Origin of the sequence: Pseudoalteromonas sp. BZB3, assembly GCF_040104455.1 — a bacterium.
In the GTDB taxonomy this organism is placed as follows: domain Bacteria; phylum Pseudomonadota; class Gammaproteobacteria; order Enterobacterales; family Alteromonadaceae; genus Pseudoalteromonas.
This window is the reverse complement of sequence record NZ_JBECOS010000004.1, coordinates 1-115,343: the sequence shown is the minus strand read 5'-3', so window position 1 is coordinate 115,343 and position 115,343 is coordinate 1. Positions and strand designations below refer to the sequence as shown.

At 42.0% G+C, this 115,343-nt stretch carries 107 protein-coding genes, 6 tRNA genes and 1 pseudogene (1 of these 114 running past the window's edge); 57 read left to right on the top strand and 57 right to left on the bottom strand.

What is annotated here, in order from left to right; all coding sequences use genetic code 11:
* Positions 1-2,341, bottom strand: partial view of an EAL domain-containing protein gene (locus ABMY35_RS04755; RefSeq protein WP_349285240.1) — the 5' portion only. 290 nt of this gene lie to the left of the window's left edge; only the first 2,341 of its 2,631 coding nucleotides appear in the window; its start codon is at positions 2,339-2,341; its stop codon lies beyond the left edge, outside the window.
* A gap of 173 nt (positions 2,342-2,514) precedes the next feature.
* On the opposite strand from ABMY35_RS04755, the gene ABMY35_RS04750 reads away from it, so the two are divergent.
* Positions 2,515-3,465, top strand: a complete 951-nt coding sequence (locus tag ABMY35_RS04750; RefSeq protein WP_349285239.1) for an extracellular solute-binding protein — start codon at positions 2,515-2,517, stop codon at positions 3,463-3,465.
* On the opposite strand, the gene ABMY35_RS04745 is transcribed toward ABMY35_RS04750, so the two are convergent.
* Both ABMY35_RS04745 and ABMY35_RS04740 read right to left on the bottom strand, forming a co-directional pair.
* A complete protein-coding gene (locus ABMY35_RS04745; RefSeq protein WP_349285238.1) occupies positions 3,462-4,148 on the bottom strand; it encodes a hypothetical protein in 687 nt (228 codons plus the stop codon). The genes ABMY35_RS04750 and ABMY35_RS04745 overlap by 4 nt on opposite strands.
* A gap of 95 nt (positions 4,149-4,243) precedes the next feature.
* Positions 4,244-4,519, bottom strand: a complete 276-nt coding sequence (locus ABMY35_RS04740; RefSeq protein ID WP_349285237.1) for a hypothetical protein — start codon at positions 4,517-4,519, stop codon at positions 4,244-4,246.
* 170 nt (positions 4,520-4,689) lie between these two features.
* Between ABMY35_RS04740 and ABMY35_RS04735 the strand changes: the two genes are divergently transcribed.
* The 5 genes and pseudogenes from ABMY35_RS04735 (at position 4,690) to ABMY35_RS04715 (ending at position 8,149) form a co-directional block, all read left to right on the top strand.
* Entirely contained in the window at positions 4,690-5,055 is a 366-nt protein-coding gene (locus ABMY35_RS04735) for an RNA-binding S4 domain-containing protein (RefSeq protein ID WP_349285236.1), read from the top strand.
* Positions 5,056-5,082: 27 nt separating this feature from the next.
* The gene (locus tag ABMY35_RS04730) at positions 5,083-5,538 is read left to right on the top strand and encodes a PaaI family thioesterase (RefSeq protein WP_349285235.1); all 456 of its coding nucleotides are present in this window, start codon (positions 5,083-5,085) and stop codon (positions 5,536-5,538) included.
* A 402-nt stretch (positions 5,539-5,940) separates the two neighbouring features.
* Positions 5,941-6,159: pseudogene (locus ABMY35_RS04725) on the top strand (hypothetical protein).
* Positions 6,160-6,222: 63 nt separating this feature from the next.
* Positions 6,223-7,320: an NAD(P)/FAD-dependent oxidoreductase gene (locus ABMY35_RS04720; RefSeq protein ID WP_349285234.1), complete on the top strand. Its 1,098-nt coding sequence runs from the start codon at positions 6,223-6,225 to the stop codon at positions 7,318-7,320.
* 112 nt (positions 7,321-7,432) lie between these two features.
* Positions 7,433-8,149 (top strand): helix-turn-helix transcriptional regulator, encoded by a 717-nt coding sequence (locus ABMY35_RS04715; RefSeq protein ID WP_349285233.1) that lies wholly within the window; start codon positions 7,433-7,435, stop codon positions 8,147-8,149.
* Between the two features lie 295 nt (positions 8,150-8,444).
* Here the strand turns inward: ABMY35_RS04715 and ABMY35_RS04710 are convergent, their stop codons facing one another.
* Entirely contained in the window at positions 8,445-8,849 is a 405-nt protein-coding gene (locus ABMY35_RS04710) for a hypothetical protein (RefSeq protein WP_349285232.1), read from the bottom strand.
* Positions 8,850-9,038: 189 nt separating this feature from the next.
* Between ABMY35_RS04710 and ABMY35_RS04705 the strand changes: the two genes are divergently transcribed.
* Positions 9,039-9,512 (top strand): peroxiredoxin, encoded by a 474-nt coding sequence (locus ABMY35_RS04705; protein WP_349285231.1) that lies wholly within the window; start codon positions 9,039-9,041, stop codon positions 9,510-9,512.
* Positions 9,513-9,631: 119 nt separating this feature from the next.
* Here ABMY35_RS04705 and ABMY35_RS04700 read toward each other — a convergent pair whose 3' ends face one another.
* Both ABMY35_RS04700 and ABMY35_RS04695 read right to left on the bottom strand, forming a co-directional pair.
* Positions 9,632-10,420 (bottom strand): amidohydrolase, encoded by a 789-nt coding sequence (locus tag ABMY35_RS04700; protein ID WP_349285230.1) that lies wholly within the window; start codon positions 10,418-10,420, stop codon positions 9,632-9,634.
* Positions 10,408-11,502: a methionine aminotransferase gene (locus ABMY35_RS04695; RefSeq protein ID WP_349285250.1), complete on the bottom strand. Its 1,095-nt coding sequence runs from the start codon at positions 11,500-11,502 to the stop codon at positions 10,408-10,410. Before ABMY35_RS04695 ends, ABMY35_RS04700 begins: the two co-directional genes overlap by 13 nt.
* 145 nt (positions 11,503-11,647) lie before the next feature.
* Between ABMY35_RS04695 and ABMY35_RS04690 the strand changes: the two genes are divergently transcribed.
* Genes ABMY35_RS04690 through ABMY35_RS04680 form a run of 3 tightly spaced genes read left to right on the top strand, consistent with a single transcriptional unit; the run spans position 11,648 to position 13,484 of the window.
* Positions 11,648-12,262 carry a methylthioribulose 1-phosphate dehydratase gene (locus ABMY35_RS04690; protein WP_349285229.1) on the top strand — a complete coding sequence of 205 codons (615 nt, stop codon included), beginning with the start codon at positions 11,648-11,650 and terminating at the stop codon, positions 12,260-12,262.
* Entirely contained in the window at positions 12,259-12,945 is a 687-nt protein-coding gene (mtnC, locus tag ABMY35_RS04685) for an acireductone synthase (RefSeq protein ID WP_349285228.1), read from the top strand. The genes ABMY35_RS04690 and mtnC overlap by 4 nt, the downstream gene beginning before the upstream one ends.
* The gene (locus ABMY35_RS04680; RefSeq protein ID WP_349285227.1) at positions 12,942-13,484 is read left to right on the top strand and encodes an acireductone dioxygenase; all 543 of its coding nucleotides are present in this window, start codon (positions 12,942-12,944) and stop codon (positions 13,482-13,484) included. The genes mtnC and ABMY35_RS04680 overlap by 4 nt, the downstream gene beginning before the upstream one ends.
* A gap of 88 nt (positions 13,485-13,572) precedes the next feature.
* Here ABMY35_RS04680 and mtnA read toward each other — a convergent pair whose 3' ends face one another.
* Positions 13,573-14,595: an S-methyl-5-thioribose-1-phosphate isomerase gene (mtnA, locus tag ABMY35_RS04675; RefSeq protein ID WP_349285226.1), complete on the bottom strand. Its 1,023-nt coding sequence runs from the start codon at positions 14,593-14,595 to the stop codon at positions 13,573-13,575.
* 119 nt (positions 14,596-14,714) lie between these two features.
* Here mtnA and mtnK point away from each other — a divergent pair, with 119 nt between their 5' ends.
* Positions 14,715-15,917: an S-methyl-5-thioribose kinase gene (mtnK, locus tag ABMY35_RS04670; RefSeq protein WP_349285225.1), complete on the top strand. Its 1,203-nt coding sequence runs from the start codon at positions 14,715-14,717 to the stop codon at positions 15,915-15,917.
* 88 nt (positions 15,918-16,005) lie between these two features.
* Here the strand turns inward: mtnK and hemE are convergent, their stop codons facing one another.
* Positions 16,006-17,070, bottom strand: coding sequence for a uroporphyrinogen decarboxylase (gene hemE, locus ABMY35_RS04665; RefSeq protein WP_058028479.1), 1,065 nt, complete (start codon positions 17,068-17,070; stop codon positions 16,006-16,008).
* Positions 17,071-17,530: 460 nt separating this feature from the next.
* Between hemE and rsd the strand changes: the two genes are divergently transcribed.
* On the top strand, positions 17,531-18,001 hold the full coding sequence (gene rsd, locus ABMY35_RS04660; protein ID WP_349285224.1) for a sigma D regulator: 471 nt from the start codon (positions 17,531-17,533) through the stop codon (positions 17,999-18,001).
* 88 nt (positions 18,002-18,089) lie between these two features.
* Here rsd and fkpA read toward each other — a convergent pair whose 3' ends face one another.
* Positions 18,090-18,848, bottom strand: a complete 759-nt coding sequence (fkpA, locus tag ABMY35_RS04655; protein WP_138483498.1) for an FKBP-type peptidyl-prolyl cis-trans isomerase — start codon at positions 18,846-18,848, stop codon at positions 18,090-18,092.
* Between the two features lie 238 nt (positions 18,849-19,086).
* On the opposite strand from fkpA, the gene ABMY35_RS04650 reads away from it, so the two are divergent.
* The gene (locus ABMY35_RS04650) at positions 19,087-20,076 is read left to right on the top strand and encodes a hypothetical protein (RefSeq protein WP_349285223.1); all 990 of its coding nucleotides are present in this window, start codon (positions 19,087-19,089) and stop codon (positions 20,074-20,076) included.
* On the top strand, positions 20,073-20,285 hold the full coding sequence (locus ABMY35_RS04645; RefSeq protein WP_349285222.1) for a SlyX family protein: 213 nt from the start codon (positions 20,073-20,075) through the stop codon (positions 20,283-20,285). Before ABMY35_RS04650 ends, ABMY35_RS04645 begins: the two co-directional genes overlap by 4 nt.
* Before the next feature lie 39 nt (positions 20,286-20,324).
* Here ABMY35_RS04645 and ABMY35_RS04640 read toward each other — a convergent pair whose 3' ends face one another.
* Positions 20,325-20,525: a YheV family putative zinc ribbon protein gene (locus tag ABMY35_RS04640; RefSeq protein WP_058028474.1), complete on the bottom strand. Its 201-nt coding sequence runs from the start codon at positions 20,523-20,525 to the stop codon at positions 20,325-20,327.
* A 175-nt stretch (positions 20,526-20,700) separates the two neighbouring features.
* Here ABMY35_RS04640 and ABMY35_RS04635 point away from each other — a divergent pair, with 175 nt between their 5' ends.
* From ABMY35_RS04635 to ABMY35_RS04625, 3 genes are all read left to right on the top strand, one after another.
* Complete coding sequence (locus ABMY35_RS04635) at positions 20,701-22,617, top strand: ATP-binding cassette domain-containing protein (protein WP_349285221.1); 1,917 nt, start codon at positions 20,701-20,703, stop codon at positions 22,615-22,617.
* Positions 22,617-23,063 carry a TIGR02444 family protein gene (locus ABMY35_RS04630; RefSeq protein ID WP_349285220.1) on the top strand — a complete coding sequence of 149 codons (447 nt, stop codon included), beginning with the start codon at positions 22,617-22,619 and terminating at the stop codon, positions 23,061-23,063. Before ABMY35_RS04635 ends, ABMY35_RS04630 begins: the two co-directional genes overlap by 1 nt.
* A 135-nt stretch (positions 23,064-23,198) precedes the next feature.
* On the top strand, positions 23,199-23,339 hold the full coding sequence (locus ABMY35_RS04625) for a DUF3149 domain-containing protein (RefSeq protein ID WP_083496476.1): 141 nt from the start codon (positions 23,199-23,201) through the stop codon (positions 23,337-23,339).
* Positions 23,340-23,476: 137 nt separating this feature from the next.
* On the opposite strand, the gene ABMY35_RS04620 is transcribed toward ABMY35_RS04625, so the two are convergent.
* From ABMY35_RS04620 to ABMY35_RS04575, 10 genes are all read right to left on the bottom strand, one after another.
* Complete coding sequence (locus ABMY35_RS04620; protein WP_349285219.1) at positions 23,477-24,700, bottom strand: DUF1302 family protein; 1,224 nt, start codon at positions 24,698-24,700, stop codon at positions 23,477-23,479.
* Entirely contained in the window at positions 24,701-25,507 is an 807-nt protein-coding gene (locus tag ABMY35_RS04615; protein ID WP_349285218.1) for an outer membrane lipoprotein-sorting protein, read from the bottom strand. It abuts the gene before it with no gap.
* Positions 25,504-28,047 carry an MMPL family transporter gene (locus tag ABMY35_RS04610; RefSeq protein ID WP_349285217.1) on the bottom strand — a complete coding sequence of 848 codons (2,544 nt, stop codon included), beginning with the start codon at positions 28,045-28,047 and terminating at the stop codon, positions 25,504-25,506. Before ABMY35_RS04610 ends, ABMY35_RS04615 begins: the two co-directional genes overlap by 4 nt.
* Positions 28,048-28,390: 343 nt before the next feature.
* A complete protein-coding gene (locus ABMY35_RS04605) occupies positions 28,391-28,828 on the bottom strand; it encodes a hypothetical protein (RefSeq protein WP_349285216.1) in 438 nt (145 codons plus the stop codon).
* A gap of 23 nt (positions 28,829-28,851) precedes the next feature.
* On the bottom strand, positions 28,852-29,625 hold the full coding sequence (locus ABMY35_RS04600; protein WP_349285215.1) for an SDR family NAD(P)-dependent oxidoreductase: 774 nt from the start codon (positions 29,623-29,625) through the stop codon (positions 28,852-28,854).
* Complete coding sequence (locus ABMY35_RS04595; protein WP_349285214.1) at positions 29,609-30,382, bottom strand: SDR family oxidoreductase; 774 nt, start codon at positions 30,380-30,382, stop codon at positions 29,609-29,611. The genes ABMY35_RS04600 and ABMY35_RS04595 overlap by 17 nt, the downstream gene beginning before the upstream one ends.
* 8 nt (positions 30,383-30,390) lie before the next feature.
* Complete coding sequence (locus ABMY35_RS04590; RefSeq protein WP_349285213.1) at positions 30,391-31,545, bottom strand: NADH:flavin oxidoreductase; 1,155 nt, start codon at positions 31,543-31,545, stop codon at positions 30,391-30,393.
* Positions 31,546-31,549: 4 nt separating this feature from the next.
* Positions 31,550-32,716 carry an AfsA-related hotdog domain-containing protein gene (locus ABMY35_RS04585; RefSeq protein ID WP_349285212.1) on the bottom strand — a complete coding sequence of 389 codons (1,167 nt, stop codon included), beginning with the start codon at positions 32,714-32,716 and terminating at the stop codon, positions 31,550-31,552.
* Between the two features lie 24 nt (positions 32,717-32,740).
* Positions 32,741-33,238, bottom strand: a complete 498-nt coding sequence (locus ABMY35_RS04580; protein WP_349285211.1) for a DUF2867 domain-containing protein — start codon at positions 33,236-33,238, stop codon at positions 32,741-32,743.
* Positions 33,239-33,261: 23 nt separating this feature from the next.
* Entirely contained in the window at positions 33,262-33,858 is a 597-nt protein-coding gene (locus tag ABMY35_RS04575) for an NAD(P)H-dependent oxidoreductase (protein ID WP_349285210.1), read from the bottom strand.
* Positions 33,859-34,476: 618 nt separating this feature from the next.
* Here ABMY35_RS04575 and ABMY35_RS04570 point away from each other — a divergent pair.
* Both ABMY35_RS04570 and ABMY35_RS04565 read left to right on the top strand, forming a co-directional pair.
* Positions 34,477-35,454, top strand: coding sequence for a hydrolase (locus ABMY35_RS04570; protein ID WP_349285209.1), 978 nt, complete (start codon positions 34,477-34,479; stop codon positions 35,452-35,454).
* Positions 35,455-35,718 carry a YheU family protein gene (locus tag ABMY35_RS04565; RefSeq protein WP_349285208.1) on the top strand — a complete coding sequence of 88 codons (264 nt, stop codon included), beginning with the start codon at positions 35,455-35,457 and terminating at the stop codon, positions 35,716-35,718.
* Positions 35,719-35,926: 208 nt separating this feature from the next.
* Here ABMY35_RS04565 and ABMY35_RS04560 read toward each other — a convergent pair whose 3' ends face one another.
* From ABMY35_RS04560 to ABMY35_RS04550, 3 genes are all read right to left on the bottom strand, one after another.
* Complete coding sequence (locus ABMY35_RS04560) at positions 35,927-36,658, bottom strand: LytTR family DNA-binding domain-containing protein (RefSeq protein WP_349285207.1); 732 nt, start codon at positions 36,656-36,658, stop codon at positions 35,927-35,929.
* Positions 36,648-37,712, bottom strand: a complete 1,065-nt coding sequence (locus tag ABMY35_RS04555; protein ID WP_349285206.1) for a histidine kinase — start codon at positions 37,710-37,712, stop codon at positions 36,648-36,650. The genes ABMY35_RS04560 and ABMY35_RS04555 overlap by 11 nt, the downstream gene beginning before the upstream one ends.
* Positions 37,713-37,773: 61 nt before the next feature.
* Positions 37,774-38,424: a hypothetical protein gene (locus ABMY35_RS04550; protein ID WP_349285205.1), complete on the bottom strand. Its 651-nt coding sequence runs from the start codon at positions 38,422-38,424 to the stop codon at positions 37,774-37,776.
* A gap of 185 nt (positions 38,425-38,609) precedes the next feature.
* On the opposite strand from ABMY35_RS04550, the gene ABMY35_RS04545 reads away from it, so the two are divergent.
* A complete protein-coding gene (locus ABMY35_RS04545; protein ID WP_349285204.1) occupies positions 38,610-39,818 on the top strand; it encodes a dipeptidase in 1,209 nt (402 codons plus the stop codon).
* 119 nt (positions 39,819-39,937) lie between these two features.
* Here ABMY35_RS04545 and ABMY35_RS04540 read toward each other — a convergent pair whose 3' ends face one another.
* The 10 genes from ABMY35_RS04540 to murB form a co-directional block, all read right to left on the bottom strand.
* The gene (locus tag ABMY35_RS04540; protein WP_349285203.1) at positions 39,938-40,438 is read right to left on the bottom strand and encodes a hypothetical protein; all 501 of its coding nucleotides are present in this window, start codon (positions 40,436-40,438) and stop codon (positions 39,938-39,940) included.
* Between the two features lie 73 nt (positions 40,439-40,511).
* Complete coding sequence (locus ABMY35_RS04535) at positions 40,512-40,676, bottom strand: hypothetical protein (RefSeq protein ID WP_349285202.1); 165 nt, start codon at positions 40,674-40,676, stop codon at positions 40,512-40,514.
* A 560-nt stretch (positions 40,677-41,236) separates the two neighbouring features.
* Positions 41,237-42,421 carry an elongation factor Tu gene (gene tuf / locus ABMY35_RS04530; protein WP_058028464.1) on the bottom strand — a complete coding sequence of 395 codons (1,185 nt, stop codon included), beginning with the start codon at positions 42,419-42,421 and terminating at the stop codon, positions 41,237-41,239.
* 138 nt (positions 42,422-42,559) lie between these two features.
* Positions 42,560-42,635 (bottom strand) — tRNA-Thr (locus ABMY35_RS04525).
* 12 nt (positions 42,636-42,647) lie between these two features.
* Positions 42,648-42,722, bottom strand: a tRNA-Gly gene (locus ABMY35_RS04520).
* A gap of 45 nt (positions 42,723-42,767) precedes the next feature.
* A tRNA-Tyr gene (locus ABMY35_RS04515) sits at positions 42,768-42,852 on the bottom strand.
* Between the two features lie 47 nt (positions 42,853-42,899).
* Positions 42,900-42,975, bottom strand: a tRNA-Thr gene (locus ABMY35_RS04510).
* A 121-nt stretch (positions 42,976-43,096) separates the two neighbouring features.
* Positions 43,097-43,801: a type III pantothenate kinase gene (locus tag ABMY35_RS04505; protein ID WP_349285201.1), complete on the bottom strand. Its 705-nt coding sequence runs from the start codon at positions 43,799-43,801 to the stop codon at positions 43,097-43,099.
* Entirely contained in the window at positions 43,798-44,799 is a 1,002-nt protein-coding gene (gene birA / locus ABMY35_RS04500; RefSeq protein WP_349285200.1) for a bifunctional biotin--[acetyl-CoA-carboxylase] ligase/biotin operon repressor BirA, read from the bottom strand. The genes ABMY35_RS04505 and birA overlap by 4 nt, the downstream gene beginning before the upstream one ends.
* Entirely contained in the window at positions 44,796-45,806 is a 1,011-nt protein-coding gene (murB, locus tag ABMY35_RS04495; protein WP_349285199.1) for a UDP-N-acetylmuramate dehydrogenase, read from the bottom strand. Before murB ends, birA begins: the two co-directional genes overlap by 4 nt.
* A 130-nt stretch (positions 45,807-45,936) precedes the next feature.
* Here murB and ABMY35_RS04490 point away from each other — a divergent pair, with 130 nt between their 5' ends.
* Positions 45,937-47,781 (top strand): M1 family metallopeptidase, encoded by a 1,845-nt coding sequence (locus ABMY35_RS04490; RefSeq protein WP_349285198.1) that lies wholly within the window; start codon positions 45,937-45,939, stop codon positions 47,779-47,781.
* An 87-nt stretch (positions 47,782-47,868) separates the two neighbouring features.
* On the opposite strand, the gene ABMY35_RS04485 is transcribed toward ABMY35_RS04490, so the two are convergent.
* Positions 47,869-48,480, bottom strand: coding sequence for a DUF2057 family protein (locus ABMY35_RS04485; RefSeq protein ID WP_349285197.1), 612 nt, complete (start codon positions 48,478-48,480; stop codon positions 47,869-47,871).
* Positions 48,481-48,617: 137 nt separating this feature from the next.
* On the opposite strand from ABMY35_RS04485, the gene ABMY35_RS04480 reads away from it, so the two are divergent.
* The 5 genes from ABMY35_RS04480 (at position 48,618) to ABMY35_RS04460 (ending at position 59,109) form a co-directional block, all read left to right on the top strand.
* Positions 48,618-48,989 carry a histidine triad nucleotide-binding protein gene (locus tag ABMY35_RS04480; RefSeq protein WP_349285196.1) on the top strand — a complete coding sequence of 124 codons (372 nt, stop codon included), beginning with the start codon at positions 48,618-48,620 and terminating at the stop codon, positions 48,987-48,989.
* A gap of 226 nt (positions 48,990-49,215) precedes the next feature.
* A complete protein-coding gene (locus ABMY35_RS04475; protein WP_138480030.1) occupies positions 49,216-49,872 on the top strand; it encodes a response regulator transcription factor in 657 nt (218 codons plus the stop codon).
* 98 nt (positions 49,873-49,970) lie between these two features.
* Positions 49,971-52,130, top strand: a complete 2,160-nt coding sequence (locus ABMY35_RS04470; RefSeq protein WP_349285195.1) for an ATP-binding protein — start codon at positions 49,971-49,973, stop codon at positions 52,128-52,130.
* A 96-nt stretch (positions 52,131-52,226) separates the two neighbouring features.
* A complete protein-coding gene (locus ABMY35_RS04465; protein WP_349285194.1) occupies positions 52,227-55,580 on the top strand; it encodes an amidohydrolase family protein in 3,354 nt (1,117 codons plus the stop codon).
* Between the two features lie 238 nt (positions 55,581-55,818).
* A complete protein-coding gene (locus tag ABMY35_RS04460; protein ID WP_349285193.1) occupies positions 55,819-59,109 on the top strand; it encodes a methyl-accepting chemotaxis protein in 3,291 nt (1,096 codons plus the stop codon).
* Positions 59,110-59,168: 59 nt separating this feature from the next.
* On the opposite strand, the gene ABMY35_RS04455 is transcribed toward ABMY35_RS04460, so the two are convergent.
* A complete protein-coding gene (locus tag ABMY35_RS04455) occupies positions 59,169-59,771 on the bottom strand; it encodes a hypothetical protein (protein WP_349285192.1) in 603 nt (200 codons plus the stop codon).
* A gap of 323 nt (positions 59,772-60,094) precedes the next feature.
* Here ABMY35_RS04455 and ABMY35_RS04450 point away from each other — a divergent pair, with 323 nt between their 5' ends.
* Together ABMY35_RS04450 and ABMY35_RS04445 are read left to right on the top strand one after the other, a co-directional pair.
* Positions 60,095-61,498, top strand: coding sequence for a HAMP domain-containing sensor histidine kinase (locus ABMY35_RS04450; protein ID WP_349285191.1), 1,404 nt, complete (start codon positions 60,095-60,097; stop codon positions 61,496-61,498).
* On the top strand, positions 61,491-62,843 hold the full coding sequence (locus ABMY35_RS04445) for a sigma-54 dependent transcriptional regulator (RefSeq protein ID WP_349285190.1): 1,353 nt from the start codon (positions 61,491-61,493) through the stop codon (positions 62,841-62,843). The genes ABMY35_RS04450 and ABMY35_RS04445 overlap by 8 nt, the downstream gene beginning before the upstream one ends.
* On the opposite strand, the gene ABMY35_RS04440 is transcribed toward ABMY35_RS04445, so the two are convergent.
* Positions 62,840-64,921, bottom strand: a complete 2,082-nt coding sequence (locus tag ABMY35_RS04440) for a winged helix-turn-helix domain-containing protein (protein WP_349285189.1) — start codon at positions 64,919-64,921, stop codon at positions 62,840-62,842. The two genes, ABMY35_RS04445 and ABMY35_RS04440, sit on opposite strands and share 4 nt — an antisense overlap.
* Before the next feature lie 164 nt (positions 64,922-65,085).
* Between ABMY35_RS04440 and ABMY35_RS04435 the strand changes: the two genes are divergently transcribed.
* On the top strand, positions 65,086-66,417 hold the full coding sequence (locus ABMY35_RS04435) for a hypothetical protein (protein WP_349285188.1): 1,332 nt from the start codon (positions 65,086-65,088) through the stop codon (positions 66,415-66,417).
* 18 nt (positions 66,418-66,435) lie between these two features.
* A complete protein-coding gene (locus ABMY35_RS04430) occupies positions 66,436-67,680 on the top strand; it encodes an alpha/beta hydrolase-fold protein (protein WP_349285187.1) in 1,245 nt (414 codons plus the stop codon).
* 16 nt (positions 67,681-67,696) lie between these two features.
* Here the strand turns inward: ABMY35_RS04430 and ABMY35_RS04425 are convergent, their stop codons facing one another.
* Positions 67,697-68,929: a serine hydrolase domain-containing protein gene (locus tag ABMY35_RS04425; RefSeq protein ID WP_349285186.1), complete on the bottom strand. Its 1,233-nt coding sequence runs from the start codon at positions 68,927-68,929 to the stop codon at positions 67,697-67,699.
* A 389-nt stretch (positions 68,930-69,318) separates the two neighbouring features.
* On the opposite strand from ABMY35_RS04425, the gene ABMY35_RS04420 reads away from it, so the two are divergent.
* The 6 genes from ABMY35_RS04420 to ABMY35_RS04395 all read left to right on the top strand — a co-directional run bounded on the left by ABMY35_RS04420 (position 69,319) and on the right by ABMY35_RS04395 (position 73,420).
* Entirely contained in the window at positions 69,319-70,215 is an 897-nt protein-coding gene (locus ABMY35_RS04420; protein WP_349285185.1) for a histidine kinase, read from the top strand.
* A gap of 12 nt (positions 70,216-70,227) precedes the next feature.
* Complete coding sequence (locus ABMY35_RS04415) at positions 70,228-70,962, top strand: LytTR family DNA-binding domain-containing protein (protein WP_349285184.1); 735 nt, start codon at positions 70,228-70,230, stop codon at positions 70,960-70,962.
* 76 nt (positions 70,963-71,038) lie between these two features.
* The gene (locus ABMY35_RS04410; RefSeq protein WP_349285183.1) at positions 71,039-72,058 is read left to right on the top strand and encodes a metal-dependent hydrolase; all 1,020 of its coding nucleotides are present in this window, start codon (positions 71,039-71,041) and stop codon (positions 72,056-72,058) included.
* Positions 72,059-72,166: 108 nt separating this feature from the next.
* The gene (locus ABMY35_RS04405) at positions 72,167-72,661 is read left to right on the top strand and encodes a hypothetical protein (protein ID WP_349285182.1); all 495 of its coding nucleotides are present in this window, start codon (positions 72,167-72,169) and stop codon (positions 72,659-72,661) included.
* A gap of 2 nt (positions 72,662-72,663) precedes the next feature.
* The gene (locus tag ABMY35_RS04400; protein ID WP_349285181.1) at positions 72,664-72,885 is read left to right on the top strand and encodes a helix-turn-helix transcriptional regulator; all 222 of its coding nucleotides are present in this window, start codon (positions 72,664-72,666) and stop codon (positions 72,883-72,885) included.
* Positions 72,875-73,420: a hypothetical protein gene (locus ABMY35_RS04395; protein WP_349285180.1), complete on the top strand. Its 546-nt coding sequence runs from the start codon at positions 72,875-72,877 to the stop codon at positions 73,418-73,420. Before ABMY35_RS04400 ends, ABMY35_RS04395 begins: the two co-directional genes overlap by 11 nt.
* A gap of 87 nt (positions 73,421-73,507) precedes the next feature.
* Here the strand turns inward: ABMY35_RS04395 and ABMY35_RS04390 are convergent, their stop codons facing one another.
* Positions 73,508-74,575 carry a glycosyltransferase family 4 protein gene (locus tag ABMY35_RS04390; protein ID WP_349285179.1) on the bottom strand — a complete coding sequence of 356 codons (1,068 nt, stop codon included), beginning with the start codon at positions 74,573-74,575 and terminating at the stop codon, positions 73,508-73,510.
* Positions 74,576-74,961: 386 nt separating this feature from the next.
* Between ABMY35_RS04390 and ahpC the strand changes: the two genes are divergently transcribed.
* From ahpC to ABMY35_RS04365, 5 genes are all read left to right on the top strand, one after another.
* Complete coding sequence (ahpC, locus tag ABMY35_RS04385) at positions 74,962-75,531, top strand: alkyl hydroperoxide reductase subunit C (RefSeq protein ID WP_138480053.1); 570 nt, start codon at positions 74,962-74,964, stop codon at positions 75,529-75,531.
* A 162-nt stretch (positions 75,532-75,693) separates the two neighbouring features.
* A complete protein-coding gene (gene ahpF, locus ABMY35_RS04380; protein WP_349285178.1) occupies positions 75,694-77,271 on the top strand; it encodes an alkyl hydroperoxide reductase subunit F in 1,578 nt (525 codons plus the stop codon).
* Positions 77,272-77,488: 217 nt separating this feature from the next.
* Positions 77,489-78,142 carry an XRE family transcriptional regulator gene (locus ABMY35_RS04375; RefSeq protein WP_058028442.1) on the top strand — a complete coding sequence of 218 codons (654 nt, stop codon included), beginning with the start codon at positions 77,489-77,491 and terminating at the stop codon, positions 78,140-78,142.
* A gap of 251 nt (positions 78,143-78,393) precedes the next feature.
* Complete coding sequence (locus tag ABMY35_RS04370) at positions 78,394-79,713, top strand: trypsin-like serine protease (protein WP_349285177.1); 1,320 nt, start codon at positions 78,394-78,396, stop codon at positions 79,711-79,713.
* Between the two features lie 73 nt (positions 79,714-79,786).
* Positions 79,787-80,017 carry a hypothetical protein gene (locus tag ABMY35_RS04365; protein ID WP_349285176.1) on the top strand — a complete coding sequence of 77 codons (231 nt, stop codon included), beginning with the start codon at positions 79,787-79,789 and terminating at the stop codon, positions 80,015-80,017.
* Positions 80,018-80,067: 50 nt separating this feature from the next.
* On the opposite strand, the gene ABMY35_RS04360 is transcribed toward ABMY35_RS04365, so the two are convergent.
* Positions 80,068-82,152 (bottom strand): winged helix-turn-helix domain-containing protein, encoded by a 2,085-nt coding sequence (locus tag ABMY35_RS04360; RefSeq protein ID WP_349285175.1) that lies wholly within the window; start codon positions 82,150-82,152, stop codon positions 80,068-80,070.
* A gap of 330 nt (positions 82,153-82,482) precedes the next feature.
* On the opposite strand from ABMY35_RS04360, the gene ABMY35_RS04355 reads away from it, so the two are divergent.
* Positions 82,483-85,509: a TonB-dependent receptor gene (locus tag ABMY35_RS04355; protein WP_349285174.1), complete on the top strand. Its 3,027-nt coding sequence runs from the start codon at positions 82,483-82,485 to the stop codon at positions 85,507-85,509.
* A 110-nt stretch (positions 85,510-85,619) separates the two neighbouring features.
* Positions 85,620-86,714, top strand: coding sequence for a metallophosphoesterase (locus ABMY35_RS04350; protein ID WP_349285173.1), 1,095 nt, complete (start codon positions 85,620-85,622; stop codon positions 86,712-86,714).
* Between the two features lie 87 nt (positions 86,715-86,801).
* On the opposite strand, the gene ABMY35_RS04345 is transcribed toward ABMY35_RS04350, so the two are convergent.
* Positions 86,802-87,593: an RICIN domain-containing protein gene (locus ABMY35_RS04345; protein ID WP_349285172.1), complete on the bottom strand. Its 792-nt coding sequence runs from the start codon at positions 87,591-87,593 to the stop codon at positions 86,802-86,804.
* A 210-nt stretch (positions 87,594-87,803) separates the two neighbouring features.
* Here ABMY35_RS04345 and ABMY35_RS04340 point away from each other — a divergent pair, with 210 nt between their 5' ends.
* Entirely contained in the window at positions 87,804-88,709 is a 906-nt protein-coding gene (locus ABMY35_RS04340; protein WP_349285171.1) for a DUF5700 domain-containing putative Zn-dependent protease, read from the top strand.
* 115 nt (positions 88,710-88,824) lie between these two features.
* Here ABMY35_RS04340 and ABMY35_RS04335 read toward each other — a convergent pair whose 3' ends face one another.
* The 6 genes from ABMY35_RS04335 to ABMY35_RS04310 all read right to left on the bottom strand — a co-directional run bounded on the left by ABMY35_RS04335 (position 88,825) and on the right by ABMY35_RS04310 (position 95,556).
* Positions 88,825-89,601, bottom strand: a complete 777-nt coding sequence (locus tag ABMY35_RS04335; RefSeq protein WP_349285170.1) for a hypothetical protein — start codon at positions 89,599-89,601, stop codon at positions 88,825-88,827.
* A gap of 35 nt (positions 89,602-89,636) precedes the next feature.
* Positions 89,637-90,167: a DUF4124 domain-containing protein gene (locus ABMY35_RS04330; RefSeq protein ID WP_349285169.1), complete on the bottom strand. Its 531-nt coding sequence runs from the start codon at positions 90,165-90,167 to the stop codon at positions 89,637-89,639.
* A gap of 377 nt (positions 90,168-90,544) precedes the next feature.
* Positions 90,545-91,285 (bottom strand): phosphoadenylyl-sulfate reductase, encoded by a 741-nt coding sequence (locus ABMY35_RS04325; RefSeq protein ID WP_349285168.1) that lies wholly within the window; start codon positions 91,283-91,285, stop codon positions 90,545-90,547.
* A 45-nt stretch (positions 91,286-91,330) separates the two neighbouring features.
* Positions 91,331-93,049, bottom strand: coding sequence for an assimilatory sulfite reductase (NADPH) hemoprotein subunit (gene cysI, locus ABMY35_RS04320; protein WP_349285167.1), 1,719 nt, complete (start codon positions 93,047-93,049; stop codon positions 91,331-91,333).
* Between the two features lie 54 nt (positions 93,050-93,103).
* On the bottom strand, positions 93,104-94,918 hold the full coding sequence (locus ABMY35_RS04315; RefSeq protein WP_349285166.1) for an assimilatory sulfite reductase (NADPH) flavoprotein subunit: 1,815 nt from the start codon (positions 94,916-94,918) through the stop codon (positions 93,104-93,106).
* 257 nt (positions 94,919-95,175) lie between these two features.
* Positions 95,176-95,556, bottom strand: a complete 381-nt coding sequence (locus ABMY35_RS04310; RefSeq protein WP_349285165.1) for a hypothetical protein — start codon at positions 95,554-95,556, stop codon at positions 95,176-95,178.
* A 242-nt stretch (positions 95,557-95,798) separates the two neighbouring features.
* Here ABMY35_RS04310 and ABMY35_RS04305 point away from each other — a divergent pair, with 242 nt between their 5' ends.
* From ABMY35_RS04305 to ABMY35_RS04285, 5 genes are all read left to right on the top strand, one after another.
* Positions 95,799-96,506, top strand: a complete 708-nt coding sequence (locus tag ABMY35_RS04305) for a hypothetical protein (RefSeq protein WP_349285164.1) — start codon at positions 95,799-95,801, stop codon at positions 96,504-96,506.
* Between the two features lie 127 nt (positions 96,507-96,633).
* A complete protein-coding gene (locus ABMY35_RS04300) occupies positions 96,634-97,266 on the top strand; it encodes an endonuclease (protein ID WP_349285163.1) in 633 nt (210 codons plus the stop codon).
* Positions 97,267-97,354: 88 nt separating this feature from the next.
* Positions 97,355-99,046 (top strand): S41 family peptidase, encoded by a 1,692-nt coding sequence (locus ABMY35_RS04295; protein ID WP_349285162.1) that lies wholly within the window; start codon positions 97,355-97,357, stop codon positions 99,044-99,046.
* On the top strand, positions 99,046-99,426 hold the full coding sequence (locus tag ABMY35_RS04290; RefSeq protein WP_349285161.1) for a hypothetical protein: 381 nt from the start codon (positions 99,046-99,048) through the stop codon (positions 99,424-99,426). The genes ABMY35_RS04295 and ABMY35_RS04290 overlap by 1 nt, the downstream gene beginning before the upstream one ends.
* 52 nt (positions 99,427-99,478) lie before the next feature.
* Positions 99,479-99,838 (top strand): hypothetical protein, encoded by a 360-nt coding sequence (locus tag ABMY35_RS04285; protein WP_349285160.1) that lies wholly within the window; start codon positions 99,479-99,481, stop codon positions 99,836-99,838.
* Positions 99,839-99,853: 15 nt separating this feature from the next.
* Here ABMY35_RS04285 and ABMY35_RS04280 read toward each other — a convergent pair whose 3' ends face one another.
* From ABMY35_RS04280 to fabR, 7 genes are all read right to left on the bottom strand, one after another.
* Positions 99,854-100,270 (bottom strand): globin family protein, encoded by a 417-nt coding sequence (locus tag ABMY35_RS04280; RefSeq protein WP_349285159.1) that lies wholly within the window; start codon positions 100,268-100,270, stop codon positions 99,854-99,856.
* Positions 100,271-100,361: 91 nt separating this feature from the next.
* On the bottom strand, positions 100,362-100,952 hold the full coding sequence (locus ABMY35_RS04275) for a hypothetical protein (RefSeq protein WP_349285158.1): 591 nt from the start codon (positions 100,950-100,952) through the stop codon (positions 100,362-100,364).
* A 78-nt stretch (positions 100,953-101,030) separates the two neighbouring features.
* Entirely contained in the window at positions 101,031-101,630 is a 600-nt protein-coding gene (gene leuD, locus ABMY35_RS04270; protein WP_349285157.1) for a 3-isopropylmalate dehydratase small subunit, read from the bottom strand.
* Positions 101,630-103,030 carry a 3-isopropylmalate dehydratase large subunit gene (leuC, locus tag ABMY35_RS04265; protein WP_349285156.1) on the bottom strand — a complete coding sequence of 467 codons (1,401 nt, stop codon included), beginning with the start codon at positions 103,028-103,030 and terminating at the stop codon, positions 101,630-101,632. Before leuC ends, leuD begins: the two co-directional genes overlap by 1 nt.
* A 51-nt stretch (positions 103,031-103,081) precedes the next feature.
* Entirely contained in the window at positions 103,082-104,158 is a 1,077-nt protein-coding gene (leuB, locus tag ABMY35_RS04260; protein WP_138480089.1) for a 3-isopropylmalate dehydrogenase, read from the bottom strand.
* A complete protein-coding gene (gene leuA / locus ABMY35_RS04255; RefSeq protein WP_349285155.1) occupies positions 104,155-105,702 on the bottom strand; it encodes a 2-isopropylmalate synthase in 1,548 nt (515 codons plus the stop codon). The genes leuB and leuA overlap by 4 nt, the downstream gene beginning before the upstream one ends.
* 445 nt (positions 105,703-106,147) lie before the next feature.
* On the bottom strand, positions 106,148-106,774 hold the full coding sequence (gene fabR / locus ABMY35_RS04250; protein ID WP_130256015.1) for an HTH-type transcriptional repressor FabR: 627 nt from the start codon (positions 106,772-106,774) through the stop codon (positions 106,148-106,150).
* Between the two features lie 103 nt (positions 106,775-106,877).
* Between fabR and ABMY35_RS04245 the strand changes: the two genes are divergently transcribed.
* Entirely contained in the window at positions 106,878-108,005 is a 1,128-nt protein-coding gene (locus ABMY35_RS04245; protein WP_349285154.1) for a fatty acid desaturase, read from the top strand.
* Between the two features lie 93 nt (positions 108,006-108,098).
* Positions 108,099-109,487 (top strand): Si-specific NAD(P)(+) transhydrogenase, encoded by a 1,389-nt coding sequence (gene sthA, locus ABMY35_RS04240; RefSeq protein WP_349285249.1) that lies wholly within the window; start codon positions 108,099-108,101, stop codon positions 109,485-109,487.
* Between the two features lie 73 nt (positions 109,488-109,560).
* Here sthA and ABMY35_RS04235 read toward each other — a convergent pair whose 3' ends face one another.
* On the bottom strand, positions 109,561-110,208 hold the full coding sequence (locus tag ABMY35_RS04235; RefSeq protein ID WP_349285153.1) for a cytochrome b/b6 domain-containing protein: 648 nt from the start codon (positions 110,206-110,208) through the stop codon (positions 109,561-109,563).
* Between the two features lie 143 nt (positions 110,209-110,351).
* On the bottom strand, positions 110,352-110,534 hold the full coding sequence (locus ABMY35_RS04230; RefSeq protein WP_138480097.1) for a hypothetical protein: 183 nt from the start codon (positions 110,532-110,534) through the stop codon (positions 110,352-110,354).
* Between the two features lie 270 nt (positions 110,535-110,804).
* Between ABMY35_RS04230 and ABMY35_RS04225 the strand changes: the two genes are divergently transcribed.
* A complete protein-coding gene (locus ABMY35_RS04225; protein WP_349285152.1) occupies positions 110,805-111,593 on the top strand; it encodes a YggN family protein in 789 nt (262 codons plus the stop codon).
* 61 nt (positions 111,594-111,654) lie between these two features.
* Here the strand turns inward: ABMY35_RS04225 and ABMY35_RS04220 are convergent, their stop codons facing one another.
* The gene (locus ABMY35_RS04220) at positions 111,655-112,473 is read right to left on the bottom strand and encodes a diacylglycerol kinase family protein (protein WP_349285151.1); all 819 of its coding nucleotides are present in this window, start codon (positions 112,471-112,473) and stop codon (positions 111,655-111,657) included.
* 227 nt (positions 112,474-112,700) lie between these two features.
* Between ABMY35_RS04220 and ABMY35_RS04215 the strand changes: the two genes are divergently transcribed.
* The 5 genes from ABMY35_RS04215 to ABMY35_RS04195 all read left to right on the top strand — a co-directional run bounded on the left by ABMY35_RS04215 (position 112,701) and on the right by ABMY35_RS04195 (position 114,358).
* Positions 112,701-112,844 carry a hypothetical protein gene (locus ABMY35_RS04215; protein ID WP_171040822.1) on the top strand — a complete coding sequence of 48 codons (144 nt, stop codon included), beginning with the start codon at positions 112,701-112,703 and terminating at the stop codon, positions 112,842-112,844.
* Positions 112,845-113,008: 164 nt separating this feature from the next.
* Positions 113,009-113,099: transfer RNA gene (locus tag ABMY35_RS04210), tRNA-Ser, on the top strand.
* A 17-nt stretch (positions 113,100-113,116) separates the two neighbouring features.
* A tRNA-Ser gene (locus tag ABMY35_RS04205) sits at positions 113,117-113,209 on the top strand.
* A 244-nt stretch (positions 113,210-113,453) separates the two neighbouring features.
* On the top strand, positions 113,454-113,975 hold the full coding sequence (locus ABMY35_RS04200) for a hypothetical protein (RefSeq protein ID WP_349285150.1): 522 nt from the start codon (positions 113,454-113,456) through the stop codon (positions 113,973-113,975).
* 11 nt (positions 113,976-113,986) lie between these two features.
* Entirely contained in the window at positions 113,987-114,358 is a 372-nt protein-coding gene (locus ABMY35_RS04195) for a hypothetical protein (protein WP_349285149.1), read from the top strand.
* Here the strand turns inward: ABMY35_RS04195 and ABMY35_RS04190 are convergent.
* A complete protein-coding gene (locus ABMY35_RS04190; RefSeq protein WP_349285148.1) occupies positions 114,355-114,540 on the bottom strand; it encodes a hypothetical protein in 186 nt (61 codons plus the stop codon). The genes ABMY35_RS04195 and ABMY35_RS04190 overlap by 4 nt on opposite strands.
* Positions 114,541-115,343 lie beyond the last annotated feature (803 nt).

Sequence of the window (115,343 nt, the reverse complement as noted above, 5' to 3'; positions counted from 1 at the left end):
TTGAGTAACCCGTGCCAAAGTCGTCAATATAAATACCAAACCCTTGCTCATGCAGAACTTCGAGCGGCTCAACAAGATTATCTTCGGTTGCCATCATCGCAGACTCAGTTAATTCAATTTTAAACTCCTCAGGCTGCAATGCTGAGTGAGTGAATTGCTGGGTCAACCAAGCCATAAATTGCGGACTCTGTAACTGTAACGGCGAAACATTCACACTCATAAAAATATTGCTGCCACTATGTTGCTTCATAAACGCCATGGCTTTTGCAAACACCCATTGACCTAACATAGTGATTTTGGCGCACTCTTCCGCAATCGGAATGAACTCTGCAGGGCTCACAAAGCCCAAACTTGGACTTTGCCATCTTAACAAAGCTTCGAAGCCTTTTAACACTTTGCCATACTGGCAAAAGATTGGCTGAAAATTAAGAGTCAACTCTTGATCTAGATTGATATCTTGAAGTGCACGCTCAATCTCATTCTTACGTGCTGCCTGACATGCAATATCTCGGGTGTAGATATGAAACGCATTCTTACCACGTTGTTTAGCTTCATACATAGCTACATCAGCATCATGTAACAGCTTTTCAGCTTTGACATTAGTACAAGGTGTTGTGAATGTGCGCACACCGATACTGCCGCTTACGCTATGGGTATGCTGTTTATAAGTAAATGGCTTACGGATCTCAGACAACATATCTTCAAGTATGCCTTCGAGCGGTCTTTCTAAGTTTTCTAAATCAAATAACACAGCAAACTCATCACCACCAAGACGAGCAATATCAGCAAAACTGCCGAGTAATAGCTGCATACGACCCGCAAACTCCACCAGCAATTTATCACCCGCTAAGTGACCTAAGGTATCGTTTATGAGTTTGAACCGATCCAAGTCGATATAAAGTAGGATGAAGGTTTTTCCTCTACTTTCTCTGGCTTCATCTACCAACTTCAAAAAAGCCAAACGATTTAGCAAGTCGGTCAAACTGTCATGACGCGCTTTATACTTAAGCTGCTCATTAAATAGTTTATCTTGAGTGATATCGGTGATCCTGCCTTCGTACAGTACGGCATCAGGGTGATATAACCAATGTCCGCTCTGTCTTAGCCAAATCGTACCATGTTGATCACTGCGTGCTAACCAATCTAACTCTTTATGCTGTTGTTTATCTACAACCACTTGCTGCCATAAAGCTTTGACTTCTTCATCAAGTATAAAGTCTTCCAGCGCGGCCCCCTCTAAGGATGCTGACTCACCCACGAGCAGCTGCTTAAAGGCAGGATTGGCTTCGATTATCTGACCTCGATGATTGAGTACAAATAACCCTTCTCGGCTGTTCATAAACAAACTTTTATATTTTCGTTCTGCCACCACTTGCTGCTGTAGTGCTTGTAAGCGCTTGTCTGATTCTCGTAACACTTTTTGGTTCGCTTGATCTAAACTGGCGGTGCGCTCTATGACTAGGTTATTGATGGTTTGATTCCGGTTGGCAAGTGCTCTCAGTTGAAGCCATACTAAGATCCCGCAAATACTGGCAACAAAAACAAAACCAATAATAATGAGTTGCCTACTCGTTAGGAAATTGGGATTCAACTGCTTCTTTGTATAAAGCTGTAAAGTGAGAGTGCGTCCATTAAAATCAATATCTCTAGACACTTTAGGCACTAAATCAGCGAGTTGGTAAGTATCTTGCCAATCGCTGTTAAACACCACACGCTCATCAGCTAATACTCTCAGGTGCTGTTGAGTATTTTGATACACTTGGCTAAATAAACCTTCAAGCAATAGCGATAACTCAAAACTTAAACCAATGGCTGTTTGCAACCCAAACTCCTGAGGACGAGGTAAGATCAAACTCCACTTATTGCCGTCTTGCCAACTAAGCGTTTGCAAGGTTTGCGTATCAAACAGCATATGATTAAACGCTTCTTTCATCGCACAGCTTTCACCTAGTGTATGTCCATAATCAGCTAAAGGGGCAGCATTTACGATAGTAAAGAAACTATCTTCCGGTGAGGCTAAATCTGGTACTTGCACTCTAAAATCAAAAGAGCCATTTTCTTGATATAACTTTTCAAGCCCTTCTACATCTGATGCTGTAATAGCATGATACACCTCTAAGCTAATCGGCAGTTCACTATTAGATAACTGCGAATGTGCAACTTGGTGAAACAAAGATTGCGTTGATGTCGCTGGTAAAAACGCATCTATGGCATAAATAAGGTGGCCTAATTGGTCCAGCTTAGAGTTAAGTTGATACTCGTATTGAACGAGCTGTAAATCAGCACTTTGCGCTTCTTGTTTATGGTAATACTCATTTACGACAGCACCAACATAGGCCATTAAAGAGATAAAGAGTCCACAATAAATTGTCCCGGACTGAAGCGGTGAACGGAGAAAAGAAATAAATCGGGTCACTATAGACATTGTATAAAAAAGCACTGTATCCTATATGGTACCGATAATAATTCTTATTTGCAGTAATGAAAAGCTTTCTTTTAATTTCATCCCTTTTTATGGGACAAACAACAGCTGTACACGCTCAATCTCCAGAAATTAATATTTATTCATTTAGGAAATATGAATTAATCAAACCCGTTTTGACCCAGTTTGAAGCCGAGTCCGGTATCAAGGTGAACCTAGTCAATGGTAAATCAAATCGATTGCTTGCTCGTTTAAAACAGGATGGTGAAGCGTCTCAAGCCGATGTGATTTTGAGCTCAGATCTAGCACAACTTCACAATCATAAGGATTTATTACAACCCATAGAAAACAGGCAAGCATGGCAAAATGTTTCCAGTGCACTGTATGATGAAAACGGTTACTGGGTCAGCATATCAATGCGCACCCGTGCATTATTTAGCCTGTCAGAGCAAACATCACAACCGATCCCAAATTCATTTGCACAATTAAAGCAAGCAGATTATAAAAGCGCCTTGTGTATTCGAGATTGGCAACATAACTACAATGCAACCTTAGCCGCAGCTCTTCTGACAACAGACAATAAAAATGACAGTGACTGGTTAAAGCTCGGTAATAAATTGTTAGCTAAACGACCAAGCGGTGGAGATCGGGATCAATTACGCGCCCTGGCTCAGGGGCATTGCAAACTGGCCTTCGCCAACCATTACTATTGGCACATGATGAAGCGCGCCGATAACAAGCGAGACCAAATGCTAGCGAAAAAGCTCAGTATTCACTTCTTACAAACTGAAGACGGCCTCACGCCCGTTTCTACCACTTCGGCAGCCATTGCTAAACACGCCCCGAACAAACAAAACGCGGAGCTATTTATCGCTTTCTTACTAACGCAAAAAGCCCAAGAAATTTATGCACAAAGCTTACATGAATTCCCTGTATTGAATGGCATGATGGCCAGCCATGTGCCTTTTAAGCCCAATCTATCAGCCATAAAACAAGGCCTGCTGCGCTTAGCTGATGCCAATAAATTATTGGCAAAACATTAGTCAGCAAATATCGCCTGCAGGTCACAATTAAATAAACTAAACGAATAGGTGCGGTGTCCTAATACCTCATAGGTCACCGCAGGTTTGTAGCCCTGCAATGTTCTCACTTGATGCTGTTTAGCTTGATAGGCCTGCTGTTGATATGTGCCATCATCAAAGTGTCTTCTGAGCGTCAAAAATGGCTCGCTAAACTCCCACTCTAACTTTAGGCCTTTTATATCAACTGGACTGTTCATCGCCGTCCATTGCCCGTTTGTTTTGATATTAACTTGAAAGTCTTGATCACCACAGTTATGGGCAAACAGCAATTCAGGCAATACCCGCTCCGAGTAAGCACTCGGAAAATAGAGGCCTAGATTACCTTTTGTATAATAATGCCCTGTATGACTAAATACCTGGCTATCAAACCTATCGAAGCCCAAACCTCTGACAATCCGCTCAACATTTTGAATATAAGCCTCTGTTACATCACCCGGAAAATACAGTAAGTGTGGCGTGTTGTATTTATCAGGTGTAGCTAACTCAGTAAATTCATAGTTAATTTGCTGCTGATCAAACTGTTGCTTTAATTGAAATCGCTGTGTATCAGATAAACCTTCATGATAGATATGTACAACTGGCTGTTGGCAGGCCGAAAGCATCAACAAACCAATAATAGAAGTAGAAAGGTGTTTAAAATTCAATGGACTGGCTCCATGCCTATTTTTTAGACCAGCCTACATAACATGCCTCTATGCTGTCAATTGCTGCGACTTAACCGCCCTAACAATTATTTAGGTTAATGTACCTTTGAAAGCCAAGTCTGAACTGAGTTACGCGGATATAAGACTTCTTTAAACAATTTATGCTGTTGATGCTCCAGACCCTTTTCATGACTTGGTAACCCTGCCAACACTTTATTGTGATGGGCATTAAATCGTGCCACCAAACTTAGGCCGGTTTGACGCACGAGCGCTTTAGACTTCATCAAATGCACCCTTACATCCTCTGCGGTCATTAGCCCGTTAGCATCTAGGTTCATTAATTCACGTCTTAGCTGACTTCTTACACCCATGCTCACCATACTCCTAATCGTTTAAAAGCGATGCGCAAGTTACCTGTTATTTGCTGCAGAAAAATGACAAGCGCAATAAAACTTAAGACCAAATGGCTCGCGAAAAAGTTTCGTCATTCACCCCAGCTAAGCGTTATACTGTCGCAAAGATGATTTTGAAGATAAACGCCATGTCTGAATACGAACCTGAATACATTGAAATTGAACTAGAAGAAGAACCTATAGAACTATGTAACCTACTCAAAGTACTAGATTTAGCCGAAACCGGCGGGCAAGCAAAACAGTTGATCGCTGATGGCTACGTAGGCGTTAACATGGAGCTATGCACAGTTAAACGAAAAAAAATGTACTCAGGTGACAGCCTACACTTTAATGGTGAAGATTTTTTACTGACCTTAGCTGAGGATGTTACTCCTGCAGTCAAGACAGAGCCTACGCCGCCAACAGAAGAAGCCCCAACTAAACGCAAACGTAGTCGTAGCCGTAAAAACAAAAAAGACAGCGATACAGGTCGCCGTCCTATCTCTTTTGGTTAACACCCCTAAATAAACAGGCAAGTTAAGATGGCCATTTGGTATCATCCAATCACACTTGAGCTATGCCAAAAACTCGATGCGGATTTACATGGCAAAGGCTCCCTTATGAAAACCTTAGGGATCGAAATTTCTGAAATTGGTGATGACTACCTAGTTGCCACCATGCCTGCAACAGCCGGTCATCATAACCCAATCGGTATGGTGCATGGCGGTGCAAATGTCGCCCTTGCAGAAACCGTTGCCAGTTACGCCGCTAATTTTGCCGTCGATTTTGAACAATTTTATTGTGTCGGCCAAGAAATCAACGCCAATCACCTTAAGGCGTCGCGCAACGGGACCTTAACAGCCATAGCGAAACCGCTGCATTTGGGTAAGAGTACCTCAGTATGGGAAGTTAAAATCACCAATGCAAAAGGCGAGTTGTGCTGTATATCACGTATGACAGCGGCAGTTATTGAGCGAGCAAACAAATTGCCTATTTAACCTGAGCTCTGGATAATAAATCTATCTTCAGCGGCTACTTTCAACGTTAACTGCGTTGAATTTATTTGCAATAGGCCAGCTATTGACGAGTAAATTCGCCTTGCCTATATGGATGTAGGTACCTTGGCGATAGCAGGACGCGTGAGCGGTGTTATCGCTAAAAGTCTCCGGCTGCAGACTTGAAAAAGAACTTATAAGTTAAATATTAATACGTAAGTAAACCTCTTAACCAAAGCTCAGGTCATTTAAAGCGTCATTTAGCCATTTCAGCAACACATGACTTGTTTAATAATCTTTATTTGATTTAGCACAACAATAGACAGAGTAGTTTATCGCGCACTAAGTTTTTACAAGTTAGGCTCTAAGTATCTCCTGAGTGAAATATGTATTTGGAGCCCAGTTGTGACCGCTAAAGAACAAATAAAACTGCTAAAAGTCTTCATCGTGATTGGTTTAATCCTCATCGTGACAGGCCACTTTATTATCAGTAAAAAATGACTCGCACATATGGGCCCACTAGGCTTCATTATAGGCGCAGCTTGCATTGCAATTGGCTTAATTAGCTCATTACCGACTAAGATTTATCTGACGATATTGCTAATGAAAAATGAAGAGCACTAATCGCTGACAGCATGCCTAACTGCTTGTTAAACTCACAGCACATTAAGTTAAGAGCATGATGTTTTGGATAAAGTAGAAACCTTAGTAATTGGCGCGGGGGTCATTGGTTTAGCAATCGGAGCTGAACTCAGTCAATCACAAAATGTATTAGTGATTGAGCAAAACACCCACTTTGGTGAGCATACATCGAGCCGTAATAGCGAAGTCATCCACGCTGGTATTTATTACCCCATCGAAAGTTTCAAAGCGTCGCTCTGTGTTCAAGGTAAAGTACACCTTTATAAACACTGCCAAGCATTTCATGTACCCGTCAAACCTATAGGTAAAGTATTAATTGCACAAAACCATGATGAAGCAGAGAAGCTCGAAGCCATACGCCTACAAGCACTTAACAATGGCGTTGACGATTTAGTCTGGCTTTCTAAACAAGCACAGCACCACTATGCGCCAGACCTTCACTTCAGCGAAGCACTCTACTCGCCTTCTACAGGCATTATTGATAGTCATCAGTTGATGAACTCTTTCATCACACAGATTGAGCAAAATCAGAGTCTATATGTTGCAAACACACGCTTTGTGAAAGCCGTACCTGATGAAACTGGGTTTGTGGTTTCTTTGTACTGTGATGGCGAAGAAATACAGTTACATTGTAAACACTTAATCAATACAGCAGGGCTATTTGCACAAGATGTTGCGCGGCACATTGAAGGGGTCAATCACACTTTAATTCCTGAGCTGCATTACTGCCGTGGCCAATACTTTACCTATCAGGGTAAACACCCATTCAAGCACCTTATTTATCCCATACCTGAACAACATGGCCTTGGGATCCACGCGACCCTAGATATGGCTAATCAACTCAAGTTTGGCCCTGATACCGAATTTATCAATAGCCTGAATTATCAAACTGACGCGACACAAAAAGCCAAATTTGTATCGGCGATAAAACGCTACTGGCCCAACTTAGACGAAACCAAGCTACACTGTGACTATGCAGGCATTCGCCCTAAACTCACTGTAAGCGGCCAACAAGATTTCGTCATTCAAACCGAGCTGCAACATGGTATGGCGGGCCTAGTGAATTTATTTGGTATTGAATCCCCCGGACTCACAGCCAGCATGGCCATTGCAAAACATGTCAAAAACGTGCTGCAAACCTAAAATTAAAATAAAAAAGCTTAATATTCATAAACATTCCTAAATATTCATGTTGGTATTTATGGATGAATTACCAAGAATAAGGCGTCAATTACCCCAACAACAGGAATCGGTTATGACACTCGGACAATATATTAAACAGCTGCGTACAGATATGGAATTAAGCCAGCCGCAGCTTGCTGAACGTATGCTGGTAGAGCAAAGTTACTTATCAAAACTTGAAAATGATAAATCTACTCCCTCTAATGAGGTTTTTAGACAGCTGCTCAGTGCGCTATCAATGGATGTCGATGCATTTATGTCGGGTTTAAAAGACAAAGGTAATATGGCGTCGCTAAGACAGATCCCCGACCTAGATAGCTGGTACGCCTCACAACAAGTTACCTCTGAGCATAAGCAGCGTAAATTACTTTATAGCGCCATGCTTTTAATTGCCCTAGGTTCTGCAGTCTTTTATATCGGTTTTCAAAAAATTCTCTTACCTGAACGTTTATATGAATATCGCTCTGAAGGCGTTGTACTAGCAGGCGAGCCTGAAGATATTTTCTCTGTCTGGCATCAATTTACCGACACTCCTGAACAAAGAGAAATTAAAAAACGAGAAATGCATCAAAGAGAATCTATTAAGATTATACTCACTTATACCTATCAAGGGAGGCAATTTACAACTTCAGATGGCGATAACCGAAGATTACATAGACAGGTTGTTTCATCCGAAAGAGAGCAGACCCGCATAGGCAATGTACTAATGCAATTCTTCGGCTTACTGAGCACAATTGCTGGCTTAGTGCTACTTATTATCGAGCCTAAGCTTTCGCGTCAAAGCCGTTAATTTTTATACTTATTTAAAGAAACGATTACCCTATTGCTCTTGAAAGAACTGAAGCTGCTTACTACCAAGAGTTTCCTTTTAAAATCGAAACACTCATAAAGCAAAGAGGTGGCGCATTTAAGTATGGTTAACGCAATCAATCTTATGTGAAGGTTGATAAAAGGATAATAACTGGTACTAACTTTTAGTCATCTAAGGCTGTCGCCGAAGCAATGGTGCATGCATTAAATAAGTTGTAGACCTAATACAAGTGCCATTGTTATGGCACTTGATATTTCATTATCTGAGAAATGAATCAGTTCCAAATACCTGAACGTGAATACATATACTCAGCATCGGCGCACCAGTTTACATCAGCCCATGTGTAATCTTTATAGTAGATTTTATCTACACATGCTGTCATGTAGCCTTCTTCGATTTTGTATACATCTACAACGCATGTCGTGCCCTTACACTTACTCGCACTTGAACGGTTATAAATACCACTGAACTTCCAATCTACTCGAGCAACTTCCTTAGAAGTATTCACCTTAAAAGCAACTTTAGGTGAGAACTGCGGGTTTGACTCAGAGCCCCAACAACGGTTTTGCGTATAGTTATCGTACTTCATTGTATCTACATAGCATGATACAGAGTTAGCGTAAGAGTTAACTGAGAATAGGCCTGCAACAAGCGCCATCAAAGCGATTAGTTTTTTCATTTTAATTGTCCTTATTAATATTTTAATTTCGCTCAATAATGAGCAGGGAATAACCTACCATCAAGAAAAGCAAAAATAAACACTTTATTTACATTAATTAAACACTAGATAAACCTTACTCTTTCTCGGTGTTTATCTATCAATTTTAAAGCTACACTCTGTAAACTAATTACATTGAGAGAAGATATCATGATCGAACAAGGTCAAGCCCTACCGAATGTTGTGCTAACCGAACTGACTACTGACGGCATGAAAAATCACCAAGTGTCTGAATTGTTTGCAGATAAAAAAGTTGTGTTATTTGCTGTACCAGGCGCTTTCACACCAACCTGCTCTGCCGCTCATCTACCTGGTTATGTTGTGCTTGCTGATCAAATCAAAGCAAAAGGCGTTGATATTATTGCCTGTGTGTCAGTTAACGATGCATTTGTAATGAAAGCTTGGGGTGAAGCACATAATGCCAGCGAATTAATGATGCTAGGTGATGGCGATGCGGCATTCACTAAAGCCATTGGTCTAGATAAAGAAACAGGCAGTTTTGGCGGTGTGCGCTCACAGCGTTATGCCATGATCATTGACAATGGCGTAGTGACTGAGCTTGCAGTAGAAGCGGCAGGTGAATTTGAAGTATCAAAAGCGGAATCTATCTTAGAAAAACTTTAATACCAATCCTCAATAATACGCTTTGAAGTAGAAAAGAAAGTGTAACAAAAATGGGCAAGTATTCACGCGCCCATTTTTATTTGATTAACCAGAGCTTTGGTTAATTAGCTGGTTAATATCTAAAAATTAATCGAGAAATCATCCGCATCTAAATGAGCAGGAAAGCTTTTTCTAAATTGCTCAAGTTTCTCTTTGTTGAGCTCAGTGATCACAACTCCAGGCTTGTTATCTTCACCCTGAGCCAAAGTTTCACCAACAAAGTCATAGGCTGCCGTTCCTCCATTATGCGCAACGCCATTACCATCATTACCTACACGGTTACTGGCTAACACATAACATTGGTTTTCAATAGCACGTGCTTGTAGCAAGGTATCCCAAATACGACGGCGCGCCGCTGGCCAGTTGGCGACATTAACCATCACATCATAGTCGTTACGGTTACGCTGAAACACTGGGAAGCGTAAGTCATAACAAATCTGCGGTAACAATCTAAAACCATTAATTGTGAAGACTTTGCGGCTATTACCTGCACGTACATAGTCACCTTCTTTGCCTAGGCAAAATAAATGGCGCTTATCGTAAAACTCAAAGCAGCCATCAGGCCTGCACCAATAAAAGCGATTGGCTTTCTTGCCTTGTTGCTCAACCAGTACAGAGCCAGCAACCACCGCATTGTGTGCAGTGGCTTGCGTTTGCATCCAGTTAAAAACAGGCCCTTGCTCAGCTTCTGCAGAAGCTAAGTTAATCGCAAACCCTGTGGCAAAGGTTTCAGGTAAAAGAATTAAATCAACCGGCTCAATGTGCTGCAATTGCATCGTTAGGTTGTCTAGATTTTGCTGCGGCTGTAACCAAACAATATCGCTTTGCACTAAGGCAACTTTTAAATTTTCTGAGTTTATAGTTGACATAATTTCTCCGCAGCAGCAATCAATGTTGAGTCTTCTTTGGCAAAACACAAACGGATCACTTTATCGTTTGGTGTTTGGTTATAGAATACACTCAATGGGATCGCGGCAACGCCCACGTCTTTGACAAGGTATTCGCAAAACGCCATATCGTCTAACTCGGAAATATCACTGTAATCTAACAATAAAAAATAAGTACCTTCGCTTGGCAAAATTTTAAAGCGACTCTGTGCGAGCGCTTCGATTAACAGGTCGCGCTTTTGCTGATAAAACGCGCTTAACTCGTCAATGTGCTCAGGCTGCTGTGCCATCGCATCGGCGATAGCCAACTGTGCTGGCGTAAAACTCGAGAAGTTGACATACTGGTGGATTTTACGAAATTCTGTCATCAATGCCGCAGGCGCAACACAGTACCCCATTTTCCAACCTGTACAGTGGAATGTTTTACCAAAACTCGACACCACAAAACTGCGGGCAAATAAACGCTCATCACGTAAAGCACTTAAATGCGCTTGCCCATCGAAGCAAATGTGTTCATACACTTCATCACTGATCAAATATAAGTCATGCTGTTCAAGTAAATGTTTTAACGCCTTAATGTCAGCTTGCTTGAACGTCTTAGTGCTTGGGTTATGTGGGGTGTTGATAATAATGGCTTTGGTTTTATCTGTAACTGCCTCAGCCACTTGCTGCCAATCAATTTTATAATCTGGCGCAGTAAGCGCGATATGCACGGTTTTACCACCCGCTAACTCAATCGCTGGCTTATAAGAGTCATAAGCAGGATCGAATACAATCACTTCGTCTTCAGGGCTAACTAATGTCTGAATAGCCACATATAAGGCTTCGGTTGCACCCGATGTCACTGTAACAGAGTGCTCTGCATTCACCGTCAGGTCATACTTGCGTTCAACCAACTGCGCAATTTGCTGTTGCAAAGCAGGTACACCACTCGATGGCGCATATTGGTTAAAACCACTTTGACTGTAATGCGCCAGTCGCTCTTTTAACAGTGTCGGAGCATCAAATTCAGGAAAACCCTGAGATAAATTAAGTGCTTGATACTGATTAGCCAAACCAGTCATTTGCGAGAATATACTCACGCCTAAATTAGGTAATTTACTTTGCACAAGGGCCCCTTTTTTGTTGATGGTGCTTTCGCACGAGCGATGCTATCATTGCCAAAAATAGATGTATAGCCGTCTAAAATTATTTTTGAGATTCTTTATTATGCAGAATAATGCCGCAAAAAGCGCACTGATAGAAGCCGGTCGTTGGGTAAGCCAAAAAGGCTGGGTACCCGCGACAGGTGGAAACTTCTCAATTAAAACAGAAACAGGCTTTGTTGTGACAGCCAGTGGTTACGATAAAGGCCACTTAGCACCTGAGCATTTCTTAGAACTTAATCAACAAGGCGAGATCACCTCCGGTAATGGTAAGCCTTCGGCTGAAACAGCTCTACATTTAAAACTGTATCAACTTCAACCTGATACTGAATGCGTATTGCACACTCACTCAGTAGCGGCCACTGTGCTATCACGCTTTATTAAAGGTGACTCCTTGTATATACAAGGCTATGAGATGCAAAAATCGTTACGCGGTATTAGCAGTCACGAAAGCACATTAAAGATTGCCATTTTCGACAATGACCAAGACATCGACAGACTGGCGGAGCTTGTTGCACAGCACCATCAATCTGAGCCTGTAGTCCATGGCGTGTTGATCCGTGGTCATGGTTTATATGCCATGGGTAACAGTGTGGCAGAAACCCGTCGCCATATTGAAGGGCTAGAGTTTTTATTCGCCTGTGAATTAGAACGCATTAAATTGGAGTCAGCTCTATGATCAAAGCCATCATCACCGATATTGAAGGCACCATTACTCGTATCTCATTTGTGAAAGACATTCTGTTCCCGTATGCTGCTCAGCACCTTGCGCAATTTGTCGAGCAAAACCAAGACAAGCCAGAAGTCGCAGAGCAAATACAGGCGGTAAAAGCCGAAATCGCGCAGCCTGACGCGCCATTAAGCACAGTCATTGATGCCCTACTTGGTTGGATAGCCGAAGATAAAAAAATCACGCCACTTAAACAACTGCAAGGTTTGATCTGGCAAACAGGTTACCAACAAGCTGACTTTACCGGCCACATCTACCCAGACGCACAACAGTTTCTTGCTGAGCAAAAAGCCGCTGGCCGTGAGTTGTATGTGTATTCATCGGGTTCAGTAAAAGCACAACACTTGTTATTTGAACACTCTGATTTTGGCGATATTCGTCCGTTATTCAGTGGCTATTACGACACCAAAGTCGGTGGTAAAAAAGAGCAAGCGTCTTATGAAAATATCTTGGCGCAGCTCCCTTTTTCGGCCAATGAAGTGGTATTTTTAAGCGATGTGTTAGCAGAATTAGACGCGGCCAAAGCTGCGGGTATGCGTACCTTACAGCTGTGGCGCGATGACCAAACCCGTAGCGAAACACACCCATTTATCGAAGATTTTACACAATTTAATGAAGCGTTATTTGTATGAGTAATTTAACTATCTACCGTCATGATGAGCCTGCGCAAGCAATCTTCCAAAGCGCAGACTTTAAAGCCATTCAAACCGAGTTAAACAAGGCTGGCGTGTTATTCGAGCAATGGCAAGCAAATGCCGAAATTGCAGCCGAAAGTACACAAGAAGATATTATTTCAGCCTACGCGGATGACATTGCTCGCGTACAACAAGATGGTAGCTACCAAACCGTAGACGTTATCTCGTTGGCCAAAGGCAACCCTAATGCTGCCGAATTAAGACAAAAGTTTTTATTCGAGCATACTCACAGCGAAGATGAAGTACGCTTCTTTGTGAAAGGTCAGGGGCTATTTTGTTTGCATTTAAACGAGCGCGTTTATCAAGTGTTATGCCAGCAAGGTGATTTAATTTCTGTACCAGCAAACACTCAACATTGGTTCGATATGGGCAGCGCCCCTGAGTTTACCGCCATTCGTTTTTTCAATAACGAAGCGGGTTGGGTTGCACAAAGCACCAACAACGACATTGCCACACAATTTCCTATTTTAGATTAAACTCTTCCTCTGAAATTGTATAAAAAAGAGAACTGATGTTGATCACACCGCTCTCTTTTTTACTTTGTGGCACTGCCTGTATTTAGACTTATAAATTTCTCAATGCCCCCGCTGCCACTTGGGCCTGATCATATACACCAGTATTGAGCACCCAACCCGTTACGAGCTTTGCAGGGGTGACATCAAATGCAGGGTTGAATACTTGTGCATTGCTTGGCGCCCACTGGCAATCTCCAAAGCTACCACTGACCCCTGTTACCTCTGCCGCAGCACGTTGCTCAATAGGGATATGCTGACCATCAGGGCAATCAACATCTAGGGTGGTTGTAGGCGCAACGACATAAAACTCGACGCCATGGAAGTGCGCTGATACCGCCAAGTTGTAAGTCCCCACTTTATTGGCAAAGTCACCGTTTGCAGCAATGCGATCTGCACCAACAAAGATTTTATCTACCTTGCCTGCCGCCATTAGGCTAGCTGCCATATTGTCACAAATTAAGGTGTATGGAATTTGCCAGCTTTCAAGCTCAAATGTGGTTAGACGACCACCTTGTAATAAGGGTCTGGTTTCATCAACCCAAACATGAATATCACCATGCTGTTGATGCGCGTGATAGATCACCCCAAGTGCTGTGCCAACACCTGCTGTCGCCAAAGCTCCAGTATTACAATGGGTTAAAATTTGCTCACCGGGTTTCACAAGCTCAGCGCCCAGTTTCGCCATTGCATCACATAGCGCAACATCTTCGTTAAATAAACGCTCAGCTGCTGTGACTAACGCATCGACAAACGCTGTTTGCTTGAGGGCTTCACGCATCTGTTTCATACAGTGCATTAAGTTAACAGCCGTCGGTCTCGTGGCTTCTAACTCATCGATCGCTTGGGCTAAATCAGTTTGGCTCATGCCTTGCTCAGCCAAATGTGCCACCAACAAAGTGGCTGCCAAGCCAATTAAAGGCGCGCCGCGCACTTTTAACGACAGAATTAATGTTTGCATCTCAGACACACTATTGCACAGGTGCCAATGTTGCTCATGCGGCAGAAGGTACTGATCTAAAACATATAGTTTTCCATCTTGATATTTTAGGCTGCGCGCCAGCAAATTTTGCATGTAAGTCACTCCAAAATGATAACCGCTAGATTTTACATAAAGAAACAAAGAAGTATAGACATCTAAACATTTAAAAATATAGAATGCCGCAATTATGTTCTTCACTGTGATAAAAGAGTATGGCTGACTATATTGCTTTTGATAACGCACAAGCCCTGAGTTATATCGAGCAGCTTGGCGAGTTTTTTGAACCAAACGCACAACTCACTTGTAACGAGTTTGGCGATGGTAATTTAAATTTGGTATTTCGCATTGCGGATCAAAATGGCAACAGCATTATTCTTAAGCAAGCTTTACCCTATGCCCGCTGTGTGGGTGAATCTTGGCCGTTAACCCTAGATAGAGCGCGTATTGAAGCATCCGTTCTGAAAAAGCATGGGTTAGTGTGCGAGCAACATACCGCTAAAGTACTGCACACCAACGATAATCTTGCAGTTACTGTGCTTGAAGATTTGGGTCATATGGCTATTTTGCGCAGCGAATTAAATCTTGCAAAATCCTATCCAAAACTTGGGGCTGATGTGGCCACTTATTTAGCAACAAGCAGTTTTTATTACTCCGATTTCTATTTAAAGCCTGCGGAGAAAAAATCGTTAGTCCAAGAATTTACAAACCCTGAGCTATGTTCGATCACAGAAGACTTGTTCTTTGATGACCCTTATCGAGTGTCTGAACGCAATAACTACCCAGTTGAGTTAGAAACCGATGTGCAACGTTTACAACAAAACCCTCAATTACTTCGCCAAGTTGCACAGTTAAAGAGTTTATTCTTCTCTGCTCCACAAAGTTTATTACATGGTGATGTGCATACAGGCAGTATTTTTGTCGATCAGAACAGTACCAAATTAATCGACCCAGAATTTGGCTTTTTCGGCCCAATTGGTTTCGACTTAGGCTCATTCATCGGTAACCTATTACTTAACTACTGCGCGCAAAATACTCGAATTAAAGAAACTCCTAAGCGCCGTCAAATACAGTCTTATCTATTGACTCAAATACAACAGTGTTTAAATGATTTTGAAAGCATTTGGCTAACATTAGCAGCGCAACATACCCGTGATTTAGCACTACAAGCACAAGGTTATGCACAACAGTTTGTAGAGCAAATTCTTCAAGACGCGTTAGGTTACGCAGGCACTGAATTAATTCGCAGAACAATAGGTCTTGCTCATATAGTAGATATTGATGCTATTGAAGATGACAGCGCGCGCCTGCAAGTACAAAAGCAAACCTTATTACTCGGTGAGCAATTAATTTTGCATGCTGAAGAATGTGAAAACAAAGAGTCGGCTTACCAGCTGATTGTGAGCTTGGTCCAGTAGAATTTAGCTCGGTATGTGATACACAAAGACAAATAAAAAAGCCTTAACTTTTCAGCTAAGGCTCTTTTATACAAACTCTTAAAGCTTATTACTTGTGGTATTGACCACTGAACTCATGTACTGAGTTGATGAATACACCTGCGTTCTCAGGATCTACGTCTGGTGTAATACCATGACCTAGGTTGAATACGTGACCAGAGCCTTCACCATAGCTTGCTAGAATGTTTTGTACTTCTTCACGAATACGCTCAGGTGTACCGTGTAGCATTGCAGGATCCATGTTGCCCTGAAGCGCAACCTTATCACCAACACGACGACGTGCATCACCAATATCAATCGTCCAGTCTAGGCCTACCGCATCACAACCTGTTGCTGCAATTGCTTCAATCCATTGGCCGCCATTCTTAGTGAATAACGTCACTGGCACTTTACGACCATCGTTTTCACGAATTAGACCATCAACAATCTTGTGCATGTATTGCAGTGAGAACTCTTTATAATCTCGCGGGCTTAATACACCACCCCAAGAGTCAAAGATCATAAGCGATTGTGCACCTGCTTTAACCTGTGCGTTTAGGTAATCAATTACTGAATCAGCGACTTTATCTAGCAATAGGTGAAGTGTTTTTGGCTCAGCAAAAGCCATTTTTTTGATTTTGCCAAAGGTTTTGCTCGAACCACCTTCAACCATGTAAGTTGCTAGCGTCCAAGGAGAACCTGAAAAACCAATTAGTGGCACTTCACCTTTCAGCTCACGACGTATGGTGCTTACTGCGTTCATTACATAGCCAAGCTCGTCAGTCGGGTCGATATTAGGGATCTTCTGAACATCTGCTAAAGAGCTGATCGGGCGTTCAAATTTAGGACCTTCACCAGTTTCGAAGTACAGACCTAAGCCCATTGCATCTGGAATTGTTAAGATGTCGCTGAACAGAATTGCCGCGTCTAACGGGTAACGACGAAGTGGTTGTAAAGTAACTTCACACGCCAATTCTGCGTTTTTACACAAACTCATAAAGTCACCAGCTTGCGCACGTGTTGCGCGATACTCTGGTAAATAACGTCCAGCCTGACGCATCATCCATACTGGCGTTACATCAACAGGTTGTTTCATTAACGCACGTAAATAACGATCGTTTTTCAATTCGCTCATAGCGTATCTCGATTCCAAAGCCTAAAAAATTGCGCAAATTGTATCACTAATTATGCGCAGGCTCTATCTAAACGCCCAAGCAAAGTGATTTGTCATGATCTAGATTAAACCACTAACGCTTCAACCACTTATGGAAAGACAAGCAAAAAAATTAAAAAACATCTTGTTAAACTATTTGCAACAACAAAAAAAGCTTGGTATAACTTCCTCCGCGTTAAAAAAATAACAACAAAACACCTTTAATAATAAAAATAACTTTTAATTTTAATAAAAATAAAAACTGCTAAACCAATTGATAAACCACCTTCGGGTGGTTTTTTTATGCCCACAACCATAAAAATTCTTAACCGATTATTTTCAATAACTTACAAGCAAACCTGAACAAATAATGAAAAAAATGGTTGACCTTTGAGCTAGATTTTCTTTTTATAGAGGAAACAACACGCTAAAGGAGTTCGCTATGTTATCAAGATTTGAAGAAGCCCAACAGAAATGGGGTGGTAGTCACAGCGTTATCGATGCATGGTTAACTGAGCGTCAGGAATTGTTATTACAGTTTTGTAAATTGGCTGGTTTCGCACCATTCGACAAAAAAGATCATGCACTACCTGACCAAGTGCAGATCCAAAGCTTTTGTCAGATCATGATGGATTATTTATCCGCTGGTCATTTTGAAGTGTACGACAACATAGTACAGGCCTGTAAAGAAAAAGGCCCAAAGAGCGTCGCTCTGGCGAATGCACTTTACCCTCGTATCTCTGAAACAACAGATGTTGCGCTGGATTTCAATGATAAGTATGCGGAAGCGTCTCAAGACGCAAGCTTAGGAAGTTTTGATACAGACCTATCTAAATTAGGTGAGGTGTTAGAGTTACGTTTTGAGCTTGAAGACGAGCTAATTGAAAACTTTTACGCAAACCATACTGATTAGATAAGAATTAAGACAATCTTTAGACACAAAAAAGGGTTCATGTAGAACCCTTTTTTTAAGCTTTTTGGTATAATACCAACCCGCTTAATTACTCAGCTGCTGCCGCTTTTTTCTCTTGCTGGATCTCAAGTAACTCAACTTCAAATACTAGCGTTGAGTTTGCAGGGATCTTACCAAGGTCACGTTCACCGTAAGCAAGCTCTGAAGGAATCGTAAATTTAAACTTAGAACCTTCGTGCATTAGCTGAAGACCTTCAGTCCAGCCTTTGATTACTTGTTGTAGACCAAATGTCGCTGGCTCGTTACGTGAGTATGAGCTATCGAACTCAGTACCATCGATTAAAGTACCTTTGTAATGTACTTTTACTACATCTGTTGCAACTGGCTTTTTACCGTCACCTTGAGTGATCACTTCATATTGAAGGCCAGACTCAGTCACTGTTACACCTTCTTTCTTAGCATTGTCAGCTAAGTATTGAATGCCTTTTTCTTTGCTTTCTTTTGCTAACGCTTCTGCTTTTTCAGCTTGCTTAGCACGAACCGTCGTATCAAGCGCAGTTAATACTTCACGAATTTTCGCTTCATCTAATTTTGCTTCACCCGCTAATGCATCTTTAAAACCACGCATTAGAAGTTCTTGGTCAAGCTCTACACCGATCTCTTTTTTATCAGCAAGGTCTTTTTGTAAGAAATTACCAACAGACGCACCAATACCATAAGCTTGTTGTTGTAGTTCTGTTTCTAGTTTTACTTCTGCTGGTTTTTGTTCAGCTTCTGCTTTTTGATTACACGCAGTTAGCGCCAATACCGACGCTGCAATTAAAGACAGTTTAATCGTCTGTTTCATTATATTTCTCCGGCTCACTTATTGTGGCCTTTACTATTTACTTGAAAGGTTAAATTTATGTATCCACATTATCATTCATATGCTTCGATGCCAATCCTCATGCGGCTATCGTCATCCAAGCTTCACAACGCGACTTTCCGGCTTTGATGCGCTACTATCAATAAAAAGCGCCATTATATGGACATGAGCGCAAGTGTACCCTTTGTGAAACAGAGCGTTAAGGGAAAAAGCCTAAACTATGCAAAGTATTCGACTCTTTCTTACTACTGCAATCTGCACCTTGCTGCTGGCGTGTACTCCTTCAGTAAAACAAGCGTCACATACCGTAGAGCATGCTGTGCGAGGCTCGTTTGCAGCCGCTATCTCTGCAGACGGTCGATACTCTTTGATTTCATCGGTCGAGCATGGCGTTAGCCTATGGGACAATCAAAGTCATGGCTTAAAATACCAATGGCAGCACTCAGCAGATCCCGAAAACCTAGTACATTCGCTCGCTATCGCCTATGACAACAGCTTTGCTGTGACTGCCGCCAACGATACATTTGCCGTTTGGAATATTCAAACCGGTAAAAACCAAGGCTATTATCAAATAAAAACAGCCACGATCCGCGATATCGCAATTAGCAATCAAGGCCGCTATGTAATGTATGGTCGTAGTGATAATGTCATCGTCCATCTCGACTTAGTCAACGGTAGACGCTTAGAGTTCCTCGGTCATCAAGAAAAAATCAATAGCATTGCGCTATCACCTAACGGCCATTTCGCGTTAAGTGGCGGCAATGATTACACCGCCTATTTTTGGGACACTAAAACTGGGCAAGTACTTCATCGCTTTAATCACCCTAGTCGCGTCACTAAAGTCGCCTTAGATGCCAGTGGTCAATACGCATTTACCGCCGATAGCTTAAAAAAAGCCAGTGTCTGGCAACTCACTTCAGGTGATCTCGTATCACAATTACAGTATATTGCTCGCCAGAAAATCTTTAGTGCCGTTCGCTTTAATGAAGATGCATCACTTATTGCCACGGGCTCACCTAACCGCGAATTATCACTTTGGCGGTTGAATGACGGCCAACAACTAGATACCTTTTTAGTAAAACCGAGGGAGGGTAGCCGCCCAAAATCTGCGGTCGTGTTTGATGTTGCCTTTACTGATAACGAGCGCAGTTTAACCACAGAGAGCTCTAGTGGTTTACTAGAGATATTTACCGATTTGGATACACAATGACAGAATTAGAAAACCGCGTGATGGAGTTAGAAGCAAAAGTTGCTTTTCAGGACGATACCATCGAAACACTTAACGATGAGCTTCGCACCCATCAAAAGCATTTAGCAAAAATGCAGCGACAATTAGAATTATTAGCACAAAAAGTTAAAGAAGGGGGTGACAGTGGGTTAATGCCTCAACACCAAGAGCCACCACCGCCGCATTACTAACCGAGTACCTGGTTAATAATAAATACGTTTAAGCCAGTGTTACTCTGGCTTAAATACACCAATTACTTGCTCAAATTGGCGTGTTGATGCTTGCACCGCATCTTTTGGTTGCGTCATCTTATGACCACATTCAACACATTCTACTTTTTCTACATCATGCTCTTTATATAGCATCATGACATCTTGCTTATTACACTCAGGACATACTGCCCCAGCAATAAAGCGTTTCTTCTGTTTCATCTTCGACTCGACCCGCGATTAAGTTATACCCTATTCTATCTCAATACCCGATTTATAAGAAACACGTTCACTCTGTTTGTAAAAATAATACCTGCCCTCAAATAGAAGATAGAGTTGAGTCCCATAAAGCACTTCATGTTATGATAGCCGCATTATTTATTGTTGCTGTAACACTATGATCCAACTGTCAGATATCGAGCTACTTCGCGGTGGCAAAACCCTACTTAAAAACGCCAGTGCAACACTTTTTCCAGAGCACAAGGTCGGCCTAGTCGGCGCCAATGGCTGTGGTAAATCATCTTTGTTTGCATTGTTAAAGGGCGAACTACAGTTAGATTTGGGTGAGTTTCAATTTCCAAAAGATTGGTCTATTGCCTCGGTAAAACAAGAAACCCCAGCGCTTGAGATCAGTGCCCTTGATTATGTACTGCAAGGTCACCCTGAATATTACGCCTGCCGCATTGCACTGCGTGATGCAGAAGCGAGCGATGACGGCGCAAAACAAGCGCAAATACACCAACAAATTGAGCACCTAAAAGGCTACAGCATTGAGGCCAAAGCCGGTGAACTATTACACGGTCTTGGATTCAGCAACGAGCAAATCGATAATCCAGTGAGTGCTTTTTCAGGTGGGTGGCGTATGCGCTTAAACCTTGCTCAAGCACTCATTCGCGACGCAGATTTACTCCTACTCGATGAGCCTACCAACCACTTAGACCTAGATGCAGTTTACTGGTTAGAGCGCTTTTTACGAGCATATACCGGTACACTGGTGCTGATCTCTCACGACCGCGAGTTTTTAGATACCGTGGTAGACCAAATTTGGCATATCGACCGTAACCTTATTAATGTTTATAAAGGCCATTACTCTCAGTTTGAACGTCAAAAAGCAGAGCGCATGGCACAGCAACAAGCTTTGTTCGACAAGCAACAAGAGCAAATTGCTCACTTAGAAAAGTTCATAACTCGCTTTAAAGCCAAAGCCAGTAAAGCAAAACAAGCACAGAGTCGTGTTAAAGCCCTAGAGCGTATGGAAAAGCTGGCCCCGGCACATGCTGATTCGCCATTCGATTTTGAATTTGCCGAGCCTAGTGCACTTCCAAACCCATTAATGACGCTAGATAACGCGCAAGCAGGCTATGGCGACATCACGATCTTGCATCAAATTAAGCTTAACCTAGTGCCAGGCAGTCGCATTGCACTACTTGGTCGCAATGGTGCGGGTAAATCAACCCTTATCAAGTTGCTTGCGGGCGAATTGCAGCCGCAATCTGGCGAAGTCTTTCAGCATCAAGGATTGAAAATTGGTTACTTCGCTCAGCATCAGCTCGAATCACTAGATTTACAAGCGAGCGCTGTGACACATTTACAACGTCTTGCACCCGATGCACCGGAGCAGTCTCTACGTGACTTCTTAGGTGGCTTTGCCTTTAACGGTGATCGCGCTCTAGAACCGGTCGCCCCATTTTCTGGAGGCGAAAAAGCCCGTTTAGTTCTAGCTATGTTGGTATTCCAAAAGCCAAACTTACTATTACTGGATGAGCCAACCAACCACTTAGACCTAGAAATGCGTCATGCCCTTGTTATGGCGCTACAGGGCTTTGAAGGCGCGATGGTGACGGTATCGCACGATAGACACATGCTAAAAAATACCGCCGATGAATTTTATCTGGTAGATAACGGCAGCGTATCGCAATTTGGCTATGATTTAGATGAGTACTATCAATGGTTACTCAATGCCAATAAAGCCGACAACAAAAAAGAGCAAGTCGAAGTTAAAGCGCATTCCAGCAGTAATCGTAAAGAAGTTAAACGCCTTGAAGCTGAATTTAGAAAGTCAGTTCAACCTTTAAAGAAAGAAATCGATAAACTTGAAAAACAACTAGACAAGTTCTCGGAGCAGTTATCTGACGTTGAAAACCAGCTTGGCGACAACGATTTATACAGCGATGAAAACAAAGCCAAGCTCACCGAGCTACTTGGCAAACAAGCTGAGTTAACGCCAAAAGTGAACCAAATAGAAGAAGACTTATTAATGGCGCTTGAAGAGATGGAAGAAAAACAAGCTGAATTTGAGGCAAGCCTCGTCTAATGTCTAAGCTCACGGCCGATACATTTTGGCAATTTGCATGCGATATATATAGTAAAAATGGCGTGCAACCTTTGCTGCTCGAGCTACAAGACGAGCAGCAAAAAAACGTAAACGTATGCTTATTACTGTTATTCCTCGACAGTCTAAAGCTACAACTAACACCAACTCAGTTTTCAGCGCTCAACAATGCCGCTGCGCTCAGTGATGCTCAGTTATTGAACCCGCATCGCCTAGCCCGACAAAACCTAAAAAAACACCATTCGTACCACAATAACTATGCTGTTATTCGCAAGCAATTACTTGAAAATGAGTTAGCCCTTGAGAAATTACAACAAAGCTTATTACTAGAAGCACTACCAAGCTCAATCAGCGTTAACAGCGGCGCTGACAACCTAGCTCTATATTTATCTGAACAAGATAAAAACCGCCTTTTCCAGTGCCTTTAGCGGCAAAAAAACATGATCAAGATCAAGCTCTGACCCTAAGCCAAGCTGGCCAGAAAACAAACTTGATCTCGATCATATCAAGTCCGTCATCCCTAACCTATGATTACTTCATCGAGTGATTAGGAGGCCAAGGCCATGAACGTATTCTTTAGAGATTTTTTTAGCGACCCAGTGTTGTTTCTTTCATTTGGCATCTTGGGCACAGTGATTGTGCTATGCGCTTACTACGTTTATTACTTCATGAAGAAGATTAACGAGTCAGAAGCTCCTGAATAACATTTTTTTGTGGTCTTGCCTTTGACCCACTTTAAATAAAGGCATTTGTTCCCCAATAGAGACGAATTAAGCACGACGCACAAAGCACCTTACTAACCTAGTTAGTCGGGTGCTTTTTATTTGTGGCAAATACCAAACTAGAAACTAAAATCTAGTTTAAAGTAAATTCGGCTATTGTTTTTGAACTGCCCTAAAGCCGAATTTTTACTACCAAAGTAATTTATCAAACCACCACTAATGCCCATATTTTCACGCAGCTTATAAGAGATATTAAATTTGTTCAGCTGACTCAATTTGCCCCTATGCTTCTCTAAGATCAAATCATTCTGAATAAACAATCTCTCGGCCAAAAAGTACTTTGAAACAGACACAGAACCTTGTTCATAACGCCGATTAATCGCGTGGTTTTTAGATGCATTCAATTGATGAAAGTTTGCGTATTGAAAACTAAAACTCAATGTATCCAAAGCATAATCAAAACCTGCCAGCATACTCAATCTATCTACTTCCAATGTACCTTGGGAAGATGAAACTTGAGAGTCGGGCTGCCAAGCAATATCCGAACGGAAAACCCACACACCTAAAGGTCTTGAAAGTGAAACGCCAAATAACTTTTTTCGATAAAGGGTAAGAGCCTCATTAGACTCATTCAATTGCTCAGGTTTAGGGTCAAAGTCCCATCCATAGTAGCTATATAGCCCTACATCCCATTCCCCCAAAAAAAACCTTAATCTAGAGGCTAAGCTTGTGTTCTTTAATGTAAAGTCATTTGGTAGATTGAAGTTATTTTCAATCCCAGATATGGATAGATTGTCAAACTCACTCCTATTTATTGGTAAAAGAGTGCTTTTAACATCGGGAATTATAAGAAATTGAAAATCTCCGTCTTCTAGAATTCTGGACAAATTTAACATGGTTAGAGGCAATCTTGCCTCTTCTAAATCGTCCATATAAGCAAGTAAATGCTCTCGAGTATCCAGTGGGTTAATCGTATCTAAAACTCTGAAATAATCGCTTTGCCCCCAAGTAACTTGCTGCTTGCCTAAGACTAACTCCCAGTCATCAAACATACAATTTACAGTTGCATTACGTATATCAAGGTCCTCATCACTGACGTACCCAGCAACTTTTTGATTGGTATTACTACGTTGAAGTAGCTTTTGAGCTCTCAACTCAACTTCAGCGAGACATTTATCATGTACTGCTGTTCCCCAAGCAAGCTTTGCAAAATACTTTTCAGATGCGACACCCGACTTTTCCGTTCCAGCTGCAATTTGATAGTAAATTTCCGTTCGCTCAATCTCAGCAAAAGCGCTGCCAGATAGCAACGCCGAAGCTGCAAATAGCTTGAAGAGGTTCATCTACAAACCTCTCTTCAGACTAACTAAGCTAAATTGGGAGTTGGAAAATGACTTATTATACTTAATATCATCAAGCACCAACTCCGTCTTATCACCCGTTTGGTGATTATTGACTGTCAAATGAGTGATTGTCCAAAAACTTTCAATCTGTTTAATTGAGTTTGCAACCCGTGTTTTTAATAACAACCCGTGCTCGTCATAGTAAACTTCTTTAAGTAAGATATGCCTTTGGGTATCAACCCAAAGAACTTTTTTGCTATAGCCCGTTTTAAACTTTGCCTCATCATTCGCAATTTGGCCTGAGATTTTCGTAACCTTAATGCCATCTAGCTGTTCTTCACCTTCAACCTTAAAAGTAAAGTCTTGTAACTGAAGACGCTCTAGATCAGCATATGTCAGTTCACTACTCACAAAGCGGCCACGCTTATTCTTCGCAGACAACCTTTTGGTCTTTCTCATCGCTGGAATGTATAGCCAGATATCGTCTTGCTTTGCTGATGTTTCATCGTAAGCATGTAACATCACTCCTGTCCCTTGCACCTCAGCTGGCTTATGGATATAGATCAGTGACTTTAAATCTGCGCCTTCATCTTGCTCCAATAATGTGATTTCACGAGAACGCTTAAAACCGCTCTTACTCGTTAGTGTCATACTGAATCTAGATTGCCGGGTCTGGCCGTCTTCCCTAAACTTTACAGCCTCTAAAATTTCATATGCCTTTGTATCATTATTTTGAGCATTGACAGTGTGTGACGAAATAAGACTGCTCAATATAAAAAATATTCCTATCGAATAATTGAACTTCATTTTGAAAATCCTTCTAAATTAAGTTGTGTTGTTTTTGGTATGGTTAAGTATTTTTCAGATAATAAGCGCACTAAAGTTGGTAGGATAAATAACGTCGCAATGGCAGAAAGCAGCATTGTCATCGCAACCAGATACCCTAAGTTCGCTAAGGCTGCGAATGTCGAAAAGCCCAATACCGAAAAGCCTAAACTCAAGACAAGTGTGTTGAATATGATAGGCCTGAATACCGCTTTTAAAGCCGCTTCTATGGCGCTCTCTGTATTACTGCCCATATTTTTATGCTGTAAAAACCGACTAATAAAATGAATCGCGTAGTCCACACCTACCCCAATCGCGATCGCAGCAACCAAGGCTGTTCCAATATCAAGATCCATTCCGATAAGAGGCATAATTGAAAAGTTGAAATAAACTGTCAAACTCAATGGAACTGCGCCTAACACACCGAATTTAAAAGACTTAAACATGATACTAAGTAATATCACAACACCTAATAAAGACATGCTTAGACTCGTAATTTGTCCATAAATCACTTCATTTTTAGTTGAAACTAATAACTCACCAAATCCACTGGCCTCGATCTCAATATTTTCAGGTAGAATAGTCTGTGCAAACAACAAAACATCATTAAGTGTTTTTTCTACAACCGTAGACTGATCTGAGTGATTAAAAACAATGATGCGAGCCGTTTGGTAAGTAGGATCAACAGTATCAAATACGCCTCGTCCATCACTACTTTCATATAAAAAGAAATATTGACCGACTAAGTACCCCTCATCAATTGGCAATTTAAACTCATCTATGTTGTCTTCGTTTAACCTTTGATTTAAGAGTTTTATAAAGTCGACTGCTGAATAAGAAAAGCCTACGTCAGCGTGCTCGGCCAAACGATGCTGAATCTGTTCTATTTTTCTTAAATTCTCAGCCTGTTTAAAGGTATCTGGTTGATTCGATTTTAGTGTTAAGCTAAACACCATCGAGCCAGCAAAATACTGATTTATGATTTCATCATCAATTCGAACTTGGCTCTCTTCATCAAAATATTTGATTGCTTTATTATCAATATTTAATTGAGAAAGTGAGAATCCACACCCAACCACCAACATCGTTATAACAAGTAAAAAAGACTTTTTGCGCTCAGCAATAAGCCTGTTTACCACTAAAATACAACGCTCCGATCTGCTTTCTTGCTCAAATTGACTAATATTTGTGTCAATCGACTTTGTTTTTGCGAGCTTTAGCAGAACTGGGGGCAATAAAAGCACCGTAATTATTAAGGCAAAAATCACACCTATCGCTACAAATAAACCAAACTCTTTAATAAAAACTATATCTGTACTCATCAAAGATAAAAAACCAACAGCCGTTGTTAAAGTTGTAATTACCATCGGCGTCCAAAGCGATTTCAAAGTATCAAAAACGGCTTGTTTTCTTGGTTTTGATTTAGCCTCATGGTTGAACTCTGTTAGCACATGTATAGTATCGGCAACTCCTATCGAAATAAGAAATACAGGTAACATAGTCGAGACTATGTTTTGCTTCACCCCTAAAAATGCCATCAAACCCAGTGTCCAAATAACACTTAATATTGCAACTGTCAGTGGTAGAATGACACCTCTAGGGCTTTTAAACATTAAAAACAATATCACCATGACCACTAAGATTACGCCAGGAAATAGGCGGTCACTATCTTGTTTCATAGATAACGCTTGCTGACTTGTTACAACTGGAGGTCCACCCAAATGGTAGCTATTTTCACTTTGAAGTTGTTCAATCACATTGAGCGCACTTAAATAAAACTTTTGCATATTTGGTGCATCACTTTCAGGGATCAGAAGCTCAACCTGCATATTGGTCGCTTGACCAGTTGGCTCAAAGAGCGCCCCCATTAATATAGGGTTAGATAGCGCTTCATGTTTTAATGCTTTTAGCTCCACTTCTGTTTTAGGCACAGAAAACATCATCGGATGAATGTCGATCATATCGTCTGAACTAGTAATACTTTCGACGCTGACTATGCTTCTGATTTTTTTCACCGGTCTTACTCTGATTAAAAAGTCTTGTAACCAAAGCTTGCCGTCATAATCTATGTGCTCTGAATTTAAATGATTAATTAAGCTATTTACTGAATCGAAGTCCGTCGTAGTGATACCACCTTGTTTGATTCGCTCAATTAATGATTGTGCTTTTTGATCAATCCCAAATTGGCTCAATCGCTGTAAATCTGATTGCTCTGTTAAAGTTACCTTTAGAAGTTGATGGTGTATTTGGTAAACTTCGTTCAACGGCTTTTCTTGAAATAAATCGCTTTGCTTATTGATAACTGAGATAAATAATGACTCGCCGCTACTCGTAAAGTGTTTTTTTACATATCTATCGGCTTGCATGCTTGGATGTTCCGCACCCAAAAAATATGGTGTGGCATTAGTCTTCAGTGTTACCAATTGAGTAAGCATAAAGCCCGTGATGACCAATAAAGACAGCAACGGCAACCACCATCGCTTAAGTAGAAATGATATAAATCCCTCTCTCCAAGAGCTCATTTTAATTCCTGTTAATTATTTAAATGTAGTAAAAGCATTTTACAAGGCATTAAACCGATGCTTTCAGGTATGTATGAGTTGAAAAATGACATGGAATAGTGAAGCAGAGCTGACTTTTGCTCTGGCTATAGCTTTGGAAAATATATTTTTATACGTAAAGCCACCATGTAAGACACTGATTATTTTGATAAATTCAGCACCTTTTTATAGAAAACTAAATTTTAAAAAGCTTATTTTCCTGTCAAGCACTCATACAATAAATGGTAAGGACAGTTTCACTATGACTGATTTCTGTGTAATCCGAACAATATCTTTATTTCACAGAATACCTGTTGCCCATGTTTTACTCGCTGAGATTCTCAGCCATAAACCACTGAACTAATCCTAGGGTGATTAATACTGCGGTAATGCCAAGCAAGATAGGTGTTGCTCCCATACCCACACAAATAATCTGAATGATAGCGACCGTAAAACGTAAAATTGCATCTAAACGACCTACTTGATAACTCGGATTTAAAAAACGAAATACCCCCCAAATGGTGACGTAACAAGCCCCCAAACAGATAAGAAATAGGCTTGTTGAATCAAGGGGCTTGAAAGTACTATTGAAGCCCATAGCACTATCTAGTTGCATAATGACGCCAAGAATTGGCGCTACAAGAAAGGGAAGCATTAATAAAGAGGTTGCAAGCAGATCATACACTGCACCAAACTTAACCAGTTTATTATATTTATGACTACCCAAATGGGCATGTCCTTTCACAGCAAGAGAATCACTCATCTTAATTTTTCCTTTTAATATTATTAGGCCGAAGCCAAATTCATAGTTTTTAGCAAAGTTCTAATTTCGTAAAAATTGCCTTTTTCCAATTGCAATTCATCTAATCGCTCTACGATCTTAGCCATGTCTTCAGCTCTTTGCTTTGCTGAAATAACATAACCAGGCTCTTGTGCTCTTTTCTTTAAAGCAAATAACTCAGGTAACTCACTAGATACACCGTCAGTGATAGCGTGATATATGCTGGTTTTGACATTACAAAGCCCTAGGGATAAGAAAAAGATATCAGGGTTTTCTAGCTGATAGATTTTCACAATTGAATTTAATGCGGCCTTGGAAACGGCATAACTTAGCATCCCGGCTCGAGGGCGAATACTTGATATTGAGGCAGAAGCTAAAGCAATTTTAGGGCGCCAATCTATATGCAATAGTGCATCTAATGTAGACTTTACTGCTAGGGCGTTAATGGCAAATACATTATTAAATTGCATAAGATCTACTGTATGTGCTTTTTTGGGTGCATCTCCAAATGTGCCAGCATTAAGGAATAACAATTCTAAGGAGGCACCTTTCACACGATCATATAGCTCTGACACCGCGCAGAGAACAGCATCATGCTGTGTTAAATCACAGTATTGCCAATAAAAGCTTGGGTGTTCAATATCAGGCTTTGTTCTCGAGATGCCACAAACCGTATACCCGTTCTGCAAATAATAAAGACTTAACGCGTACCCAATACCCTTGCTACACCCAGTAATCAAAACAACATTAGAAAGTTGCTTTTTAAGAGAACTTTCCACAACTGTAGCCCCCATCAACATCTAACACACTGCCAGTAATATAGGACGATTGCTCACCTAATAAAAACAGAGTTGCAGCAACAATTTCTTGGGGCTCGGCCATACGCTTCATTGCTGTCACAGCCAGTTTTTGTTTTGTCGCAACCGGGTTTGCTGCTAAACGCTCAGGTGTATTCATACCACCTAGTGTGGGACCAGGCGCAATGGCATTAATTCGTACCGCATAACCAAGCTCTGAATCCTGAGCGAATTCAATCGCAGCAACTTGCGTTAAACAATTTACTGCTGCTTTAGACACACTATAAGCAGCCTGATTTGGTATAGGCGTTACCCCTGCACATGAAGACACATTTACAACTGCGCCTTTAGGCTTTTGGCCAATAAGAGGGATCTGATGCTTTAAACAAAGCATTGTACCTGTGATGTTGATATCAATTGTATTTTGCCAATCTTCAATATCTATATTTGCTAAATTGTTACGCTTAGAAGTTACTCCTGCATTATTAACGGCCAAATCAAGACCACCAAAATCATCTACAATTTTTTTAAATAAATTTGATACGCTGTCTTTTTTACTAATATCGCAGTGAATAAATGTAGCTGCGGGACCTAATTCAGTCATTGCCTGATCGGCTTTAGCCGCAGAACGACCGGTTACTATTACTTGAGCACCTTGAGCAGTTAACTCTTTAGCAATAGCCAAACCTATACCATGGGTGCCGCCTGTTATTAGTACAATTTTATCCTTAAAACTCATAAATTTTCCTATTCGTAATTTATATTTGAGGGACGTAAATACTGAGGGTTAACACAGCAGTAAACACGCTCTGCTTGAGGGTTACTTTTATCCCGAAAGCAATGTCCATCGAATTTGCAAAAGTGGATATCACTCTTTCGACCTGACACACTTTTATTAATCAACTCATTATCTGCAAACAATGCGCGTGTCATTCCTACTAAATCAACCTGAAGCTCATTCCTTACTCTCACTGCATCTTCTAAACTGCCAATTAAACCGGCAAAGCCAAGTGGAATAGTGCAATTCTTTCTGATCTCACTTATACCGCTAGCGAGCCTTATTTTTGCTTCTTCAGTTGCATCAACGAGCATTGAGAATGTTTCGCCAATACTGACCGATAAAGTCAGAGCATATATTCCTGACGCTTCTAGTTTTCTTATATAGGGCGAAAGCAACTCTGGTCGCTGTCCAGCCTCACCCAAACCATCATCAATGCCTAATCGCACGCATATACCGAGTTCAGGGTGCGATGCTTTTATTTCTTGGATCACCTCTAGGAGTAGTTGAAAACGACTCTCTCCACTTCCCCCATATTTATCTGTACGTTGATTCGTATAAGGTGATAAAAAGCTACTTAATAAGTATCCATTAGAAGCTTGCAACTGCACCAGCTCCGCTCCTGCTTGCTTGGCAAGTCCTGCGGCAATCACAAATTGCTGTTTCACTGAATTAATGTCTTCTTGTGACATAGTACTGACTTGATAGCCATGCTCTTTTGCCTGCATACGCTTACAAGCGATGCCGCTTGGTGATAGCAGCGGCTTACCTGTAAGAGACATGCTTCCCTGTGCACCATAGTGTTGCAACTGAACGACGACTTTACAGCCATGCTTTTTACCTGCAACAAATAATGGTGACAACGCCTTGGCTTGTGTTTCATTATGAAGACACAAACCTTTCTCATGTAACCGAGTTGTAGGGTGTATTGAAGCATTTCCTAATACAACCATCCCCACTCCGCCGGCAATAATGTTTAAATAGAAGTCGATAAACTCTTGCGAGGCTGTGCCATCTTTATCCGCTACATCAATCCCCATTGGCGCAAAATACAGCCGATTTTTTAAGATCATAGTATTAGACAGTGCTAACGGCTCAATAACTCTGTCATACTCATTTGCCATATACTTATCCGTTCGCCTGAGCAAGTTCAGCTTTTCCATCTTGAGCTACTGGTGGCGTTTCATAAACTTGTATTTTCGTTTTACATTTTATGAATTCACTCAATGCATTACGCTGAGAACTAGTGAGTTTTGCAAATTTTAGTTCAATAAAATCATCAAATTGTTTGCCATACTCAGCAAGCGGCAAGGTTATACTGGGCTCATTGGGTAGCAATATATTTACATGACTGTAGTGGTCAAATGGCGAAGTATTCAGCCTCACACCTTCAGTGGATACACTTTGCAGTTCAACAGACGCACAGCGACCAGTAACGTCCGTAACGACAACCTGGCTTGTATTTTTATTAACTAATTTAAACCAGTGAGTTGGAGGGAATGATAAGTTTCTTAACCGTTTAAAAAGGCGTGTATTAATCACTGAACCAGCAAGAGTCAAAGAGCCAACAAACTGACCCCGTTGATAAAAACGCGCTATCTTATCAACCGTTTTCGGCTTATTTCTGTATTGATTTTCACGATGACAAACAAGCAACTCTAACTCATAAGAGGAAATCACGTACTGTTGACATGACAGCCCCAAGTTATTCATTGAAATAGACACATCACCACGATCATAGCCACTACAACTATATACGTAGTGATACATTGCTTGGCGAGCCATTTCGATCAACATTAACCCCGGAACATGCTCATGTGGTTTTCGATAAAAAAAGTAATTCTCAGTATCTATTTTTGCAATATAGCTAAAGACTGGCGCAAGATAGTTATCTGGATGCTGACTAAACCAACGCTGCAGGATTAAGCTTTTTTCCCTATCAAACAAATACTCGTTCAATGGCTTTTCACCTCGATTGAGCATACGTACAACTGTTACAGGCAAAAATCGAGCTGACAATATAAATTCACCCTTAACCTCATTATAAAACCCTGAAAAGACACCACCATTAAATTCACTTTCAGAAATTTTATAAGGTACAAAAGACAAGAGGTAAACATTACCAACTAAGTTATAATATTTATCAAAAACTTCCCTGCTCTCTTTTTCAGCTGGCAAGCTTTCAAATTCTTCAATAGTTATATAAGCAGGAAGTAGAGGTGTGGTACTGTCAATAAGGATGTCATCATCATGATCCTTATGTAATACTTTCGGTGACAATTCTAAATCTTTCATAATCATTTCCTTTAATTATACAAATCATTTAAAACTAACTTTTTTGAGCATATTATTAACAATAAAACTATGAGCTGGCCTCACTGGGACCATATATAGATGACCAAAAAAATTTTTATTTTTTACACTGGCTGTAATTGTTAAGTTTTTGCCCGTCCCTTCATTGCTCTGCATGTTTATCGCAATTAATACACTTAAATGCCTATCACTAGACATGAGGATCAATTCATACTCAGATATTTCTACCACATCAAAGAAATCTAGCTTTTCTCCAGCTTTCGGTGGAGAATCGGGTTTTTTATTATGAAAACCCTTTATATTTTCAACGTTAGCCAAAGCACTCATTTTGTCTCTCAACCAAAAAGCAGCTTGGAGCCAAGCAGGGCAATCGTTGGTCATCTTACAGTAAGCTGAATAGACTGTTGCCGAAGCACAATCCTTTACTGAGGCCTGATGAAAATAATCTAGCTCAGCTTTATCAGCAACTAATGCAAATGAGGTTTTTTTATCTCTGATGTACATACAGAAGCCTTATCAAAATTTTCCTAACTGATTAATTCAATTTGCATTTCTTCAGCTTTAAGCAGCATTTGCTCATACTTAAAAGTCGGATCCTGATAATCAGAAACAATAAATTTTGTAGCACTCTTCGCTGCTTGCTTTAAATCTTCTGGCGAGATAAAAACTGATTCATAGATAGGGTATGGCGGAATATACTTAGCTTTAACATAATAAGTTAACTGCTGGATCGGCCTTAACAATTCATCAATTGTATAATGGTTAAAACCACCGGCTCTATAACCCTCTTCCATAGCGCCTACAGTAGTAACAACCATAAACTCTTTGTTGAGTAATTTATCTCCGCCTCTTGCATAAGCAAAGCCAGGCAGCAAAATATCATCGAACCATTTTTTTAGTATTGCTGGAGTTGAATACCAGTATAGAGGAAACAAGAACACAATACGGTCATGTTTTAAAAGTAAGTTTTGTTCTTTTTCAACGTCAAAGTTGAAGTTTTCATGATGCTCACTTAGGTTGTGTACAGTTACAGCATGCTCACTTACTTCTTTTAAAATTGCCGAATTCACACGTGATGCTTTTAGGTTTGGATGACCACATATAACCAATATTTTTCTTTCCATAAAAATCTCCTTAAAAATATGAAAAAATTAATAAACAAGCTTAAAAAAAAGCCTAAAATTTAATGCGGCGATATTAAGAGCAACATTTACACCTTGTCAAACCAAGCTTAAAAAAAACAAGTACCAATAAAAACAATACTAAAAAAAAGTCATTATTGATGCGTTGCAAATAACAAAATACCAGAAAACAAAAAACTAATTAAAAGTAAGAACAATAAAAAACAAAAATAAAAACAAAGCAAAATCAAAGAGGAAACAAAACATAAAGGAAGATGAAAATCTTTTATTTATGGAATGGTAATATTTTAGTTTCACTTTATAAAATTATTACCTCAGCTAAAAACTAAGAAAACAGCGTATACTACTTTAGTATAACCCTTGAAGATTAAACCTCCTTGTAATCAATATGGGGAAGTTGAAATAAAAAAATACTCATACGGCCCCCACTCTTGCTCCTAAAACATTTAACTCCATCAAACCAACATGCTTGAGGTTGTAAAAATCTCATGCTGAATCAGACAGCCTCATAGCTAGTTGCCATTAAATCTAAAACCTTAATTATTTATTGAGTTTTGACTCTCTGATACACTGCCTGTGAGTAAGTAAATAAGAAAAATTATGAGTTATCAGTTTGAGAGTGCTTGGTGGATGTCAAATCGTCATGCACAAACTATCTTGCCCCGTTTTTTTAGACCTTTTCAGCGCGTTGATGTGGAATATGAAGAATTGACTACGCCTGATGGTGACTTTTTAGAATTAGCCTGGAATCGTACAGGTCAGAAAAATTCCCCTCTTGCTATTGTACTTCATGGTCTAGAAGGCAATCTTGATAGCTTTTATGCCAAAGGCATGCTCAAAGCCTTGACTCAAGAAGGCTTTGATACCGTACTCATGCACTTCAGAAACTGCTCACGTTTACCTAATCGTTTACCGCGCGCTTATCACAGTGGGGAAACCGGTGACTTACAATTTTTAATCCAAACATTAAAAGCACGCTTAAACCCTAGTTCTTTATTCGCTGTTGGCTTTTCTCTTGGTGGCAATGTACTTGCCAAATATTTAGGTGAGCAAGGTAAGCAAAGTGACCTAAGCGGTGCTGCGGTTGTTTCAGCGCCCCATCATCTTTCTTCTTCGTGTCAGGTGATCAGAAAAAGCTGCTTTGGTTTATATCAAAAATACTTGTTGGACCGTTTAAAAAAATCATCCGCAAGAAAATACCCGCAGATCGGTGAAACGATAAAGCTGAACAAGCAAGAGTTAGCCGACATTAACGACTTGTGGCAGTTTGATGATCAATTAACAGCACCACTACATGGCTTTGAGGGTGCTGAAGATTATTATGCACAAGCAAGTGCTCAGCCTTTCTTAAAATATATTGCGACACCCACTTTGCTGATCCATGCCGAAGATGACCCCATGCTATCAAAGAAAGCGGTGCCTAAAGCCGATCAAGTCAGCGACCAAGTTACTTTGGCAGTGTCTAAAAAAGGCGGTCATGTCGGCTTTATTAGTGGGAAGAATCCGTTCAAACCCGAATTTTGGCTTGAAAAAGCCGTTCCCCATTATTTTCAATCACTCCTTAAAGGTCAGAAGTAGATGCTCGTCCCATATCAGCAACTTGATCCAAACACGCTTAATAATCTCATTGAGCATTATGTACATCGCGAAGGCACCGATTACGGTGATGCTGAAGTGAATACTGAAACAAAAGTGGCGCAAGTGAAAGCCCAACTCAAATCAGGTGAAGCCCTTATTGTGTTCTCTGAACTGCATGAGTCGGTCAATATCGTCTCAAAAGCCCAATTCAACGCAATGCAAAGTGAAGAATATACCCAAGGCTATGACACTGATTACGCGTAATCAGTGTCAATCTAAGCTCACTTACAGATAGCAATAAAACACTTATTATACCAATCCTCAATAATACTCAATCATTTTGAGGGACTAAAACTGACGCTAACTTCATTGAAAACTTCTTATTTAGAACAACTAAATAGCAAAATTTCCGCCTCGTTATCGACTAGTTTTTCTTGCCTCAAAATAGACCGCTTAATTAAGAGGATTGGTATTAAAACGCTGCAAAGCTCATTTGTTTTTTCAACGCAGAAGCTTGGCGGCGAGATATATCGACTTCTGAGCCATTACTCAGGGTCGCAGTTAACCCATAGTTGATACTCTCCTCTAGATGCACCACCGCATCCAAACGAATTATTTCACTGCGACTTGCGCGTAAGTACACGCTAGGGTCAAGTTTTGCTTCTATTTTACTCAGCGAACTATGAATGTAAGACTTGCCAAATTCGGTGTAAATTGCCGCATGGTTACCGACACTTTCAAAACGCAATATGTCTCTCAACAAGATGATTTTCATTTTGTCAGCAAATTTCACCATCAATTTAAAATCGTCTTCAAGCTGTGTATTTTCGGTTTCTGATAGCAGACTTGTGAGCTTTTCAATGGCTTTTTCTAACCGCGCAGGGGCTGCGGGTTTTAGTAAATAATCAACTGCATTGAGCGAAAAGGCGTCCACGGCAAACTCGTTATAAGCTGTACAGAAGACGATGGGGATTTCACCTTTTAATTGCTCAGCGAGCTCAAGCCCGGTCCCTCCCGGCATTTCAATATCTAAAAATATTGCGTCTGGTGCTAAGTCATCGACTAAGGCTTTCCCCTCGATAATATTTTGCGCTTCACCCAGCACTTCTATTTGCTTATACTTTTTTAATAAACGCTGTAACTCTGCACGCGCCAAAGGCTCATCGTCAATGATAAGCACTTTAATTGTTGCTTTAGGCTGCATAGGGCACCTCCATAATGGCTTTAAATTGCTGACGTTCTTGTGAAATCAACAGTTTTGCCTGTTGTCCAAACATAAGCTCTAATCGAGATTGAATGTTTGCCAGCCCCAACTGGGTACCACTTTTAACTCTAGCTTCATCAAAAGGATTAATGACTTGTACCTGCACTTTGCCTTCACGCTCTGACACATGAATTTTCAGCTCCCCACCGTTAGGAAGATGAGCAATACCATGCTTTACAGCATTTTCAACCAGTGTAAGTAAAGACATGCTGGGCAAGGTTGCTTTAAGTAGATTCTGTGGGCAATCAAAGTGTACTTTTAGCCGCTCACCAAATCTCACTTGCTCAATAGCCAGGTAGTTTTCACAAATTTGCCATTCATCCTCAACGCTGACATGTGTCCGTAAATCTGTCGTTAGGTTATACCTAAACAACTCTGAAAGCTGTGTGACGATCTCTGCCGCCTTATCTTGATCTTGGTAGATCATGCCACGAATAGTATTCAACGAGTTAAATAGAAAATGTGGGTTTATTTGATTTTGCAAGCTGGCGAGTTGCTGCTCTTTTAACTGCGTTTTTAACATACGCTTCTCTCTTCTAGCAATCACAGCTAAATAACAGCCAGACCAAAGCCAATACATTGAGCATTTGATAAAAATGGCTACCCACTCGATTCTCTTGTTTTCGTGAAATTCAATTTTGCTACCCTGCACTTGCATCGACACTTCTTCACTGGGTAAAGCTGAAGGGGCAATTGTCTGAACCACAAACTCATAAGAAAGATGATACAGTGCTGCTGCTAAAACACTCATTACCAATAAAAGTGCCAATGTAGGCCTCTTCATACCGCGTTTGCGAGCAAGCCATTGACTGCCATTTCTGATAACAAAGTGACTAAACAAGATAAAAAAGCCTGATGTAAGCAGCGCCCTAGTAGAAAGGGAGCTTATCTGCTGACTCGTCAATTCACTAAAACCTATGGTCGCCAGAATACTGCTATTTAGTGCCAAAATTACAACGAAAACAGCTAACTGGCACAGCCAATACTTCTTCATGGGTACAATACTCCTTGCTTCGACGCGATGAATTGTACCCATAATGATTTCCATTACCAACTTAGAACATTGAAACAATTGAAATAAACAGCGAGTCATTGTCACCTACACTGCTAAACCCCATACCTACTGAATAAGCATCTTTCTTGGTAGATTCTAAAGCGATACGATACCCCAATTCGTTCTCTTTACCATTTCGATGAATTGCTGCGCCATTAAGTACAAAATTCTTTTTAAAGTTGTAACGCGCGCCTAAGCGAGTGACATCATAACTGCGAGCAAAGCTTTGCGATTGACCAGATACTTCTTGCTGTAACATCGCTGACTCTAAATAAACGTGCAACTTGTCAGAGTGAGCGAAATTCAAACCCAGTGTGATATCAGTCTGAGTAAGCTGAGCATCCTCATCACTGCGGTTGATTTGATAATGTATACGACCATATAAGTTTAAACTTTTTCCCTCTTCTTTAAGTAAATTTCCGAAGCCAGCTTGGTAGCTCATGCCAAGGCCACTGCCTTCAAAAACATCGTCAATCTCGTTGCTTTGCACACTGATATTAAAGCCTTCTTTAAGCTCCAGCTTGACCGCAGCTTCTACCTTTTCTTCTTGTTGTGTTTGGGTGTTTTCCGTTGCAATAGCAGCACTTGATACTGAACCTAAAATAGCAGCAATTAAAGTACGGCGGATTGTTTTAGCATTGAATGTAGACATGTTGTTTTCCTTAATTTTTAATTTGTTTAGGCTGTGTGCCTCTGTTGGGTATAACTATATGGAAAACACCCCATGGCAATTTGCGAAATGTGACAAGTGGTCAGAAAAGAGGATAAGCGGAGAATATACAGGACGAAGAAATTGTTGTTACAATCAAAGCACTTAAAACAATAAAAGACTGAGCCATGAAAGCAACTTTTACTCTTGCCGCACTCGCGTTAGCGATTGCCAGTGCAAACTTATCAGCAGCAGAGAAGCAGTACACAGCATCAGAGCGTGCCGAGCGTATTGCCAAACAAAGCATTTTAATTGATACCCATATTGATGTGCCATACCGAATCGCAGACAAGTGGGATGATGTCAGTAAGGCGACTGAAGGCGGTGACTTTGATTACCCTCGTGCGAAAAAAGGCGGCTTAAATGTACCTTTTATGTCGATTTATATACCTGCCAGCTTAGAGTTTGAAGGCAAGGGGAAAAGCTACCAATTAGCGAACCAATTAATTGATGGCATGGAAGCGCTGGTGTTCCGTGCACCAGACAAATTTGCCATCGCTTACTCATATAAAGATGCCTATACCCATTTTAAACTGGGTAAAATGTCGATTGCCATGGGTATGGAAAACGGCTCGCCGATGGAAGGCGACATGAAGAACCTAAAGCACTTCTATGACCGCGGTGTTCGCTATATCACTTTGGCACACTCTCAAAGCAACCATATCTCGGACTCGTCTTATGACTTGCGACGCAAATGGAAAGGCTTAAGCCCATTCGGCAAAGAGCTAGTAAAAGAGATGAATAGTATCGGCATGCTGATTGATGTATCACACATTTCTGATGCTGCGTTCTATCAAGTCATGGAATTATCAAAAGTGCCTGTCATTGCATCACACTCTTCATTACGCAAATATACGCCTGGATTTGAGCGTAATATGGATGATGACATGCTGTTAGCTCTAAAGAAAAATGGCGGCGTGATCCAAATTAACTTTGGCTCAAGCTTTGTGACTAGTGCATCGCGTGGTTGGTACGACAAACGTAACGCTGCTAAAAAAGAAGCCGAAGACAGTGGTAAAGCAACGACTGATTTCGCCGCAGCTTATCGCGCTAAAAACCCATTCCCGTTCGCAACACTAGAGCAAGTACTTGATCACATTGACCATGTAGTCAAACTCATTGGTATTGATTATGTTGGTATTGGCTCTGACTATGATGGCGTGGGTGACTCACTGCCTATCGGCTTAAAAGACGTATCGACATACCCTAATCTAGTGCAGGGGTTATTAGACCGAGGCTATAACGAAGCGCAAATTAAGAAAATCTTAGGTGGCAACACCATGCGCGTATGGCGCCAAGCTGAAGAATACGCAGAGAAAGTAAGCACGAAAAGTTAATGGCAGAGTGCACAGAGAAGTAGGCTTATTTTAAAGTTTTTTCAAGCACTGACTAAAAAGTAAAACCGAACCTCTGAAGTTCGGTTTTTTTAACTACTGTTCCTAGCTTTGCCTGAGGTTTACCTTACCTTGACCCACTTATTCGATGCTAAAAGCCCAAGCCCAAGCGCTAGTCCATTCATATGATAAACAGCACTGTTTAAACTCATAGTTAAGAGCCCTGCGATTGGATAAAGAAGTAAAAACCCAATACCAACTATTTGTATAGGTCGCCTATTTTTCAAAAATAGCACCACACCGTTATTTTCTTTACTGCCTATTACGACCCAATACACAAGCAATAAACTAGATAACACATATGGCAAGTACCAGTAATGTTCTAAACTGTGCTGAATAGCGAAAACGATCGACCCAATTAAAGACACCGCTAAAATACTAAAAATAGTCAACCATAAAGTATTCTCTTCTTTCTCAGGGCCGCTCATCAAGAATAAGATTGCAATAGAGGAAAACAATGTCGCTGTAATCAAATCTTGTTTTAAGAAAGCAGATCCAAGCAACGCAAAAAGGAGGGTAAAAAATACTACTTTAAACTTATTGTTCATAGATAATTTAGTCACTATGTAGAAAACCCTAAACTTCCATTTAGGGTTAAAGTAATTGAAACATAGGGGTATAAAAAGGCTAAATTAATTAACCCATACCATATGGGTCAATACACTCAAAGTCCCATTCATCGCCTATCGGCATAGGAATGCATACCTTGCTTTGAGGTTCAATTACTGGCTCTTTTGGTAATTCAGTTACAGGCGCTGTGCTTAAAAACAGTGCTGCAAAGAAGTTATAGATTGCTGTCATTTTAATTTTCCTTTTAATTAAACATCAATTTGCTAACAAATCATTAGCAAATGACATGTTTGCATAATCGGTTCAAGAAAACAACAGTACCTAAGTTAATGCATAAATTGATGCAAAGGTTTCTTAATAAACACGCAGTGCTTCATTCCTTTTTCGCAAGAGTAGTGCAAAAGTTTAATGACAAGCACGCAGTGCTCCATTCCTTTTGCGCAAGGTGAAGTAAGCCCACTTAACAGTAGCTGACCTGCTATTAGATTTACAATAGGCCTTGAGGAACCCTGCTTCATGGGTGAATTACAACTGAGAACTAGCCTGAAGCAAGTTTCACAGTTTTTAAAATTTCCTAGTTTTATACCCTTAAAAACAAAAAACCCGAGCCTAAGCTCGGGTTTTTTTAATGCTTTGTGGCATTAACTAAAGTCGATATTACTCAACAAAAGTTGCTACAACACCAGCACCTATCTGGTAAAGTGCGCCACCTTCATAAGCTGCACTAAATTACAGGCATTAAAAAAGGCCACCGAAGTGACCTTTTTCACAGTGTTACTGCAATCTGTAGATTATTCTACGATTGTAGCTACAACACCAGCACCAACTGTACGGCCACCTTCACGGATCGCGAAACGTAGACCTTCGTCCATCGCGATTGGAACGATTAGCTCAACAGTCATCTTGATGTTGTCACCTGGCATTACCATTTCTACGCCTTCTGGTAACTCAACGTTACCTGTTACGTCAGTTGTACGGAAGTAGAACTGTGGACGGTAACCTTTGAAGAATGGAGTATGACGGCCACCTTCATCTTTAGATAGTACGTATACTTCTGAAGTGAACTTCGTGTGTGGGTTGATTGAACCAGGCTTACAAAGAACCTGACCACGCTCAACTTCGTCACGCTTAGTACCACGTAGAAGTGCACCAATGTTCTCACCAGCACGACCTTCGTCTAGAAGCTTACGGAACATTTCAACACCCGTACAAGTTGTCTTCGTAGTTTCTTTGATACCTACGATTTCAACTTCGTCGTTCACGTTGATGATACCAGCTTCAACACGGCCAGTTACAACAGTACCACGACCCTGGATTGAGAATACGTCTTCGATAGGCATGATGAATGGCTTATCGATGTCACGCTCTGGCTCTGGGATGTAAGAATCTAGTGCTTCTGCAAGCTCAACGATCTTGTCTTCCCACTCTTTCTCGCCTTCTAGTGCTTTAAGCGCTGAACCCTGGATTAGAGGTAGGTCATCACCTGGGAAGTCGTACTCTGAAAGAAGTTCACGAACTTCCATCTCTACTAGCTCTAGTAGCTCTTCGTCGTCAACCATGTCACATTTGTTCATGAATACAACGATGTAAGGTACACCAACCTGACGTGAAAGTAGGATGTGCTCACGAGTCTGAGGCATAGGACCGTCAGTAGCTGCAACTACTAGGATCGCGCCGTCCATCTGTGCAGCACCAGTGATCATGTTTTTAACATAGTCAGCGTGTCCTGGACAGTCTACGTGTGCGTAGTGGCGAGTTGGTGTGTCATACTCAACGTGTGAAGTTGAGATTGTGATACCACGCTCACGCTCTTCTGGAGCGTTATCGATTGATGCGAAGTCTTTTGCGTCACCACCGTATACTTTTGCAAGTACGTTAGTGATTGCTGCAGTTAGAGTTGTTTTACCGTGGTCAACGTGGCCGATTGTACCTACGTTTACGTGCGGTTTCGAACGTTCAAACTTTTCTTTTGCCATGACGGAACCTATAAGTAAGATTTATGTGTATCTAGATTACATATAAAAATAACCCGCAAGATGCAGATTAAAATTATTCTTCAATTATTAAGTATTTTTATGACAAGTCAAAGGAAGTATTTTGGAAGATTCTAGTACTGGTGCTGATAGGCAGATTTGAACTGCCGACCTCACCCTTACCAAGGGTGCGCTCTACCGACTGAGCTATATCAGCACACCAGAACTCTGGAGCGGGCAGCGGGAATCGAACCCGCATCATCAGCTTGGAAGGCTGAGGTAATAGCCATTATACGATGCCCGCTTTAGGAACCTGTTATTCAACTACCTCTAACCGTCAAGAATAAAGTGGTGGAGGGGGCTGGATTCGAACCAGCGAAGGCAGAGCCGTCAGATTTACAGTCTGATCCCTTTGGCCGCTCGGGAACCCCTCCACGTCAAAAATTCTTGCCTAAAGCGCCTCATAGTGAGGGTAAATAAATGGTGCCGACTATCCGAGTCGAACGGATGACCTACTGATTACAAGTCAGTTGCTCTACCAACTGAGCTAAGTCGGCACTGCTTTAGTACGGGGCAGGATTCTAGAGCAAGGTTTGGGGCGATGCAACAAGAATCTTAAAAAAAATCAAAGTTTCTTGTTTAAATGCTCACATTTACAACAAAAAAGCCAAAAAACACCTATTTGTGTATGAATTCACACCAGTTTCTCAACCCTTTTAATACCAGGTCGTCGACATATACACTTGGCTTTTCAAAGTGAAGTTGTAATAACTCGCCATAACCACCGGCAAAAATCACCTGAATATTGTCAAAATCTCTCTTTAATTGTGCAATGCCCGCTTCAACAGCACCTAAAGTGGCTATCAAGGCACCATTTTTTACAGCATTTGGTGTATTTGTGCCAAGTTCTGGCAAAAACAAACTCTCAGAGTCTGAAAATACCTTTTGTGTGTTACTCACAAGGCTGTCGATCATCATATCTAAACCGGGCAAAATCCACCCACCTAGATGCTCACCAGATCTGGTAACCACATCGACTTTACTCGCCGTGCCCGAATCCACGACTACACAGTGTTTATTTGGATATAAGTAATGGCAGGCAACCACCCCCAACCAACGGTCAATGCCGAGATTTTGAAATTGCGGATAAGCACATTTAACTGTGCCAAGCTGTGCTGTCACATTTGCTTGTAATAAAGGTATGCTGAGCTGCTGTGCTTTAGCAGTTATATTTGCAAGCAGTTTGTCGGGCCCAACTTGTGCAATCGCGATTTCTTTAACCGCTGACCACTTAATATCATCTTCTTCTATAAGGGTGATCTGGCCATCTACTTCACCGGCAACTTTTAATGCGGTATTGCCCACATCGACTAACAATCTCATTCAGTTACTTCCTTACGCAATGAAATCTCCCCGCCGTAATAGCTCTTCACTTCACCATCTTGGCGCAGTACAATCCCACCTTGCGCATCTATGCCTTCACAAATACCGCGCCATTGTCTCTGTCCAGTAGAAAGGCAGACTACTTCTCCAGCAAATGCATTTAATGCATTCCACTGTGAAACCATTTCGGTTAAGCCTGACACCTGATATTGCGCTAACCTTTCATCAAGAGCATAAGTTAAATGTGCCACCAGCTTATCTTTATCTAGTTCATTGCGGTGAGTGGCTATGTCTGTCCAAGGTTGATCAATTTGCTGTGATGCAGTCTCTGGCATTTGCAAATTAATACCAATACCAATCACTAAATGGCATGGCCCTTCAACCTGACCATCTAATTCAACTAATACACCTGCCAGCTTTTTATGATTAAGATAAATATCGTTGGGCCACTTCAACGCAACCTCTAACCCATAAAGTGCTTTTAACGCATCATAGACCGCAAGGCCTACCGCAATAGAAACGCCCATCGCAGCTTGTAACCCATCATCTAAACGCCAGTAATAACTGTAATACAGGTTGGCACCAAATGGGGATTGCCAAGTACGACCGCGACGACCTCGTCCTGCCTCTTGCATTTCAGCGACCAGTACTTGCCCTGAGCTAATTGGCAATTTGTTTTGCACACGACGCATTAATTCTGAGTTGGTTGAATCAATGATAGGCATCACTTCAAGCTGTTTTTGTTGCCCCGATAACGCTTGGTAATACTGATTTACTGCTGACTCATCTAGCAATGGAACACTGTGGTTGAGTTTGTAACCTTTACCACTGAGCTTAAAGATATCGATGCCCATTTCTTGTAACGACTTAATATGTTTCGATACCGCAGCGCGAGAAATGTCTAAGCTTTCACCTAAATGCTGCCCTGATACAAACTCTCCCTTATTAAGGGCTTTTAAAATAGCCAGCTTGTTCCCTTGTGGTCCTTTATAACTCATGCTTGCACACCTTGTAGTTGTACATTGCCATTTGCAGCAATCACACGCACTTCATGCTCTAATTGTATATTGAACTTTTGCCACACGCTTTGTTGAATATGTTGGATCATGGCTTTAAGCTCTGAGGCTGTGCCCGCACCTTGATTAACCAGTACTAAAGCTTGTTTGTGATATACGGCAATCCCCCCTAACTCAAAGCCCTTGAGCCCGGCTTGTTCAATCAACCAGCCAGCTGCTAATTTAGTATGCTTAGTATCTACTGGATAATTTGGCATATCAGGATACTGCTTTAACAAAGCTTCTACCTGCCCGCTTCCCACAATGGGGTTTTTAAAAAAACTACCAGCATTGGCCAGCACTTTCGGATCAGGGAGTTTGCTTTGTCGTATTTCAATCACTTTGTTAAATACCTGCTGTGCAGTGACCGTATTTTTATCAAGCGATTGTAAAGGTCCATAGCTAAGTACAGGCTGCCACTGTTTAGGTAGCTCAAACAGCACTTCGGTAATAATAAACGTCTCTTTTAACGCCTGCTTGAACACAGACTCTCGATAAGCAAAACCACACTCAGCTTGCGCTAGTTCCACAAATTGTGCTTTGGCAATATCATAACCTTTGACCGATTTAATGAACTGCCCGACCTCAACCCCATACGCACCGATGTTTTGTACAGGAGCTGCCCCCACCGTCCCCGGGATTAAGGCCAGATTTTCAAAACCAAATATGCCTTGTTCAAGTAAATAAATAACCAGTTGATGCCAGTTCTCACCTGCGGCTACTTGAACACGCCAAACATCTTGTTTTTCTGTCACTGCTATGCCTTTAGTGGCAATTTGCAATACCGTGCCAGCAAAGTCTTCAATAAACACCGTATTGCTACCCTCACCCATTACATAGCAAGGCTTAGAAAAATCGAGCTCAATGAGGTTATCTGGATGAGTAATGGTTATGAGCGCTGCACAGTGGGCAGGTAAAGCAAAAGTATGGAGCGATTGGACTGATGGCACGTTCAACCTAACAAGTAATATAGTAATCGAGCTAGTTTACCCTATGCTATGCCTGTACGCACCTATGTGATCTTATCCTTAAGCATGATATAAATGCCGCTCGTTTACTCAATCCGTGCAAGGATAAACAATGAAAAAAACTGCTTTAGCCGCAAGCTTAATGCTGGCAGGCTTCTCTCACAGCGCATTGGCAACACAGGCGTTCGACGAACATACCTATGCAAATTTAAAAGATGTAGTCAGTACCCACCTGCATTTAGACCTAGACGTGGATTTTGCAGATAAGCAACTGGAAGGCTTTGTAGAGCACACCCTTGATTGGCGCAACGCGTCAGCGCGCACCCTAGTACTAGATACACGCGACCTTGAAATAGATAAGGTGATGTACCAAGGTAAAAACGGCCAATGGCATAAAGCAGATTTCACCCTAGCACAACGCAATGGCGTAAAAGGCGCAAAGCTGACCATTCGCTTTAAAGAACAAGCTAAAAAAGCCCGTATTTACTACAACAGCTTACCGCAAGCGTCAGGCCTTCAATGGTTAACGCCGGTACAAACTGCCAGTAAAACACACCCGTTTATGTACAGTCAGTCACAAGCAATCCATGCGCGTAGCTGGATCCCAGTGCAAGACACACCAGCAATGCGTACTACCTACACAGCCCGTATTCAAACACCAAAAGATGTTCGTGCGGTCATGAGTGCTGATAACTCAGAAGCATTTGTTAAAGACGGTGACTACTGGTTTGATATGCCGCAGGCTATTCCACCTTACCTCATTGCTATTGGTGCGGGTAACCTTGAATATAAAGAAATGTCGCACCAGACTGCGATTTTCGCAGAGCCACAAATTCTTGATGCCTCAGTGGCAGAGTTTAATGACACACAGGCGATGATCGACAAAACCAACGTAATGTACGGTGAATATGCATGGGGTCGTTACGACCTACTGATGCTGCCGCCAAGCTTCCCGTTTGGTGGCATGGAAAACCCACGCCTGTCATTCATCACCCCAACCGTTGTTGCTGGTGACAAGAGCCTAGTTAACCTAATTGCCCACGAACTTGCGCACTCTTGGTCAGGCAACCTAGTGACTAACGCGACGTGGGAAGACTTATGGCTAAATGAAGGTTTCACCTCTTATGTTGAAAACCGCATCATGGAAGAAGTATTTGGCCGCGACCGTGCTGTAATGGAGCAAGCATTAGATGCCGCAGGTCTGCGTGCACAACTTAACAACATTCCTGAGCCTGATACCCGCCTTAACTTGAAGTTGAATGGTCGCGATCCAGATGATGCGTTCAGTAAAGTCCCCTATATCAAAGGTCAGTTATTCTTAATTTACTTAGAAGAAAAATATGGTCGTGCACGCTTTGACGAATTTGTAAAAGGTTACTTTGCAAAGTATTCGTTTAAGTCTCTGACAACAGCAGAGTTTGTTGAATACCTAAATACACACCTACTAGAAAAGCACCCAGGTATCGTGTCTCTAGAAAAAGCTAAAGAGTGGATCTACGAGCCGGGTTTACCTGCAGATGCACCAAACCCGACTTCCGATGCGTTTAATAAAGTCGATGCTGCAACTGCAGCTTGGTTGAAAGGTGACAAAGACTTAGCAGACTTACCAACGGACGCATGGACAGTGCACGAGTGGTTACACTTTTTAAATAACCTACCGCGTGATTTAAGCCTAGATAAAATGGCGAAGTTAGACGAAGCATTTAACCTAACTAATTCAACTAACGCTGAGCGCGCATTTGCTTGGTATATGTTGGCTGTAGGTAATGGGTATGAGGCCATTTATCCGGCGCTGGATAAGCATTTAACAAGCATTGGCCGCCGTAAGCTTATCGTGCCGCTGTATAAGTCTCTTGTGCAACACGGCAAACGCGATTGGGCACAAAAGGTATATAATAATGCACGTCCAGGTTATCACCCATTAGCGCAAGGTACTGTGGACGCGATTTTTAAATAAACACAATATAAATATAAACAAAAAGGGCCTAACTACGGCCCTTTTTGTTTTATATAGCTCAATTTAACAAATGCACTTGAAGCGTGTTTAATTCACTTTAACCGCTTTCAAAAATGCCTCTCGCTGCTTTTCATCGGCCTGTTGCCACCAATAATGCAACATAAGCTCTGCACTTGGGTGCGTCACCCCTTCAATCAGTTTTCTACTATTGGGCGCAACCTGTGTTGTCATCGCTATTGGCGCTGCTGCAGTTTGAACTGTTGCTGCGACCACAGCAGGAGCGGTCACTGCTTTTGGTTTTACTTTGACAGCCAATTGCTGAGATTTATTCGGTGCGATCACATATACACTCGGCGCTTTAGCAAACCGCTCGGCAGCATCCGCATCTTTCGCTCTATCAAAACCAATTTGATATTGGCCATCTTGAGTAATAGCCACTTCAACCCAAAAAGGCGCTGATGACACGGTTTGGTGCTCATCATAGTCTAGCTCATATAGGTCACTATATTTTATCTGTACTTTATGAGTACCTATTGGCAAATCAAAGTCGAGTTTCTTACTAAACAAAGAGTGCTCAACTTGCTTGCCATTGACAGTGATTGGGATCAGCTCTTCAGGAAAACTAAGTGTTGCAGCCTTCACTGCAAAGTTAAAACTCCCCAACAAAACCGCTAAAATTAAGCCTTTAGTTTGACTCATCGCACTCTCCCTCATTGAATTTTTATCATCTAACCATTTGCAGTTTGACAGTTCATAGATTCTTTGTCATTAGTGTATAGATACTAAAACAGTCTAATAAACCGATAGATAGCAACAACATACTTTTAGGATAGATCATGGCCGAAGCCACCATTTTTGACAAAATCATTAGTAAAGAAATTCCTGCCGACATCATCTATGAAGATGAAAACACACTGGCTTTTCGAGACATTAATCCGCAGGCCCCCTTTCATGTGCTGGTAATTCCTAAAACGCCCATCGCTACTATCAATGATGTTAATGAAACTAACGCCCATTTAATTGGTCAACTTTACGTGGTGGCAGCAAAGTTGGCAAAAGAGCATGGCTTTGCAGAAGATGGTTATCGTGTCGTGATGAATTGTAATGAGCATGGGGGTCAAACTGTATTTCATGTTCACTTGCACGTACTGGCAGGTTTAGAAATGGGCTGGCCGCCGTTCACAAATAAGAAAAAGGAATTAATTTAAAAAATTCCGTGTTAATAAATGTAAATGAATAAGCTATTAATGCAGCTAACAAAATAATAACATTATCAATTGGTTAAAATTAAAAATACCAATTAGTCGCATTATTTAACAAAAATGCTTGTATATATAGCAAAATTTTCTATATTTTTAGTAGCAAACTCATACAAAAGGTCTGAGTCGCGTGTTAGCATTAAAGCAATAATTTGAATGAGAGCGTCCATTTAAAATGAGCAGTACCGCCTTTTTACTTTTAGATAAAGAGCCAATTAATACAATTGGCATTAATGTCCTTCAACCTTTACTCAAAACCCAAGGTTTAGAAGTCACTACCGGCACAGACATTACTGAAGTGCCAGAAGATACCAGATTGTTATTCATCGAAACCGCGCAAAACGATGCATGGAACAAACTAAAAGAACATTTAGTTAAGCTAAAAGTAAATTGCGATATCGTGCTATTTAATCTAGACGAAAACCCTGAACTTGCAAACCGTGCATTACTAAGTGGTATTCGCGGCGTATTCTATACCACAGATAACGCTGATGTACTGATGAAGGGGATCCGCTTACTGATGGAGAACCAACTTTGGTATCGTCGTGACATCATGTGTAACGCCCTTAACCGTATGTTGCAATTCAATAAAGATGCCCTTCATAAATTAACTGAAGGCGATATTGAACCAGTTAAGCTGACCAAACGTGAAAAAGCCATCATCTCACTGATGAGTAAGGGAGCGAAGAACAAAGAAATCGCCGAAGATTTAAATATCAGCCCGCATACAGTTAAAACACACCTTTACAGTGCATTCAGAAAGACTAAATGCCGTAACCGAATTGAATTATTGTCTTGGGCGCAACAAAATATCCCAGACGAAATTCGTTAACAAAACAATTCTAAAAAGAGGAAGCCTAGCTTCCTCTTTCTTTACCTGTACCTAACTTCCCTCTATGCTAGAGCCATTACTTAATAAGTTCGACGCGTATGTTTGATCCCAAAACTCTCTATTTTACCAGTGGCGCTATGATGGCCATGATGACCTTGTTGTGCTATTTAACTTGGCGAACCAATAAAAACATACCCGGCACAGCCACTTATATCCTCTATCCGCTGGTACTATTTCTGGCGACGATGAGTTTCTCATTACATGGTTATTTAGGGCATTGGCAAACAATCGGGATCGGCAATGCGCTTTTATTTGGTGCATCAATTATCCATGTGTTGGCGATCAGCCAATTCTTAGAGCATAAAGGGTGGGAATTAAAAAGTTTCTTAGCCTTTACTTGCTTATTACTCGTTGCTTTAGGCTACTTCAGCATAGTCGATGATAATTTAAGAGCACGGATCTGGATTTCGGACTTACAGCATATCGCTGAAATTGTGCTGCTGCTATCAATGTTTTGGCGTTTTGCGCGCCCACGCTACCCCAATGGCACCATTGTATATACCATAGTGCTTGGCCTTTTGCTTATCGCTTTCATTGGTCGCTCAATTATGATGGATGATGTCACACACCTAACCATTATGAAAGACACTTGGTTCACCACCACCGTATTCATTAATGGCGTGCTCTCTCCAATCTTCTATGCTACTGGCATGGCCCTGCTTTGTAATGAACGACGTGAATTACATCTAAATGCGTTGACTGAAAAAGCACAAAAAGATTTAGAAATACGTGGCTTATTTTTATCTACTGTTAGTCACGAAATTCGCACCCCACTTAACGGCATTCTAGGCAGTGCACAACTGGTATTAAGCCGCACTAAGAGCCCAAAAAATAAAGCTTATTGCGAAGCCATTATTAATTCCGCAGAATCGCTTAATTTACTCATTGATAAAGTACTCGATTACGCCAGTTTAGAGCAAAGTGATGAGTCACTCTATGAAGAAGATATCGAGCTCAAGACTTGGTTAAATAATCTCTGCTTGCTGCTCACGCCATTAGCAGAACAAAAACAATTAAAGTTTGAGCTCGACTACGACCTGCCTGAACAGGCTTGTTATTACTGTGACCAACAAAAGCTTCGACAAATCATCATTAACCTCGTCGGCAATGCCATTAAGTTTACCGACTCAGGATCAGTAAAAATTAAAGTCCACCTTGAGCAAGATAGTGCTATGGCACATACCGTCACATTCAGCGTGATCGACTCAGGTCCTGGCATTGAAGATGACGATATTGAAAAACTAACTCAACCTTATGTGCAAAGTAGCGCTGGCAAAGTAAAAGGCGGTACTGGCTTGGGACTGGCGATTACCGCACGTTTACTCGAACGTTTAGGTTCAAAGCTCGAAATTGCCAGTCAGTTAAATAAAGGCAGTGTGTTTAGTTTTAGTTTAAACCTTGTTATTGGTGAACTCAGCCTTGTACCACAACGCCTTCAAGAAACAGACTGCGTGACTGGGCTTAATATCTTATTAGTCGAAGATTTAGAGTTAAACCAAAAAATTGCCATTGAGTTTATGGCTGAGGATGAGCACAAAGTTAAGCTAGCAACCACAGGACAGTCAGCACTCGATTTACTCCAGTACCACCAGTTTGATGCCGTACTACTCGATATGAACCTACCGGATTTAACCGGTCAAGAAGTACTTAAGTCATTGAAGAAAATAGAACATAAAAATCAGCGCACGCCTTTCCTCGCGTTTACAGCAAGTTTAAGCCCGGATGAAATCAAAGAATATATGATGCTGGGGATCAAAGACATTGTTGCCAAGCCAATCAAACAAGAGAAGCTACGCCAAGCGATCAGTGATTCACAGACACTGAAAGAGCCTACCATCAGTGTTGAACTGGCTGATGTGCTATACGATGAAACCGCGGCGAGCTCTTTACAGAAAAACTTTAATGAAGATGAAGTATCTTCTATTTATAATGAATTCGTACTTTCTGCGCGCAACAAATTAATTAGCATTCAGCAGCAGTTAGACATAGACAACGACCAATGCATTAAAATGCTGCATCGCCAAGCGAGTACAGCCTTGCAATTAGGCTTTAATCGCTATGGGCAAATGCTAAAAACCATCGAACGCCGTTTACTAGAAGATAAATCTGCCCACGAAGAACTGACTCAAGCCATGGTCTTGTGGCAAGACAGCTTATCGGCATATTTGCAATTCGTTCGCTCTCAAACGCTGAATTAAGGCGTTTTATCGCGCAGAGTCGACACCTAGAAGCAAATTCGTCATGCTAATGACAAGTGTGAATATCACACATATAAAAAAATAAAGGGAACCATTATGGCATTACTTAAAACACCACTGGCGCTGGCCGTCAGTTTAGCCGTATTCGGTGCAAGCGCTCCTGCGCTTGCTAATGCTGATAGTAAAGCAACCGATAAGGCCGCTGTAAAAACTGAAGCTAAAAAATCGGACAAGTGGGATGTACTCAACCCACCAGGTGAAAAACAAACCATCACCATCGACACCAACGAAACCACCTGGAGTAACCTAGACGTTAGTCCTGATGGCAAAAACATTATCTTCGATATGTTAGGCGACATCTATGTGATGCCTATCTCAGGTGGTAAAGCGACAGCAGTTACCAACGACAGAGCATGGAACTTCCAACCGAAATTCTCTCCTGATGGGTCTAAAATCGCGTTCATTTCTGACCGTGAAGGTGCTGAAAACCTATGGGTTATGGATGTGAACGGCGAGAACATGCGTAAAGTTTCTGGCGAATCTCACAACCTGCTACATAACCCAGCCTGGTCACCTGATGGCCAATATATTGCGGTTAAACAAGGTCAAGTAACGGGTCGTACTATTCCGGGTGGCTCTATCCGCATGTACCACATTTCAGGTGGCAAAGGCGTAGTTGTACGAGAGCGTCTACATGGCGCTAAGTCACAAAAGAACGTTGCAGAGCCAGCTTTCTCAAAAGATGGTAAAAAGATTTACTACTCAGTTGATGCCACGGCAGGTGTACGCTGGCAATATAACAAAAACGCACTTGAGTCAGTATTTGAGATCCGCTCTTGGGATCTAGCAACCGGTGAAGAAGAGACTGTGATCCGCGGCTCAGGTGGTGCTATTCGTCCAACGCCAAGCCCAGACGGTAAATCGCTTGCATTTGTAAAGCGCATCGAGAATGGCAAAGAGATGCAAAGTGCCCTGTATATCAAAGATCTTAAGTCAGGTATCGAGACTGAAGTCTTTGCAGGTCTAGACCGTGACTTACAAGAAGCAAATGGCGCACAAGGTAATACGCCAGCATTTGCTTACACGCCAGACGGAAGAGCATTAGTGTTCTGGTCGGGCGGTGTATTCCACAAAGTAGATATTGCCAGCAAGCAAGCGCAAGTGATCCCAACCCGCGTTGTGGCTGAAAAACAAATCACACCAGCGCTGAAGTTTGCAGTAGACGTTGCACCTGACACATTTAAAGTGAAATTAGCACGTTGGTCTCAAATTTCTCCAGATGGTAAAACAGCGCTATTCCAAGCACTTGGCCATCTTTACACCAAAGACATCGCGTCAGGTAAAGTAAAGCGTGTGACTAAGCAAAACGACCACTTTGAGTTCTATCCAAGCTTCTCACGTGATGGTAAATACATTGTTTACACTAGCTGGGATGATAAAGATTTAGGTGCGGTTCGCGTTGTATCTGCAAAAGGTGGTAAAGGCAAAGTGATCACGCAAGAGCCAGGTCACTACATCAACCCGAGCTTCTCACCAAATGGTAAAAAAGTACTTTACCGCAAAGTAACCGGTGGTTACTTACTCAGTGGTGACTGGTCAATGGAACCGGGCATTTACTTAACCAGCGTTAAGGGCGGAGAAGCAAAGCGCATCATCAAACGTGGTGATAACCCACACTTTGGCGCTGACAGCGATCGCATCTTCTTCAATGTTGCAAGCAGTGAAACTAGCCGAGAACTTAAGTCAGTAGATTTAAACGGCCAGCAAGCACGTTCACACTTCAAGGGTCAGTACATCTTTGACTACCGCGTATCGCCAAACGGCAAATACGTGGCCTTCATTGAAAACTTTAATACCTTTGTTGCGCCATTCACGAGTACAGGTAAAACGCTATCAATTAACAAGGGCACTAAATCATTCCCTGTTAAGCAAGTGTCTAAGTACTCTGGTGACTTCTTAAACTGGAAAGCAGATAGCAGCGCATTGACTTGGGCGTTTGGCCCTAACCTTTATCAGCGGAAGCTGACTGATACATTTGCCTTCTTAGAAGGCGCAGCAGATGACATCAGCGAGCTAACGGCTGAAGGTATCGACTTAAGCTTTGAGAAAAAAGCGGATAAGCCAGAAGGCCTACTTGCCCTAGTTGGCGGTAAAGTCGTGACTATGCGTAATGCCGATAAAGAGCAAGAAATCATCGAAGACGGTGTGGTGCTTATTGAAGATAACCGTATTATTGCAGTAGGTACGCGCGGCGATGTGAACATTCCTAGCAAAGCTAAAGTCATGGATATCTCGGGTAAGACTGTGATACCAGGCCTTGTTGATGCACACGCACACGGCAGCTATGGTAGCCGCAACTTACAGCCTGAACAGAACTGGAACCAGTTCTCAAACGTGAGCTTTGGTGTTACAACCATCCACGACCCATCGAACGATTCAAACGAAGTGTTCTCAATGGCTGAACTACAGCGCGCAGGTCTAACCGTTGCACCACGTATTTACTCTGTAGGTCGCATTTTATACGCAGGTAATGCACCGGGTTATAAAACACCGATTAACAATCTTGAAGACGCACAGTTCCACGTTAAGCGCTTAAAAGATGCCGGTGCAATCTCTGTGAAGAGCTACAACCACCCTCGCCGTGACACGCGTCAACAAGTGTTAGAAGCAGCGAAAGAAATGGAAATCATGGTGGTGCCTGAAGGTGGCTCTAAGTTCCAGCAGAACATGAACATGATCATCGACGGTCATACAGGTCTTGAGCACGCGCTACCAATTCCAAACATCTACTCAGACGTTGTGCAAATGTGGAGCCAAACCAAAGCGGGCTTTACACCAACGTTTAACGTAGCTTACGGTGGTATTAAAGGTGAAGATTACTTCTACGATACAACCGAAGTATGGAAGAACGAACGCTTAAAGGCATTCGTACCTGAGTACATTCTAAATCCACGCTCAATTCGTCGCCCTACCGCACCTGAACACCACTATAACCACATCAATGCGGCTAAATCTGCGAAACAATTACGCGATAAAGGCGTTACGGTTCACATTGGTGCGCACGGTCAGCGTGAAGGCTTAGGCGCGCATTGGGAGTTATGGTCAATGGCACAAGGTGGCTTCACTGCATGGGAAGCGCTACGTAGTGGTACAATTGACGGTGCTAAATACTTAGCGCTAGACAATGACATAGGTACCATTGAAAAAGGCAAACTGGCTGACTTAGTGATCATCGACGGTGACGTATTAAACGATATTCGTCAGTCAGAGAAAGTCGCTTACACAGTGCTAAATGGCCGTATCTATGATGCTGCAACGATGAACGAAGTAGGTAACTACAACCGTAAACGTCAGCCATTCTTCTTCGAAAACGGCAGCAAAGCACCTATGCACTCAGCAACCGAGGCGTATATGGAAGAAAAAGCACACAGATATCACTGGAAGCATTAATTTTTGCTGTTTTGTGTCATAAGTTATGAAAAAGGCCGCATTAATTGCGGCCTTTTTTACTATCATTAAAAAATCACCTAAATTAGCAACAATTCTGGACGATAACTGTAGACGCAATTAATAATTGTTCTAAACTTTGCATCTGTACCTAAACACTTAAAATTAATACTTTTCGATTTAGGTCGTCGTTCGTGCTCTCATCTCGTGCAAGATGAAACTATTAAAAAAGGAATGCGCTATGACTAGCCCATTGAAGTACTTCAGCTCGTTAAACCTGAGCAGAAAACTCATCGCCGCGTTTTTAAGTGTGGCATTAGTGCCTATTGTTGTGATTATCTCGATCGCACTATTTAAAGCTTCTAATGCACTCGAGCAACAAGCTTATTCACAACTTGCAGCGGTTGGTGAAATTAAGAAAAGTGCAGTCTCGCGACATTTCGAAAGTGTCAAAGATAACTTATATACACTTGCAATTAGTCAAAAGACCGCTAATGCTGCCAATGCATTCATAGCCAGCTTTAATGAATTAAGTGGTTTAGATAGCAAGCCTCAAAGCTTAACCAATTATTACCAACAAGACTTTCGCAACAAATTTAATACAGAAAATCCGAATGCTTCAGTGCCAAGCTATATATTAGATGGTTTGAGCCCTAGAGCACTGGAGTTACAAGCTCGTTATATTGCTGATAACCCGCATCCGCTAGGCGAAAAATCAACGTTAGTGTCAACGGGTCATAATGATGCGTACGACCTGGCACACCAAGAATTTCATACCTTTTTTGCTGAAGTCGCCAACGTTTACGACTTCTACGATATTTTCATCATCGACAATCAGAGCGGCTATGTTGTTTACTCTGTTTTTAAAGAACTAGATTTTGCGACTTCTTTAAACAGTGGCCCTTACGCAAATAGTAATCTCGCCGCAGTATTTAATGAAGCCAAAGATTTATTCAGTCAAACTGATTTTGCCTTTGTCGATTATCAAAAATATTTACCTTCGTATAATGCACCTGCCAGCTTTATTGCTGCGCCGATTATTTATGATGGAATGCCGCAAGCTACTTTAGTATTTCAACTATCAATAGATGCACTGAATAACATTATGACTGAACGCGAAGGCTTAGGTGAAACAGGAGAAACGTACCTGGTTGGTCCTGACAAACTCATGCGTTCGGACTCATTTCTAGATCCAGTAAATCACTCTGTTGTTAACTCGTTTAAATATCCAACTAAAGGAAGTGTAGATACTGAAGCCTTTAAATTAGCTATGTCTGGTCAAGAAGGTGAAAAAATTATTACTGACTATAATGGCCAGCCAGTGCTATCTGCTTATCGCAATATTAATGTTCTAGGTAATAACTGGGCGCTACTTGCAGAAATTGATGAGAGCGAAGCGTTTTCTGCTGTCGCTACCCTTCGCAATGTATTATTGGCTATTCTTGCCGCTGCTATCGCTTTTATCATTGCAATCGCAGTATTTTTCGCGCGCTCACTAACACAACCTGTACATGATTTAATGGCAACCATGCGCCGCGTTGAAAAAGAAGGTGACTTCTCACTTCGTGCACCCGTTTCTTCTAAAGATGAAATTGGTCGCTGTGCTGTGGCGTTTAATTCATTGTTGGAAGCACTACAAACTTCAATTAGCGCATCAAACCGCGTGCTTAACGAAATGGCTGACGGTAAATTCCATGACCGTATAAAGGTTGAATGTAAAGGTGAACTAAACACCCTTAAGCAAGCAACCAATAACTGTGCAAATAGTTTAGACGTGGCGATCGGTGAGATTAACCATGTCATCAGCGCTATGTCTCAAGGTCAATTCGATAAGCAATTGCAAGCGCCTATGTCAGGGGATCTTGCGCACCTTAAAGACAACATTAATTGTTCTTTAAACTCACTCGATAGCACCATGAATGCCATTGTTGAAACCATGGCCAATGTCGCGAAAGGCAATTTCACTGACACTATTCAAGTTGAAGCGCAGGGTAAGCTAAACGAGCTAAAAGTAAGCGTGAATGATTCTGTAAAAAGCATCAATGGTGCCGTTGCCGAGATTAATATGGTGATGGGTGCAATTCGTCAGGGTGATTTCTCCAAGCGTGTTAACTTACCACTTCAAGGTCAACTAGAAGCACTAAAAGACGATATCAATTTCAGTGTTGCCAACCTAGCTGAAATCATTAGTGATATCAGCAATGTCATGGCAGCTGTGAATAAAGGTGATTTCAAACACATCGTTGAATGTAATGCCGAAGGTGAGCTAGGTCAGCTCAAGCAAGACATTAATGCCTCGATTAACAGCCTAGATAAAGCCATGGATGAAATTTCTGCGGTGATGATGGCAATTAGCCATGGCCGCTTTGACCATACCATTGAATCACCCATGACAGGGCAACTAAATACTCTTAAACAAGACATCAATCGCTCAGTATTAACCTTAGACCAAGTTATCCAAGAGCTAGCAAATGTCATGGCAGCCATGTCTCAAGGTGACTTCACTAAGAAAATTGAATCTGACTTACAAGGCCAACTACTACAACTAAAACAAGATATTAATGGCTCAACCGATACGATTTCGGATGCCATCAATGAAGTTACGCAAGTGTTAAGCGCAGTCTCTCAAGGTAATCTAACACAAACCATCAATAGTGATTACCAAGGGGTATTCTTAACCCTTAAAAATGATGTAAACAGCACTATTTCAAAGTTGACCGAAGTGATCCAAGGTATTCAGATTGCTGCTAACCAAGTCTCACAAAGTGCCGGTGAAATCGCCAATAGTAATACTGAGATCAGCTCAAGAACCGAAGAGCAAGCTGCAAACCTTGAAGAAGCAAGTGCCAGTACGAGTAACATGCTAGATGAAATTGGCCAAGTCGCCGACCAATCAGGTGTTGCAGTACAACTAGCAGAAAGTGCCGAAGCCATAGCAAAAGAAGGTGGCACATTATCACACGATACGGTATTAGCCATTGACGAAGTCAATACAGCGAGCAAAGACATCAATGAAATCGTATCTGTTATCGACGGCATTGCTTTCCAAACCAACTTGCTTGCTCTGAACGCAGCGGTTGAGGCAGCCAGAGCCGGTGATAATGGTCGTGGATTTGCGGTTGTCGCCAATGAAGTTCGCGAACTAGCTGGTCGTAGCGCATCTTCGGCTCGACAGATCAAAGACATCATTGCCAACTCGAATGACAAAGTTGAACAAGGCACAGAGCTGGCAAACAGCTCAGGCCAAAAGCTTGAACAAATTGTTGGTGCAGTTGCACAAGTAAATCACTCGATTGTGAAAATAAACCAATCGACAATGACTCAGCAGCAGGCCATTCGTGAAGTCGATACGGTTGTTCAGCGTCTAAGCCATCTTATCCAAGAAAACTCGGCCATTACTGAAGAAACCATGGCTGCTGCGAAGCAAATGGCAGACCAAGCGCATAATATGCGTCGCTCATTGGAGTATTTCAATTTAGGTGAAAGCGATTATGCAGAACCCACTCTACTGGAGCATCACTACAACCGATAGCCCCCTGCAATAAACACAAAAACGGCCCATTAGGGCCGTTTTCTTTTATACAAACTCAGTTAATACTTTTCATTTAGCAGAGTTTGTAGCTCATCAATTTGCTCAGGCGTTAACTGCGCTTCTTTTAGTAATGAAGTGATCAACTTAAATTCATGGTCGCCTTCACCGTCTGTACCAATCGAAAACTTAAATACTTTAGCTGCTTTAATTGGCCTAACAGGTTGAGCTGGGTCGACTGGCATAGGCGGCTCTGGAGGCAAGTGAAGTTTAAAATCTTCTCCACCATGTATAAACACCATGTGTTTGCTTTTTCCGTCTTCGCTAACGGTTTGCACCACTTTATCGGAGAAGAGAAACACGCCATCATCACCTTTTGTACTAATTTGTGACAGCACCTCCTCTACTTTTTCTCTGGTTTCATCCGGTAAGTCAGCCAGCTTTTCAACTAACACATCACTCGCCAGATCTTCCTTATCAAGCTTAATAACTCTCACATCGCTGTTGTGCCCTTCACTCACCATGACTTTTACATCATCACTAATTTGTTTAACTTTAATCACATGGTGTGCTTCTTTATCAGCTGCATAACTGCTGGCTGCGACAACAAGGCCCGCTGCAGCCAGTGCTTTAACTACTTTTTTATACTTAATGGTTGAAAACATGGTCTTCTCCTTATGGTGCGATTTATACACGCTAAAATAAAATGTCGACCTGTATATAGAAAAAGCCATGCCAAATAGCTTTATATATATATTTCATGGGGTTAAAAATAATTTACTACTAGCTAGGTAATAAATATCCTGATATCGGGATATGAAAGGGCTGATATCAGGAATATTCAGTAGGTGAAACCTAATAGATATAAAAGACATTAATTAGTTAGCATAATTTCAAAGACTTACAAACCACTTGCGATTTAGCACTTTGGAATGCATCTTGTAATAAGGGTTTTAGAGACAGTTTAAAAATCTAATTGGGAGAAAGCGTGACGATTAAGCGTTATTTTATTCTGGGCATTTTGGCGATATTTCTTTTACTCGCAGTAAGCCAAACTTTGCTGGTCTTGCATTTCAAATCACAAGTCAGTGCTGATATTACTGAGCAATCAAAAGTGATCACTAAGCAACTAATTGGTAAAGCGCGAGAAGATATCAATCAAATCATTCACAAATTAGATAGTGATATCCCTAAAGTCGTGATTTTGTCTGACAAAGTGACCATTTCAAACACCTTAGAGCGACCACCTGAACCACCACAACCTCAGGATAATTCAAAAGTACCTGAGCCAAGCAAACCACCAATACCAACACAGCCTGTAAAACCCGTTGTTACCATTAAAGCAGAATCACTCAAAGATGAAGTTAACTCTGTATTCTTTCATTTTGAAGATGACAAAAGCATCAGGAAGATTATCAGTACTGAACATAACAGCCATACCCAGAGTCATAGCGTCGAACGCTTCACTTCGCTCATCCTGTGGAGTATTGCACTTTCGACACTCATTGCCGTTGGTTTAATGCTGTACTTTGTTCATCGCCTCACCCAGCCAATTACTGCACTCAAGCAAGGCTTTAAGGATTTATCAGACGGTAATCTTGGTACTCAACTGCCTGCACAGGGCGTGGGTGAAATTGCAACTTGCATTGACAGTTTTAATGCCACCAGCAACAAGCTCGATCAACTCAATCAAGTTGAAAAACAGCTACAACAACAAAAACAATTGGCGGAACTCGGCGAGTTAAGTCGCGCTATTGCCCACTCTTTGAGAAACCCATTACACACTTTGGGCCTCACACTTGAGCAGTTTTGGCAAAGCCAAGACAACCAACTCAAGCACAGTTTAAAAACCATTGCCGATAATAAAATTACCCACTTAAATAAGAGTATCAGCGCTTTATTGCAGCTTAGTAACCAGCAATCTTCTAGAACACACACAGTCCCAATCGCGGCCGTATTGCAAGATATTCAGCTCGAAATAGGTAAACTCAATTTTGAACTTGATATTAAGGTGCAGCAAGATTTGTTCATACAAGGGGCTGAATCTGAGATCCGCGCTATGTTACACACCCTGCTAGTCAATGCCATTGAAGCGCAACAAGCAAATCAAAACACCCAATCTATTAAGGTAAATGCCTATTCAGAGCAAAACACGTTATTTGTGGAAGTTGAAGATCAAGGTGGTGGTTTTGAAACACATGTTCTCACTCAGCTATTTGAGCCTCATGTGAGCAGCAAAGCAGATGGCGCGGGCATGGGCTTATATTTAGCCAAACGCTTAGCTGAACTTTACTATGCAGGTGATATTCAAGTACAAAACACACAAAATGGCGCACGTGTCACCTTACAATTAGCGCAGTCATCGCTTGAAGAAGGAGCAGTCCATGACTAAACCGCAGCCAATCTTGTTGGTTGAAGACGACCAAGCGCAAAATACCCTGATCAGCGCGATGTTAAGTGCTGCGAGCTATCAAGTTTATAGCGCTTTTAGTGTTGAAGATGCCATAGTCACTCTTAAAAAACACGCAGATATCGAACTCATCTTTACCGATTGGAAGCTAGGCAACCTGTCAGGCATGGACTTGATCAAATACGCGCGGGCACAACAAAAGCACATAGGCATTGTGGTCGCCACCGCTTATGGTTCAATTGAACATGCCGTTGAAGCCATCGAGCTCGGTGCAGATGACTACTTAAGTAAACCGTTTCAGCGTCAAGAATTATTACTGGCACTGGCCAAAGCTAATAAAGCCAATCAGTTACGCCTTGCCAACCAGCAGCTCAGCTCACAAATAAGCGAGCAAAACCAGTTGGTCGATATCATTGGTCATGCTCCGTGTATGCAAAAAGTCTTTCAGCGTATAGAGCGAGTCAGTGCTACCAGCGCAACGGTTTTAATCAGCGGTGAAAGCGGCACAGGTAAGGAGCTTGCTGCCCGTGCACTTCATCAGCTTTCTAACCGCAGCAAGCAAGCATTTATCGCCATTAACTGTGGAGCTATTCCAGAAAACTTGGCCGAGTCAGAGCTATTTGGCGCGCTCAAAGGCGCCTACACAGGCGCCATGCAAAACAAACTCGGTAAATTCGCCGCAGCCAACAAGGGCACGATATTTTTAGACGAAGTGGCAGAGCTGAGCCTCAATGTACAAACCAAACTGCTGCGCTTGTTACAAGAGGGTGTGGTAACGCCAGTAGGCGATACCAAAGAGCACAATATTGATGTCCGAGTACTTGCAGCTAGTCATAAAAACCTGCAACAGATGGTACAAGATGGCTTATTCAGAGAAGACCTATACTATCGACTAAATGTGGTGCCGTTACATATGCCACCACTGCGTGAGCGCCAAGAAGATATTCCGCGTTTAATCGAACACTTCTTAAAACGCTTTAGCCAACAATACGGTATTGAAGCCCCCCAGCTAAGCAGCAAACTGCTAAAACACCTCCTCAACTTTAACTGGCCCGGTAATGTTCGCCAGCTCTCCAATACCTTAGAGCAGTTTGTACTTCTACAGGATGAAGCTGAGCTTAAAGAAAACCTCACTAATACGGCAAACAGCACGCAAACCGACGCACTGTTTAATTTACCAAGTGAGGGCTTAAATTGGGATGAATTTGAGAAAGATTGCTTACAACAAGCACTAAACCGCGAAGGCGGCAATAAAACCCAAGCTGCCAAACTATTGGGGATTAGCTACAAACAGTTTTTATATCGCCTTGAAAAGCATAACTTTTAATCCGGTACGGCCAACTCAACAATGTCACTGTTTCGGGCATGCTTGTGGGACCAAATAAACTGCGCATCTTTTATGTCTTGCAACCATGCTCCTGCGCCAAGTGACTGTATTTTTTGTGGCTCACCCTGCTGCCCCGATAAATAAAATAGCGCCATATGCTTATCGGATATGGCCATTCCTTGCTGGTAGGCCCTAAGTCCATTCACTTTTACATCTGCAAGTGGGCGAGAGAGAGCTCCGTTTTCAATCTTATTGAGTCGATTATCTCGGTCTACAAACCACAAGTTATTTTGCGTATCTAATTGCACGTCGTTAAATAAACCGGCGTGAATTGGTGTGACTTTTAAGGTATCTAAATTGACAGTGGCCACAACTTCTTGATAATCATGTTGATACTCTATTAGTACATGATTACTAGGTAAGGCTTGGTATAAATATTTCACCTTCATCGGTAGGTTAAGAACCTCAAGTGTTCCAGTTAAAGATAATGTCGCAAGCTGATCATTCATCACAAAAATCAAACGTTCGCCCGTCTCTAACCACTCAAGACCTCTGAGCTGCTTTGCAGACTCAAATTGGCTCAACTGCTTAGGCGCAGCCATGCTATCGCTGCTCACCCAAATTTGTAATGCTTCGGTGCGATTTGAGACAAACGCAATGGCGTCAGAGTTTGGCGCAAAGCGAAAATAAGTTTCAACGCCTTTAGAAGAAAACAGCGGTGTTTGCTCGTCATCCGTTAAGCTTTGCAAAGTACCATCTTGTTTTGTGAGACCTCGCGTGGCGGCAATGGCATCACTTGAAATTGAAAAATCAGAGAGGTTGTTAGGTAAACTCATACGCTTGAGCATTGCCCCTTGCTCTGTGATTGCAAATAATTGACCGTTATTCTCCAGCAATAATTGCGCGTCGCTTGCCTCATAACTCAGCTTACTTCTAGAGAACACCGACAGCGCATCGTTAAAGTCAAGCGGCTGCGTTTGCAATACTTCCCCTAATTCGTTCACCGTATATAAAGTTAGTTGGGCACTGCCCTGATGGCTGAGTATAGCGAGTTTATTTGAATCCAACGACGTAAACGACAACACATCCCCCTGTGCAAAGAAATTGTGTTTTTGTCCGGTCAGTAAATCAATTTTTGTAAGCTGTCTATGGGTTTGATCTGTACGCTCTATAAATAGAGCCGACTGTTCATTAAACCACGCAACTTGGCTAATGCGTTTATGCTCACAGCTACCGATTGACTGGGTGTTGCTCAACTGCATTGCCCCATCTAATGTGAGCAACTCAAGCTGCCAGCACTGCTCATGTGTTGGTGCAATACACGGGTTGCTTTGCGCCACTAAAATACGATTACTGTCTTTAGACCATGCAACATCATTGATACGTTTTTGCAGCTGGGTAAGCGGTGTTTCTTGCTTGTTCTCGACATTTTGCAACCAGACTGTGCTTTCACAAAAGTCACTATAACGCTGAAATAGCAGGTGTTGGCCATTTGGGGCATATCTAGGCTGACCAGTATGCGCATCACTGGCTGTCATCACTGAGGTAATATGTGCGCGCTTGGGCTTCGAATTGTCTGTACGCACATGCAGTTGGTCAATCATTATCATCACCAAGGCAAACATTACTGTGCATGCAATTACAGCGATAAACCAAGCTTTTAGTTTGCTTTTTCGCGGCTTAGTTTGAGTAGCTTGATTGGGACTAACACTCGGTTGTAATACCTCAGGTTGCCTATTTTTATCAGTAGCAGCAACCTCTTCAAGTGCAGTCACAGGCGCCACCAAGGCATAACCTCGTCTCGGATATGTTTTAATAACGCGTTGTGCTTGGCTTGAATCTCCTAAGCCTTTACGTAGCTGCGCTATGCAGCGCTGTAAGGTATTGGGAGACACAACCGTATCAGGCCACACTTCATTCATTAGTTCATCGATGCTAACCAACTCACCTTGCTTTTGGAGTAAGCAACGCAGCACTTGCATCACCTTGTGCTGTTGCTTATGTACTTCTCCTGCCCTGACTAAGGTTTGCTCAGTAAAATCGACTTCACACTCTAATATTTGATAACGCGTATTCATGGTTATGTACTGCTGCCTTGCTGCTATGAATTGGAAAATAGCTGATTTACAGCAGATTAACCAGTCCCTGCTCAGACAAAAATCAGTGATAAATCAGCTTTTCACCCAGCCTTTTAGCGTGCTTCGTTTACTGTTGAGCCCATCATTCGAAGGAGCAAAGCGTCATGTTAAAACCCATATTAATCTTATTTAGCCTGCTAACTGCACTTAGCGGTTATGCCAACACATCGCACGATTACCAGATTCAATCTTTAGCACTCGCTAAAGTACAAAGCATCTCGGTGCATCTTCCCGATAATTACAACAATAAAAAATCTTATCCTGTGGTTTATGTGCTTAATACCCATGGCTTTTACGTGGGTGATTTTAAGGGGGATTTTTTACACCGCATTCGCCAACTTGAAGGCTATCAAGAGATCCCCGCAACGATTGTAGTGTTTATCAATAACCCCGCTTGGTACTCAACCTTATTCAACCAAACTGAGGCGCTGTCACAATTTATCTCAGCAGAACTCACCCGGTTCGTTCAAAACAAATACCTCACCGAGCAAAGCCATCTTTTTGCACACTCCTATGGCGCTGCTTACCTGCTCAATCAAAGTCCACTTTTACAACAGTACTTTACCCATTTGCATGCACTCTCTGTGGTCTTTCCAAATGTGGAGTATGTGCAGCAAACCGCCACTCAAATTTCACAACTTGATGACAACCAAGGGTTCGTTACTTTACTACAAGAAGTCGGGCATCAAAGTGATACGCAACTACTCAATAAAGTCACACAAAATACCGCCGCTTTCAATCAGCGCCATATTGCTAACCAAAATCACCAATCGGTTGTGCCCATCGCCATCGCAGAGGCATTGCGAAGCGCTTACCCCGACTACGCAGTCACAGATTATTTAAATCAGTTTGATCTCAATAAAGCCCAACTGACTGAGCGATACATTGCCATTCGAAAAAAGTATCAGCAAACAAGTAACGAGCAAGACCTACAAAGCTTTTACAGTGCCATGGCACAAAACAAAATGGAGTCAGCGCAGTTAGAGCTCGCTTTTTCATTGTGGCAAGACGCCTCACCACGCTTTAGACATTACTTTATTAACCGCTGGGCCGAGCGATATTTAGCACAAAATAAACCCGAACTTGCGCGCACTACTTGGCAGCAATTAACCAAGCTTTACCCGCATTCTTTGTTTGCATGGCACAAGCTTGCTGTATTTGCAAAACAACAAGCAAACTCTGCAGAACATAAGCATGCGCTACAAGCATTAAAGCAAGCTGCCAGCACATTTTCAGAGCCTGATCAGCAACTGATGTTAGCTTTTACCACCAAGCATCACCAAGATTACCCCAAACTAAGTATCGCGATATTAAAGCGTATAACCGAACAAACCCCATCCAATAAAACAGCTTGGCAACAGTTAAGTGACTTGTATAAGCAACAGGGTAACACCTCACTCAGTGAACAAGCTCAATCACATCTCAAGGCACTTTAATTTTACTAAGGACATACTATGAAAATATTTGACCTCTTAAAATCACTCATCATGGCCGTTTTCATCGGCACAATGCATCATGCACAAGCGCGCATCACTTCTGAGCAGCCAATACATATTGCAAACACCATACAGTTTGACTCTAAAATACTGAATAAAGAGATCAGCATGAATCTCTATCTGCCGCAAATGCATGAACACCACAGTGATGACTTTCGCTACCCAATCATTTTCTTTAATGGTTCTCACGGTCATCAGTTTTTTCATATGACAACAGGGTTAGTTAAGCACTTAAGCAGTGTAAATCGCATGCCAGACAGCATTGTAGTAAGTTTAAACCAAGGCGGAGACTTTCCGGCTTTTGATACACAAGCCATGTGGCCTGTCGACGTGGTACGCAAAGGCAAAGGTGATCCAGAGCAATACCTAGATTTCCTTTCGCAAGAGCTCATTCCCTATTTGCAAACACACTATCGCGGTGCCAAACATACTAGCCTCGTCAGTGTTTCTGCCAATGCCGTATTTGGACTATATGCGCTTACTCGCCGAGATGATGTGTTTAATGACTATATCTTTCATGCTACGGCTGACATGATTGGCATGCGATTAGACTTACCCAATGCCAAAACATTAATCGATGAAGTTGCAGAAGCGGTCGCTACACGCGGCAAAGAAAAAGGCATTGTGGTATTCGGTGAAGCCGATGACGACCTGATCTCTGATAAACGCTACGATGATAATTTAAATAAACTTAAACACACCGTTGTTTTTAAAGCGCAGCAAAACCACGCGCTCTATATCCATGCATACAAAAACGAGCGCCACTATGACGCATTAATAAAAACACTCCTCAGTAGTTTTGAAACCCTATACCCAGAAGCCTTGTGGGCCCCAAAATATAGGTCGCTTGTCACTCAACCAGGCAATGCGCTTGAGAACATAGAGCAGTACTATCAAGATCTAAGTAAAAGCTACTCTTTTCCAGTGCTGCCAACCCCTGAACGTTGGAACAGCGTAAACAGCTTACGCAGTATTGGCCGATATCTGTTACGCGAAGAGCGAACAGACGAAGCCGAACAAGTGATTTCGCGCTTACTTGAGTACATGCCTCAGCATATGGGCGCACACTTAATTTTGTCTGATATTTACTTAGCACAAAACAAACCAACACAGCGCAAAAAAATTCTCGAAAAAGGACTGCAGATCGCAACAAAAAGACAACACCCCTCTATTGCGCAGTTCAAAGAAGCATTGAAGCTTTAAAAGAAAAAATGCGCTGTTAAAGCGCATTTTTGTTTTCATTCACCAAATTTAATGCCTCGACATAACGGTATAACCATAACCACATTTGTACTTGTAAGTTTGCCTGCGGGTCTTCACTACTCGGAATACTATTCGTTGTGTAAGCAATGCTAGCACCAAACTCAGGGAAGCTTAAAACATAGGCATTGGCAGCATTGGCTGTAGTTCCACCATGATGCACCCCTTTGATTATCTGCTGCGGCTTACCGGGTATATACTGGCTCACATCCATGTCATGAATACGCCAGCCTAGCCCATAATTTTGCGGGTTAGCTTTACCATCAGGCAAAGTCACTGGTGTTGTTAATAGCGCTCTTGTGGCATCTGATAAATAGTCATCTTGTGTCATATACCAAGCCATATTCACCAAGTCGCTGGCGGTAGATTGATAGCCTCCACCGCCAAATAAAAAGCTGCGGTCACGCTTTGCAGTGTCTCTTTGACGAGCTTTATTGTCAGGCTCATTAAATTTTACTGGCGCATAATAAACGGCTTCTTCTCCACTATTTGCTAAACTTGAATCAAACAAGGTATGTTGCATCTTTAATGGCGCAAACACTTCTTGGCGCATGAGTTGTAAGTAAGGGGTATTTGCCGCTTTAGCCAGTACATCTGACAATAAAATGTAGCCACTTGAGCTATATTGAAAGTCACTTCCGGCTTTAAAAGCCAGAGGCTCATCCGCAAACACATCAAACGCCTGCTGTGGCAACCAATGATCACGGACAGACTCAAACTCTCGCTCTACTCTTGCTTTGTTATAGTGCACAATACCAGCTGTGTGTGACGCCAGTTGGTAACTCGTCAGCGCCTGCCAGTCGTTTTGATACGAGCCATATTGCTCGATAGGCGCATGCAGCGCTAGCTTATTTTGTTCAACTAAACGCGCCATGGCTAAGCTGGTCATTGATTTTGCAATACTGCCGACAGAGTATGGCGTTTGAATAGTCGCTGCTCTGCCTGATTCAATATCAGCCAGACCCACAGCTTGATTAAATACTGTTTGCCCTTCAATGCTGACAGCTATCACCAAAGAAGGCAGGTTAAATGATTGCTGCCACGTATTTAGCGCTTCGTTAAGCTCTGCGTTGACCGTTTTAAACTGGCTTGTGTGCACACTGGCGTGCTCGCCTTCACTCTTAGCTAAAGTGAAAAAAGATGTACTACTTAATACGATTGCAGCTGCGGTAAGTTGTGTTGTTTTGGTCATATTGGTCACTCCTATGTGGCTATGGCATCAGTTTAGGGGGTGACTCAACCTTTGTGTGCAAAACATGTCGAGCGGCTGTATAGCTGGGCGAGCGGCAAGCGCCAAAAACATAACCACTCAACCAGAAATCACACCTTTTAAATGTATGGTGACCCTAACCTCTTTTTTACTAACAAAGCGAATTAGATTGGCGTACTATTTTTATTCTCTTATTCAGTTTGATTAAACCAATGAAAATAATTAAAAGGTCCGGGTTTTCATTTTTCTTATTACAAGCAATTGGCTGGGCCCCAGTGTTGCTTGTTATGACTGTCATGTTTGGTGATACACCCTTGATTAGTAAATATTCGGTGACCTTTGGGCTCAGTGTGACCACTTTAGGCATACTTATGAGCTGTCTATTGAGACTGGCTTATCAATGGATAATGTTAAAAACAAAATCTGTATTTCTCTGGGTGGGTTGCCTTTTTTTGCTCAGTTTTGCCGGTGCATTCTCTGCAACTCAATTACATATGCTGACATGGCAAGGTATAGATAGACTCATTGGAGGCGTTTCAGTGCTTTACACCAGCCAGCCCAGTGTCAGTATTACCCTTGTACTGTTTGTTATTTTACTTATGTGGAGCTGTTTATATTGGGCCATTAGTCGCCAATCAACCATGTATATGCTCGAACAACAAAACCAGGTAATGGCATTGAAAAACAAAGAAGCACAGTTTAACGCTTTACTCGATCAACTTAGCCCACATTTTATGTTTAACGCCATCAATAACATTCGTGCCATGGTACTGATAGACAATAATAAAGCTCGCGATATGTTAATGGCATTTGCTGATTTAATGCGTTATCAGCTCACGGATCAAAACGCAGGTATCGTCACACTTGAGCAAGAGCTAGAGTTTGTTGAAGACTTTGTAGCACTGCACCAACTGCAATTAGGTCGTCGCCTAACTTTTAAAAAAGACATCGACCCGCGCTACCTAACTCAATCAATACCAAAAATGGCATTGCAATTGTTGGTTGAAAACGCCATAAAACATGCGTTTGGTAAACAAGCAGTCTCGGGTGAACTCCATCTTTCTGTCGCTGCGCTCAATAGCAAGCAATGGCATATTTCTTTGACGCATCCAGGCAAGATATTGAGTCAAGATGAGCAAAGTACGGGTTTGGGAATCGAAAACTTAAAAGCCAGACTCGCCATGTTCAGCGCACAACAAATTACATTTACTCTGCAAACAGCTGATGACAAAGTGCAAGCAACGTTGTGCTTTGGCACACAAGAATAATGAGGACAAGCCATGCCGAAAATTAATACCGTAATCGTTGAAGATTCAGATCTTGCTCGATTTGAACTTAAGGCATTACTGGGCGAGTTTGATGACATCAATGTACTTGGAGAAGCCACCGACATTGAGGAAGCTAAAGCACTCATTGAACACCTCAACCCTGACTTGGTATTTATGGATATCGACCTGCCTGGCGGCACTGCGTTCGATATTTTATCGGCCCTCAGCGTCGTGCCCAAACTGATTTTTACCACGGCATTTGACCAGTTCGCACTCCAAGCTTTTGAACACAATACGGTTGATTACTTACTGAAACCAATCAAGCACACCCGTTTACAAAAAGCGCTCGCAAAACTCAACATTACTCAGCACAGTGAAGGTCATAAAGAAGCCTCCCACTTAACCAAACCGCTAGATATGGCCCAGTCATTTTTTGTTAAAGACGCTGAAAAATGCCACCTTATTCAGGTAAAAGACGTCAGCTATATCGAAGCCTTGGGCAATTATAGCCGTATTCATTATGATGGTAAGGTAGTGACGCATAGCGCGTCTCTATCGAGTATCGAGAATAAGCTTGATGGTAATTACTTCTTTAAGATCAGCCGTAGTTGTATTGTACAACTGAGCTGTATTACTCATATTGAGCCGTGGGTATCAGGCGGTTATCAAATCACTCTTAACGACGGCGCTGTGCTCGAAGTCTCTCGACGACAAGCCGCTAAGTTCAAGCAGCAGCTTTTACTTTAAGCATAAACTTATGGCGCAAAAATAAGGTATAAGTAAATAACTACTCTTTTTCTTAAAGTCGCTTTAGGTTTTTAAAATGGATTCAGTCACGCAAATTTTACTCGGCAGTGCCGTGGGCTACGCCACTTTAGGCAATAAACTCGGCCGAAAGTCGCTACTTGTTGGTGCTGCATTTGGCACTCTACCCGACTTAGATGTGTTGATAAACTTCGGCGGTGATGTTGAAAACTTTGTTTATCACCGCAGTTTTAGTCACTCCTTAATTATTCAATTGCTGTTGAGTCCACTCATAGCGTGGCTCATTGCGAAAATGCACTGGACAAAATCTGTGTCGCTGACACGCTGGTCTGTTGCGATATTTTTAATCATGGGCACCCATGCGCTGCTCGATACCTTTACCGTATATGGCACGCAATTACTCTGGCCTCTGAGCAATTATCCGTTTGGTATTTCCAGTGTGTTTATCATCGACCCCATGTATAGCCTACCCTTGCTACTTGCGTTTATTGCTCTGTGTTTTACTCGCTTGCAACCCTATGCAACCAAAATTAACACCGCCGCATTGGTTTTAAGTTCGCTATACCTCACTTGGAGCCTTGCAGCCAAATGGCATATCGATAATAAAATTCAGCATGCGCTTACTAACAAGATGATCGCCTTTAAACAGTTCGAAAGCACCCCCTCACCTTTTAATACTTTGCTATGGCGCGCCGTAGCAACCACTGAGCAAGGCCATTACGAAATATATGCATCAATCTTTGATTCTGTTGATGAGGTGGATATCCGCTTTTACAAAACCGAAAATCATGTGCTCAACCTTTTAGATGATGACCAACGTATTGCCTTACTGCAAAATTTTACCAAAGGCCTATACGGGGTTTACCAACAAGAGCAAAGCTACGTTTTTAGTGATTTAAGAATGGGTTTAGAAGGTTTTTATGTGTTTTCTTTCGAGATAGCCAAACCGTTTGAGAACAACATCGAACTCAGCGATTTCAGACAGCTACAAAATCGTCCTCCACTTAATCGAGCAAGCCTAGTGTTCGATAGGAACACCAATCCAAATATCGATTTATCACAAATTAAAACTGAGTAAAAAAATATAAAACAATAAAAAATTATCGAAAAACGATAACTTTTTATTGTTTTTAAGATTTGACACGTTTATGCTTTACCTGTAACAGTGACTTATTAAGGATAAAACATGAACGCATTCAAAAAGTATATGGCCCGAGAGCGGAAGCAATTAAAAAGCTCAATCTTCCTAGTAGCAATTTGGAGTTTTCTCGGCCTGCTCTCAATTGTTTTTTTGATCACTGGTCTAGAGCCACAAGATAACCTATATGTTGAAGTCAGAAATGCACTTCAGCTAGGTGCAGATGGGTTAGTAGCACTTGGACTGCTACTAGTGTTTTCTAGATTACTCAAAAGTTATGAGCAGGGTCAGCAAGTATTTAATGCTATCAGCTTACAAACCAACTTACTCATCGCCAGAGTTATCTTACTCTATGCACTTATCGCTAAGCCTTTACTGAGCATCATACTTGAAATGATTTATTTCGATGTAGCAATCAGCTTAATGGATTACGTTGCTAATGTTGAGATCGTACTCGCCACCGCCGGATACATACTGCATGTATTTTGTGCCAACATTAAGGTCGCCAAAGATCTCGAAGAAGAACAAGAGTTAACGATTTAATTATGGCTATCATCATCAATTTAGACGTTATGCTCGCAAAACGGAAAATGAAATCCAGTGAGTTAGCTGAGCAAATAGGCATTACGCCACAAAACCTCAGTGTGCTGAAAAGTGGTAAAGCCAAAGCGATTCGCTTTAGTACCCTAGACGCAATTTGTGATGCACTGGACTGTCAGCCTGGTGATTTGATTGAATTTCAAAAGGACAATAACGATGAAAATTAATACTGAATTTAACTATCAAGATAATATCATTGCCATTGAAGCAAACATGTTTGGCAAAGAGGTTATTTATCTGAATGGCGAAAAGGTATCAGAGCAAAGAAACATCTCATCAAAAGGCACTCACTGCATTGAGGCTAACAAAGAGCAATTGCAAATCAAACTCACGGTTGTGTCTCAACTAAAAGGTAACCTCGTTATAGAGCTCAGTAATTCACAGGGTCTAATTGAGTCTAAAACCATCGACCTCTATTACGAATATGGTCAACAAAACCGAGAAGCTGGCGTTAAATTCACACTAGAAGAATATAACTGGAAAGATGAAATTGAGTTTCCTTCGCAATTGATGTTTTATACGCTCTTTATTGCCCCGGTTATCCTTTGCCAAATTCTTGAAAAGTCACCCATAGAGGCAACTTGGCCAGATCAGGTGACATTTTACGGTTGTATCGGTCTGGCAGTTGTCGCCTGCACAGAGATTGTCTATCGGATCTTAAAACAATTTAAAATATTAAGCTCACAACAGAAAAACATCTGATTTAAACTAAAAATGACAAGAAAACGATATGGATGATACTGACTCAGTGCCATCCATTATTGAGTGTATTAGACACACCTTGTTACTTTAGACTAACGATGATTGATACAACTTTAGTGTTTTCTCAACGGCACCTTGCAAGGTTAAGTTTGCAGAAATATCTTGCTGTAAAAGCTCTACTTGTTGTTGATAATACGCTGGGTTGTCTAGATATTTGGAAATTTGCTGGATCAAGCCTTGGGGCGTAGGTGCTGGAAAAGTGGTGGGCTCAAAGTTATTTGCCATCAAAGCCGAAAAGTTTTTCGTGGTGATTGGCTCACCAAGATTATGAACATTGACAGGCAATACAGCCGTATTATTACATAATGCGTCCATCGCGGAACGAGCGCAGGCTAGTGCAAGACCAGCTTGCTGGTATTCTAAACCAAGCTCAGATGTATACCCTCTAAAGTCAATTACCTGCTTGCCTAATGAAGAGTTAGTTTGCTCTATTAGTTCTTTTAATTCTGACGAAAACTTTCCTTCACCGAAAACCAGTAACTTTACGTCATTATTTAGTTGATATAACTCTGGCAAGACATCGTTGATCAACATAGTCAAAACCGCAAAGTGTCGTTTATCGATACGACTTCCATACATTAAGGTAAAAGGTTCTTTATTTTTGCTAAGAGGGTAAGGACGTACACCATTTAAAATAAGCGACGAATTTTGATGTAGCTTTGGATATTTCTTAGTTTGCTCATAGGTATTGCTGCGCACACAAATTAATTGCTGAACCCAACGACGTATCATAAATGAACGAATATCATATTTGAGCTGACCATGTATCGTTGCAACATTCGGCGTGCCTGTTAGCTTTGACGCCATAACTGCGAGTGAAATACCTAATCTTTGATGACCGTGAACGATGTCAATTTGCTGCTCTTTGATTATCTTTTTAATAAAAAATAAGTTTTTCAGATAATTAATATCATTCACTTTTAGCGCATGATGTTTCACCTGAGGTACCAAATGCTCAGTTTGCCCCCCCGCGTTTGATATCAGAACAACATGATGTCCAGACTCTGCTAGCTGATTTGCGAGATCACATACATGAACCTCTGCACCACCCATATGGAAGTTTTTAGTAATCAGCAATATGTTTAGTTTTTTCATGGTAGACAGAGCTTCCTCACGTTGATGACATCTGGGCTATAAGCCATGTTACTTTTGCAAAATAATGAAATTAGGTCTCAAAGCTAAACACAATACACTCATCGATATTGTGTTTTTATTTTAGAGCCAAACAATCAAATAAAATGAGTATATCTCACCTTATTAAATCAAGAAAACCAATGTGCTCTTTCTGATCAGTTTAAACTCAAAGCTTTAAATTAATGAGGCATAAAGCATTTCAAGCTACATTCACAAAAACCGATTGAACCAATCAAAACAATCCATTTTATTTAAAAAACCAAACCCACTATCTTAGTTACCAAGCAAAGGGGCACAGCAACAGGATGCCCCAAATTATGTAAATACAAACTAAGAGAGTAAACATTATGACTACTTCATTGATCAACACACAAATCAAACCATTCAATGCAACGGCTTACCACAATGGCGACTTCGTTGAAGTAAGTGAAAAAGACCTGCTAGGTAAATGGTCAATCGTATTCTTCTACCCAGCTGACTTCACATTTGTATGTCCGACTGAGCTAGGTGACCTTGCTGACCATTACGCAAAACTTCAAGATATGGGCGTTGAAGTTTACTCAGTATCAACTGACACACACTTCACACACAAAGCATGGCACGATGCGTCAGACACAATTAAGAAAATCCAATTCCCAATGATTGGTGACCCAACAGGCCGCATTACACGCAACTTCGGTGTAATGATTGAAGAAGAAGGTTTAGCACTTCGCGGTACTTTTGTAATCAACCCTGAAGGCGAAATCAAAGTAGTTGAAACACACGACCTAGGCATCGGCCGCGCTGCAAACGAATTAGTTCGTAAAGTACAAGCAGCTCAGTACATTGCAAACCACGACGGTGAAGTATGTCCTGCTTCTTGGCAGCCAGGTGAAGAGACATTAGCACCTTCACTAGACTTGGTTGGCAAAATCTAACTATCCGTCATCTTTCACGCTGCGCAAGTATTGGCTGCGTGCAGGATGAAATCTCTAGGATATTAATTTAGTTAATTAAAGGCTGTTACAGCAGCAGCCTTTTATTCAACCCTTTACTCTAAGCATGTTAAAAGCCGACGAGTAAGAAATAGGACAATCACCATGCTAGACCAAAATATTAAAACGCAATTACAAAGCCACTTTGCTGCCATTACCGATCCTATCGAGCTAGTGCTTGCCCTAGATGACAGCAACAAATCAAACGAATTAAAAAGCTTAGCAAACGATTTAAGTTCATTAAGTACGCACATCACAGTGTCTGAACAAAGTAATGCGACCCGTGCACCGAACATGTCTGTGCGCTCACTTAAGCGTAACACACATATCGATTTTGCTGGCATTCCGATGGGTCATGAGTTTACCTCATTGGTATTGGCACTGTTACAAACAGGTGGACACCCAAGCAAAGCCTCTGAAGAAGAGCTGAGCATCATTGATGGCATTACTGAGCCATTAAACTTTGAAATCTATATATCTCTGAGCTGCCAAACTTGTCCGCAAGTGGTACAAGCACTCAATACTATGGCGGCCAGAAACAGCAATATCAAAGCAACCATGATCGACGGTGCACTGTTCCAAGATGAAGTGAACGCACGCAACATTATGGCTGTACCGAGTGTATTCTTAAACGGTGAGCAATTCTCACAAGGCGCGGTATCGCTGAGCGATATTCTCAATAAACTAGACACAGGCGCAGCGGCCAAACAAGCCGAGAAACTCAACGAAAAAGACCCATTTGACGTACTGGTTGTAGGTGGTGGCCCTGCGGGTGCATCGGCAGCCATTTATGCCGCACGAAAAGGTTTAAATACCGGTGTTGTTGCCGAGCGCTTTGGTGGTCAAGTTGCCGATACCCTCGCCATTGAGAACTTTATTTCAGTCAAAGCCACTGAAGGGCCAAAGCTGGTTGCACAACTTGAAGAACACGTTAAAGAATACGATGTCGATATTATGAAAGGCCAACGCGCTGCGGGTATTTCTCGCGGTGACTTCATCGAAGTGCCACTTGAATCAGGTGCGACGTTAAAAGCGAAGTCAGTGATCATGGCAACCGGTGCACGCTGGAGAAACATGAATGTACCTGGCGAGCAAGAATACAAAGGCAAAGGCGTCGCTTACTGCCCACACTGTGACGGCCCATTATTTAAAGGCAAGCCAGTTGCGGTAATCGGCGGCGGTAACTCAGGTATAGAAGCGGCAATTGACCTTGCAAACATTACCTCGCACGTCACTGTATTAGAGTTTGCCGACACATTACGTGCCGACGAGGTGCTTATTCGTAAAGCCGACAGCTTGCCGAATATCACCATCATTAAGAATGCACAAACCACCGAAGTGCTAGGCGATGGTCAACGTGTAACTGGGTTAAGCTACACCGACCGAGTATCGGGTGAGCAGCACCAAATAGATTTAGCCGGTATTTTTGTACAGATAGGTTTAATTCCGAACAGTGAATTCTTAAAAGAGAGCGACGTACAACTGAGTCGCTTTGGTGAAATTGAAGTCGATAAACACGGCGCCACTAGCATGAGCGGTGTGTATGCTGCGGGCGATGTGACTGACACGGCATTCAAACAAATAATTATCGCCATGGGCTCAGGGGCAACCGCCAGCTTAGGGGCTTTTGATTACCTCATTCGCCACAGCGATGAAACACAAACCGAAGCAAGCGCAGCCTAAGAAACTAAATAGCAGCACAAAAGCAACGATTTACTCCTAATACTTGCTATTACACCCAGCAAGTCAAAGCGGCTTTTAACCTCGGTTTCAAGCCGCTTTCTTTATTTTTAACCCAAACCTGTCTACTTATTCCGCAGTTGCACTTTACTTGGCTATACAAGTGTCAGGTCAGAGATTATGCTGTGCGGCCAAATTAAAGATGTTGAGGTGATGTATTATGAGCACGGCTTTTTCTCGTCGTTTTATGGAACTGGTTGAGCAATTTGCTGGCGGAAACAAACGCCAATTTGCCATTTTAACAGGCAAGTCACCTTCGCATATTTATCGTATTTGTCGTGGTTTAAGCCGCCCTTCAATGACCTACCTTGAACACCTGTATGGCCTATTTAGTATCGACTTAAACTGGCTATTAACTGGCGAGCAACCCGTCGACAAACCATTTTCATCAAGCCAAGATGAACTATTAATGGTGCCACAACTCGACGTTGAGGCCAGTGCTGGTTTTGGTAGCATGGGCGGCAGCGAAGATGTCACTGAGCAATTTGCGTTAAATAAACGCTGGCTAAGCTCACAACTTGGTGTGCACAGTGACCGTTTGGCATTCGTGTCTATTCGCGGTGACAGTATGCTCCCAACCCTTGAACATGGTGACATGGTGCTGGTTGATTTAAGCCAACAACAAGTCAGTCGTGAAGGCGTGTATGTCATTCAAACCCAAGACGGTTTAATGGCAAAGCGCTTGAAGCAAAAATCAGATCATATTGCAGTCGTATCAGATAACGATGCCTACCCGAGCTGGCAAATTGATAGCCAAAACGCCGAGCAACACGGCGTGGCGGGTCGTATTGTCTGGTGTGGCCGCAGCTTATAACAGTTACTTATCAATTCTCGCAGGTGACGTAAGTCACTTGCAAAACGTTTCAAGTTACCAGGTTGTAAACAAAATCAAATCAGACCACTTTCTGTATTCTTTTACCGACCTTCCCCTCACACCTATATAAATCTTAATTAAACTGAAAAACACTTTCTGACTTGAAAAATAATCATTAACATTTCATTTTCATTTGACTCACCAGTACCCATAATCACCACTCGATTAAAAAAACAACAAGGACACCCGTTGTGAAAAAACTCAACCTATTAACAACAAGTTTAGCGATTGCGCTTTCAAGTGTATTTGCAGCCCAAGCACAAAGCGATACCTTGCCATTTATTCCTGAACAGGATACTGCTGAAATCACCCCACAAATTGTTGGTGGTGGTCCTGCGAACACGGCGAACTGGCAGTTCTATACTCAAATTTTGAACTCAAATGGTACGACTGCTTTTTGTGGTGGTAGTTATATTGGTGACGGCTATGTTCTGACTGCCGCGCACTGTGTCAGCAGTAAAGCAGCCCGCTTTATTGATGTAAAAGTGGCCGGTTTTAGACTCGGTGGCACAGATGGCGACCGCATTGGCGTTATTGAAAAATACGTGCACCCACAGTATAACCGCAGCACATTGAACTATGACATCGCGTTATTAAAGCTTGAGCGCACGCCAACACGAGGGCAAGCCGTTCGTCTAGCAACGGGCTCTATAAGCCAATACGCCCGCAGCGGTGACTTATTGTCTGTAGCCGGATTAGGTCGTTTATCAGAAGGCGGTAGCCGTCCTTCATTCATCCAAGAAGTCGACGTGCCACTAGTTTCTGACGCTGTATGTAACCAATCAGGTGGTAACTATGCCAATGTGGGTAGCGTCGCGTTTTGTGCAGGCTACCCACAAGGTCAAAAGGATTCATGTAGTGGCGACAGCGGCGGCCCTATCGTGATCAACCGCGGTGGCGAGATTGTACAACTAGGTACAGTCAGTTGGGGTATAGGCTGTGCACGTCCAAGTAAATACGGTGTATATGCCGATGTGGCAGCATTGAGTGGTTGGATCGACGAAATTAAATCTGCTGGCGGCGGCTCAAACCTAGTTTATAAGCAAAGCCAAACCTTAGCTGACTTCATATTATATGAAGTTGTTTCGCACCGCTTTAACATCAGTAATACAGGCAGTGAAGCATCAGCACTTAATGCGGTTACAGTGCGCGGCAGCGGTGTAACAAGTGGCCTGGTTGTGACTTCTGATACATGTAGCAACCGCACACTGAGCCAAAATGGTAACTGTAGTGTCAATGTTGAATTCACAGCCACTCAGTCTGGTACCGCAGGCGTAACTTTTGAATTTACAGAAGCTGGCAGCAACACTAATCACGCAGGATCTATTTCTGCAAAAGCAGCCGACATTCCAGTATGTGCAGGCTCTTGGGATGCCAATACCGTTTATCGTAAGCCTGACCGTGTAACTTACAACGGCAAAGTGTACGAAGCAAAGTGGTGGACGCTAGATGAAAAGCCAGGCTCTTCACAAGTTTGGAAGCTAATCGGTAATGATCCGAGCTGTAAGTAATCGTAAGCCGAGGGGAGTGCGCTCCCCTTTTGATATAAAACAAGTTAAACCTACTGACGAATAAGGAAAGATCATGTCTAGAATCACCAAACTCATTGCCGCTGCTAGCTTAAGTTTTATCGCCACAGCGTCACTTGCAGTTGTTGCTGCAACGCCTTGCTCAAGTAATTGCAGTGCATGGGCTAAGCAACAACAACTATCATTTTGTGCCCGTGTAGGTGGCGGCTCAGCTTGTGCATCAAGCCAAGGTCTCTACAACTACCTGCTACAGCAATGTAAGCAAGGTCAGTGTCAGGATGTTTAATTAGAACATTTTGAGCAGTCAATTAAGGCGTAAGTGAATACATTCACGCCTTAGTTTTTTATAGTTAGACGGCTAATGTCTGATTGTGGCGTTAAACTCTGGGTAAATAGCAGTGCTTGTGTTGTCTCATCAAAGGCAAACGGAGCCGCTTTACTGAAACTTGATTTAGGCAATCGCAATAACTTTTCAGTGGTTTTACTATTTAAATCGTAAGCATGAATAAAGTTATAGTCGTCGCCCAAGTGCTTATAGAAGACCTTTTCTGGCGTCGCTAGCCAAGCATATCGGGTATTAAATTGCGCTTTTGCAATTAACAACGCCTGCTTCTCACCTCGCTTTATCCATAAACCTTTACCATTAACAAACAGCAGTTCATGCTCAGAAATATACTGCCCGGATCGGGCTGGTTTAGTTAACAGAGCTGAAAGTGCCATGGTTTCAACATTTAGGCGAAATAGTTGCCACCCTACATCTGTTGATTGACGGATCACGATATCTTGCCCGTTACCATGCCAAAACGGTCGGCCTATTTTGCCAAAAGATAAATCAAGACGCCGTAATTGCTTAGAGCCATAATCGAACACATAGAGCTTATCGTGGCCATCGGCTTCATCTGAACTCACGACGAGTAGTTTATCACCTTGCAAAGACCAACTTGGGTAGCGTAAGTTACGATGTAGCTGGGTGATTTGTTCTCGACCCGTGCCATCTAAGTTCGCCAGCCATAGCTCATAATACCCTGATTCATTTGACAGAAATGCTAATTTTTCATGCTCGCGCGATAAAGACGGGTACTGATTTGAATAGTGAGATTCAATCAGTGGCGATGGCATAGACATTACTTCACTGTCTAATGCAAAACTGGCGATAAAATAATTCTCTCGACGTTTCTGGTAATACAGGTTCCCAGAGTCATCAAAATGGGGGTAGCTAAAGCCTCTCGGAGCCAACTTGGTTTGTGCTTTAGTCTCTAAGTCAACGACATAGCCACGACGTTTATCCGCAGCTTGTGCACCATATACCAAGTATTGACCATTCGGATGAAAGCTCATACCAACGATATCTGCATGACTTGAGTCCAATATTTGGAACTCCTTCTTGCCTAGATAATAAAGACTCAAGCGCTCTTCTGACGTGCTTTTACGCTGTGTGATCGCTAAATACTGCCCATCAGGCGAAAAAGCCACATCTCGATCTCTCAAGTCACACTCTGTATCACAACTCAGCCGCTCAGGTGTTGCGTCGTCTTGGCTTAAATCGAGCAAGTAAATACCATCTTGCGACGCCAAAGGTGCTTTGCCATTAAACGCCAAGGTTTTACCATCTGGACTGATCGCAATATAGTTATAGCCTGAGTCAGTCGGACAACTGGTCAAAACCAACTGCTCTAAATCAGCTAAAGAGAGTCGAACAATTTCACACGCTTGGCTATTCTTCTGAGCAAAATATAAATATTGCTGATCGGGGCTCCAGACTGCTTTCCAAGGTCTTTTATCTGAAAAGGTCAGCTGCTTAATAGGTACGTTGGGGTGGGTTAAATCTTTTAAATAAAGCTGACTGTCTTGCCCCTGCTGCCAAATAAACGCTAGCTGTTTACCGTCTGGTGAGGGACTGGGGCGCAACTCACTGCCTGGCATTTTCGTGATTTCATCTATTTGAGAGGCTGACTTTGCAGGCGCTTCAATGGGAGACTTCAAGAAGGACCAAGCCACTAAAACCATCATTATGCACACTAAGCCAAAAGCAACTTGATATTTGTAAGACTTTTTCTCAATCAGTGACACTGGTTTAATTGTTTCTGAGGATAAGCTAAGAGGCTCAGGTGTTAGTGTCAGCTTGTAGCCCTTTTTACGGATCGTTTCAACAACATCAAGGGGCGCACTTGGATGAGCAAACAATTGTCTAAGCTGCCAAATTGTATTGGTGAGGGCTTTTTCACCAATGATTTCATTACCTTGCCATACCCCTTCAATCAGCTCATTGCGACTCACAACTTCAGGGTATCGTTGTACTAGAACTTGTAATAGCTCCATCACTTTCGGTTGAGCCGCTACCTTTTCGCCATTCAGCACCACCAAGTGTTCATCAATAAACACCTGATACGGACCCAACTGAAACGACTTTTCATACTGCATGTTCTTCGCTCTACTTAACCACTCTACTTGCAACCGCTACTTTTTATTCATATTTATTCAGTGCGGGCGAATAGTTTTATCTTACCTTATTTATAAAAAACAGGGAGTAGCTAGAGTTATTTAATTGCAACAAATAATTTTACTTAACAATTCACAAGATTCTGAAAAGTAACAAAAAGATATAAAAAAGAGATAAATCGGATGTTCCCGAGGTTGAATTAGGAGGGCAATTTATCAAGTCTCATGTGTCCTTGATTATCAAGGTATAAGAAACACAACACAAAAACAGACATCACTTTAACAAGTTAACTCATCAAAACGGGAACAACCATGAACAAGAAGCAACTTTGCGTTGCCGTGCAAGCCGCCCTATTTGGTGCCGTATTCAGCACCCATGCACAGCAAAATGATTTAGATGCCGTAAAAGTAAAACAAACCCAAACGACAATAGAACAAGAAGAAGAGAAAGTTGAGAAAATTGTCGTCACCGGTTCACGTATTAAACGAGATAGTTTTAGTGTCGCCACACCACTAGTGACTATGAATAAAGATGCAATTTCAGATACTGGCTTAGGCTCACTGTCTGAAATTCTCGTCGATAATATTCCTTCAATTAATGCCTCTATCAGTAACACCACCAGCCAATCGAGTGTAGCGTCGACGGGTATCTCTTCTATCAGCCTGCGAGGCTTGGGCTCAGATAGAACACTTACCCTAATCGATGGACGCCGCGTTGTATCAAACAGTTATAGTGGTAACGTGGTCAGCCTAAGTACTATTCCAAGCGGTATGGTACAACGCATTGAGGTGATCAGTGGCGGTGCATCAGCCACTTATGGTGCCGATGCGGTTGCCGGCGTAGTAAATATCATCACACAAACTGACAAAGAAGGCGCAACATTTAAGGCGCGTACTGGTGAGTCATTTGATGGCGGCGGCAAAGAGTTCACGCTAGATTTTGATTTTGGTAGCAGCTTTGATGATGGTCGTGGATATGCTTTTGTCAGTGCAAACTGGGATCGACAATTTGGTATGAGCTTCTTCGATCGCGAACGCGCTCAAATTGAAGATGCATACCGCTACAGTGAAAGCGAAATGTGTAACCAGATGCAGACCGCAACAGGTTACCAGTGTATGCGTGACATCACTCAGGCTGATTGGGTAAGTAAGAGTGACGGCATTCCAGGTGGCGTATTCTTAGAAAACTCGAAAAACGACAAACAATTTTGGTATGACGGTCAAACATTGCGCGACGACTGGAAAGACAACGAAGAAATTTACGGTCTCAATACACGTCAATATGTGATGTTAAAAGTACCAAATGACAGTTTTTCTATCGCAGGTAAGGTTGATTATGAACTAACTGATGATGTTAGCTTTTATGGTCAGGTGCAACTCAGTATCGATGAATCATTCAACGACAAGTCACCAGAAGATGAGTATGAAGGTGCAAGCCAGACCATCTATGATCCAGAAACCGGAGAACGCTTAGGTCGTATTAAACCTGGTTATATTCCGCTAGATAACCCATTCGTTCCACAAGCCATTCTTGATAGTGAACCTTACAAAGATCGTATTTATTGGGACAGACGCTTCAATGAAGTCGGTAATATTGCCACCGATAACACACGTACAACTATACGCTCATGGGCTGGCTTGCAAGGCACTGCATTCGACGGAGAGTGGGATTGGGATGTGTCAGTCGGTCTAGGTAAATTCCACCAAGAGCAATTGCGCTATAACGAACTCGATGTGCGTAAACTAAGCCATGCCCTAAATGCTGAAAAGCTTGCTGATGGAACCATTCAATGTAAAGACGAGGCAGCACGTGCAGCTGGTTGTGTGCCAATCAATCTATTTGGTGAGGGCTCTATCACTCCAGAAATGGCTGACTGGATCCGCGTTAATCCTGAAATCAATACCTATATTGATCAAACTAACATTGTTGGTTACATGACAGGTGAGCTGTTCGAGCTACCAGCCGGTGCCGTGTCGGCGGTATTTGGTGGTGAATATCGTAAAGATAAGCAAGATCTACAAACCAGCATTGGTATGCGCGAAGGCGGTATTACCTTTAATGTTGTGCCACAATTCCAAGGTTCTATCGATGTCTATGAAAGCTTTGCTGAATTTGATGTGCCACTACTTAAAGACGCACCACTAGCGAAAAGCCTTTCTCTCGAAACCTCACTACGTTTAGCAAAATACAGCATAGATGCCGTAGGCACAGTGCCAAGCTATAAGTTAGGAGTTTTATGGCAACCAATTGAAGATCTGACTATCCGTACTAACTTTGCCCGTGCGCAACGTGCTCCAACTATCACTGAGCTAATGTCTCCTGCTCGCGGTGACTACGATAGCTTTACTGACATTTGTGAGGGCCTAACGGCAACTTCGACCAATGCGGGGCATGACAAGTGTCGTCAAGATCCTGTGTTCGCGGCTTTACTTGCTGAAGACCCGGACTTTGAATTCGATCCAAGTTCAGGTAGTAAATACTCACCGAATGCGGGCAATGCTAACTTAAGAGAAGAAACCGCTGATACCTTCACTTTCGGTTTTACTATGGCACCAAGTGCCATCGAAGATCTGCAAATTGCCGTTGATTATTATGATATTGCCATTGAAGGTGCTATCTCGGTGATCTCTAATGAGCGCATCTTACAAGAATGTTACGATTCAAGTGCTGCATTTGGTAGCAGTAACCCATTCTGTAACGAAATCAGCCGTGATGATGAAGGTAACATTACCGAAATCGTACAGCGTGAAGATAACCTAGATGAAGTCAGTAGCCGTGGTATCGATGTCGCAATCGAGTATAAATACGACTTTGAAAGCTTAGGTCGTCTATCTTTTAAAGCGGACTATAACCATATCCTTGAAAGCTCAACCACTTACCTTGGTTTAGATGGCCTAGAGACCGATGACTATGCAGGATATGGTAGCTCAAAAGACAAATTATCAGCCTCAGTAGTTTGGCGTTTAGATGAGTGGCGCGTTCGTTATGCGATGAAATATTTAGGGTCATTTACTGATAGCCTAAGCCGTGAGCGAGAATACACCGCTGCACTAGAGCGAAATGCTGAGCGCTGTGCATCAACTGAAGAAGACAATGGTTGTATCGCTAGCCCTGAAGCGCTGGCATATCATAAATATGGTAGCTATATGCGCCACGATGTATCTGTATCATATAATACCGACTTAGCAGCTGACGTAGAATTACGCGTGTTTGGTGGTATTAACAACCTATTGGATGACAAGGGTGACTTTATGCCGGGCGGTCGTGGTAACTTCTACAGCCGCTATGGCACAGGCATGGGTCGCTTTGGCTACTTAGGCGCAGAAATTAAGTTTTAATTTTTAGCATTAGAACAGTAGCCTTGAGCACCTCAAAGTGCGTGTGCTCAAGGCGACTTCTTTTCTAAGAAGAAAACTGAACACTCGCTAATTTGAACAGGATAAAAATAATGATAAAAAGCCGCTTTCGTATCACACTGTGTGCCTCACTGATATTTGCCTCACAAATCAGCGCTACAGAATCGACCAGCAAAGAAGTCATTTCTGACGGTCCATACATTGATGTGCACACTAGTGCTTTGACAGTCAATTGGATTTGCAATGACCAAGTTAAACGCAAGCAAGTGAACCTTGAAGGAGTCTCCCTGCCCTATGGATTTACTGATTGCGGTTTAACGGCAAACACTTCGCAGCTAACTTTTGATGAGCAGTTAATTGAGTTCCAAGGTGTTAAACGCGTAGCGGCCCTCAGTGATTTACACGGACAGTATGATCTGATGCTCACTTTACTTAAAAATAATGGCATCATTAACGCGCAAAACCAGTGGGCGTTCGGTGATGGCCATTTTGTAATAACCGGTGATATTTTTGACCGTGGCGACAAAGTAACTGAGATCCTTTGGTTTATCCACGACCTAGAAAAGCAAGCCGAGCGAGCTGGCGGTAAAATTCATCTCCTGCTAGGTAACCATGAAGTCATGGTACTAAATGGCGATTTACGTTACCTAAACCCCAAATACGTTAAAGCCGAAAAGCTGCTAGAGACACCTTTCGACCAGTTATTTAATCAAGATACCATTTTAGGTCGTTGGTTACGAAGCAAACCTGTGCTGGTAAAAATAAACGACCATTTGTACGCCCATGGTGGTTTTCATCCTCAGCTCGCTGAAGATAAAGTTACTTTAGACACCATAAACAAAACTTTTAAGTCACACCTTGTTGAAAAAGAACTGCAGGAGAAACGTGAAGGCTTTGCCCGTTACCTACATAAAACCCATGGTCCCATTTGGTATCGCGGCTACTTTAAAGACAACGGCGCTACCGCTGAAGAGCTGGATTTATTATTAAAACATTTCGATGTGAATCACATCGTTGTTGGCCACACTTCTCAGAAAAAAATTGAAACCCGCTTTAAAGGTAAAGTAATTGCAATCGACAGCAGTATAAAACGCGGAAAGTATGGCGAAGTGTTATTTATTGAAAATGGCAAACATGAGCGTGGTACGTTAAAAGGTCAAAGAAAATTTTTGAAGAAAGCTCCTTAGTTACAAACTTGATCGCAAGCTTTCAAACTAACTCCTATACACTACTGAGAAATCAAAAGGGCTGCATGTTAGCAGCCCGAAAACTCACTAGTTACTTCTCATATTATAGAAGGTAAAAGCCCACTTTTGGTCCGGCTCATCTTCACAATGATAAATACCAATATTTTTATTTGAAGCACCACTATAGCCAGAAATATCTAAACACATCCCTTTTTTCTTGTTAACGATCTCTCCATTTGATTTAAGTTTCCACTTTTGATCATCAAGGTTTTGACAAGTAAAGTATGTAACATTATCTCTTGCATTTCCGTTATATCCAGCAACATCAAGACATAAACTCGGATGTAACTGAACCCCTGACTCAAATACATCCAAAGGAATTTGATCCAATGATAGAGTGGGCCTAATTTCAACCCAAGGATCATTCGGGTACATATCTTCTATGTAACTACTTAATCTATAGAGAGAATTAATTTGATAACCATAAAAATCGCCCCAAATTGAACCAAATGGGTTATTCTGTGTATCAAAATTGATTGGCCTACCATTTTTATAAATAATGAACATTTGGTCGGCGCCAAAATCACATTTATAAGCTTGAACATTCTGCCTTTTTGAGGCTACGTTTGTTGAGCGTTCACCATCAATACAAATATGCTTATCGGTATCATTAGAAAAGAGTTTTTTATGACTTAAAAACATAATGCCTGCATTATATCTCATTTTATTATAAGCATATGCTTGATAACGATTCTCTAACTCTTCAATAGGATCATTAATCTGTTGTTCTTCAGTAAAAGCATTTGCTGAAGTTAAACTAAGGACAGACAAAGACATAAGGGTTAATGGCAGGAGTTTACAGATTAGCTTTTTACTCATTGATATTTTCCTTATAATTAAAAAAGCAGCTTAAGATTACCTTTTATAGGAAAATTTCACAACTTAAGCCTTAGGCTTTAATGAAAGGGCAAACCAAAAAACATAGAACTCTCGCATCTAATAAGTAAGTACTCCCCCGTAACACACTTCACCTGTAATTGATTGATTATTAAAGTTTTGTTATTTTTATTTAAAAAATAAGGAGATAACATGCTAAAAAAAGCTGTATTATTAGTGGCGCTATTAAGCACTCATCATGCTAACGCGACAAGTGCGACAAGTAATGTGTATTTTGAGGATGCTCGTCGCTTTGCGCAATTATTCAAATCTACCCCTTCTCTCTCTGCTGAACAATTACAAAAATCGTATATAGATAAAGGCAGTACAGGTGTAGAAATATTCACTCCAATGCGCATTAAAAATGGCGCAAATATGGCAAAAAAAATAGCGGAGAAACCTGAGGTTTATAAACGCGCCATCGATTATTGCCTCCCAGAACTTGAGAAGCACATTCCCACTATTCAGCAAGCAAGCCAGCTTGTTCAACAGTTTTTAGACTATCAAGATAATGCGCATACTTACTTCGTGATTGGCGCTGATAATTCCGGTGGTACAGCGAATAGCAAAGGCTTAGCACTCGGTCTTGAGAAAAACTGCCAGTTCATTACAAATAATGACGAGTTTGCTGATTACTTTTCTTATATGGTTGCCCATGAACTAGTTCATGTTTATCAGAGTCGCCATGGTGCGCCTGCTCCTAAAAAAAGAACACTACTTTATCAATCATTACGTGAAGGGGTACCTGAGCTCATTGCCCAACTAACCGTTAACAAGTTAGACAAGCTCGCAAAAGCCCGCTCTAAATTTGGGTTAAAGAATGAAGAAACATTAAAACCAGTGTTTTTTGCAGACATGGATAAACATGCTTTTGGCATTTGGATGTATAACAGCAAAGTGGACAGCCAACCTGCAGACATGGGTTACTGGATAGGTATGCGTATAGCCACAGCATATTACCAACAAGCGAGTGATAAGCAAAAGGCACTACAAGAATTGATAGAACTTTCAGACCCTGTCACAATAGCAAAGCAAAGTGGATATTTTAAGATGCTGTAGCAGTAATATTACCCTTTAGGCTGTCAAATGCAGCCTAGCTCCTTTTTTGTTCTCTACAATTTATCCCTTTCTTATCAGCGCTTTGCTTCTTAAAGAACTAGTGACATTTATATTATTAAAACTGATAAATTTTTTGAATGTTAGCTTCCCCACCTTCAGTTACCGCTGTTGTAACGGGGTGCTTTGCAAACTCTTTCAGCCTAAATGTACTACTTGATGACTTACTGGCTTTTATGACAATATTTTTGAGGTCATAAAACTCAACCAGAGTGACTGAAATAAAATATCGCTTCAAACGCTTCAAGAGATCCACCAAAGCAACTTCTGAATATGGACAATAATTAAACAAAAGTTCTCCCGACTCACTAAGTACGTTCGAAGCTTGTCTGAGGAAGTCACCTTGTAACAAAAAATCATCTTCTGCATTATCAAAGCAGAAATCTAATAAGATCACATCATATTGCTGAGTCACTGTGTTGATATAACTAAGTGCATCAGCTATATCGATGTCACTTGGTGGTAGATGAAAAAATCTTTGTACGCACTCTGTTACTTTCGGGCTCAACTCAACACTTTTCATTGCTGAAAAATTTATCAATTGTTTATCGCGTAAGTATTGAAATGCTCTTTCAATGGCGCCTGTGCCCAGCCCTAAATTTAATATAGAGTAATGAGGTTTCGCTTGTAAGAAACACATAAGAAAAGCTTGAGACACAGGCGAAAGAAGCAATTCAGGGCGAGAAACTGACATAACTCCTTGAATCACGGTATCACCGAAGGTTAACCAGCGGAAATCCTCAGCCTCATATACACACAGTTTTGTGCCGCCATTATCAATAACAGTAATACAGTGCTTGGTGTCAGTTCGCTTTTCTAACTCTAAAATTAACAAAGCTAAGGGCGACCAAATAAGTTATGCAACAAAGCCTAATTTCCTTTTTCTTTCTTACCTTCGGTCACTGCATCGAGTTGCTTTTGTCTATCGTCCATAAGCTTTTGAATGTTTTTGGTATTCTTCATCAGCTCTTTGACATCTTGCGGGTTCATCGCATTAGCTTTCAGTGATTCACTCTCAGCGGTTTGCTGTTCTTTATATAAAATTGACGTGTCTTCAGCGGCCATGATGGTGACTTTGCTGGGATCAAGTTGATGAGTTTGGCTGTTGCCTTTTGGGTTTGGTTGGTCTGAGTAAATCCAGTTGCCATTTTCATCTTGCCATTTATAAATGGTTGGCTGTTTTGTAGTTTGGTTCTCATCAGCGGTTGCTTGTTTGGCGTAATCTACTGCTTTATTTAAGTGACGTTTAGACTCGTCTAATAAGCTCTGCGTATCATTTTCAACTTTATTGAAGATTGCATCAATAGACAGATATGGTTGACCGTCAGGACGCTTAATTACAAACAATGATGCCACACCAATCAGCATCACCATAATCATCATATATGCTTTATAACCCACGAGAACACTCCGTCGTATCGACTCTTTATTATTTTAGTTTGGTTATAGATATTATACCAATTAGTGTAATTTAGTGAGCAATTTTGAGGCTGAGAAAACTTGGCGATTGCCAGGCAAAAAATTCGTGATTTAGTTGTTCTAAATGAGAAGTTTTTAACGCAGCTAGCGTTAGTTTTAGCACCTCAAATTGTTTAAGTATTACAACTGATTGGTATCAACAGAAAATGTGTAATAAAAAAGCACAGGCTTTGAGACCTGTGCTTTTTATTTACATCAAGGCAAAATGATTAATGGCTGTATTTTTAGACTAGTTTCTAACAATTCGCCATTTAAATAACCTGAATTCAGGTTAAATAAGAACTTTTCAATATGAGCTTTTAGATACCGTCACCGTCAATGTGTAGACCACACTCACGATTAAGGCCGAAGAAGCGCGTTTCTTCTTCTGTCATACCTGGCTCTAACTTACGGGTAGTATGCACATCGCCCATCGACACATACCCTTCATCCCAAAGCGGATGATACGGTAGGTCATGCTTGGACAAATACATATACACGTCGCGGTTGCTCCACTCGATGATCGGGTACACTTTTACAGTGCCTCGGCTGATCTCAAGTACTTGTTTGTCGGCACGGCTTGATGCCTGATCACGACGCAGGCCACTGAACCACGTTTTTGCACCAATTTCTTCGATAGCACGGGTCATGGGCTCCACCTTATTTAAGGTGTTGTATTGCTTAATGCCTTCTTGACCTTGCTCCCAAAGTTTACCGTACTTAGCTTCTTGCCAAGCTGGGCTCATTGGTGAACGATATACTTTTAGGTTTAAGTCTAAACGCTCTGTTAAGTAATCTACAAACTGGTAGGTTTCTGGAAACAGGTAGCCAGTATCAGTTAATACCACTGGAATATCTGACTTTTCTGTTGAAACCAAATGCAACATAACTGCCGCTTGAATACCAAAGCTTGAAGATAAAAATGCCGTATCGGGCAAGTTTTCAAGCGCCCATGCCACACGCTGTTGCGGTGTCATTGGCTCTAACAAAGCATTCGCTTCGGCAAGTAGCGCTTTTTGCGCATCGCCTTCTAACTCTAATAATTGTTTAAAATTACTCATGCTTGTTCCTAGGTTGGCAGGCCTGCCTGCCAACTCAATGATTTCTTAAGCGTGGAAGTCTGTCTTAGAGACTTTCACTTCGGCAACGATTTCCTTACGGATAGCAAAATCACCAAAACATTCGCCTTCGTTACGCTCTTTAGCCCACTGGCCAATTAATTCATCTAATGCTGGTAGGTAAACGTCTTCACCTACGTTTTCTAGGTAAAGCTTAGGTACGCGGGTACCTTCACGGTTACCACCTAGGTAAACATTGTATTTACCTGGACCTTTACCTACGAAACCAATTTCTGCCAACATCGCACGACCACAGCCATTCGGGCAACCAACAACACGCATAATGATGTCGTCATTCGGGATTTCGTGCTTTGCTAACATCGCTTCAGTCTTTTCGATAAGTTCTGGCAAGTAACGCTCTGCTTCAGCCATCGCAAGCGGACATGTCGGTAATGCGACACATGCCATTGAATTCTTTTGCTGCTCAGAGTGTGAATCGTCAATTAAACCGTGCTCACGGGCAATCTGCTCAATGATATCTTTTTGATCAGCTGGCACTCCTGCAACAATTAAGTTTTGGTTTGCGGTCATGCGGAAGTCACCTTGGTGAATTTCAGCAATCTTACGACAACCGGTTTTAAGTGGATTACCCGGGAAATCTAAAATACGACCACTTTGGATAAATAGCGTTAGGTGGTGCTTACCATCAATACCTTCTACCCAACCAATACGGTCGCCACGATATTTAAACTCATACGGGCGGCTGTCTTCAAATTTAACGCCTGCGCGGTTTTCAACTTCTGCTTTAAACGCATCACTACCAAATGTATCTAACGTGTACTTAGTTTTTGCATTTTTACGGTTAACACGGTTACCCCAGTCACGTTGAACAGAAACAACGTGCTCAGCAATTTTTAAAGTGTGCTCAAGCGGGATAAAACCAAAGTCGTCAGCCTTACGCGGGTATGTGTTTACATCACCGTGAGTCATCGCAAGACCACCACCAACGAGTACGTTGAAACCAACTAGTTTGCCGTCTTCTGCAATCGCAACAAAGTTAAGGTCATTCGCGTGAACGTCTACTTCGTTGTTTGGTGGAATAGTAACTGTGGTTTTGAACTTACGTGGTAAGTAAGTTGAACCTAAAATTGGCTCTTCTGTTGTTTCCGTCTTCTCACCGTTTAACCAAATTTCAGCATACGCTTTGGTATGTGGTAGTAAGTGCTCAGAAATCTTCGCAGCCCACTCGTATGCTTCTTGGTGTAACTCAGACTCAACTGGGTTAGTCGTACATAGTACGTTACGGTTAACGTCACCGGCAGTTGCGATAGAGTCAATGCCAACGCTGTTTAGCATTTGGTGCATTTCTTTAATGCCCGGCTTTAACACACCGTGGAACTGGAATGTTTGACGCGTTGTTAAACGAATACTGCCATAAATGGTTTTATCGCCCGCAAACTCATCAATCGCTAACCACTGCTTAGGCGTGATAATACCGCCTGGCATACGTGCGCGAAGCATCACATTGTGCATTGGCTCAAGTTTTTGCTTAGTACGCTCTGGACGAATATCACGGTCATCTTGCTGGTACATACCATGGAAACGGATCAGCTGGAAGTTATCCGCTGTAAAGCCACCTGTAAGTTGGTCTTTTAAATCCGTTGTGATGGTGCCGCGTAAAAAGTTACTTTGTGTTTTTAGTCTTTCGTTATCAGCAAACTTGGCATTTGGGTCTAGCTTGCTGTTAGGTTTGTAATCTGTGCTCATGGCTTATCCTAAAATTCTACTGTGACGGTCAGTGTGGTGTACTAGCACTTGCTACTAGTACACGTCTTTTTGATAACGGTTGTTGCTGCGAAGCTCTTTTAGGTAGCTTTCAGCTTGCTCGTCATCTTTGCCACCATGGGCTTTAATAATGTCGATAAGAGCTTGGTGAACGTCTTTCGCCATGCGGTTTGCATCACCACAAATATAGAAATGTGCACCTTTTTCTAACCATGCAAATACTTCTTCGCCTTTCTCGCGAATACGGTCTTGTACATATACTTTTTCTGCTTGGTCGCGACTAAATGCTAGGTCTACTTTGTTTAGTAGGCCAGACTTCACATAACCTTGGATCTCTACTTGGTATAAGAAATCTTGGGTGAAATGTGGGTTACCAAAGAACAACCAGTTCTCACCTTCTGCTTCACGTGCATCACGCTCTTGTAAGAATGCACGGAATGGAGCGATACCTGTACCTGGGCCTACCATGATAACTGGCGTGTTATCATCACTTGGTAAACGGAAGTTGTCGTTATGCTCGCTAAATACTTTAACTTGTACGCCTTCTTCTGCACGGTGTGCAAGGTAACCAGAACAACCGCCAAAGTGTTTTTCACCAAAGGCATCAAACTCTACTAAACCAACCGTTAAGTGCACTTCTTCTTCAACCTCAGCTTGGCTTGAAGCGATTGAATATAAACGTGCTTGTAACTTACGTAGGCTGTTCGCTAGGTCTTGCGCACTAATATCGCTTGGGTTTTGCTTGATAATATCAAAGATTTGACGGGCTTCGATGTACTCACGCATCGCTGCTTTGTCTTCAACTAGCTTTAATAGCTCTGCGTTGTTAGTTGCTTGTGCGTACTTTTCAACGAAACCAGGGTAAGACTGAGTTAGCTCTAGCTTTTCAATAAGTGCTGTACGAATTGATAGCGTTTCTTCACCTAAAGTGATTTCAGTTGCGCCATCAATGTTTAATAGTGTGAGTGTTTCATCCACTAGTGCCTCGTCATTTAAGAAGTAAACACCTAAAGAATCACCCGGAAGGTAAGTAATGTCAGAGCCTTCTAGTGAGATTTCAATGTGACGAACATCTTTTGTAGAGTCGCGACCTGTGATCTTTTGCACCACACTTAGCTCTGCCGCAAATGGGTTTTGCTTAGTGTATTGGCTTTGCGCTGGTGCTGCACCGAAGCCAGCCATAGGAATAACTTGTGCTGAACCTTGTGACTGTGCTTTTAGTTCAGGTTCGAATGCATCAACTGCACCACCGATCCAAGCTGTTGCTTGGTCTTCATAATCAACGTCTAAGTCAGCGCGAGCAACAACCGTTTCTGCGCCTAGTGCTTTAAAGCGCTCTTCAAAATCAATCGCCGTTTGGCAGAAGAATTCGTAGCTTGAATCACCTAAGCCGATAATCGCTACTTTAACGCCATCTAGTTTAGGTGCTTTTTTCGATGCTAAGAACGCGTGTAGGTTTTCAGCGTCTTCTGGCGGCTCACCCTCACCATAAGTAGAAACAGCGACAGCAATAAACTTTTCTTTCTTAAGTTGAGCAGGTTTGTAGTCAGCCATGTTCACCAGCTTAACCGCTAGGCCTTTCGCCTCTGCAGCTGCTTTTAGCTGGTTAGCAACGCCTTTAGCATTACCAGTTTGCGAACCATATAGAATGGTGAGTGCTGCCGCTTCGCCTGCAGCTGGCGCTTGACCACCCACTACACCGCTTAATGCAGCTGTATTTGCATTTGCAGCTAGGTAACCACTTACCCAAGCTTGCTGAATTGGGTTTAGCTCGGCCACTAAACCTTGTAATTTTTGCACTTGCTCTTGTGTCAGCGGGCTTGCCGCGGCACTAAGTTGACTTAACAACATGGAATCTATCCCCTAACCCTAAACCGTCTGCTTAGTTTGCTTGCTGAAATACTTCTACTCGAAGTAAGGTTTTCTAAGGCTGAAGCATACTGATTTGCATTGCCAAGGATAAAGAATTAGATCTGCTTTGTTATTCCATTTGGTTATCAAAGAGCAAAAACACCATTAAAAACAGTTTTAAGAAAATTCTGCTCGAAAACAAAAAAACGCGATCTTGGAAACCCAAAATCGCGTTTTTTGTTAAATCAAATGCTAATTTAGCCTTCAGTAGGATAAATGGTGATTTCGATCCCCGCGCCAATCGCCGAAATTCTCAGTAATGTATCAGCACTAATTGGCTGAGAAAAACACTTAGGTGCAGCGCCTGAATTAAAACCAATATCAAAAGTACGCTTAGAACAAGATAACCATTGCTTAAGTGCACTCTTAGAGCAAGATTCTATTAACTCACATAAATAATTAATCGCTTTATCAGGACTTACCACATCAGCGTCAGCTTCAATACGCGCTAAATGACGATAGTCGTCTTTATCATAGTGCAGCACCATAGCCTTCTTCTTTAAATCGTCTACCAAGGCACTAATATCCTGTTTTGATTCAAGCTCTAGGTCTACATTTAAGAATTGGATTTCTGACATTATGACTGTTCTCTTTTTAAGCTATATTTTTTAAGGTGTAACAAAGCGATACTTAATATAGACAAGTGTAACGAACTCACCGAATGGTTGCTACCGCTAACGCATTTTAAAACTGAACAAATATTGTTCAACATCGAAAAACCAGATTTAATACGACTTTTAGGCTGAGACAATTTGTCGCAGTGACAGAGAAACCTTTTTAGGTACACTGGGCTCTTTTCTCATTTGCTTGGATAAAAATAATGACAAAAACAGCATTTAAACCCATTCGAAAAATACATAAATGGCTTGGCTACCTGCTCGCTATTCAAATATTCGCTTGGTTATTAGGCGGGTTTGTCATGAGCGCAATTCCGCTTGAAAAAGTACATGGCAAACACTTAGCTCACCGTCAGCTCGATAATCCATTTAAGCGAGCTGATTACTCAGCTGATTTGAATATAGTTACAAAAAGCCAAGATGCACTCTCAAACATTGCGTTCAAACACCTATTAGAGATACCCATCATTAAAGTACAAGGTGATAAAACGACTTGGTTTAACGGCAGAACAGGTGAAGCGCTTGCTGCACCAACTGAAACTTTAATTAGACAACAAGCCGACGCTCACTATTTAGGCAATGGCGAAATCAGTGCTGTTCAATTGTTAGCTAAAGGCCCAAGAGAAATTGGCTATAGAGAAAACGTCTGGGCAATCACTTACAACGACTGGTGTAGTACGACACTCTATTTAGAGGCACAAAGCGGGCAAATCATTACAGTAAGAAGCACCATTTGGCGTATTTTTGATTTTTTCTGGATGCTACACATTATGGACTATGACGAGCGAGAAGACTTTAATAACCCAATACTTATTAGCTTTTCTGTCGTCAGTGTGTTGTTTTGTCTCTCTGGCATGTTCTTATTGTTTCAAGCACCACCTTGGCGCAAACGCAGACAAAAATCAGTTTAGCTGAACATATGCCCTATATTTTTAGGGTATGAACTTTTGTAAAAACCATTGCAATCAACAAGATAATTTCAAAGCCTTTATTGCGGTGATATAGTGCATTTTTCTGAAGTCCACTTAGGTGAGAGAAATGCGCACATTACTTGCGTTAATGGCTTTGCTATTGCTTAGCCCGCCAACTATTGGCAAAGAATTTTCAAGCTTTTCACAAGCAAAAAAATATCTCAATAAAACCCTACCTAAAGATGCCTCCACGCTTTATTGCGGCTGTAAGATCAAACGCCAAGGCAAGAAGCTCATCCCTGATGCTGACAGCTGTGGCTATGAGCCGAGAAAACCCTATACCCATGCAGGCAAACCAAATAGCCGCGCCACGCGTATTGAATGGGAACATATTGTGTCGGCTTGGGAGTTTGGCCACCAGCTACAGTGCTGGCAAGACGGTGGTAGGAAAAACTGCAGGAAGGTCAGTGCTAAATTTCGCAAAATGGAAGCTGATATTAACAATTTAGCGCCTGCTATTGGTGAAATAAACGGTGATAGAAGTAACTATCGTTTTGGTATGTTGCCTAATGCCGTATTAAAGCATGGTGCTTGCCCTGTTAAAGTCGATTTTAAAGCGCGCACAGTAGAGCCGCCTGATTTTGCCAAAAAGCGTATTGCAGATGCTTACTTTTATATGCAGAGCACTTATGGCTTGAAGTTATCTAAAAAACAGCAACAATTATTTACAACTTGGCAAAAAAAGGACGGGTACAATTAGCATTAAATTCGCTTTATCAAATTGTACCAATTGTGTTTACAAGCACTTGTTGGTATTTTGATCACACACGATGTGATAGGAATATATTATGAAACTAAATACATTAAGCTTCAGCATTGCGCTTGCTTTATCTGCAACAGTATTGGTTGGTTGTGGCGGTGGTAGCTCAAATAACGATAATCAACAAACAGCAACACCTACAACGCCTTCAACAAATACAGGAAGCACTGGTGGAACTGTAACAGAGCCAACTTGGACGCTAAATAAGTACGATCCTTCGAGCAGTTTTGTTAATCAATGTAAAACGCCTCGCGTTGGCACGGATCCATACGAAAACGCACCTTACCCTGATAAAGCAGGGACTGAAATGCATGAAAAAATGTTCTTACGCTCGTATACCAACGAAACTTATCTTTGGTATGACGAAGTAGAAGACAACGACCCTAAATCATTTGATTCAGTTGGTGAGTATTTCGCACAGTTAAAAACGACCGCGATTACCGACTCAGGTAAGGCAAAAGACCAATTCCATTATTCTGAAAGTTACGATGACTTTAAAAAAGAAGCACAATCAGGCGTAGTATCTGGTTATGGCGTAAGATGGGCGTTCATTAGTACCACCCCGCCTCGTGTACTTAGAGCTGCTTTCACACAAGACGGCTCTCCAGCTGACAAAGCAGGCCTGCTTCGAGGTGACACAGTTATAGCTATTAATGGCACAGATATAAATACCTCTGATTCGGCAGGTGTAGATAAACTAAATGCAGGTTTACTGCCTAAAGCCGGAGAAGAACACACCTTTACAATTCAGCGTGAAGGTGAAGAAAACCCTATCGAGATTGTAATGACGGCAGGTGATGTACAATCAACCCCTGTTCAAAATGCACAAGTGATACAACACGCTGACAAAAAAGTGGGTTATGTACAATTCAACCAATTTATTTCTGTCGGTCAAGATCCGCTCGTTGCAGCATTCCAGCAGTTTTCAGATGAAAACATCAATGAGCTTGTACTCGACATGCGCTACAACGGTGGCGGTTTAGTTGTGATGTCTGCTCAGCTTGGTTACATGGTAGCCGGTGAAGAGCAAACAAGAGCGAGTGAAAATAACGGAGCTGCTAAGAGCGCGCAAAATAATGCCAAGGTGTTCAGCCGTACGCTGCGCAACGACAAAATTGAAGCTGCTAGCACTGAAGAAGATTATTATACGTTTGAAAATCGCAAAATCGATTGGAACGCGAGCGTATATACCAACCAAATCTTACCAAGCGTCAGCTTAGATACCGTGTATATACTTTCTAGTGCAGGCACTTGTTCTGCGAGTGAATCATTGATCAATGGCTTGCGCGGTATTGATGTAAATGTGGTTCTGATTGGTGGACAAACATGCGGTAAGCCATACGGCTTTACCCCAACTCCAAACTGTGGCGAAGTTTACTATACAGTGCAATTTAAAGGCGCAAACGCCAAAGAGTTCGGTGATTACGCTGACGGCTTTATCCCAGTTGAAAACGAAAACTCTGAAGCAGGCCTATCTGCAAGAGTACCTGGCTGTAATGTCGCCGATGACTTCTCAAAACAGCTTGGTGACAAGCAAGAAGGTATGCTAGCTGCGGCGCTAACACATATTGAAACTGGCGCTTGTCCTGTAGTGGCAAAAGAAACCGCTAACCGTGCGCCAAGCATGCAGAAAATAGTGTTAGATGACAGCCTTAATATCGCTCAGCCATTCCACCCAATGCGCAATAGCATGGTTGATATTAAGGTGAAAGAGCAGTAATGCACTGCAGACTCGTTACCCTACTTTTGGGCGTAACATTGTTGGTTGGGTGTGCACACACCCAACCAACAAAGCCTATTCCAGCAGTTATAAAACACACCACCCCGACCATGAAAGCTGAATTACAGCAAGCCATCGTTTCACTAAAAGGCGGAGTCGCACCGCTGTTGTCGGATACTATTTTCATGAACAATAACGAATTATTACTAGAGCATGGCCGCTCAACTGATGATGCAGGAAACCCTATTCTAGGTGCACATTCACTGACTGTTCAGCGATTTGTGCTACAACTAAGAGAAACAGGCTGTGTGCTTTTCTATCCCAAGACTGCACAGTTTGTATTACTCAAAAGCGTTTCTTGCCAACCCATGGTAGAATAATCCGCTTTTAGAGGCGTATGGACCTCGCCAACTCATCAATTTTGGGGCTGTTATGAAAATACAATGGATTAAACTATTGGCTTTTGGGGCACTAACTGGGCTACTTACCGCTTGTCATCACACGCCCACACCATTAGGTAAGCCTGAAAAAATATATGACTTTGATCACAAAATTCATTATGAACAAACTAAATTCAGCGATGACCACTACTTCTTAAAGATCCGATCAGATGATTACGCACATTTTACACGACAAAGCGTATTTTTATTAAGACATTCAGAAAAGCTTTGCCAAGGCATGAATGCACAATTGACCTTGCAAAAAGGTGTGCAAGACTTTGAAAGATTACCCACTCACCCTCGCGCTTATCAGCCAGATCTGCAAGCCGAAGTAAAATGCGTGCCTAGATAATAAACTTTACTGCGCTTAGCGATTAAAAGCATGCGCCTTCATCACGGTTGCAATCATTCGAAACGTATCAACCCATGCTTGGCGCAATTCAGGTGTCCAAGCATCCCCTAACCCCATTTTTAAAGTATATAAAAGCGCATTGCCTACTGGAGTAAAGTCTTTGGCCTGTACCCCATACCCCACATGCCGTTCAGCCAATTGATGAAGTAAGGGCACCAGCGCATTTATATCATCAAGCCCCCTCACTGCCACGCGCAAGGTCATCATTAACTTTTGCCCTTGGCTTTTAATATCACTTTTAAATAGCTGCTTGAGTGACGGATCGTATTGAAAGAGGGTTTGATAGAAAAGCTCTGCGGCTTCTTCTGCATGGGGCTCTATTTGTACAAAGCTACGTTGTACTAGCTTTTTTTGCCTTTCGGTGATCGACATAACTAACCTCATGTTGGTAGATGCCGAGCCATTCGACACCATTACGACAGTTCTAAAGCTAGTCGCAATAGTGTCAAAAAGCGAATAAAGACTAGTCTTTATAACCCCAAGGTGCTTTTGGCGGTGTGATCGGTTGCGTTAAATCAAAGTCAACTCTAAACTCGCGACCTTCACGCACTAAACGGTAAGTAAACTTGTCGTCATAAATGTACATTTGCCAAGTGTTGCCCATTGATTGAGGAATACCTTGGCTAACAAACAACTCTTTTGAATACTGATCAGCTGGGAATGACTGCACATTTGCAAAGCCTGCGTCGACCGTATGGCCGCCATACATGGTTGACGGGTCATCGTCGCCATTTTCTAAACGGTGGTCGTGCTTCAAACTTAAACCACTGCCTGTTTTGGTGATGATCCAAGTACGAGACGCATCTTTTCCTACATGAAAAGGCACTTGCAGCTCTTTATCGTTACAACGACGAACATGCATCACGAGTTTAGCTTCATTAAACTTGCTCGGGCCTTGGTTATCCAGCGTTACTTTACCTTGATACGCTTTACCACAATGCGCCGCAATTTTATCGAAGAATGCATCATGGGTTGGAATTGATACCAATGGCGCTGGACGCGCGATGGCTGAGCCACTAACAAGTAGCGCAAGAACGGCTAGGCTTTTTTTCATTATGCTTATCCTAAAAAAGAAAAACCAGAGAGTAATTAGCTCTCTGGTTGTATGCAAAAAAACGCGATTAACTTAGTTTTATTGCCAAGGGCGTTCAGCGGTTAAATTAGCTTCAAACGCATCAATTTGCGCATTCAATTGTTCAGTCTCACCAATAAAATCTAAGCCGCTTAATAAACGCGCTTTGATATCTGAACGTACATCAAAGTCGATGGCATCGAAATACTGACTGCGGATCTGCTGATTTTCTAAATCGATTTCAACCTGAATATCTTGATGCTGCTCGGCAATCCCAAACAAGCTATCCAATGTGTCTGCCGAAAGCGCGATACACAACATCTGGTTATTACCACAATTGTTAAAGAAAATATCTGCAAAACTTTGCGCCAAGATCACAGTAAACCCATACTGTTTTAATGCCCAAGGCGCATGCTCACGAGATGAGCCACAACCAAAGTTATCACGTGTCAGAAGTACCGAAGCGCCTTGATAACATTCTGCGTTTAACACAAATTCAGGATTTGCGCTGCCATCATCTAAATAGCGCCAGTCATAAAACAGCGCTTTATCAAAGCCGTCACGACTGGTTGAAGTTAAAAACTGCTTTGGAATGATTTGATCGGTATCGACGTTATTTTTGTCTAAAGGTGCCAATAAACCTTGATGATAAACCGCCATTACACCGCTCCTCTAATATCTGTAAAGTGACCGGCTATCGCCGCTGCTGCCGCCATCGCAGGACTCACTAAGTGAGTTCGACCACCGCGGCCCTGACGACCTTCAAAGTTACGGTTAGAGGTCGAAGCACAGCGCTTTTCAGCGCCCAACTTGTCATCGTTCATTGCAAGACACATAGAGCAGCCTGGCTCACGCCATTCAAACCCTGCCGCTTTGAAAATATCCGCTAAGCCTTCTTGTTCTGCTTGCTGTTTGACTAGACCAGAACCCGGCACTATCAAGGCTTCAACGCCAGTCGCAACCTGCTTGCCATTGACAATTTCAGCGGCCGCACGTAAATCTTCAATGCGGCTGTTAGTACAAGAACCGATAAATACGGTATCGACTTTTGCATCAGATAACTTCTGGCCCGCTTCAAGACCCATGTACTTCAACGCTGCACGCATGGCATCTGCTTTGATTAAATCGGCTTCTTCGTCAGGGTTTGGTACTCGCTCATCAATACCAATAACTTGCTCTGGGCTTGTGCCCCAAGTCACTTGTGGTTGAATATCTTGCGCATCGAGTTCAACGACTAAATCAAACTGTGCATCCTCATCTGATTTCAGTGTCTGCCAATATGCAACGGCAGCTTTGAAATCATTCCCTTTTGGTGCGAACGGACGCCCTTCAAGATACGCAAACGTCGTTTCGTCTGGTGCGATTAAACCCGCTTTGGCACCCATTTCGATGCTCATATTACACAGCGTCATGCGCGCTTCCATTGATAGCGCTTCGATGCCTTCGCCACAAAACTCTGCCACATAGCCCGTGCCACCAGCGGTGCCTAGCTTGCCAATCACAGCTAGAATTAAATCTTTTGAGGTCACGGTTGGACGCAGCACACCATTAATTTGGATCTTCAATGATTTGGCTTTTTTCTGCTGTAGTGTTTGCGTTGCTAATACGTGCTCTACTTCAGACGTGCCAATACCATGCGCTAAGGCACCGAATGCACCGTGTGTTGAGGTATGGCTATCACCACATACAATTGTAGTCCCCGGTAAGGTGATCCCCTGTTCAGGACCCATGACATGCACAATCCCTTGGTTAACCGAGTTTAAGTCATACAACTCAATACCAAAGTGGTTACAGTTTTGTGCTAGCGCCATTAACTGGTTTTTCGACACTTCACTTGCAGCATCTAGCGAACGACTCTTGGTCGAAACATTATGATCCATGGTCGCAAAAGTTTTCTCAGGGCAACGTACTTTGCGGTTATTCTCGCGCAGCCCCGCAAATGCTTGTGGTGATGTCACTTCATGTACTAAGTGACGATCAATATAAAGTAAATCGGTTTGTTCATTGATTTGTGCAACCACATGAGATTGCCAAATTTTATCGTATAAGGTCTGAGCCACTTGCTACATCCTCTTATCTTGGCCGCATGACGGTGCAGCCATCAGCCAAAATTAAATACGTGAAACGATTGCTTGTGCTACATCTTGCGTGGTGTAACCGCCTTGAGGGTAGATATCTGGTGTACCCACACCTGCAGCGACGGCTTCAGCTACCGCTTTTTCGATGGTGCGTGCTGCTTCATCTTGCCCAAGTGAATAACGTAGCATGAGTGCTGCACTCAGAATTTGTGCAATCGGATTTGCAATACCTTTACCCGCAATATCTGGCGCTGAGCCACCTGCAGGCTCATATAAACCAAAGCCTGATTGATTTAAGCTAGCCGATGGCAGTAAGCCCATAGAACCTGTGATCATCGCGCATTCGTCTGACAAGATATCGCCAAACAAGTTGTCGCAAAGTAGCACATCAAACTGGCTTGGTTGCTTCACAAGCTGCATTGCTGCATTGTCTACATAAATATAATCAAGCGTTACTTCTGGGTAGTCTTTGCTGACTTCGGTGACAACTTCGCGCCATAGTACGCTTGATGCCAATACATTAGCTTTATCAACTGAAGTAACATGGTTACTGCGAAGTCTCGCTGCTTCGAAAGCAAAACGCGCGATACGCTCAATTTCAGCTCGAGAATAACGTTGCGTGTCGAATGCAGCTTCACTCGCCCCCTCGCCTTCACGGCCTTTTTCACCAAAATAAATACCGCCTGTTAGCTCACGCACACATAAAATATCAAAGCCTTGCGCACTGATATCTGCTCGTAGAGGAGACGCGGCGCTCAGTGCAGGTAATAGCTGTGCAGGACGCAAGTTACAGAACAAACCAAAGTGCTTACGAAGTGGCAGTAAAGATGCACGCTCTGGCTGTTCGTTCGGTGGTAAATGCTCCCACTTAGGGCCACCTACTGAGCCAAATAAAATGGCATCCGCTTTTTCACATGCCGCTAAAGTAGAGTCAGGAAGCGCCGCACCAAATTCATCAATGGCAGCACCACCTATGGCATGGTGCTCACGTTGTAGCGTAAAATTAAACTTCGCGCTAACCGCATCTAATACTTGCTCGGCGGCAGACATGACTTCAGGGCCGATGCCATCTCCAGCTAAAACGGCGACTTGGTAACTTTGTTGGCTCATCCTGCTTTCCTTTGTTGTTTTAAGTCAGACACTTTTTGTGCTCTGTCAATTAAGTTATATACGCGGATCATAGCGCGTACTGAAGCTTCTACGATGTCGGCAGCAAGACCGGCGCCGTGATATTGGCGGCCATCGTATTTCGCAATAATATTTACCTGACCAAGCGAGCTTGCACCTTGGCCTGTGGCATCTAAGTTGTATTCAATCACTTCAACCGCCATGCCCGTAATGCGTTTAATGGCTTTGAATGAGGCTTCGACCGGACCATTTCCTGTGGCAGCTTCTTGCTTTGATTGCCCACCTACTGTCATGCCAATAGTCGAACTGGCGACTGATTGAGAGTTTGACGCTGAATTTACAAACTCAAGTTGGTAAGTTTCGTCTTTATCACTGATCTGATTAAAGTAGATCATGGCTTCTAGGTCATAGTCATAGACCGTGCCTTTTTGGTCCGCCAGCGCTAAGAAACTGTCATATAAGCTATCCATGTCATAGTCAGACTTTTGATAGCCTAATTCTTCTAAGCGATGCTCAATGACATGGCGACCTGAACGTGAGGTCATATTTAATTGGTTGTTTGGTACACCCACGGTTTCTGGGGCCATGATCTCGTAGGTGTTTTGTGCTTTTAACACGCCATCTTGGTGAATGCCTGAGCTGTGAGCAAAGGCATTTTCGCCGACAATGGCCTTATTCGGCTGCACAGGCATATTACAAATGGTTTCAACTTGGCGTGAAGCGCGGTAAATTTCTTCGCTGCGAATATCGGTGTAAACACCTAAATGGTCGTGACGCATCTTCATGATCATCGCCACTTCTTCTAATGAACAGTTACCCGCTCGCTCACCGATACCATTAATCGTGCATTCGATTTGTCGGGCACCGGCTTGTACTGCAGCAATCGAGTTTGCTACCGCCAAACCTAAGTCGTTATGACAATGCACACTTAAACGCGCTTGATCGATATTTGGCACGTTATTCATTAAATGGTGGATCATCGCCGCATACTCATCAGGCGTTACATAGCCCACGGTATCTGGTAAGTTGATGGTTGAAGCGCCTGCTTTAATCGCTTGCTCGACAATGCGACATAAATCCCAATGCGGAGTACGGCCTGCATCTTCACACGAAAACTCCACATCATCGGTGTAATTTCGGGCTACTTTGATTGATTTCACCGCCATCACAGTCGCATCATCTAGGCTCATGCGTAACTTGTGTTCAAGGTGTAAAGGGCTGGTTGCAATAAAGGTATGAATACGGCTTTGCTCTGCAGGACGTAATGCTTCACCGCAAGCTTCAATGTCTTTTGTCACAGCGCGGGCTAAACCACAAATCGCAGGGCCTTTAATTTCAGTGGCGATGCGCTGTACTGCCCGAAAATCTGCAGGGCTTGAAACCGGGAAACCGACTTCCATGACATCCACATTAAGGCGGCTAATGGCATGTGCAAGCTGTACTTTATCATCTTCAGTTAAGCTCGCTTTTAGCGCCTGCTCACCGTCTCTTAATGTTGTATCAAAAATCCAAACCTTATCATTCATACCTTAGCTCCTCACCCCTTTGTACCGCCCTTTGAACATCATCGCTATAAGCAAATAGTTTTAGTCAGTCTTTAGATAACAATGCAAAAACAAAAAACCCCGCAATGTGCGGGGTTTTCGTTATGCTGCATTTCACACGCACACCGCCCCGCACCGATACTTGATCAGTAAGAGGTTTAATAGCAGTGACAATTGTGTGAACTTTTTCATTTTTTTATCTGCATGTTTTGTATTTATGCTGTAACTGATGCGATTTTTAACATGCCACAACACCAGAGATCAAGCATAAACAATTCAACAAAACAGCAAAAACAGAATCAAGAAAGAAACAAAAAAGCAGATTCGGATAGCTAAAAGAATAAAAAAACCCTTAAACATAAAGGTTAAGGGTCTTTTTAAATTTGAACAGTAAACAATCGAGTAGATTAATTTTTATATGATTTTTTTATGAAGGCTTTGAATTTACTTGATGTGTGCCGTAATGGTTCGCGCCTTTGGCGATATAACGCAATTGCCAAATCAGACGCTCGGTTAATTCTTCTCGCTGTTGTACATCTTGATCAAGCGCATCTGCCCCAGCATTAAATACCAAGGTAACCATGGCTTCAGCTTGCATGTAAGCATGATTCGCATCGCAGGGAGTTTCAGCTTCTAAGTAATGCGCAAGCTCTAAAATAAAATGCTGGATCTCTCGAGCGACTGCTGCACGAAATGCTTTTGATGTGCCCGAGCGCTCTCGTAACAACAATCTAAATTGGTTACTCGACGTGTCGATGAACTCCATAAAAGTCAGCACAGAGGTATTGATCACACTGCCACCACTTGCTATTCGACGGCGTGCTTGGCGCATCAATTGGCGTAATGTTAAACCTGCTTCATCAACCATGGTTAAGCCGAGCTCATTCATGTCTTTAAAGTGTCGGTAAAACGAAGTCGGTGCAATACCAGCTTCTCTTGCCACTTCTCTTAAACTCAAATTAGAAAAACTATGCTCCGCACTGAGCTGGTTAAATGCAGCTACTATCAAGGCTTGTCGGGTTTTTTGTTTTTGTTGTGCACGAACACCTGACATATTTTCTCCCTAGAGTTTATCGATAACTTGTGCAGTCTAATACTTGACGTGATGAGAATGAAATACTATTTTAGCGTACAAGTGTACGCTGAGATTTTTTAAGATGAAAAAACCCCCTCTCATTTGGACAAATGTCTTGTTTTTTGTTCTGTCATTTTTGGCAGCCATCACCCTAGTGCCTTGGTATGGATTCACCTATGGCTTTGAAACCAGCACTTGGATAGCTTTTGTTGCCTGTATGTTTTATGCCGGTCTATCAATCACCGCGGGTTACCACCGCTTATGGGCGCACAAAACATATGAAGCTCACCCAGCAGTGCAATGGATATTTGCACTTGGCGGCGCATTCGCACTACAAAATAGCGCATTACATTGGAGTAGCGATCACCGAGTTCACCACGGTCAAGTCGATGATCCAATCAAAGACCCTTATGCCGCAACCAATGGCTTTTGGTATAGCCACATTGGTTGGATGTTGCGTGACTACCAAGGCAAAAACTATGGCGATTACAGCAATGCCAGAGACTTACAACGTAACCCTATCGTGATGTTCCAACACCGTCATTACATGAAACTTGTGTTACTAACAAATGTAGGTATTCCTTTACTGCTAGGTGCACTGTTTGGTGACATTATCGGTATGTTGTTATTGGCGGGTGTACTGAGACTGGTATTAAGTCAGCACTTTACTTTCTTTATCAACTCACTGGCGCATATTTGGGGCTCTCGCCCATATACTGAGAAAAATACCGCCCGTGATAATGGCTTTTTAGCGTTGCTCACTTACGGTGAGGGCTATCACAATTTCCATCATATTTTTGCCAGTGACTATCGCAATGGCATTCGTTGGTACCACTACGACCCAACAAAATGGATGATCCGAGCATTTGCGGCAGTTGGCCTTGCCAGCAAACTTAAACGCACGCCAGTCGAGCGTATCGAAAAAGCCAAAGCAGAAACCCTGTTACTAAAGACTAAAGTTAAGCTGGCAAAATTGCCTTTAGCGCAAGAACAGCTTACATTGTTACATCAAGAATATGATTTGCTTCTAAAAAAGTTACAAACATTTTGTGCTGCACAAAAGCAGTTTTTAGAAGCTAAAGCTGATTCCATGCGTGAGCAATGTGATACTTCGGCAATTGCCAAGCAATACAAAGAACTTGAAGCCGCTTGGCAGACGCAAAAGCAGGCATGGTTAGCACTAAATGCAAGGCTACTATCGAACGCCTAAAATGATTTGTTCGGTGATAGCCAACTCGCAAGTTGAGGAGGGGCTGTGGCCAAACAAAAAGCAGAATCGAATACAGAAAAGCCGGCGTCATTTATGTATGACGCTATTATCATAGGTTCAGGCCCTGGTGGTGAAGGTGCCGCAATGAACCTGTCTAAAAGCCACAAACGTGTTGCCGTTATCGAACGGCATAAAGCAGTTGGTGGTGGCTGCGTTCATTGGGGTACCATACCTTCAAAAGCACTCAGACACTCAGTTAGTCGCTTAATTGAATATAAACAAAATCCTCTTTTCAGCCTCACTGACAAACCACAGCGCTTGGCATTTGGTGATATTCTTAGCCATGCGAGTAATGTAATCTCCAAGCAATCGAACCTGCGTAGTAGCTTCTATGACAGAAACCGAATCGAGTTATTTCAAGGTGACGCCAGCTTTATTGACCGCTACTCAATTAAAGTGACACATGCTGACGGCTCTTATGAAGTGATCACTGCACCCATTATTGTTATTGCTACAGGCTCACGCCCATACCGTCCACCTGGTGTCGATTTCTCTCACCCTAGAATATATGACAGTGACACTATTTTAAGTCTAGAGCATGACCCTCAGCGCGTTTTAATCTATGGTGCCGGTGTTATTGGATGTGAGTATGCCTCTATCTTTAAAGGGCTTGGTGCTAAAGTTGATTTGATCAATACCCGCGATAGATTACTGGCGTTTATGGACGCGGAGATTTCTGATGCGCTAAGTTACCACTTCTGGAATAGTGGCATTGTTATTCGTCACAATGAAGAATTTGCTAAAGTTGAACCTCATGAGCATGGTGTCGTACTGCATCTGCAATCAGGAAAACGCGTACGTGCCGACTGCATTTTATTTGCCAATGGCAGAACCGGTAATACGGATAAGCTTAATCTTGCCGCTGTAGGCCTAAAAGCCGATGGCCGTGGACAATTAAAAGTTAACGATAGCTACCAAACCGAAATCGATAACATTTATGCCGTTGGTGACGTGATTGGTTATCCAAGTTTAGCCAGTGCCGCATTTGACCAGGGCCGTATCGCAGCTAAAGCCATTGTTTCAAGCGATTGCAGCGAAAAGCTGATCAATGACATTCCTGCTGGTATTTATACCATTCCTGAAATGAGTTCTGTGGGCAAAACAGAGCAAGAGCTAACAGCAGCTAAAATCCCTTACGAGGTCGGGAGAGCCCAGTTTAAGCACCTTGCGCGTGCGCAGATCACAGGCACACAAGTGGGTAGCTTGAAGCTGTTATTCCACTCAGAAACTAAAGAGATTTTAGGAGTTCACTGCTTCGGTGAGCGTGCCTCAGAAATCGTTCACATCGGCCAAGCAATTATGGAACAAAAAGGCCCAGGTAATAACATCGAGTACTTTGTTAATACCACCTTTAACTACCCAACCATGGCTGAAGCCTATCGTGTAGCTGCATTGAATGGTTTAAACCGATTAAGTGACTAAGTAACTCACTACATAAAAATGCAAAAACCCGATAAACTTAGTTTATCGGGTTTTTTATTCACTCAGTTTTGGCTTATGCCATCAATTGACTTAAAGGCTCCATGCCCCACAAGAAAATTAATACCGCAGCGAACAGAGCAAAGATGATATAAGCTATCCAACCAGCCTTCATTTTTGGCTGTTGCAAGCTCGATTCTACTGTTCCTGTTAAAAGCGTTTTGATGAGGTTTTTACCTTTAAAACGATAGGCAATGATAGCCAAGATATGTAATGCAATTGCGGCAATTATAAAATCGATATTACTGTGGTGTATTGACCCTGCTAACTCAACAAGATCATAACTGACATACTGTACCAAAGGGCCATCCACAAGAATATCATCTGTGGTAAATAACCCTGTGACGAGTTGTAGAAGGATCAACACAAAAAACAGCACAACCATCAGGCTGCCTGCGGCATTGTGACCAACTCTGTCTTCTTTGCCTTTTAATGCATTAACAACCTTTGTAGGATGATTAATCAACTTGCTTAGCCTAGCTGTTTCACTACCAATTACACCCCAAATTAATCGGGCTAACATCAGTGCTAACAACACATAACCAGTAACAAAGTGTAACTCTAACCAGCCTTCTTCACCACTGATATACAGCACACCTAACGCAATAACCAACAACCAGTGAAAGCCTCGAATAAAGCCATCCCAAACCTTAACTTTGCCCATATTAATCTCAAACTATTTTATGCCATGCGCACCATTATGACGTACTGCGGGAGCGTGTCTAGATAGTTGAGATTTAACGCAGAGTTACTTCCAGCACCGACTTTGAGCTAAGCGGTGAACTAGCTACAAACAGTGCACTTTGTTTAATCAATGTCTCCAAACTCATCATCACCTAAGCATTCGCGTAAGCGCTTTTGTTCAAAATAATCTTCTAACCTTTTTCGAGCACGGCGCTTTTGAATGCTAGAAGACTCTGTATTTAAATCATCTAGCTCCGCACCAAACTCATCATCAATAGGCGCATCTTCAGAAAAGGAATTACGCATGGTGACAACCTCATGACTATAAGCACAATACTGAATTAATAATTAGCTCGATTTTTTAGGTTTGCAAACTTTACGATGCGACTTAGCATGGAGACCTCAATGTTAAAAATCGTAATAATTGGTTAAATAAACCACTTTTATTTTTATTTTAGCTATAAGCACACTTACAAAAAGAAGACAAAAAACGTAACAATATGAATTTAAATAACTTTAATTTTTGGCATTCATCTTGATAAGTAATCATCGAGTCTATCAACAGGAATGATAATTATGAAAAAGTTTATGCTAGCAACAACGCTAATTTTAAGTACTTCAACAATCGCACATGAAGATCATGGTATTCAAATTAGCAGCGACCAGTGCCAAGTCGATTTCCAGAATGATGTTCGCATCACGCCAAATCAACTACAGATCACTGCAGAGAATAATAAACAACTAACGATTGACAGCTATGGTGAGCTTTATGTTGATGGACAAGCAATCACACTAACCTATGATCAAAAAACAGCCCTAGCGAATTATGCAGATTCACTCAGAGTACAACTACCACAAGTAGCAAATATCGCTCTTGACGGCGTAAAGCTTGCTGGTGTTGCATTGGATGAAGTAGCGCAAGCGTTCAACCTACAAGGACTAGAGTCTCTTAACGGTCTGATGGATGAACTACACGTTGAGATCAGTGATACCTTCTATCAACAAGGTGCATTTGTCATGGGCGAAAAGACCTTTCATGAGTTCGGAGAAAATTTTGATAACCACTTTGAAACTCACATAGAAGAAGCCGTCGAGTCAGCCATGATGGAATCAATCGGCAGTATCTTAATGATGGTCGGCTCTGAAATGGTCAGCTCAGGCGGCGACATGGAAAGCTTTGAAGCGCGCATGGAAAACATGGGCAAACAAATTGAAGAAAAAGTACAATTACAAGCAAAGCAAATTGAAGAACAAGCAAATGGCTTATGCGATAAATTTGAAGGTATTGCACATGCAGAAACTAATTTAGTTGCGCAGATCCCAGCAATGAATGGCTATCAGCTTTTCAACTTTAAATCTAAATAAGCATTATTCGATTACAGTATTAATTATCTCCCTTTATGAGCTGACTAATGTCAGCTCTCTTTTATAACCTCATCTTAAGTGCGCCTCGACAGACTTTAACGACTGCGGGTGTCTCTCCTATCATTTCGCCATCAGCTTCAACTAACAGATCAGGATCAGAGATTTCATACTCCATCAACTCACTGACCTCAAGATGAGATGACTTTTCATGCTGATGTACTAGCATCAGTGAAAAGCTCCAAAGTCTACTCAGTAAAGACTCAGCCCTAAAATGCAACATTAATAGCTTACCATTATCAATCCTAGCACTCGGCGCCACTTTTAGGCCTGCAGCAAAAAACTGGCCATTTGCAAATACACGCATCAAAGAAGGGTCATGCGATGAAGTGTGTTTAAAGCTAAACAAATGCTTAATGCCTGCAAAAATATAGCTCAGCTTATGACGGGTTTGAAACGTATTAATATCTTTTACAACTGCAGCATTAAACCCTATACCAGCAACATTAATGAAAAACCGCTGATTGACTTTACCCAAATCTAATAACCTATAAGATTCAGAAAAGACCAAGGCTCGCCATTGCTGTGTAGAATACCCGAACTGCCTTACAAAATCGTTACCCGTGCCAGCTGGCAGCACAGCAAGCGAAACAGGTGAATTCGCCAATGCATTCGCGGCCAAATGCAATGTCCCATCACCACCAACTGCAACAACCGTTTCTACTTCTGCTAGCTTTTTCTTGATAGCGGTGACATCTGTCTCAAAACACCCTGATGTAAAAAACCATTGATTTTTGAGCCCTCTTTTTACACATTCTTCTTCTAACCATTTAACCTGCGCTTCTATAAAAGGCGAATCACTTGGCTTTACAACAACGAGCATAAAATTAATTAACCTAGCTTATTAAATAATTATTCACAAAGAACCGAGAAAGCCCTTAAACCATGAAAAATAGATAAGAATAACTATTCAAGAACAATAATATAAAACACAATTCATTAGAAAAACTTATCCGAAAACAGCAATTTTTATTGTTTTTAAATTAACCAAATCGAATGCAAAATACACTCAATCAAGCATTACTCACTTACATAACTTAGGAGCTCATCATGATCCAGACAGCTGCGGCGTGCAGCAACACGCAACCTCGCTTAAAGAAATCAACGATTAAAAAGCCAAGCTTTAGCTGGCAGTCTCTTTTTGCAGTCTGCGCGCAAAAACTGTCAACGGCTCATATGGCTCAATATAAGTAACCGTTTAAAGCGCTTATCTTTTTGATTTCACTATACACAATTTAACCGATGTGGCCATTTAAGCTAAAAAAAAGAATTTTTTCTTTAATTTTAGGTTAATTTTTAGGCAAACAAATCAAAAGCTATTTACAGCGGCATAATCGCTGAGTATTATCTTTGTCCATGGAGAGATGGCTGAGTGGTTGAAAGCACCGGTCTTGAAAACCGGCATACGTTAATAGCGTATCTAGGGTTCAAATCCCTATCTCTCCGCCACATTTAAAGTTTGCGCCGGAGAGGTGGCCGAGTGGCTGAAGGCGCTCCCCTGCTAAGGGAGTATAGGGTTTGTAGCCCTATCGAGGGTTCGAATCCCTCCTTCTCCGCCATTAACTTGTATTAAAACCGCTTAACAGCGGTTTTTTTATGCCTGAATTTTAGTCACATTAAATCCATAAACGATTGATATTCCTTCTTTGTTCAACAAGCTATTTTAACGTGAGTAAAGCAACTAAACAGAAAGTGCTTTATTAATGTATTAAGTCACTGTTCTACATAACAGGTTCATTTTCACTATGCTTGAATAAATTTTCAATAAGATGCAAACTGACTGAAAAAAGAGCGAAACACGTTATGCAAAAAGCCATTGTCTTCACAGCTGTTTTATTCGTTTTATCAGCCTGTGGTCAAACTGATGAAATGAACAATACCGAACAGGCAAAACCACAGAGCGCTGAAAAAGTGAGCTCTACAACGGAAGATAAGCCTGCGTCTGCACCTAAAGTGACCGAGCTTTCAAACGTAGATAAAACTGAGCTAGGTTTAGAAAAGGTATCTCAAGAAGCTTTAAACTCTCTTAGAGCTGATATAAGCGCAATAGAGAAAAACAATGAGTGTGATTCCAATGCACAATGTAAGGTAATAGCTGCTGGCAATCGAGCTTGCGGTGGTCCTAGCCACTATATGCTTTACTCAACTAAAACTACAACTGATGAGACAGCCAAAACTGTTGCAGATAAACTGACAAAGTATGAGAGTCTATATAATGCGCAATCAGGTATGCAAAGCATCTGCGCCATGTTAACTAAGCCGACGACACAATGTATCAATAACAAGTGTGTTACACTAAACGACAGTACTTATATCGCGCAATAAAAGGAACATACATGAAAACAGTTTTGGCCCTAGTTATATCAATTCTGCTCATGTTATCAGGCTGTCAGTCCCCAGCAGGTACTCAGTTCGAAGAGAGCAACACCCTGAAAGCTTATGTAGCTGATCTAAGCTGTGATGCGAGCTTTCAATGCAAAGTAATAGGTGTAGGTGAGAGAGCAGCGTGTGGTGGCCCAAGTAATTATGTTGTGTTTTCGACTAAGAATGTTGATGAAAATGAAGTAGAACGCTTGGCTGATGCTGAAACTACACAAGAGCGAATACTGAACGAAAGACAACCCCCTGATGAAACTTGCAAACAAGTTCTTCCTATTCAATCTCTCTGTATTAAGAGCAAGTGTGAGAGCTTTACAATAAGTAACTAAAATAGCAAAGCCCCTATTGCTGACAATGTCATTATCAATAGGGCGCACCCTCCAGCTTTATAGATCAGCGTTTGATCCATATCTTTATGAACCCAGTAGCGATAAATAAAACGCGCAAAATAACTCGCTGATGTGCCGAATAAAGCAAACATAACAAGTAAATAAATTAAATATATCGACACACATCAAGCCTTTTCTAAATACCTCTTAAGCATAGCCATTAGTTAAGCTTGTTTCAAATTAGGTGCAAAGTTAATGACTGCGAGCAAAGCGAGTACATTTGCTTTACGCAAGGTGAAGTGAGCTAGTTTAACTGGAGTTAAGGCCGTCTAGATTAAGCTCGGTGAAGGTTGTTCATTTCACCTTGCGCAGAAGTTTCCGCTTTATCACTTCGTGATGCGAAAATTCTTCACACAGCAAAAAACCCGCTGCATTTGTGCAACGCGTTTCTTTAAGTGCTCGGGGGCGCCAAGCTGGGGCAAACTTTGCTTGCGATGTTCTACTTTCACATGGACGAAATGAGACCGAAGCGAAGCTTCGCAGTTCATTGAGATGAGTGCATGGAGGCATGATGGGATCCAGCTTCATGGATGAATGTAGTGCAAAGTGTTAACGACAATGAACAAAGCGAATACGTTTACTTTGCGCAAGGTGAGATAAGCTATTTTAGCTAAAGCTGAGGGGGTATGTTTCAGAGTGATAAAAGAGGCTGCTGTGAAGACAGCTCACTTCACCTTGCGCTAATTCGTCTTTTTACCACCGAGCATTGCCTCATCACCATGCAGGACGATTTAGCACCCTAAACGCAAAAAACCCGCTGCATTGCTGCAACGGGTTTCTTTAATTGTCCGGGGCAACCTTTGCTGGCGATGTTCTACTTTCACATGGACGAAATGAGACCGAAGCGTAGCTTCGCAGTTCGTTGAGATGAGCGCATGGATGCGCGATGGGACCCAGCTTTAGGGATGAATAGGCAAACGAGGTT

Excerpts from the sequence above, each read along its gene's own strand:
- ABMY35_RS04350 (WP_349285173.1), top strand. The coding sequence starts at position 85,620 with ATGATAAAAAGCCGCTTTCGTATCACACTGTGTGCCTCACTGATATTT.
- ABMY35_RS04440 (WP_349285189.1), bottom strand. The coding sequence starts at position 64,921 with ATGAATACGCGTTATCAAATATTAGAGTGTGAAGTCGATTTTACTGAG.
- ABMY35_RS04310 (WP_349285165.1), bottom strand. The coding sequence starts at position 95,556 with ATGTCAGAAATCCAATTCTTAAATGTAGACCTAGAGCTTGAATCAAAA.
- sthA (WP_349285249.1), top strand. The coding sequence starts at position 108,099 with ATGTATGACGCTATTATCATAGGTTCAGGCCCTGGTGGTGAAGGTGCC.
- ABMY35_RS04620 (WP_349285219.1), bottom strand. The coding sequence starts at position 24,700 with ATGAACCTCTTCAAGCTATTTGCAGCTTCGGCGTTGCTATCTGGCAGC.
- mtnK (WP_349285225.1), top strand. The coding sequence starts at position 14,715 with ATGGCTGACTATATTGCTTTTGATAACGCACAAGCCCTGAGTTATATC.
- ABMY35_RS04560 (WP_349285207.1), bottom strand. The coding sequence starts at position 36,658 with ATGCAGCCTAAAGCAACAATTAAAGTGCTTATCATTGACGATGAGCCT.
- ABMY35_RS04695 (WP_349285250.1), bottom strand. The coding sequence starts at position 11,502 with ATGACTGGTTTGGCTAATCAGTATCAAGCACTTAATTTATCTCAGGGT.
- ABMY35_RS04285 (WP_349285160.1), top strand. The coding sequence starts at position 99,479 with ATGAAAATACAATGGATTAAACTATTGGCTTTTGGGGCACTAACTGGG.
- ABMY35_RS04295 (WP_349285162.1), top strand. The coding sequence starts at position 97,355 with ATGAAACTAAATACATTAAGCTTCAGCATTGCGCTTGCTTTATCTGCA.
- ABMY35_RS04215 (WP_171040822.1), top strand. The coding sequence starts at position 112,701 with ATGATCCAGACAGCTGCGGCGTGCAGCAACACGCAACCTCGCTTAAAG.
- ABMY35_RS04345 (WP_349285172.1), bottom strand. The coding sequence starts at position 87,593 with ATGAGTAAAAAGCTAATCTGTAAACTCCTGCCATTAACCCTTATGTCT.
- ahpC (WP_138480053.1), top strand. The coding sequence starts at position 74,962 with ATGACTACTTCATTGATCAACACACAAATCAAACCATTCAATGCAACG.
- mtnA (WP_349285226.1), bottom strand. The coding sequence starts at position 14,595 with ATGCAAAATTTGCTGGCGCGCAGCCTAAAATATCAAGATGGAAAACTA.
- ABMY35_RS04245 (WP_349285154.1), top strand. The coding sequence starts at position 106,878 with ATGAAAAAACCCCCTCTCATTTGGACAAATGTCTTGTTTTTTGTTCTG.
- leuB (WP_138480089.1), bottom strand. The coding sequence starts at position 104,158 with ATGAGCCAACAAAGTTACCAAGTCGCCGTTTTAGCTGGAGATGGCATC.
- ABMY35_RS04705 (WP_349285231.1), top strand. The coding sequence starts at position 9,039 with ATGATCGAACAAGGTCAAGCCCTACCGAATGTTGTGCTAACCGAACTG.
- ABMY35_RS04580 (WP_349285211.1), bottom strand. The coding sequence starts at position 33,238 with ATGTACATCAGAGATAAAAAAACCTCATTTGCATTAGTTGCTGATAAA.
- ABMY35_RS04275 (WP_349285158.1), bottom strand. The coding sequence starts at position 100,952 with ATGAAAAAAAGCCTAGCCGTTCTTGCGCTACTTGTTAGTGGCTCAGCC.
- ABMY35_RS04735 (WP_349285236.1), top strand. The coding sequence starts at position 4,690 with ATGTCTGAATACGAACCTGAATACATTGAAATTGAACTAGAAGAAGAA.
- ABMY35_RS04195 (WP_349285149.1), top strand. The coding sequence starts at position 113,987 with ATGAAAACAGTTTTGGCCCTAGTTATATCAATTCTGCTCATGTTATCA.
- ABMY35_RS04200 (WP_349285150.1), top strand. The coding sequence starts at position 113,454 with ATGCAAAAAGCCATTGTCTTCACAGCTGTTTTATTCGTTTTATCAGCC.
- ABMY35_RS04710 (WP_349285232.1), bottom strand. The coding sequence starts at position 8,849 with ATGAAAAAACTAATCGCTTTGATGGCGCTTGTTGCAGGCCTATTCTCA.
- ABMY35_RS04455 (WP_349285192.1), bottom strand. The coding sequence starts at position 59,771 with ATGTTTTCAACCATTAAGTATAAAAAAGTAGTTAAAGCACTGGCTGCA.
- ABMY35_RS04235 (WP_349285153.1), bottom strand. The coding sequence starts at position 110,208 with ATGGGCAAAGTTAAGGTTTGGGATGGCTTTATTCGAGGCTTTCACTGG.
- ABMY35_RS04390 (WP_349285179.1), bottom strand. The coding sequence starts at position 74,575 with ATGAAAAAACTAAACATATTGCTGATTACTAAAAACTTCCATATGGGT.
- ABMY35_RS04325 (WP_349285168.1), bottom strand. The coding sequence starts at position 91,285 with ATGAGTAATTTTAAACAATTATTAGAGTTAGAAGGCGATGCGCAAAAA.
- ABMY35_RS04280 (WP_349285159.1), bottom strand. The coding sequence starts at position 100,270 with ATGTCGATCACCGAAAGGCAAAAAAAGCTAGTACAACGTAGCTTTGTA.
- ABMY35_RS04220 (WP_349285151.1), bottom strand. The coding sequence starts at position 112,473 with ATGCTCGTTGTTGTAAAGCCAAGTGATTCGCCTTTTATAGAAGCGCAG.
- ABMY35_RS04595 (WP_349285214.1), bottom strand. The coding sequence starts at position 30,382 with ATGAGTTTTAAGGATAAAATTGTACTAATAACAGGCGGCACCCATGGT.
- ABMY35_RS04340 (WP_349285171.1), top strand. The coding sequence starts at position 87,804 with ATGCTAAAAAAAGCTGTATTATTAGTGGCGCTATTAAGCACTCATCAT.
- ABMY35_RS04680 (WP_349285227.1), top strand. The coding sequence starts at position 12,942 with ATGAGTAATTTAACTATCTACCGTCATGATGAGCCTGCGCAAGCAATC.
- ABMY35_RS04435 (WP_349285188.1), top strand. The coding sequence starts at position 65,086 with ATGTTAAAACCCATATTAATCTTATTTAGCCTGCTAACTGCACTTAGC.
- ABMY35_RS04690 (WP_349285229.1), top strand. The coding sequence starts at position 11,648 with ATGCAGAATAATGCCGCAAAAAGCGCACTGATAGAAGCCGGTCGTTGG.
- ABMY35_RS04485 (WP_349285197.1), bottom strand. The coding sequence starts at position 48,480 with ATGAGTCAAACTAAAGGCTTAATTTTAGCGGTTTTGTTGGGGAGTTTT.
- ABMY35_RS04290 (WP_349285161.1), top strand. The coding sequence starts at position 99,046 with ATGCACTGCAGACTCGTTACCCTACTTTTGGGCGTAACATTGTTGGTT.
- hemE (WP_058028479.1), bottom strand. The coding sequence starts at position 17,070 with ATGAGCGAATTGAAAAACGATCGTTATTTACGTGCGTTAATGAAACAA.
- ABMY35_RS04365 (WP_349285176.1), top strand. The coding sequence starts at position 79,787 with ATGTCTAGAATCACCAAACTCATTGCCGCTGCTAGCTTAAGTTTTATC.
- ABMY35_RS04225 (WP_349285152.1), top strand. The coding sequence starts at position 110,805 with ATGAAAAAGTTTATGCTAGCAACAACGCTAATTTTAAGTACTTCAACA.
- leuA (WP_349285155.1), bottom strand. The coding sequence starts at position 105,702 with ATGAATGATAAGGTTTGGATTTTTGATACAACATTAAGAGACGGTGAG.
- ABMY35_RS04640 (WP_058028474.1), bottom strand. The coding sequence starts at position 20,525 with ATGAAACAGAAGAAACGCTTTATTGCTGGGGCAGTATGTCCTGAGTGT.
- ABMY35_RS04410 (WP_349285183.1), top strand. The coding sequence starts at position 71,039 with ATGGATTCAGTCACGCAAATTTTACTCGGCAGTGCCGTGGGCTACGCC.
- ABMY35_RS04585 (WP_349285212.1), bottom strand. The coding sequence starts at position 32,716 with ATGAAAGATTTAGAATTGTCACCGAAAGTATTACATAAGGATCATGAT.
- ABMY35_RS04715 (WP_349285233.1), top strand. The coding sequence starts at position 7,433 with ATGACACTCGGACAATATATTAAACAGCTGCGTACAGATATGGAATTA.
- ABMY35_RS04545 (WP_349285204.1), top strand. The coding sequence starts at position 38,610 with ATGAAAGCAACTTTTACTCTTGCCGCACTCGCGTTAGCGATTGCCAGT.
- ABMY35_RS04415 (WP_349285184.1), top strand. The coding sequence starts at position 70,228 with ATGCCGAAAATTAATACCGTAATCGTTGAAGATTCAGATCTTGCTCGA.
- ABMY35_RS04565 (WP_349285208.1), top strand. The coding sequence starts at position 35,455 with ATGCTCGTCCCATATCAGCAACTTGATCCAAACACGCTTAATAATCTC.
- ABMY35_RS04460 (WP_349285193.1), top strand. The coding sequence starts at position 55,819 with ATGACTAGCCCATTGAAGTACTTCAGCTCGTTAAACCTGAGCAGAAAA.
- ABMY35_RS04420 (WP_349285185.1), top strand. The coding sequence starts at position 69,319 with ATGAGCTGTCTATTGAGACTGGCTTATCAATGGATAATGTTAAAAACA.
- ABMY35_RS04740 (WP_349285237.1), bottom strand. The coding sequence starts at position 4,519 with ATGGGTGTAAGAAGTCAGCTAAGACGTGAATTAATGAACCTAGATGCT.
- ABMY35_RS04570 (WP_349285209.1), top strand. The coding sequence starts at position 34,477 with ATGAGTTATCAGTTTGAGAGTGCTTGGTGGATGTCAAATCGTCATGCA.
- ABMY35_RS04230 (WP_138480097.1), bottom strand. The coding sequence starts at position 110,534 with ATGCGTAATTCCTTTTCTGAAGATGCGCCTATTGATGATGAGTTTGGT.
- ABMY35_RS04465 (WP_349285194.1), top strand. The coding sequence starts at position 52,227 with ATGGCATTACTTAAAACACCACTGGCGCTGGCCGTCAGTTTAGCCGTA.
- ABMY35_RS04730 (WP_349285235.1), top strand. The coding sequence starts at position 5,083 with ATGGCCATTTGGTATCATCCAATCACACTTGAGCTATGCCAAAAACTC.
- leuD (WP_349285157.1), bottom strand. The coding sequence starts at position 101,630 with ATGGCGGTTTATCATCAAGGTTTATTGGCACCTTTAGACAAAAATAAC.
- birA (WP_349285200.1), bottom strand. The coding sequence starts at position 44,799 with ATGAGTTATAAAGGACCACAAGGGAACAAGCTGGCTATTTTAAAAGCC.
- ABMY35_RS04305 (WP_349285164.1), top strand. The coding sequence starts at position 95,799 with ATGACAAAAACAGCATTTAAACCCATTCGAAAAATACATAAATGGCTT.
- ahpF (WP_349285178.1), top strand. The coding sequence starts at position 75,694 with ATGCTAGACCAAAATATTAAAACGCAATTACAAAGCCACTTTGCTGCC.
- rsd (WP_349285224.1), top strand. The coding sequence starts at position 17,531 with ATGTTATCAAGATTTGAAGAAGCCCAACAGAAATGGGGTGGTAGTCAC.
- ABMY35_RS04555 (WP_349285206.1), bottom strand. The coding sequence starts at position 37,712 with ATGAAGAAGTATTGGCTGTGCCAGTTAGCTGTTTTCGTTGTAATTTTG.
- tuf (WP_058028464.1), bottom strand. The coding sequence starts at position 42,421 with ATGGCAAAAGAAAAGTTTGAACGTTCGAAACCGCACGTAAACGTAGGT.
- ABMY35_RS04470 (WP_349285195.1), top strand. The coding sequence starts at position 49,971 with ATGTTTGATCCCAAAACTCTCTATTTTACCAGTGGCGCTATGATGGCC.
- ABMY35_RS04405 (WP_349285182.1), top strand. The coding sequence starts at position 72,167 with ATGAACGCATTCAAAAAGTATATGGCCCGAGAGCGGAAGCAATTAAAA.
- ABMY35_RS04475 (WP_138480030.1), top strand. The coding sequence starts at position 49,216 with ATGAGCAGTACCGCCTTTTTACTTTTAGATAAAGAGCCAATTAATACA.
- ABMY35_RS04425 (WP_349285186.1), bottom strand. The coding sequence starts at position 68,929 with ATGACCAAAACAACACAACTTACCGCAGCTGCAATCGTATTAAGTAGT.
- ABMY35_RS04375 (WP_058028442.1), top strand. The coding sequence starts at position 77,489 with ATGAGCACGGCTTTTTCTCGTCGTTTTATGGAACTGGTTGAGCAATTT.
- fabR (WP_130256015.1), bottom strand. The coding sequence starts at position 106,774 with ATGTCAGGTGTTCGTGCACAACAAAAACAAAAAACCCGACAAGCCTTG.
- ABMY35_RS04625 (WP_083496476.1), top strand. The coding sequence starts at position 23,199 with ATGAACGTATTCTTTAGAGATTTTTTTAGCGACCCAGTGTTGTTTCTT.
- ABMY35_RS04445 (WP_349285190.1), top strand. The coding sequence starts at position 61,491 with ATGACTAAACCGCAGCCAATCTTGTTGGTTGAAGACGACCAAGCGCAA.
- ABMY35_RS04575 (WP_349285210.1), bottom strand. The coding sequence starts at position 33,858 with ATGGAAAGAAAAATATTGGTTATATGTGGTCATCCAAACCTAAAAGCA.
- ABMY35_RS04605 (WP_349285216.1), bottom strand. The coding sequence starts at position 28,828 with ATGAGTGATTCTCTTGCTGTGAAAGGACATGCCCATTTGGGTAGTCAT.
- ABMY35_RS04490 (WP_349285198.1), top strand. The coding sequence starts at position 45,937 with ATGAAAAAAACTGCTTTAGCCGCAAGCTTAATGCTGGCAGGCTTCTCT.
- ABMY35_RS04645 (WP_349285222.1), top strand. The coding sequence starts at position 20,073 with ATGACAGAATTAGAAAACCGCGTGATGGAGTTAGAAGCAAAAGTTGCT.
- ABMY35_RS04505 (WP_349285201.1), bottom strand. The coding sequence starts at position 43,801 with ATGAGATTGTTAGTCGATGTGGGCAATACCGCATTAAAAGTTGCCGGT.
- ABMY35_RS04630 (WP_349285220.1), top strand. The coding sequence starts at position 22,617 with ATGTCTAAGCTCACGGCCGATACATTTTGGCAATTTGCATGCGATATA.
- ABMY35_RS04360 (WP_349285175.1), bottom strand. The coding sequence starts at position 82,152 with ATGCAGTATGAAAAGTCGTTTCAGTTGGGTCCGTATCAGGTGTTTATT.
- ABMY35_RS04395 (WP_349285180.1), top strand. The coding sequence starts at position 72,875 with ATGAAAATTAATACTGAATTTAACTATCAAGATAATATCATTGCCATT.
- ABMY35_RS04480 (WP_349285196.1), top strand. The coding sequence starts at position 48,618 with ATGGCCGAAGCCACCATTTTTGACAAAATCATTAGTAAAGAAATTCCT.
- ABMY35_RS04610 (WP_349285217.1), bottom strand. The coding sequence starts at position 28,047 with ATGAGCTCTTGGAGAGAGGGATTTATATCATTTCTACTTAAGCGATGG.
- ABMY35_RS04635 (WP_349285221.1), top strand. The coding sequence starts at position 20,701 with ATGATCCAACTGTCAGATATCGAGCTACTTCGCGGTGGCAAAACCCTA.
- ABMY35_RS04590 (WP_349285213.1), bottom strand. The coding sequence starts at position 31,545 with ATGGCAAATGAGTATGACAGAGTTATTGAGCCGTTAGCACTGTCTAAT.
- fkpA (WP_138483498.1), bottom strand. The coding sequence starts at position 18,848 with ATGAAACAGACGATTAAACTGTCTTTAATTGCAGCGTCGGTATTGGCG.
- ABMY35_RS04650 (WP_349285223.1), top strand. The coding sequence starts at position 19,087 with ATGCAAAGTATTCGACTCTTTCTTACTACTGCAATCTGCACCTTGCTG.
- ABMY35_RS04615 (WP_349285218.1), bottom strand. The coding sequence starts at position 25,507 with ATGAAGTTCAATTATTCGATAGGAATATTTTTTATATTGAGCAGTCTT.
- ABMY35_RS04300 (WP_349285163.1), top strand. The coding sequence starts at position 96,634 with ATGCGCACATTACTTGCGTTAATGGCTTTGCTATTGCTTAGCCCGCCA.
- ABMY35_RS04315 (WP_349285166.1), bottom strand. The coding sequence starts at position 94,918 with ATGTTGTTAAGTCAACTTAGTGCCGCGGCAAGCCCGCTGACACAAGAG.
- ABMY35_RS04355 (WP_349285174.1), top strand. The coding sequence starts at position 82,483 with ATGAACAAGAAGCAACTTTGCGTTGCCGTGCAAGCCGCCCTATTTGGT.
- cysI (WP_349285167.1), bottom strand. The coding sequence starts at position 93,049 with ATGAGCACAGATTACAAACCTAACAGCAAGCTAGACCCAAATGCCAAG.
- ABMY35_RS04430 (WP_349285187.1), top strand. The coding sequence starts at position 66,436 with ATGAAAATATTTGACCTCTTAAAATCACTCATCATGGCCGTTTTCATC.
- ABMY35_RS04700 (WP_349285230.1), bottom strand. The coding sequence starts at position 10,420 with ATGTCAACTATAAACTCAGAAAATTTAAAAGTTGCCTTAGTGCAAAGC.
- ABMY35_RS04535 (WP_349285202.1), bottom strand. The coding sequence starts at position 40,676 with ATGACAGCAATCTATAACTTCTTTGCAGCACTGTTTTTAAGCACAGCG.
- ABMY35_RS04400 (WP_349285181.1), top strand. The coding sequence starts at position 72,664 with ATGGCTATCATCATCAATTTAGACGTTATGCTCGCAAAACGGAAAATG.
- mtnC (WP_349285228.1), top strand. The coding sequence starts at position 12,259 with ATGATCAAAGCCATCATCACCGATATTGAAGGCACCATTACTCGTATC.
- ABMY35_RS04550 (WP_349285205.1), bottom strand. The coding sequence starts at position 38,424 with ATGTCTACATTCAATGCTAAAACAATCCGCCGTACTTTAATTGCTGCT.
- ABMY35_RS04750 (WP_349285239.1), top strand. The coding sequence starts at position 2,515 with ATGGGACAAACAACAGCTGTACACGCTCAATCTCCAGAAATTAATATT.